The organism is Pseudomonas sp. 43mfcvi1.1 (genome assembly GCF_900115935.1).
In the GTDB taxonomy this organism is placed as follows: Bacteria; Pseudomonadota; Gammaproteobacteria; order Pseudomonadales; family Pseudomonadaceae; genus Aquipseudomonas; species Aquipseudomonas bijieensis.
In genome coordinates this window covers 1-115,343 of sequence record NZ_UETT01000013.1, presented here as the reverse complement: position 1 = coordinate 115,343, position 115,343 = coordinate 1, and the positions used below count along the sequence as shown (strand labels likewise).

Sequence of the window (115,343 nt, the reverse complement as noted above, 5' to 3'; positions counted from 1 at the left end):
CGGACAAATTGAGCGTGGACCTGAGCCCGAAACAGTTGCCAGCCATCGCCAAGGCCCTGCCCATCGGCGACCCGGGTGAGCTGCTGCAACGGCGCCCGGACATTCTCAGCGCCGAACGCCAACTGGCCGCTGCCACGGCGCGCATCGGCGTGGCCAAGGCTGACCTGTTCCCACGGGTCAGCCTGAGCGGTTTCCTGGGCTTTACCGCCGGACGCGGCTCGCAGATCGGCTCCTCGGCCGCCAATGCCTGGGCGCTGGGCCCGAGCATTACCTGGGCCGCCTTCGACCTGGGCAGCGTGCGGGCTCGCTTGCGCGGTGCCAGCGCCGAGGCGGACGGTGCCCTGGCGACCTACGAACAGCAAGTGCTGCTGGCCCTGGAGGAATCGGAGAATGCCTTCAGTGACTACGGCAAGCGCCAGCAACGGCTGATCTCGCTGATCCGTCAGAGCGAATCGAGCCGTGCCGCCGCCGACCTGGCCGAGATTCGCTACCGCGAAGGCACCGTGGACTTCCTCGTGCTGCTCGACGCCCAACGTGAACGCCTGGCCGCCGAAGACACCCAGGCCCAGGCGGAAGTGGACCTGTACCGCGGCATCGTCGCGATCTACAAGGCCCTGGGTGGCGGCTGGAAACCGGAGACCGTTGCCAGCAACTGATCCGCCCTGCTCAACCGAGCTCCTTTGGTTGGCCGCAACCAACCAAATCCTTGCCCCGCGTTTTCATTCGGACGCGGGGCTTTTTTTCGCCAGCGACTCCACAGATTCAGCATTCAGCACAACCCCTGTGGGAGCGAGCCTGCTCGCGATAGCGGTGGGTCAGCTTGCATAGATGATGTTGAAGATACCGACGCCGTCGCGAGCAGGCTCGCTCCTACATGGGTTTTGGGGAGGGTCACAGATCTGCATCCACAATCACCGGTGGAGCGAGATGCGTCACAAGGTTTGACTCAAGCCCCCACCTGACCGAAGCTTGCGACATTTCAAGCTTCTGGTAATGGATTTCCTGCATGCCCTCGCCTCGCCGCCGCTATCTGCTTCTCAGCCTCTGTATCCTGTTGGTGATCGGTCTTGTCGCAGTGTGGCTACGCAGCACCACCCCGCAAATCCCCGAAGCAATCAAGCGTGGCTACAGTGAAGCCTTGGAAAACGCCCGCAACGGGCAGCCAGGGGCGGCGCGGATGCTCTACCAGCAACTGGGGCGCCCGGACCTCTCGCCCAAGCGCCGCGTGTGGCTGCACGCCGAACTGCCCAACTACCCCAGCCCCCAGGCCTTGAAACTGGCGGACGCGGATCTGCACAGCGAATCACCGGACGTGCGCAAGGCAGCCATCGGCAGCATCGTCGGTCTGGTGCCGACGGGCCAGCGCAGCCTGTTGCTCGGCTCGCTGCTGGATGATGACGACCAGAGCGTCCGGTTCGCCGCCGTGAACGCGCTGCTGGGCCTGTCACCGGATGATCTGGGCTTGTACTTCGGTGCAATGCAGATCGCCATCGATACCTGGGAACAGGTACTCGAGGACGGCCCGAAAACCGCCGAGACCCACTACCAACTCGCCCGGCTGCACCTGCACAACGCCGAACTGAAGAAAGCCCAACTGGCCCTTGAGCAGGCCCTGCGCCTGCAACCGGACAACCTGCCGGCGCTGGTCATGCAGATCGAAGTGCTGGACAAACAGGGCCAGGGCGAAGCCGCGCGACAATTGCTCGCCCGGCAGTTGCAAACCCAGCCAGCGTCGGCTTATCTGCAACATGCGCTGGGCATGTGGTTGCTGCAACACGGCCAGAGCGAATATGCGGTGCTTGGCCTGGCGAAAGCCGTGGAACTGGAGCCCGAGAACCGCCATTACCGCTATGACCTGGCGACTACCCTGCATGCCGAGCAGGAGGTGGAAGCTGCGCAGAAACAGCTGCAGGAAATCGTCCAGCGCTACCCCGCCGACCGCAAGGCCCGGGTGTTGCTGATCAACTATTGGAAGGAAACCGGTCAATTGCAGAACGTTCAGATCCTGTTGGCGCAACTTGAACAGCTGAACCCCGATGACCCGGCGTTGCAACAGGGTCTGTAGGCCCTGGTTGCACGCTGAAAGTTGTGCAGTACACCGCGTTTTGTAGATGTAAGCGGAACCGCCATCACCGCCAAAGGTCAAGTGTTCAGGCAGTTAATTTCAGGCGCTACCCCGCCTGCTGCCCACTTCCCTAGTCATGAGAGGGCTATTTTTGTCTACATCTAACGAGTTGATCAGTGCAAAAGCCGCCACCGGCATCGAAGGACTGGACGATGTCCTTTCCGGTGGTTTGTCCCGCGGCCACGTGTTCCTGCTTGAGGGAGAACCGGGGACTGGTAAGACCACGGTCGCGCTGCATTTTCTGTTGGCCGGCGCCAAGGCTGGCGAGCGCTCGTTGTACATCACGCTATCGGAAACCGAGCGTGAACTGCGTCAGGGCGCAACCTCCCACGGGTGGACGCTGGACGACAATATTCATATTTTCGAGCTGACCCCGCCCGAAAGCCTGCTCAATGCCGAACACCAGCAGAGTCTGCTGTACTCCTCGGACCTGGAGCTGGGCGAAGCGACCCGGCAGATCTTCGAAGTGGTCGAACGGGTCAAGCCGACCCGGGTCGTGCTCGACAGCCTGTCGGAGATCCGCCTGCTGGCGCAAAGCTCCCTGCGTTACCGTCGCCAGATCCTGGCGATCAAGCACTACTTCGTGCGCTACGACGCCACGGTCCTGCTGCTCGACGACCTGACCACCGAGTCCCTCGACAAAACCGTGCACAGCGTCGCCCACGGCGTGATTCGCCTGGAAGAACTGACCCCCAACTATGGCGCCGAGCGGCGGCGGATCCGGGTGGTCAAGTATCGCGGGCAGAAGTACCGCGGCGGCTACCATGACTTCACCATCATGGGCGATGGCGTGCACGTCTTCCCGCGCCTGGTGGCTGCCGAACACCGCGGCCGGTACCTGCGCCAGCAACTCTCCAGCAGCATCGGCGAAATGGATGCGCTGCTCGGCGGCGGTATCGAGACCGGCTCCAGCACCTTGATCCTGGGCCCGGCAGGGACCGGCAAGTCGCTGATTGCGCTGATTTTTGCCGCAGCCGCCGTGCATCGCGGCGAGAAAGCGGCACTGTTCATCTTCGATGAAGAACTGGGCTTGCTGTTCGAGCGCATGAATAACATCGGCATCGATCTGCGGGCCTTGCAGGAGACCGGCAACCTGCTGATCGAACAAGTGGACGCCGCCGAGCTGTCCCCGGGCGAGTTCTCCCACCGCGTGCGCCGTTGCGTCGATGAGGGCGACATCAAAACCGTGGTCATCGACAGCATCAACGGCTACCAGGCGGCCATGCCGGAAGAGAACGCCCTGGTGCTGCACATGCATGAATTGTTGCTCTATCTCAACCGCAAGGGTGCGGCGACCTTCATGACGGTTGCCCAGCACGGGCTGGTAGGCGACATGCAAGCGCCCGTGGACATTACTTATCTGGCCGACACGGTGATTCTGTTGCGATATTTCGAAGCACTGGGCAAGGTTCGCCGCGCGATTTCCATCATCAAGAAACGCACCGGCAGCCACGAGTCCACCATCCGCGAATACCGCATCAGCGGCCAGGGCATGACCATCGGTGAGCCGCTGGAAGCATTCCAGGGCGTATTGCGTGGCGTGCCGACCTACATGGGAGCGGATCACCCGCTGCTCAAGGATGATCTCCAGTGACCTTGAGCGAGCCCCTTTCGGAGCGGGCATTGATCCTCGCGCCGCTGGGACGGGACAGCCAGATCGCCTTGATGATCCTCAACGAGGCCGGTTTTGCAGGCCTCATCTGCCGTCATCTGGGGCATTTGTGCCAGGAACTGGAAGACGGTGCCGGCCTGCTGGTGATTTCCTCGGAAGCCCTGGTCGGGCCCGACCTGGAAACGTTGTCCCTACACATCGAGCAACAGCCGGCCTGGTCCGACCTGCCCATTGTCTTGCTGACCCATCATGGCGGCCCGGAACAGAACCCGGCGGCACGTATCGGTGCGCAATTGGGCAACGTCACCTTCCTCGAGCGCCCTTTCCACCCGGTGACCCTGATCAGCCTGGTGACCACCGCCCTGCGCGGCCGCCGAAGGCAGTACGAAGCCCGCGACCGCTTGATCGACCTGAGTAACAGTGAGCTGCGGCTGCAAAACACTCTCGAAACCCTCGAGCAGCAGGTGGAAGAGCGCACCGCCCAACTGCGCCACAACGAAGAAGCCCTGCGTCAGTCGCAGAAAATGGAGGCCGTCGGCCAATTGACCGGCGGTATCGCCCACGACTTCAACAACATGCTCACCGGGATCATCGGCAGCCTCGAACTGCTGCGTCGACGCCTGGCCCGGGGCCGCACCGAGGACCTGGACAGCCTGATCGACCTGGGCGTGACCTCGGCCAACCGCGCTGCCGGCCTGACCCATCGCCTGCTGGCGTTTTCCCGACGACAATCGCTGGACTCCAAAGCCGTCCAGATGAACACGCTGGTGCTGTCCATGGGCGAGCTGCTGCAACGCAGCCTCAACGAAAGCATCCACCTGGACATGCAGTTGGACGAACAACTCTGGATCGCCGAAGCCGACCCCAACCAACTGGAAAGTGCCCTGCTCAACCTGGTCCTCAACGCCCGGGATGCCATGCCCAACGGCGGGAACCTGGTGGTGCGGACCTCTAACCGACACCTGGACGCCGACTTCACTGACGCCTACACCAACCTGGAACCCGGCGACTATGTGGTGCTAAGCGTACAGGACAGTGGCTGCGGCATGCCCGAAGCCGTCATCGGCCGCGCTTTCGACCCCTTCTTCACCACCAAGCCAATCGGCCAGGGCACCGGGCTGGGCCTGTCGATGATCTATGGCTTCAGCAAGCAGTCGCGTGGCCATGTGACCATCGACAGCGAAGTCGACAAAGGCACCATCGTAAATCTTTACCTGCCGCGTTTTCGCGGCGAAGAAATACATGAACCCCAGGTCACCACCCAGCACGCACCGTATGCACAAGACGGTGAGACCGTGCTGATCGTCGAGGATGATCCAGCGGTGCGGGTGCTGGTCAGCGCGGTATTGAGCGAGCTGGGTTATGCCTTTGTGGAAGCGGCCGACGCCAACGGCGCGGTACCGATCCTCCAGTCAGGCCAACGTATCGACCTGCTGATCAGCGACGTGGGCCTGCCCGGCATGAATGGTCGGCAACTGGCGGAAATCGGCCGGCAGATCCGCCCGGACCTGCGGGTGCTGTTCATCACCGGCTATGCCGAACATGCAGCGGTACGCGGCGGTTTCCTTGACCCGGGAATGCAGATGATCACCAAGCCGTTCACGTTTGATTTGTTGACGGCCAAGGTGCGGGAGATGATCCAGGTTTGAGGCGATGGGAGGACATCGCCTGGGGGCATTTTGAGCACTGTGGCGAGGGAGCTTGCTCCCGCTGGGGTGCGAAGCGCCCCCAATCAAGCTGATCAAGACAATCTGACACACCCCCTTCGCCTGGCATTGGGGCTGCTGCGCAGCCCAGCGGGAGCAAGCTCCCTCGCCACAGGGGTTGCTGCCAGGATCTCCCCCTCTTCCTACCTACGACAACATCGACTGCATGATGCGTTGCAGCTCATCCAGGTCAAACGGCTTGTCCAGAATCGGCGCCTTGCGGGTGATGGGGCTATCGGTGTCGCGCACTTCCTGCGCGTAGCCACTGATGAAGATGACTTTCAGGTCGGGGCGCAACCGGACCGCCGGCTCAGCGATCTGCACACCGGTGATACCGCCCGGCAGGCGGAAGTCGGTAATCATCATGTCCAGGTGAGGCTTGCTCGCCAGGATCTCGAACGCCTGCTCGCCGTTTTCTGCCTGCAGCACCCGATACCCTTCGCCCGATAAATAGGCCGACAACACCATCAGGATCGACGGGTCATCCTCGACGATCAATACAACATCTTGCGCATCTTCACTCATGAGAAGCCTTTGTTCGATCAATAGCTGCTGATACGACCTTGGGGTCTCTCAGAGGTTGCGTCTGTTGGGCGGTTTTGTCCAAGACAGTTTTCTGCAAGGGCAGGCAAACACGAAACAACGCGCCTTCATTGAGCCGACTGTTGACCGTGATTGTCCCGCCATGGGCCGTGACGATCTGCTCGGAAATGAACAACCCCAGCCCAAGGCCTGCGGCGGCCGCCTTGGACGATACGCGCTCGAATTGCTGGAAGATACGCTTCTGGTTTTCCTCGCTGATACCGATGCCATGGTCCTGGACTTCGATGCAGGCATGCTCCGGCGTCTTGTAGACACGCACTTCGATCGGGCTCTTGCCGCCGTAGCGCAAGGCATTGGTCAACAGGTTCGAGACCACCTGCTCGATGCGAAACTCATCCCAGAGCCCCTCCACCGACGGTTCGGCCATGCAGGTCAACGAGCACTCGGCGATGGCGATCTGCGGCTGAAAATTGCGCAGCAGATTTTCCACCAGCGCCGTCAAGTTGAAGCGAGTCGGACGGATCGACAGCTTGCCGGTGCGAATCCGCGACACGTCCAGCATGTCCTCGATCAGCCGGATCAGGCTCTTGATCTGCCGCTCGTCACGTTCGACCATCGCCCGCACCTTGTCCAGGCTAAACGCCGCGGCGTTGTCCCGGGCCAAGTGCATCTTGCGCAACTGTGTCTCGAGAATGAGCCCATTGAGAGGCGTGCGCACCTCGTGGGCGACGATGGACATGAAGTCGTCACGCATGCGCACCGCCTGCTCCAGTTCACCGCGAGTAGCCTCCAGTTGCTGCAACAGGACCTCCTGCTCGCGGCGACTCTGCTCAAGGGCCACGACCTGCTCCTTCATGGCCTTTCGTTGGCGATACAGCTCGACGAACACATTGACCTTGCTCTTGACCGCCTGGGTGTCCAGTGGCTTGTGCAGGAAGTCCACCGCACCGTTTTCATAACCGGTAAAGGCATAGTTGCGCTCACGGCCGGCGGCACTGACGAAGATGATGGGAATGCTGCGGGTCTTCTCCGTACCGCGCATCAGCTCGGCCAGTTCGAAACCGTTCATCTCCGGCATCTGCACATCGATGATGGCCAGGGCAAAGTCGTGTTGCAGCAACAGGGACAGCGCTTCGTCCGCCGACAGGGCCTTGAAGACCTCGCGGTCGCCTCCCCTGATCAACGCTTCCAGGGCCAACAGATTCTCAGGCAGATCGTCGACGATCAGCAGTTTGGCTTGAATATCTCTTGGCATGTGGTTCATTCCAGCCCGGCCAGCAATTGGCCGATGCCCTGTAAAGTAAGGATATGGTCGGGCTTGTGCAGGGCCAGCGCCGCTTCGGGCATGGTCGAGACCTGGGCTTCGCCGGGGTCCTGGACCACCGTGATCCCGCCCAGCGCCTTGACCCTCGCCAAGCCCAGGGCTCCATCGTTGTTGGCACCGGTCAGTACCACGGCGAGCAGTTTCTGGCCGTAGACATCGGCGGCCGACTCGAACAACACATCGATGGACGGCCGTGAATGGTGTACCGGTTCCTCCAGGCTCAACGACAGGCTACGGTCGGCCTCGACCGACAAGTGATAGCCGGGCGTGGCGACGTACAAGGTTCCCGGCACGATGTCCTGCTTGTCCCGGGCTTCCTCCACCGGCACCGCCAGACGATGACCGAACACATGGGCCAGTTGGCTGTTGCGCTCATCCGGCAAGTGCAATACCACCATGATGGGCACGCCAAAGCCTTTGCGCAGGTGTCCGAACACCCTGAGCAGCGCTTCGACACCGCCGGCCGACGCACCGACGACAATGGCCTCGATGGGCGAATTGGATCTGTCCTTCGTGTGGTTCATAACTTGCGATAGATCCGTTCCTGTTTGACCAACGGCTCGAATCGATGGCCGTAAGCCGAGAAATCCAGCGTTTCCTTACTGCCCAATACCAGGAAACCACGGTGACAAAGGGACTCATGAAACAATCCAAACGCACGATCTTGTAGCTTTTTATTGAAATATATCAATACGTTACGACAAGAAATTAACTGGGTCTCTGAGAAGACACTGTCGGTCGCCAGGCTGTGATCGGCAAAGGTCACGTTCTCGCACAGGGTTTTGTCGAACATCGCATAATCGTAGGCGGCGGTATAGTAATCGGCAAACGAGCGCCGCCCTCCGGCATTCTGGTAGTTCTGGGTATAGGTGCGCACGTTTTCCAGGGAAAAAATCCCCTGCTTGGCTTTTTCCAACGAACGCGGATTGATATCGGTGGCATAGATGAATGTGCGGTCCAGCAGGCCTTCTTCGCGCAGCAGGATCGCCATGGAGTAGACCTCCTCCCCCGTGCTGCAACCGGCGATCCAGATCTTGATCGAAGGATAGGTCCTGAGCAACGGCACGACTTCCTCGCGAATGGCCAGGAAATGCGAAGGGTCACGAAACATCTCGCTGACAGGGATCGTCAACAGTTGCAGCAACTGCATGAACGCTCCCGGATCGTGCAGTACGCGCTCCTGCAATGCCGAAATGGTCTTGCACTCGAATTGGTTCAGCGCGTGGTGGACCCGGCGCTTGACCGAGGCACCGGAATAATCGCGAAAATCGTAGCTGTACTTGAGGTAGATCGCTTCGATCAACAAACGCAGTTCAATGTCAGAGTCACGTTCCACTAAATTCTTTCCATATTCGGCAACCACACGCGAATCAGCGAAAACAGACGATCCAGATCGATCGGTTTGGCCAGGTAGTCGTTGGAGCCCGCCGCCAGGCAGCGTTCCTGGTCATCCTTCATGGCCTTGGCCGTCACGGCAATAATGGGCAGCTTGCGCCAGCGCGGGTCCTTGCGGATCAGCGCGGTGGCCTCGAAACCGTCCATCTCCGGCATCATTACATCCATCAGCACCAGGTCGATGTCGTCGAATTCGTTCAGGCGATCGATCGCCTCGAAGCCGTTACGGCCGATGACAACGATCGCCCCCTTCGCCTCCAGGGCGCTGGTCAGGGCAAAGATGTTGCGCACATCGTCATCCACCAGCAGCACTTTGCGGCCTTCAAACACCTTGTCGCGGCTGCGGGCAGTCTTGAGCATCCGCTGCCGTTCATGGGACAACCGGGATTCGACTTTGTGCAAAAAGAGTGTCACCTCGTCCAGCAGGCGCTCTGGCGAACGAGCGCCCTTGATGATGATCGAGCGTGAATACTTGCGCAGTTCGGCTTCTTCGTCGCGGGTCAGGTTGCGTCCGGTGTAGACGATCACCGGTGGGAAGGAACAGATGTCTTCGCTGGACATGCGCTTGAGCAGGTCATTGCCGAGCATGTCCGGCAACTTGAGGTCGATGATCATGCAGTCGTAGACGTTGCTCCGTAGCAGGTCCAGGGCTTGCTGGGCCAGGCCAACGGCAGTGATCTCTATGTCATCGTCGCCGATCAGGCGGGTAATGCTGTCGCGTTGCAGGTCATCGTCCTCCACCAGCAGCACGCGCTTGACCTTCTGGGTCAGCTTGGCTTCCAGGCGGGCGAATACATCCTTGAGCTCTTCGCGAGTGGTCGGCTTGACGGCATAGCCAATGGCGCCCATGTGCATGGCGGCTTCGACGCGGTCTTCGACGGAAATCACGTGCACCGGGATGTGCCGGGTTTCGGCCCGCTCCTTGAGCCGCTGCAACACCGTCAGCCCGGAATGGTCTGGCAGGCGCATGTCCAGCAGGATCGCGTCGGGGGCCAGTTGCAAAGCCAGGTCAAAACCTTCATCGGCGCCGTGAGCCACCAGGCATTGATAGCCGAGTTCGTGGGCCAGGTCGAACAGGATCCGGGCGAAACCGGGCTCATCTTCGATCACCAGGATGCAGCGGGTGTCGAACGGTGCCTTGTCGCGGTCGTCGGCAAATCGGGCAATCGGCGTGTCCACTTCTGCGATCAGCGGTGCCGGTGCGGCTTTTGGCGCAGCCGGTGCTGGCGCGGCAGCCGTCGGGGTGAACGTCATCGGCTCTATCGGTGTGTCCCCGGGCTCGACATAGCGTTCAGGCATTACTAACGTAAACACGCTGCCCTGCCCCGGTTCGCTGGAAACGGAGATCGAGCCGCCCAGCAACGCGGCCAGGTCCCGGGAAATGGACAAGCCCAGGCCGGTGCCGCCGTAACGACGATTGGTCGTGCCATCGGCCTGGCGGAACGCTTCGAAGATGCTCTGCTGCTGATCGGCGGCGATGCCGATCCCCGAGTCGCGCACCATGAACGCGATGCCCGAGCCTGGTTGGCCGGCCACGGACAGGCAGACGGAACCTTGCTCGGTGAACTTCACGGCATTGGACAGCAGGTTCTTGATCACCTGCTCCAGGCGCTGGCGGTCGGTATAGAGCATCGTCGGCGCATCGGGTAGCAGTTGGACCTCGAACCTCAGGCCCTTATCCGCCGCCAGCGGCTCGAACATATCCCGCAACCCATCCACCAAACGCTGCACGCTGGTGTTTTCCGGGCGCACTTCCAGCTTTCCGGCCTCGACCTTGGAGATGTCGAGAATATCGTTGATCAGGTTCAGCAGGTCGTTGCCAGCGGAGTAGATCGACTCGGCAAACTTGACCTGCTCCTCGCTGAGGTTTTTCTGCGGGTTTTCCGCCAGCAGCTTGGACAGGATCAGCGAGCTGTTGAGCGGCGTGCGCAGCTCGTGGGACATGTTGGCCAGGAACTCTGACTTGTACTTGCTCGAACGCTGCAGCTCTTCGGCGCGCTCCTGCAACTGGATCTGGGCCAGGTTCAGTTCGCTGTTCTTCTGGTCCATGGCGTCGCGCTGCTCGGCCAATTGCTCGTTGGTCTGCTCCAGCTCCTGCTGCTGGGTTTCCAGGTGGGCCTGGGATTCCTTGAGGATGCGCGACTGTTCTTCCAGTTCCTCGTTGGCGGTCTTGAGTTCTTCCTGCTGGACCTGCAGCTCTTCGTTCAACTGCTGGGTTTCGGCCAGCACTTCCTGCAAGCGCTGGCGATAACGGGCCGCTTCGATCGAGGTGCCGATATTGCCGGAAATCAGCTCCAGCAGCTCGACGTCGCGCTCGGTCAATGGCCGCAGGAAGCCCAGCTCGATGACACCGTTGATCCGGTCATCGTCACTGGTAGGCACCACCAGTACGCTGTTGGGCAGGCCTCGCCCCAACCCGGAGCTGACTTTCAGATAGTCGTCCGGTACGTCATCCAGGCGGATGAGGCGTCCCTGTTGCACAGCCTGGCCAGCGATGCCTTCACCGTCGACGATCACTTGCTGCTGTTCGTCATCCTCCCGGGACAGGCCGTAGGTGGCGACGCGCTTGAGGACACCATTTTCTTCCCGCGCATAAAGCGCAGCGACCGCGACGTCCAGGTACTTCGCGCAGAACTGCAGGATGTTGCGGCCCAACAGGTTCAGGGACAACTGCCCCAGGACCTGCTCGGCCAGCAGCGTCTGGCCATTGCGCAACCAGGCCTGTTTCTCCAGGTGCAAGGCGCTGCGCTGCTGGACTTTCAGGCTGGCGCTGTAGCTGTTGGACAGGCTCAGCAGATCCCGGCGACCGACGTAGGCCAGCAACCCGCTGACCGCGGCGACGAACAGCAGGTACAGGACAATGCTCCAGACCGTGGTAGCGCGTACATCCTGGTTGCGCGCCGCGCGCAGTTGCTGCTCGGTCTCGACGATGTCTTCGAAAGACTTGCGAATTTCATCGGTCAGGCGCTTGCCCCGCCCGGCCTTTACCGCACCCCGGTAATCGCCGCTGCTGCGTTGCAGGTCGATCATGCTCTGGGCGTAATTGGCCCACTCCGTCTGGAGGGCTTGTATCTTGTGCAGGCGGTCGGTCTGGACGGGGTTGTCGGCTGTCAATTCCAACAGAGTGTCCAGTGCGACAGCGATCCGCGGCTTGGCTACTTCGTAGGGGTCGAGGAAATGCTCGTCACCGCTCAGGAGGTAGCCACGCATGCCGGTTTCCAGGTCCACGCTCAGTTTGAGCGCTTCGTTGGCATTATTGATCACCCTGTCGGTATGCCCGACCCATTGGATCACCGACAGCAGGTACGTGATCAGGATGATGAAAAACACCGCGCTGAGGGCGCCCATGCCCAGCGGCAGGCTGATATTGCGGCTCAGGAGTTTACGAAAACTTTTCTCGTCGACCGAAGACGAAGGAGTCATGGAAAGGGCCTTGGTGGACAGTTGAAAACCGTGGAGTTTGCCCGAAAAATGGCGGTTGGATCCACACTTTCCGACGAGTCAAAGACGCAAGTCCCGCGACGATCTGCCTTGTAGCAAGGAAGCGACTATCCTAGTCAGCTCTTGTACTATAGATCCTTTCTTGTACAACCCAGGGAACTTGTGCCGCCTTGGCACTTACTCATGAATGAGGCCGTATTTTTTACCTTCCCTCCCGTCCCTATCTTCGAGAATGTCAACTATGTCCACCCCTCCTCCTGCCATCCCGCCCACCATCCTGGTAGTCGAAGACGACGACATTGTGCGGATGTTGATCGTCGACGTACTGGAGGAACTGGAATACCAGGTGCTGGAGGCGGACGGTTGTGAGCAAGCACTGGCATTTTTACGCGACGAGGAGCAGGCCATCGCCCTGATGATGACCGATGTCGGCCTGCCGGTGATGGACGGGCGGGAGTTGGCCAAGCAGGCTCGGTCCGTGCGCCCGGACCTGCCGGTGCTGTTTGCCAGCGGGTATGCCGAAAGCATCGACGTGCCTGAAGGCATGTCGGTGATCGGCAAGCCCTTCTCCATCGATCAGCTGCGTGACAAGGTCAAGCGCATTCTTTCTTGAGCCGGATCGCATTCTTGGTCACTATCGGCGCCCCGCGCGCCGATGGCGCCTGATCCGCTTCGAGGAATCCCCTGCCCATGCTGCCCCCCACCGCCACCAAGGTCCTGGTTATCGGCTATGTCTGGCCCGAGCCGCGTTCATCGGCTGCCAGTGGGCACGTCATGCAGATCCTCGACACTTTTCTCGGGCAAGGCTGGGACATCACGTTCAGCAGCCCGGCAAACCCCGGCGAAAACCGCGCGGACCTGATCACACTGGGCATCCGCGAAGTGCCCATCGAACTCAACAGCAGCAGCTTCGACGCGTTCATCCGTGAACTGGCGCCCGACATCGTGCTGTTCGACCAGTTCATGATGGAAGAGCAGTTCGGCTGGCGGGTCGAGAAGCACTGCCCCGACGCCCTGCGGCTGCTGGAGACCTCCGATCTGCAAAGCCTGCGCCACGCCCGGCATCAGCGCCTGAAGGACCGTTTGAAGCGCGACGAGGCCAACGAGGATTTCAGCGACCTCTTCGCCCCGGCCCTGGCCGAGGAATTCCAGCTTATGGCCGACACCGACCTGGCCAAGCGGGAAATCGCCGCCCTGTATCGTTGCGACCTCGCCCTGATGGTGTCCGAGGTGGAAATCGAACTGTTGGTGGAACATTTCAAGTTGCCCCGCAGCCTGCTGCACTGGTGCCCGTTGATGTTGGATCTGCCCGGTGAACAATCGGTGCCGTTCGAGGAACGAGCGCATTTCCTGAGCATCGGCAACTTCCGCCATGCGCCGAACTGGGACGCCGTGCTCTGGATGAAAAACGCCGTCTGGCCACTTATCCGCCAACAATTGCCCGGCGCGCAACTGCACCTGTACGGCGCCTACACGCCGCCCAAGGCTGCCGCGCTGCATAACCCGGCCCAGGGCTTTCATATCATGAACTGGGCCGAGGACGCCTTGCAGGTCATGTCGGCGGCGCGCATCTGCCTGGCGCCGTTGCGTTTCGGCGCCGGCATCAAGGGCAAGCTGATCGACGCCATGCTCTGTGGCACACCCAACGTCACCACGCCCGTGGGGGCCGAAGCCATGCACGGCGACATGCCCTGGCCCGGCGCGATTGCCCAGAGTGCCGAAGGTATCGCCAACGCGGCAGTGCAGTTGTATCGCGACCAGGGGCGCTGGACCCAGGCCCAGGCTGCCGGCCTCGCCCTGCTCACAAACCGCTACCGGCAACAGGTGCACGGCCCGGCGCTGATCGCAAGCATCAATGCTTGCCGGGCGAACCTGGTGCAACGCCGCCGGGACAATTTCACCGGCAGCATGCTGCGTCACCACCAGCACAAAAGCACCCAGTACATGTCCCAGTGGATCGAAGAAAAAAATCGCAACGCTTAGAAGTCAGAGTGGCACCCGCCTGGCGAAGGGGGCATTATCCAACGGCGATAACAATAAAAGCGCCAGGCCCATGACCCGACCAGCCAGAGTCACCGACCCTTCCTATGAATTGATGGACGACCATAACGGGCTGTCCATCATCTACCGCCAGCACGGTTTCCCCTGCCCGCTGGTGCGCTGGCATTTCCACAAGGAATACGAACTGCACCTGATCGTGGCCAGTTCCGGCAAGGTGTTCATTGGCGATTACATCGGCAACTTCTATCCGCAGTCGCTGTTTCTGACCGGCCCCAACCTGCCCCACAACTGGATCAGTCAGGTGGCCGAGGACGAAGTGGTGCCCAAGCGCGACATGCTGGTGAATTTCACCGATGAGTTGTTCGAAAGCGGCCACCAGGTATTCGCCGAACTCAAGACCGTCGCACCGCTGCTTGAACGCGCCCAGTACGGTATCGAGTTCCGCTGCAAGCGCACCATCCGCCAGGCCATGATCCTGATGCAACGCATCGCCGATTCCCAGGGCATGAGCCGCCTGGGGCATTTTTTCATCCTGATGGAACTGCTGGCCGCCACGGACGACTATCAACTGCTTTCCGGCGCCACGGCCCCGCAAACGGCGGACGAACATAGCATCGACCGCACCAACCGCGCGGTGGACTACATCTTTGCCCACTACGCCCGGGAACTGTCCCTGGAAGAAGTGGCCGAGCATCTGGGCATGAAACCCACCTATTTCAGCCGGGTGTTCAAACAGGCCACCGGCCGCTGCTTCATTGAATTCGTCAATCGCCTGCGCATCAGCAAATCCTGCGAGTTACTGGCCGATGGCGACAAACCGGTGACCGACGTGTGCTTCGAATCCGGTTTCAACAACATCTCCAACTTCAACCGGCGTTTCCAGCAGCTCAAGGGCATGACCCCGTCCCACTACCGGCGACTGGCGGTGCAGCGGTTGACCGAGCAGAACCAGGGCTGAATCTCGGCTCATTTCTGTGGCGGGATTTATGTGGGAGCAAGGCTTGCCCGCGATGCAGACGCCTCGGTTCCCCGAAAGACCGTGTCAACTTCATCGCGGGCGAGCCTTGCTCCCACAGATAATTCCCATCGCCGCCCCATGCAGTGCAAAAAAGTATCAGCACAAGTGCGACGGATGATTTGTCATGCCGTCCATTGAGGGCTGTAATCAGCGCACATTCTTCCCTTCATCCGGAAGACACAAAAACAATAACTGTCCTTCTGCAGCCTTTGGGCGCGGAAAAGGAGTGCGCGATGAAACCTTCGGTAAAAGCTCTGCTTGTCTCCACCTGCATGACCCTCAGCAGCGTCAGCTTTGGCGCACAGACCCTCACCATTGCCACCGTCAACAACAGCGACATGATCCGCATGCAAAAGCTCTCGAAAACCTTCGAGGCCGAGCACCCGGACATCAAGCTGAACTGGGTGGTGCTCGAAGAAAACGTCCTGCGCCAGCGCCTGACCACCGACATCGCCACCCAAGGCGGACAGTTCGACGTATTGACCATTGGCATGTACGAAGCTGCACTCTGGGGCGCCAAGGGCTGGCTGGAACCCATGAAAGACCTGCCCGCCTCCTATGACCTGGACGACGTCTTCCCTTCCGTGCGCGATGGCTTGTCGGTCAAGGGCTCGCTGTACGCCCTGCCGTTCTATGCCGAAAGCTCGATCACCTACTACCGCACCGACCTGTTCAAGGACGCCGGGCTGACCATGCCCGAACACCCTACCTGGACCCAGATCGGTGAGTTCGCCGAAAAACTCACCGACAAGACCAAGGAGCAATATGGCCTGTGTCTGCGCGGCAAGGCCGGTTGGGGCGAAAACATGGCGCTGATCACGACCCTGGCCAACGGTTTTGGCGCGCGCTGGTTCGATGAGAAGTGGCAGCCGCAGTTCAATGGCCCCGAGTGGAAGAATGCCTTGAACTTCTACGTCGACAACATGAAGAAATCCGGCCCGCCGGGCGCTTCCAGCAACGGTTTCAATGAAAACCTGGCGTTGTTCAACAGCGGCAAGTGCGCGGTCTGGGTCGATGCCAGCGTCGCCGGCTCGTTCGTCACCGACAAGACCCAGAGCAAGGTGGCCGATCACGTCGGATTCACCTTCGCTCCCCATGAAACGACCGACAAAGGCACCTCGTGGATGTACTCCTGGTCGCTGGCCATCCCCACCAGTTCCAAAGCCAAGGAAGCGGCCAAGGTCTTTACTTCCTGGGCGACGTCCAAGGAGTACAGCCAATTGGTCGCCAAGACCGATGGCATTGCCAACGTACCGCCAGGCACACGCACCTCGACCTACAGCGACGACTACATGAAGGCCGCGCCGTTTGCCAAGGTGACCCTGGAGTCGTTGAAAGTCGCCGACCCGAAAGCCCCCACGCTCAAGCCTGTGCCCTATATCGGCATCCAGTTGGTGACCATTCCCGAGTTCCAGGCCATCGGTACCCAGGTCGGCAAGTTCTTTTCGGGCGCGCTGACCGGCCAGCAGACCGTGGACCAGGCGTTGACCGCAGCGCAGTCCACCACCGAACGCGAGATGAAACGCGCGGGCTATCCCAAGTAAAGGCCTGTAAACATCCATTTGTGGCGAGGGAGCTTGCTCCCGCTGGCGGGCGAAGCCCGCCCTGGCGATCGAGAGGATTGCCTATCGGCATGGGCCCGCTGCGCGTTCCAGCGGGAGCAAGCTCCCTCGCCACAGGGAATGCGTCGCATAAGAGTAAGCACTCATGAATAGCTCAACGACAACTGCCAAAGCCCCTATCGAGATTGCCCCGCCGCCAGCGCGCAAGATCCGCCTGGCCAACCCCGGCTGGTTCCTGGTCAGCCCATCAGTCGCTTTATTGCTGCTGTGGATGATCGTGCCGCTGGGCATGACCGTCTATTTCTCGATGATTCGCTATAACCTGCTCTACCCCGGCGAAAACGAATTCGTGGGGCTGGAGAACTTCACTTATTTCCTCACCGACTCGGGCTTCATGCCCGGTGCGACCAATACCCTGCTGCTGGTGGGCAGCGTGTTGCTGATCAGTATCGTGCTAGGGGTGTTGATCAGTGCGCTGCTGGAAGCCAGTGAGTTTTTTGGGCGCGGCATCGTCCGGGTGCTGCTGATCTCGCCATTCTTCATCATGCCCACGGTGGGCGCGCTGATCTGGAAGAACCTGATTTTCCACCCGGTCTCGGGAATCCTTGCCTCGGTGTGGAAACTGTTCGGTGCCCAACCGGTGGACTGGCTGGCCCACTATCCGTTGCTGTCGATCATCATCATCGTGAGCTGGCAGTGGTTGCCCTTCGCGATCCTGATCCTGATGACCGCCATGCAGTCCCTCGATCAGGAACAGAAAGAAGCCGCGCGCCTGGACGGTGCCGGCCCGATCGCGATTTTCTGGCACCTGACCCTGCCGCACCTGGCCCGCCCGATTGCCGTGGTGCTGATGATCGAGACGATCTTCCTGCTGTCGGTGTTCGCCGAGATCTTCACCACCACCAACGGCGGCCCCGGCTACGCCTCGACCAACCTGGCCTACCTGATCTACAACCAGGCGCTGGTGCAGTTCGACGTCGGCATGGCTTCGGCCGGTGGCCTGATTGCCGTGGTCATCGCCAACATCGCCGCCATCATCCTGGTCCGGATGATCGGCAAAAACCTCACCGACAAGCATTGAGGCCGTCGCCATGACTCTTCAACAAACCCGTCGCCTGCAAAGCCTGCTGCTGGGCACGTTGGCCTGGGCCATCGCGATCCTGATCTTTTTCCCGATCTTCTGGATGGTGCTGACCAGCTTCAAGACCGAAATCGACGCATTCGCCACGCCGCCGCAATTCATCTTCGCGCCGACGCTGGAGAACTACCTGCACATCAACGAGCGCAGCAACTACTTCAGTTTCGCCTGGAACTCGGTGGTGATTTCCTTCAGCGCCACCGCCCTCTGCCTGCTGATCGCGGTGCCGGCAGCCTACTCCATGGCGTTCTACGAAACCCAGCGCACCAAAGGCACCTTGCTGTGGATGCTCTCCACCAAGATGTTGCCGCCGGTGGGCGTGCTGATGCCGATCTACCTGCTGGCCAAGCAATTTGGTCTGCTGGATACGCGGATCGCGTTGATCATCATCTACACCTTGATCAACCTGCCCATCGTGGTCTGGATGATTTACACCTATTTCAAGGACATTCCTCGCGACATCCTCGAGGCCGCGCGTCTGGATGGCGCCACGCTGTGGCAGGAAATGGTCCGCGTGCTGCTGCCGATTGCCAAGGGCGGCTTGGCATCCACCGTGTTGCTGTCGTTGATCCTGTGCTGGAACGAGGCCTTCTGGTCACTGAACCTGACCTCGTCCAAAGCCGCGCCATTGACCGCGTTGATCGCCTCTTACTCCAGCCCGGAAGGTCTGTTCTGGGCCAAATTGTCGGCCGTCTCGACCCTGGCCTGTGCGCCGATCCTGATTTTTGGCTGGATCAGCCAGAAACAGCTGGTGCGCGGTTTGTCTTTCGGCGCCGTGAAGTAACGCGCCCTACACAATAATCAGAAGTGGAGGCCCATCATCATGGCCAACCTGAAAATCAAGAATCTGCAAAAAAGTTTCGAAGGCTTCTCCATCATCAAGGGCATCGACCTTGAGGTGAACGACCGCGAGTTCGTGGTCTTCGTCGGGCCATCGGGCTGCGGCAAGTCCACGCTGCTGCGGCTGATCGCCGGCCTGGAGGAAGTCAGCGACGGTACCATCGAGCTGGACGGCCGGGACATTACCGAAGTCAGCCCGGCCAAACGCGACCTGGCGATGGTGTTCCAGACCTACGCCCTCTACCCGCACATGAGCGTGCGCAAGAACATGTCTTTCGCCCTGGACCTGGCCGGTGTACCCAAGGCCGAGGTCGAGAAGAAGGTCAATGAAGCGGCGCGCATCCTCGAACTGGGGCCAATGCTCGAACGCAAGCCCAAGCAACTGTCTGGTGGCCAGCGCCAGCGTGTGGCAATCGGCCGGGCCATCGTGCGCAACCCGAAGATTTTCCTGTTCGACGAACCGCTGTCCAACCTCGACGCCGCCCTGCGGGTGCAGATGCGCCTGGAACTGGCCCGGCTGCACAAAGAGCTGCAGGCGACCATGATCTACGTGACCCACGACCAGGTCGAAGCCATGACCCTGGCCGACAAGGTGGTGGTGCTCAATGGCGGGCGCATCGAACAGGTCGGCTCGCCGCTGGAGCTGTATCACCAACCCGCCAATCTGTTTGTCGCCGGGTTCCTCGGCACACCGAAAATGGGCTTTCTCAAAGGCAAGGTCACGGGCCTGGACAGCCAGGGCTGCGAGGTCCTGCTGGACGCCGGAACCCGTATCAGCCTGCCATTGAGCGGTGCCAGCCTGAGCGTTGGCGGTGCGGTGACCCTGGGGATTCGTCCGGAGCACCTGAACCTGGCGCAACCGGGCGATTGCACGCTGCAGGTTACCGCCGATGTCAGCGAACGCCTGGGCAGCGACACGTTCTGCCATGTCGTGACCGCGTCGGGTGAAGCTTTGACCATGCGGGTTCGCGGCGATCTGGCGAGCCGTTTCGGCGAGCAACTGAACCTGCACCTGGACGCTGAACACTGCCATTTATTCGATGCCGAAGGCGTAGCGGTGACCCGTGCGCTGCGCGCCGCCGCCTGATTGTAGAGACTTGTGATGAAACTCAACCGACAGAACCTGCACAACCTCAACGCCGAGGTCGCCCTGCCCGCTTACAGCCTGGGCGACCGTCGCCAGGGTATCGCCCACATTGGCGTCGGTGGTTTCCACCGCGCGCACCAGGCGTATTACACCGATGCGTTGATGAATACCGGCGAAGGCCTCGACTGGGCCATTTGTGGCGTAGGTCTTCGACCCGAAGACCGTCGCGCCCGGGATGACCTGGCAGGCCAGGATTATCTGTTCACGCTTTATGAGTTGGGCGACACCGACGACACCGAAGTCCGCGTCATCGGCGCCATCGCCGACATGCTCTTGGCCGAAGATAGCGCCCAGGCGCTGATCGACAAACTGGCCGATCCGCTGATCCGCATCGTTTCGCTGACCATTACCGAAGGTGGCTATTGCATCGACGACAGCAATGGCGAGTTCATGGCCCACCTGCCGCAGATTCAGCATGACCTGACCCATCCCGAGGCACCGAAAACGGTCTTCGGCTTCCTCTGTGCCGCCCTGGCCAAGCGCCGTGCTGCGGGGACGCCGGCGTTCACGCTGATGTCCTGCGACAACCTTCCCCACAACGGAGCGGTCACTCGCAAGGCACTGCTGGCGTTTGCCGCACTGCGCGACCCGGAACTGGGCCAATGGATCGACGAGAACGTAAGTTTTCCCAATGCCATGGTCGATCGCATCACCCCGATGACCAGCGGCGCCCATCGCTTGCAGTTGCATGACGAACATGGCATTGACGACGCCTGGCCGGTGGTCTGCGAACCGTTCGTGCAATGGGTGCTGGAAGACAAGTTCGTCAACGGTCGTCCGGCCTGGGAAAAAGTCGGCGTGCAATTCACCGATGACGTTTCACCCTATGAAGAGATGAAAATCAAGCTGCTCAACGGCAGTCACCTGGCGTTGACCTACCTGGGCTTCCTCAAGGGTTATCGCTTCGTCCACGAGACCATGAACGACCCGTTGTTCGTGCGTTACATGCGGGCCTACATGGACCTGGACGTGACGCCGCAACTGGCCCCGGTACCGGGCATCGACCTGACCGACTACAAGAACACCCTGGTGGAACGTTTTTCCAACCAAGCGATTGCCGACCAGTTGGAGCGGGTCTGTTCGGACGGTTCTTCGAAGTTTCCGAAATTCACCGTGCCAACCATCAACCGCTTGATCGCCGACGGCGGCGAAACCCGCCGCGCGGCGCTGGTCGTGGCGGCCTGGGCGGTGTACCTGAAGGGTGTGGACGAGAACGGCGTGACGTATTCGATCCCGGACCCACGGGCGGCATTCTGCCAGGCCTTGGTGGCTGACGATGCGCTGGTAACCCAGCGGCTGCTGGAGGTAGAAGAAATCTTTGGCACCGCGATTCCCCGCTCGCCGGAGTTCGTGGCAGCATTCGAATGGTGCTGCAATAGCTTGCGCGAGCACGGTGTTACGCGGACGCTTGAGCGGGTGTTGGCTGACGCGAACTGAGGCTCGACCGTGAACCGCTTTTTGTGGCGAGGGAGCTTGCTCCCGCTGGGTTGCGAAGCGACCCCCTGGGTTTGTCAGGTTCACCGCGCTGCCTGGACTCAGGGGCTGCTGCGCAGCCCAGCGGGAGCAAGCTCCCTCGCCACAGATGTGTTTGCTGAACGAATTGCTATTACCTGTTGGTGATTTGATCTGACACAAAGGATTTTTATGGCAAACCAACAATTGTTCCTGGGCATCGACTGCGGCACCCAAGGCACGAAGGCGCTGATCCTGGATGCGTTCAGCGGCCAGGTACTCGGCCAGGGCGCCGCTGCCCACAGTATGATCAGCGGGGCCAACGGTCGCCGTGAACAAGATACCCAGCAATGGCTCGATGCATTTACCCAGGCGACCCATCAAGCCTTGGCCGCCGCCGGGGTCGATGGCCAGGCCATCCTCGGCATCGGCGTTTCCGGCCAGCAGCACGGCCTGGTCTTGCTCGATGAGCAAGGCCAGGTCCTGCGCCCGGCCAAGCTGTGGTGCGACACCGAAACCACTCCGGAAAACGAACGGCTACTGGCCCACCTGGGCGGTGAAAGCGGCTCCCTGGAACGCCTCGGCGTGGTCATCGCCCCGGGTTACACGGTGTCCAAGCTGCTGTGGACCCGCGAACAGCATCCCGAGGTTTTCGCCCGCATCACCAGCATCCTGCTACCCCACGACTTTCTCAATCATTGGCTGACCGGCCGCCATTGCAGCGAATACGGCGATGCCTCGGGCACCGGCTATTTCAATGTACGTACCCGGCAATGGGACGTGCCGTTACTGCAACACATCGACCCCAGCGGCCGCTTGCAAGTGGCGTTGCCGGAACTGATCGACGCACATCAGCCGGTCGGTCGGATCCTGCCGGCCATTGCCGCGCACCTGGGCATCAACCCGAATGCCGTGGTGTCCAGCGGTGGCGGCGACAACATGATGGGCGCCATCGGCACCGGTAACATCCAGCCCGGCGTGATCACCATGAGCCTCGGCTCCTCCGGCACGGTCTACGCCTATGCCGCAGAGCCAGTGGTCAGCCCGGAAGCGTCGGTGGCGACCTTCTGCTCTTCCAGCGGTGGTTGGCTGCCGCTGATCTGCACCATGAACCTGACCAACGCCACTGGTGCGATACGCGAATTGCTGGACTTGGACATCGCCGCCTTCAACGCCCTGGTGGCCCAAGCCCCGATTGGCGCCGAGGGCGTGTGCATGCTGCCGTTCCTCAACGGTGAGCGCGTTCCCGCCCTGCCCCATGCCAGCGGCAGCCTGCTGGGCCTGACCACCACCAACCTGACCCGGGCCAACCTGTGCCGGGCCGTGGTCGAAGGCACGACCTTCGGGTTGCGCTACGGCCTGGACCTGCTGCGGGCCAACGGGCTTGAAGCCCAGAGCATTCGCCTGATTGGCGGCGGTTCGAAGAGCCCGGTGTGGCGGCAGATCGTCGCCGATATCATGAATACCCCGGTCATCTGCACCGAACAGAGCGAAGCCGCAGCCCTTGGCGCGGCGATTCAGGCGGCATGGTGCCATTCAGGGACGCAAGAGAACCTGACCGAACTGTGCGAGCGCTGCGTCAAGCTCGACCTGGACAGTGAAACCCAGCCCATCGCCGGGCACGTCGCGGCCGCCCAACACGCTTATGAACATTATCGACAACACGTCGCAACCCTTTGAGAGCAGGCAACTATGTATTTGGTGTGTGGTGAAGCACTGTTTGATTTTTTCAGTGAAACCGAGGCTGGCGGCCCGGCCTCGCAAGTGAACTTCAAGGCCATTGCCGGCGGCTCGCCGTTCAACGTGGCGGTCGGGTTGCGGCGCCTGGGTGTCGAGTCCGCGCTGTTTGCCGGGCTGTCCACTGACTACCTGGGCCGACGCTTGCAGCAGGTGCTGCTCAACGAAGGCGTCAGCGCCCGATACCTGCTGGACTTCGACGCACCGACGACCCTGGCGATGGTGGCCGTCGGCGCCAACGGCTCGCCCCACTACAGTTTTCGCGGCGAAGGCTGCGCGGACCGACAATTGAGCCTGGCCCATCTGCCGACGTTGGGCCCGGAGGTGCGTGGCTTGCATTTCGGCTCGTTCTCGCTGGTGGTCCAGCCGATTGCCGACACCCTGCTGGCCCTGGTACAGCGCGAGAGCGGCAAGCGCCTGATCAGCCTCGACCCGAACGTGCGCCTCAACCCGCAGCCGGATATCGAACTGTGGCGTTCACGGATCGCAACGCTGGTGCAATATGCCGACCTGATCAAGGTCAGCGACGAAGACCTGCACCTGCTCTACCCCGAGCTTGAGCCACAAGCGGTCATTGATGGCTGGCTGCAGCACCGTTGCCAACTGGTATTCTTGACCCGCGGCGGCCAGGGCGCCACGGTATTCAGTCGCCAACACGGTTCGTGGTCAATGCCCGCCTGCTCGGTGAAGATCGCCGATACTGTGGGCGCCGGCGACACCTTCCAGGCTGCGTTGATTACCTGGCTCACCGAACAGCAATTGGATTCGGTCGAAGGCCTGAACACCCTGACCCGCGACCAGATCAGCGCCATGCTCGACTTCGCCATACGCGCCGCGGCCCTGACCTGCGCAAAGACCGGCCCAGACCTGCCTTACCGGCGACAGTTGAACTGACGCTCGCAACCCGCCGCTGCCGAACGCCACCGAGCCTTCGGCAGCGGTTGCCACCCCACACAAAAGCCAAGCGATTCGCTTTAACCCTCGTTTAATCCCGCGATCCGACACTGTCCCGGACCGCGTATCCCTCCTGAGGTCCCGCGCGGCAGGCCCGATGTTTGAACATCAGGTCGATTTTCTCTCTGCTGCGGAGTCTCGCTCATGAATATTCGTCGATTAGTCGCCGCGTCGTCTTTGGTACTGCTGACTGGCATCAGCGTGATGGCCCAGGCTGACAACGCCGGACAACCCACGCCCTACCGTTATGGCATGCCGCTGGAGATCAAAAAGGTGGTATCGCTGAAGGAGCCATCAACGCCTTATTGCAAGGTCGTGACGGCGCAGATGGTGTACATCGACAAGACGGGGCAAACCCGTGATGTCTCTTACCGCAAACTATCGGATTCCTGCAGTTATCAAAATTGACTGGCGGGTGGCGGACAACAAAACGCCTGGCTCGGACAATGACCGGGCCAGGCGTCGATGTGCTTGTACAGGGCGCGTATTTTAACGCCCGGTCATCCGATGTAACTGATGAAAATGATTGCCGGCGGGATTGTGGTGTTGATTCTGGCCGTGGTTCTGGTCGAGTTCGGTGCGCAGTTCGGCAATCAAGTCGTTGATTGCACGGCAACCCGTGAGTTTTTGAGCATCGATGCCAGTTTTTACCAAGGCCACGCGGTCGGTTTCATGATCATCGTAGATCTTGATGGTCATCGACAAATCGGGTGACAAGGTGCATTGCGAGCGCTTGGGCAGCAAGCTGCTTTCAATGATATTTCGCATTTCGAGGGCAGATAAAAACATGGCAACTCTCTCCTGTTGAGGCGGCCAATTTATGTACACAACGGCGGTATTCTTTTAGTCCGTTTCTTCCATGCGGACTGGGACTACGAATGCCGTGCCGTTCTTCGTTTTTGGCGTTTCTAATCAATGAGCCCCATTAAGCGAACTCCTGAATCATCCCGCAAATAACATGCCTGAATTCACGACGCCCTGGCTTGATTCAAATCAATCACTTAGCTTTACCTGACGCCGGACCGGTCGTGCAGAATGCAAGGCAACGGTAAGAACCCCATGCAAACTGCAATCGCTTTTCTCCTGTCGAAAGCTAGAGTAGCCCCTATTACGGCTGGGTGAGAGGGCATCCGTCGCCTCGTGCAAAAAAACTGTGACTCGGGCTGCAAACCGGATTCATGGCCGCGCGCTCGGCCACATGCCGCAAGCTGTCGAAGTTGATATTGGCACCGGAATCGATCGCCACCAGGGTCTGGCCGTGCGCGCCGGTTCGGGCCACGTACTGCTTGATGCCCGCCACAGCCAAGGCGCCAGAGGGCTCGGTGATTGAGCGGGTGTCGTCATAGATGTCCTTGATCGCCGCGCACAGTTGATCGTTGCTGACGGTCATGACCTCATCGACACAAAAACGGCAGACCTCGAAGCCATGGGCGCCGATCTGCGCGACGGCCACACCATCGGCGAAGGTTCCCACACTCGGCAGCGTCACCCGTTCCCCCGCCACCAACGCCGCCTGCAGGCAGGCGGAGTGTTGCGACTCGACACCGATGATGCACACTTCCGGACGCAGGTACTTGACGTAGGCTGCGACTCCAGCGATCAGCCCACCGCCGCCGACCGGGACAAAAATCGCATCCAGCCTGCCGGGGTGCTGGCGCAGGATCTCCATGGCGACGGTGCCCTGCCCCGCGATCACGTCCGGGTCATCGAAAGGCGACACGAACTCCCGCCCGGTCTGCCGGGCCAAATCCAGGGCGTACTCCAGGGCAAACGGAAAACTCTCCCCGTGCAGCAACGCCTCAGCACCCCGGTTGCGTACGCCCAGCACCTTCAATTGCGGAGTGGTCAAGGGCATGACGATGGTGGCCGAGATACCCAACTCCCGCGCCGCCAGCGCCACGCCTTGGGCATGATTGCCCGCCGAAGCGGTGATGACCCCACGGGCCCGCTGCTCCGGGGTCAATTGAACCAGTCTGTTGTAGGCGCCGCGGATCTTGAAGGAAAAGGTCGGCTGCAGGTCTTCACGCTTGAGCAGGATCGTGTTGCCCAAGGCTTCGGACAATGCAGGGGCCGCTTGCAGTGGCGTGCGCACAGCCAGTTCGTACACCGGCGCGGCCAGGATCTTTTTGACGTAATGTTCCAGCAGGGCTTGCTCGGCGGGGGTAGCGGTCATGGCGGTCTCCTGGTTTGGACAGAACCCTGGAGACAGAAAGAAAAAACCCGCCTCTAGGGCGGGTTGGGTGCAGTCGTCAGCTAACCCGCCAAATAAGGAATGGCGGTAATAATGCTTGGCTGGCTGCGCAGTACGGTGGAAGTCATGATTGAAAGTTAGCTGGGGGATGGGGGCCAAGTCAATCCAAAATACACAGATGGGCTTGGTTCACCCGCTTGCGGCGAGGGGATTTATCCCCGCTGGGCCGCGAAGTGGCCCCCATGAATCTGGATGCAATCAACCGGACATCCGGCGGTGACCGGTTTGAGGGCCGCTGCGCAGCCCAACGGAGCGGTGCGACATTGCGCTAAATCCCCTTGCCACTTACTGCAGGCCAACTTTATACAACGCCCCATCGCCTTCATCCGTCAGCACATACAAGAAACCATCCGGCCCTTGGCGAACGTCACGGATACGCTCGTCGAGTTCACCAAGCAAACGCTCCTCGTGCACGACCTTATCGCCCTTTAATTGCAGGCGGATCAGGTTCTTGGAGACCAGCGCGCCGATGAACACGCTGTGCTGCCAGGCCTTGAAGCGATCACTGTCGTAGAACGCCATGCCGCTGAGCCCCGGGGACACCTGCCAGACATGGTGAGGCCCCAGGGTGCCTTTGACCGTCGTGCCCTGCGCTTCGGGAATCGGGGCACCGGAGTAATTGATGCCGTGGGTCGCCAACGGCCAACCGTAATTCTTGCCACGCTCGATGATGTTCAGCTCATCGCCCCCCTTGGGCCCATGCTCGTTTTCCCACAGCGTGCCGTTACGTGGGTTGAGGGCCGCTCCCTGAGGATTGCGAATACCGTAGGCCCAGATCTCGGGACGGACGTTTTCCTGGCCGACAAACGGGTTATCGTCCGGCACCTTACCGTCGGGGTAGATGCGCACGACCTTGCCTTGCAGCTTGTCCAGGTCCTGGGCAGTGGGCCGGTCGTTGTTTTCCCCCAAGGTGATGAACAGGTAGCCGTCCCGGTCAAACACCAGGCGCGAGCCAAAGTGGTTGCCCTTCGACAGCTTGGGCTGCTGGCGAAAGATCACGTTGAAACTGTTCAGCCTCTTCAAGTCTTGTGACAACTGCCCACGGCCCACCGCAGTGCCGGCCTTGCCGTCTTCACCGACCTCGGAATAGGACAGGTAGACCGTGCGGTCCTGTTTGAAATCCGGTGACAGCACTACATCCAGCAAACCGCCCTGGCCCTTGGCCCAGACCTTGGGAACGCCCCTCAACGGCGCCGATAACTGGCCATCGGGGCCCACCAGGCGCAGGTTGCCGGGGCGCTCCGTGACCAGCATGCCTTGCTGGTCCGGCAGGAACGCCAGCGCCCAAGGGTGCTCCAGGCCCTTGACCACGGTGATCACCTCCAAGGTGCCCTCCTCGCTTTTCGCTCGCTGGGTTTGTGCGGCAGCGGCCGGCGTGGCAAGGGTCAGAACAGCGTTGGCGCAGAGTGCGGCCAGGAGTGTTTTACGCAACATGCACACCTCCTTCTGTAGCGTGGAAAGAAACAGCCAGGATTCAGCGCCTAGCGATTGCCGTTGTTCGTGCTCCTGGGCGGCGGGGTGTAGTCGAGGTTGGGCCGTGGCGAAGCCGGCGGCTGGCCGGAACGAGGGTAGCCATTGCCGATACCGCCGTTTTCCAGGGTCGGTGGACGAGGAGCCGGTATCGTCGGGTTGTTTTGAATCATCGGCACGTTGGGCCGGGTACCTTGCATGCTATTGGGATTGGCCCGGCGAGTCGGGCTGTTATAGGGGTTGTTGTTGCCCGGTAGGTTCTGGGCCAGGACCATTGGGCCTGCACTGGGCGTGGCAGCCTGGGCGGCAGCGGTCAGTAGTAACGCCATGATGGCGAGCATCAGCCTGTTCATTCGAGCACCTCTTGGGTTCAGGCATATCGAAAGCAAGCTACGCCGCAGGTTCGCCGTTGTTAAGCGAAATGTCCCGGTGAAGATGTAACGAAGCGTCTCCGAACCATTGTGGAAGCGAGCTTGCTCGCGACGCCGGGGGGGGCAGCTTGCACCCATGGCGTCTGTACCGCCGCTATCGCGAGCAAGCTCGCTCCCACAGTGAAGCAGGATGGTGGAAACTTTTGCCAAGGCGCGACGGTCACCAGAGAGACATCCATCGGCAAGGAAAACACCACCATGGCACGGGCAATCTGGAAAGGCGCAATCAGTTTCGGGCTGGTCCATATTCCTGTAGCGCTGGTGTCGGCCACCTCTTCCCAGGGGGTGGATTTTGACTGGCTGGACAAGCGCAGCATGGACCCGGTTGGCTACAAGCGGGTCAACAAGGTCACGGGCAAGGAGGTGACCAAGGAAAACATCGTCAAGGGCGTCCAGTACCAGAAAGGCCAATACGTGCTGCTCAGCGAAGAGGAAATTCGTTCCGCCCATCCCAAGTCGACCCAGACCATCGATATCTTTTCCTTTGTCGACAGCGAGAAGATTCCCTTGCAAAACATCGATACGCCCTACTTTCTCGCCCCCGACAAGCGCGGCGGCAAAGTCTATGCCCTGCTGCGCGAAACCCTGGTCAAGAGCAACAAGGTCGCCCTGGCCCACGTCGTGCTGCATACCCGCCAGCACCTGGCAGCGCTCATGCCCCTTGAGTCGGCGCTGGTGCTGGTGATGCTGCGCTGGCCCGCAGAGGTGCGCGAGCTGGATGTCCTGGAGCTGGGCGACGAAGTCACTCACCCGACCCTGGCCAAGGGCGAGCTGGAAATGGCCAAGCGCCTCGTGGAGGACATGAGCGCCGATTGGACACCGCAAGAATACCGGGACAGTTTCGAAGACAAGATCATGGAACTGGTGGAGAAAAAAGCCAACGAAGGCCGCCTCGAAGCGGTGGAGACCGACCCAGGCGAGGAGCAGCGCAAGAGCGCCGATATCATCGACCTTACCGAACTGCTCAAGCGCAGCCTGGGCAGCAAGGGCAAGGCACCTGACAAATCCTCTGGGAAGGCCCCTGCAAAACCGGCGAAAACCGGCAAATCCGCTCCTGCTAAAAAAGCCACCAAGGCCTCCCGGGGGTAAACCCTGGCGTGTGCAATACAAAGGAATCTGTCATGGCCAACGCCGAGAGTGAATATGCTCGTTCGTCCGATACCGAATCGGATGCAACGACGCCCCGCAACCCTGGCCGACTGGGCAAGACAGCCCCTGGAAACCGCCTCCCCGAACGCCTGGCCCCGCAACTGGCCACGCCCGTGGAAGAACCACCCACCGGCGACTGGCGCTATGAGGTCCAATTCCACGGTTATCGCCTGCTGACGCGCATCGAACACGGTGAAGTCCGGTTATACAACCGCAATCATCAGGACTGGACCGAGCGGCTGAAGCTGCATGCCGACGCCCTGGCCGGGTTGAACCTGGAGGACAGTTGGCTCGACGGCGAACTGGTCCTGCTCGACGATACCGGCCACAGCGATTTCGCGGCCCTGCGCCAGGCGTTCGAAATCGGCCGCACCGTCGACATGGTGTATTTCCTGTTCGATGCGCCGTTCCTCAACGGTGTCGACCTGCGCCAGGCGCCGGTGGAAGAGCGCCGTGCAGCACTGAAAAAAGCCCTTGGCAACAACGCCAGCAAGCGCCTGCGCTTTTCCGAGTCGTTTTCCGCCAGCCAGCACGAGATGTTCGAAAGCGCCATCGCCCTGTCACTGGACAGCGTGGTCGGCAAGCGCCTGGGCAGCCCCTATATGTCCCGACGTAGCGCCGATTGGGTAAAACTCAAGTGTCGGTTGCGCCAGTCCTTTGTCATCGTCGGGTTCACCCGGCCCCAAGGCAAGCGCGCCGGTTTCGGCGCGCTGCTGTTGGCAGTCAACGGGCCGGAGGGGCTGGTGTATGCCGGTCGGGTGGGCACCGGGTTCAGCCAGGCACAAATCAAACAGTTACACGCACAACTGAGCGCGCAACAGCGCGAGACTTCACCATTGGCCTTGCCACTCGCCGGTGCGCAAGGACGCGGCGTGCAATGGGTCGAACCTGGCCTGACCTGCGAGGTCGAGTTCGTTGAATGGACTGCCGACAGCCAGGTGCGGCAGGCGATTTTCCTGGATTTGTCGAACAATACGCCGGCCAACAAGATCGTTCGCGAGCAACCCCTGCCGATAAAACCTGCGACAAAACCCCAGCGTCGCAGCAAAGCCCGCGCGGCCAAAGTCGACGGCGTGATGATCACCCACCCCGACCGGGTCATCGACAGTGTCAGCGGTGTCCAAAAGGCCGAGCTGGCGCAGTATTACCTGGACATCGCCCCTTGGATCCTGCCGCACCTCAAGCAGCGGCCGGTTGCGCTACTGCGGGCACCGGATGGTATCGGCGAAGAACAGTTCTTTCAAAAACACGCCGATCGCCTGGAGATTCCCCATATCAAGCAGTTGGATCCTGGACTGGACCCAGGCCACGCACCGCTGATGGAAATCGATGACATCCACGCATTGGTCAGCGCGGCGCAGATGGGTACGGTGGAGTTGCACACCTGGACCGCGACTCATGATCGGATCGAGACGCCTGACCTGTTTGTCCTGGACCTGGATCCGGACCCTTCGTTGCCCTGGAGCGCCATGATCGAGGCGACCGGCATGACCTTGGCGCTGCTCGACGAGTTGGGTTTGCAGGCCTTCCTCAAGACCAGCGGTGGCAAAGGCATGCACGTGATAGTGCCCCTGGCCAGAAGCGAGGGTTGGGACACCACCAAGGCATTCGCCAAGGCCATCTCACAGTTCCTGGCCCGGCAGATGCCAGAGCGCATGACCGCCACCATGGGGCCGAAGAACCGCGTCGGGAAAATATTCGTCGACTACCTGCGCAACGCCCGTGGGGCCAGTACAGTGGCCGCCTACTCGGTGCGCGCCAGGCCAGGCCTACCGGTTTCGGTGCCAATTGCCCGGGCCGAGCTGCAGACCCTGCGCAATGCCCAGCAATGGGACATTTATACCGCGCTGGAACGGGCTAAAGGCCTGCGGACCGATCCTTGGGAAGGCTACAACCACCGCCAGCGGATCACCACCAGGATGTGGGCGCAGCTGGATGCGCAAAAACCCGAGGCATGAGGACGAACACGGCGTTCAAATCCAGACGAAGATCGCCAGCAAACCGCCAAAAAAAGCCCATTTCTGCAGGTAATAAAGCGTGCGGTTGCGTTTCTTCAGGGCCTTGCCCTGCAAGCGGATCTTGTACAGCCTGGAGAACGCCCGGTTCAGGCCGCCCGTCCTGTCGCCCGCGTCGTTGGGCGCACCGGCCGCCGCCATCACGGTGCGGCTGAACCAGCGGTTGAACGCAGTGGCCCAGCGAAACTTCATGGGCCGCTCCACGTCGCAGAACAGGATGATGCGGTTATGGTCGGTGGTGTTCTCGGCGTAATGAATGAAGGTTTCGTCGAAAATCACCGCCTCGCCATCGCGCCAATGATAAGGCTCGCCATCGACATTGATGTAGCAGCCGGCATCGTTGGGCGTTTCCAGGCCCAGGTGATACCGATAGGACCCGGCATACGGGTCACGGTGCCGGACCAGCTTCGAGCCCGGAGGCAACTCGGCGAACATCGCCGCCTTGATCGAACCGATGCTCTGCACCAGCTCGGTGGTGCGTGGGCACAGCTTCATGGCCGAGGGATGGCTATCGCCGTACCACTTCAGGTAGAAACGCTTCCAACCGGTCTTGAAGAACGAGTTGAAGCCCACGTCGTCATATTGATTGGATCGCTTGATCTCTCCCGCATGCAGCAGGCTCTGGCCTTCGGCCCGGATCTCTTCCCAGTGAGCCTGCAACGGGCTCAGGTCCGGAAACTGCGCCGGGCTCAGGAACGGCTTGTTGGGCAGTTTCGAGCACAGGTAAAGCAGACAATTGATCGGGGCGAGAAAAGACGAGTGATCGCTCAACTGGCGCCCGAACTTATGCCGCACGCGCCCGCGCAGGTGGACGTAGCCAATGGAGAGGATGTAGATCGCGGCAATGATGAGCTTCACGGAATCCGTCACAATGCAGGAGTGAACAGGCTGCTTCTCCAGGCCAGCCAAGCGGCAAGGGAGATCGCATCGGGTGAGATGGCATTTTAGCCACAGTTTGTAAGCAAAAGTTATCCTGCAAATGTGAAAAACTGTCTTGTCCGGGCAATACCCTATCGTTTATGCGGCCAGATCAGTACAATCGCCGCCAACTATCACGCGCCCCCTTTTGGCCGAAACCGTTAACCCGGCTTCGGCGCACGTCTACCGGGCCAGGCGCTCCGTATGCTGCTGTCCTCTTATGCCGGATGGACCCTTGCGCTTGCGACCGCGACGCCTTTGCGCGGTCGGGACGTGCGCAAACAGGTACTGAACAGGTACTGCCGCACCCTTAGCTACTCTGAATGTTCCGCAGGATAAACCTTTGATCTCTACAGCTAACATCACGATGCAGTTCGGCGCCAAGCCACTGTTCGAAAACGTCTCGGTCAAATTCGGCGCGGGTAACCGCTACGGTCTGATCGGCGCCAACGGTTGCGGCAAGTCGACCTTCATGAAAATCCTCGGCGGCGACCTCGAGCCGTCCGGCGGCCAGGTCATGCTCGAGCCGAACGTGCGCCTGGGTAAACTGCGCCAGGACCAGTTCGCCTACGAAGAATTCACCGTGATCGATACGGTGATCATGGGTCACGAAGAGCTGTGGAAGGTCAAGGCCGAGCGCGACCGCATCTATTCGCTGCCGGAAATGACCGAAGAAGACGGCATGGCCGTGGCCGAGCTGGAAACCGAATTTGCCGAAATGGACGGCTACACCGCCGAATCCCGCGCCGGTGAACTGCTGTTGGGCCTGGGGATTGGCATCGAGCAGCATTTCGGCCCGATGAGCGAAGTGTCGCCAGGCTGGAAACTGCGTGTGCTGCTGGCCCAGGCGCTGTTCTCCGACCCGGAAGTGCTGCTGCTGGACGAGCCGACCAACCACCTGGATATCAACACCATCCGCTGGCTGGAAAACGTGCTGACCCAGCGCTCGAGCCTGATGATCATCATCTCCCACGACCGTCACTTCCTGAACAGTGTCTGCACCCACATGGCAGACCTGGACTACGGTGAGCTGCGCCTGTTCCCGGGCAACTATGACGAATACATGACCGTGGCAACCCAGTCCCGCGAGCAACTGCTGTCGGACAACGCCAAGAAGAAAGCGCAGATTTCCGAACTGCAGTCGTTCGTCAGCCGTTTCTCGGCCAACGCCTCGAAAGCCAAGCAGGCCACCTCCCGCGCCAAGCAGATCGACAAGATCCAACTGGCCGAGGTCAAGCCATCGAGCCGCGTCAGCCCGTTCATTCGCTTCGAACAGACCAAGAAACTGCACCGCCAGGCGGTCATTGTCGAGCGCATGGCCAAGGGCTTTGACGGCAAGCCGCTGTTCAAGGACTTCAGCTTCACCGTCGAAGCTGGTGAACGCGTGGCGATCATTGGCCCGAACGGTATCGGCAAGACCACCTTGCTGCGCACCCTGGTCAATGAACTGGAACCGGATGCCGGTACCGTGAAATGGACCGACGCCGCGGAACTGGGCTACTACGCCCAGGACCATGCCCACGACTTCGAAGACGACGTCAACCTGTTCGACTGGATGGGCCAATGGACCCAGGGCGGCGAACAACTGGTGCGTGGCACCTTGGGCCGCATGCTGTTTTCCAACGACGAGATCCTCAAGTCGGTCAAGGTCATTTCCGGTGGTGAACAGGGCCGCATGCTGTTCGGCAAACTGATCCTGCAAAAGCCGAACGTGCTGGTCATGGACGAACCGACCAACCACTTGGACATGGAATCCATCGAAGCGCTGAACCTGGCGCTGGAAAACTACCCGGGCACGCTGATCTTCGTCAGCCACGACCGTGAGTTCGTCTCGTCCCTGGCCACTCGCATCATCGAACTGAGTGCCGACGGCGTGGTGGACTTCAGCGGCACCTATGATGACTACCTGCGCAGCCAGGGTGTGGTGTTCTAAGCACAGCCCTCAGCTGTAAGCTGCAAGTGAAAGCCCTGTCCGTAGCGACAGGGCTTTTTGTATTCCAAGATCACAACTGGGCCTGTGGGATTTGTGGTGGCTTCCCAGATTGAAATCCGCTTGCGCCAACACATTTAGTTAGCCTGCTTTCTTTTATCCCCACCTCGCGCCATGATGAGGCTCTCTTACCGCCGCCCGCGAACGAGCCCCATGCCCACGCCCTCACCTGCCCCCAGTTCCCTGTCGGTCACCCTGCAGATCGTCTCCATCGTTTTCTACACCTTCATCGCCTTTCTCTGCATCGGCCTGCCCATTGCCGTACTGCCGGGGTATGTCCACGAACAGTTGGGCTTCAGCGCAGTGGTCGCCGGGCTGACCATCGGCTCACAATATCTGGCTACCCTGCTCAGCCGTCCCATGGCCGGTCGGTTGTCGGACAGCGTCGGCACCAAGCGGGCAATCGTCTACGGGCTGTCGGGGATTGTGCTCAGCGGCGTGCTGACGCTGCTCTCGACCTTGCTGCAAGGGTTTCCCCTGCCCAGCCTGCTGATTCTGATTGCCGGTCGCTTGCTGCTCGGCGTGGCCCAAGGGCTGATCGGCGTAGGCACCATCAGTTGGTGCATGGGCCAGGTGGGTGTGGAACACACGGCTCGCTCGATTTCCTGGAACGGCATCGCCTCGTACGGGGCCATTGCCATTGGCGCCCCGCTGGGTGTGGTGATGGTCGGTGAACTGGGTTTCGCCAGTCTGGGCATTGCGTTGTCGTTGCTGGCGGGCGCTGCGCTGTTGATGATTCGCAACAAGCCGTCGGTGCCGGTCATTCGTGGCGAACGCTTGCCTTTCTGGGCGGTATTTGGACGCATTGCGCCGTACGGAGCAGGCCTGAGCCTGGCATCGATCGGCTACGGTACGCTCACCACGTTTATCACACTGTTTTACATCAGCCGCGGCTGGACCGGCGCGGCGTGGTGCCTGACGGTTTTCGGCGTCTGCTTCATCCTCGCGCGATTAGTGTTCATTTCCAGCATCGCCCGCTTCGGCGGCTTCAACTCGGCCATTGTCTGCATGAGCATCGAAACCCTCGGGCTGGTATTGCTGTGGCTGGCCCCATCCACTCCGTTCGCCCTGGTCGGCGCCGGGCTGGCCGGCTTCGGGCTGTCGCTGGTGTATCCGGCGCTCGGGGTGGAGGCCATCAAGCAGGTGCCGAACACCAGTCGTGGCGCGGGCTTGAGTGCCTACGCGGTGTTCTTTGACCTGGCGCTGGCGATTGCCGGTCCGCTGATGGGCGCGGTGGCATTGAACCTGGGTTATTCGTCGATCTTCTTCTGTGCCGCGTTGCTGTCCGTCAGCGGCCTGGGGCTGACCTTGCTGCTGCGTCGCCGAGCGACAAACGCCCATTATTGATCAGCCGTCCTCATCCCCGCCCGGGTCGGCTTGCCCAAAGCCTCGCCAAAAAAGCGGCTGGCCTCGGAAATCATGGTGCGGTGGATGTCCTTGCGATCGACCCCGTCAGCATCCGTGCAGAGCGCTGGCATCGCGGCGATCTGCTCGTCGGTACACGGGGCCAGGAAGACAAAGTGCCCCGCGCCGGCCAGGGTCTTGAAATCCGGTGCGGTAGGCAGCTTGCGGGCCAAGGCGGCAGCGTTCTTGTCGAAAGCCACGAGTTTGTCGCCATCACCGCTGTACAACAGCACCGGCACATGGACATCGGCCAGGGTGTGACGACCGAATTTCAGGCTCAACGGCGCCATCAGCAGCAATGCCCGAACCCTGGGGTCGGCCACAGGTTGCAGGTCGTCGCGGTCGGCGATCAGTTCGCCCTGGGTGTTACAGGCATCACGGTCGTCCGGTCGCTCCTGGCAGTAGCGACGCAGGCGATTGAGATCCGGCGTCGCACCGGACAGGATCAGCGCCGTCTCGCCACCGGCCGAATAGCCGATCACCCCGACCTGCCCGGCGTTGACGAACGGCGAGAGCATCGGGTCGTTCAACGTTGCGGTAATGGCTTCGGAAATCTGGATCGGCCGGCCATACAGGTTGCTCAGGGTCCCGAGCCGGCTGTGGTCCTGGGCGTTGTCGCCGGGATGAATCACCGCCACCACGACAAATCCCTTGCGCGCCAGCGAGGTGGCCAGGTCGTGCAGGGCCAGCGGTGTACCGGTATTGCCATGGGACAGCATCAGCAGCGGAAAGCGGCCGATGGCGATCTGGGCGTCTGGCGCGGCATCGATCTGGTAGCCACCCAGCAGGCTGGACTGTTCCCGGTCGGTGGACGGATAAAAGGCGAAAGCGTGCATCGGCTGCTGATCCAGCGGATCGAGAAAGCTCAGCTCATGGAAGCCGGCGCTCCAATGCGGATGCGGCCCCGGTGCGGCCTGCACTGAACCGAGACTGGCAAACAAGCAAAGCAGCAGCGCTGCACCAAAACGTGTCATCGAATCTTCCACCTTCACCAGCGCCCGGGAAGACCCCGTCGCTCGCACTCTTGGCCGTGCATAACCTGCGCCATGAAGCCCAGCGCCGAATGCAGCAAAACCCTGCATCCCGACCATCCAATGACGACGAGAATACAGGGTTTTGCCAAGGTTGCCCGAAGAGCTTGGTGCCTTTACGCAGATTTTAGGCAACGGCGAATTGCTGGCTGATTTTCGACTTAGCTTCGCGCATGCCCTTGGTGTGCAAGTCATCCCCCTTGTTCAACCCTTCGGCACGAACGATTTCGATGTCGCTAATGCCCAGGAAGCCGAACATAAATGTCAGATAGTCTTCATGACCCACGCCACTCGGCTTGCCGGCATGCAACCCGCCAGCTGTGGAAACGATCACCAGCTTCTTGCCACCACACAAACCTTCATAGCCTGAATCGCCATAGCGGAATGTCTGGCCAGCAACGGCAATGCGGTCAATCCAGGCCTTGAGCTGGGTCGGGATAGTGAAGTTGTACATGGGCGCGGCAATGACCAGCGCATCCGCCGCCAGGAACTCTGCCATTGTTTCAGCGCTGAGGTCAGCTTCGTATTTCAGGGCAGCGTCGCGCAATTCAGCACTAGTGCCGGCAGCAACCAGCGTCTGGGCGGAAAAATGGCTGATGGCGTCGGCGGCCAGGTCACGGTAGGTGACGGTGATGCCTGGCTCGGCAGCTTTCCAGGCTTCAACCACTTCACGGCTCAATTGGCGGGAAGCGGAGTTGTCGCCGAGGATGCTCGAATCGATGTGCAGCAGTTTCATGTGAGTGCTCTCCAAGTGAGGACCGCACCAGGCGATCAATTGGCGACCATCCTATCGATGAAGCCAATGATCGATAAGTCAGCATAAATACGATAGTTTGTCCCACTGACAGGACAATCGAGTTCACCATGCAAGACCTCAATGATTTGTACTACTTCGCCAAAGTCGTCGAAGCCGGCGGTTTCGCGGCGGCCGGGCGCCTGCTGGGCATTCCCAAGTCGCGATTGTCGCGGCGTATGGCCGAGCTGGAAGAACGCCTCGGCGTCCGGTTGCTCCAGCGTACTACCCGTCAGTTGAAATTGACCGCGGTCGGCGAACGTTACCTGCGCCATTGCCAGGCCATGTTGCTGGAGGCCGAGATGGCCGACGAAGCGGTGGCGAGCATGTCCAGCGAGCCCCGTGGCCGATTGCGGGTGTCGAGCCCGGTGGGCCTGGCCCACCAATTCCTGCCCGTGGTGATCGAAACCTTCCTGGCTAAATACCCTTTGGTACAACTGGACATGACCCTGCTCAACCGCCGGGTCGACCTGATCGGCGAAGGCATCGACGTGGCGTTGCGGGTGCGCGACCTGGGGGATGAAGACCCCTTGCTGATGACCCGGCGTTTGCGCCGGGCACGACTGATGCTGGTCGCCAGCCCGGCCTTTGTCGAAGGGCGGCGGATCGAATCCCCGGATGATCTCAAACAGTTGCCAGTACTGGGGGCATTGGAAGCCGATCGCCAGGTGCACCTGCGCCTGGTCAGCGCCGATGGGCAGCGTGTGGAACTGAGCCTGGAGGCGCGCCTGGGCATTGACGACTTCATTGTGCGTCGCGCCTGCACCCTCGCCGGCCTGGGCTTCACGTTATTGCCGAGCATGTATTGCGAGCAGGAATTGCTTGACGGCACACTGGTGGAATTGCTGCCTGGATGGTCGTTGCCCGATGGCTGGCTCCAGGCGGTCTACCCGCATCGACGCGGCATGCTGCCAGCGGTGCGTGCATGGATCGACCATTTGGTGGAAGCCTTCGAGGGCTGTGGAGATAGAACGCTATGAGTTTGAGCGAAGAGGATGTCGCGCGGTTTTGCCTGGGCCTGCCCGGCGCCCGGGAGGACTACAAATGGGGCGGCGTGCGGGTGTTTTCCATTGCCGGGAACAAGATGTTCGCCCTCCAGGGCCTGAGGAGCGACTCGTTGGCGTTCAAGGTCGACAAGGATCTGTTCCTGGGTCATTGCGACCGGCCGGGCATTCACCCCGCGCCTTACCTGGCGCGGGCCCAGTGGGTCATCATGCAGGTGCCCTACCCGCTGGGTGCCGAAGAGCTGCGTGGCTTGCTGCAACGCTCACATCAATTGGTGGTGAGCAAATTGCCCAAGCGCACGCAGGTGGGTTTGTTGCTCTAGCCATTCAGAACAGATAGCTGCCCAGGAACAACTGGTCGATCCAGAACACTTGGTGCAACATCACGATGAACCAGAACACCATCTGGAACGACACCTTGCGGGTCTTGTGGCGAAACAGCTGCTGGGCCAGCAAGGCGCCAGGCCAACCGCCGGCCAGCTCCACCGCATGCAGCACGTTCTCCGGAGTGCGCCAGGCGTCGGTGCGTGCCTTGCGCTTGTCGCTCCAGTACAGCAGGAACGCCACCACGCTGACCACACCATAAGCCACCAGCGGCACCCATGACACCGCCCGCAGCCCGAACAGCAGTGAACCGAACAGCGGCAAGGCACAGAGCAGCGCAAACACCATCAGTTTGAGCCGCAGGTGCTGCACGGCGCCGTCGGCACTGCGCCCGGTACGTTTGCGGCCACCTGAATCGTTCATGGCTTGGCAGCGCTCCAGTCCACCCAGCCGAACTGCCAGGTGGCCAGGATCAACAGGCCGAAGGCGATTCGATACCAGGCGAACACGGCGTAACTGTGACTGGCGATGAACCGCAGCAGGCCCTTGACCGCAATCATGGCGAAAATGAACGCTGTGACGAAGCCAATGGCGAACACCGGGAAATCCGCCGGGACGAACAGCTCGCGGTATTTGTAGCCCGAGTAGACCGCCGCGCCGACCATGGTCGGCATCGCCAGGAAAAACGAAAACTCGGTAGCGGTTTTACGCGACAGGCCGAACAGCAGGCCACCGATGATGGTCGCTCCGGAACGCGAGGTGCCCGGGATCATCGCAATGCACTGGGCCAGGCCAACCTTCAGTGCGTCCTTCCAGGAGATCTCGTCCACCGTTTCGGCGTGCACCTGGTGCTGGCGCTTCTCGGCCCAGAGCATCACCAGGCCGCCCACCACCAGCGCGGCGGCGACGGTGATCGGGTTGAACAGGTAGTGGTGGATCCAGTCGGCGAACAGCACACCCAAGACCACGGCCGGCAGGAAGGCGATCAGCAGGTTGGCGGTGAACCGGCGGGCGCTGGGTTGCGTCGGCAGGCCCAGCACCACGTCGAAGATCTTGCGCCGGAACTCCCAGACCACCGCCAGGATCGCGCCGAGCTGGATGATAATGTTGAACGCCATCGAACGTTCGCCACCGAACTCAAGCAAGTCGGCGACAATGATCTGGTGTCCCGTGCTGGAAATCGGCAGAAATTCCGTCAAGCCTTCCACTACGCCAAGAATCAGTGCCGAAAAGGCGGTCCACAAATCCATTCATCCCCCAAAAAAGACGCTGTTCATGCAGGTCTTATCAATATTCAAGTGTCAAGCAGGTGCTCGCAGCGGGTGCACGATAACTGTGATCTTTCAAAAAAAACCAATGAAAAATCAGAACAGGCTCAGGTTTTGCGCTGCGGGGCCGAAATCCTATCAGACAAGCCCTGATAACGCTGCCGCGTTATGACCCAGGTCAATTACGTATAGCTGCCGGGCGCTAAAGTGCCGGCCGTCGTTAATGACAAGAATAAGAAACCGGAGTGACAGCGTATGAATAGCTTGCGCAGTGTGTCGATCAGCCGACGCTTGTGGCTCATCCTGGTGGTGGCCATCGTGATGTTGTTCACGCTTGGCGCCTTGATGCTTAAACAGATCCACACCGACCTTTACCAAGCCAAAGTGCAGAAAACCCAGCACGTGGTACAGACCGCCAGTGGCGTGCTGAGCTACTACCATGGCCTGGAAACCGCTGGCACCCTGACTCGCGATGCCGCGCAAAAGCAGGCCCTCAGCGCCGTGCGTGGCCTGCGTTATAACCAGAGTGACTACTTCTGGATCAATGACCTGACGCCCGTGATGGTCATGCATCCGACCAACCCCAAGCTTGAAGGCCAGAACCTCTCGGCCATCCGCGATCCGAACGGTTATGCGCTGTTCAACGAGATGGTTGCCATCGCCAAGTCCAAGGGCGCCGGCATGATCAATTACCTCTGGCCGAAGCCGGGCGCCGAGGCCCCAGTGGGCAAGACTTCCTATGTCCAATTGTTCGAGCCCTGGGGTTGGGTCATCGGTTCGGGCGTGTACATCGATGACGTCCAGGCCGAGTTCCAGTCCCAGTTGATCAAGGCTTCCGTGGTCGGTTTGATCATCACCCTGCTCATGGGCCTGCTGTTGACCCTGATCGTGCGCAGCATCGTCGGCCCGCTGCAGGAAACCGTCAACGCCATGGCCAACATCGCCAGTGGCGAGAGCGACCTGACCCGCACCCTCGACACTCATGGCCAGGACGAAGTCACTCAACTGGCGCGGCATTTCAACGCCTTTACCGCCAAGTTGCGGCAAGTGGTGACCCAACTGCAAGCCTCGGCCAGTGCGCTGGGGCAATCCTCCAGCGAATTGGGCAACGATGCCGCCCAGGCCCAGGAGCGCAGCCAGCAGCAGTCGCAGCAAATGGAGCTGGTGGCGACCGCGATCAATGAAGTGACCTATGGCGTGCAGGACGTCGCCAAGAACGCCGAGCACGCGGCCAGTGAAATGCGCGACGCCGAGTCCCAGGCCCAACAAGGCCAGGTCAACATCGACGGCAGCTTGCAGCAGATCGACCGCCTGTCCCAGACCATCGATCAGGCGGTGGAAGTGATCCGTACCCTGGCGAGCGAAAGCACCCAGATCGGCAGCGTGCTGGAGGTGATCCGCTCCATTGCCGAACAAACCAACCTGTTGGCCCTCAACGCCGCCATCGAAGCTGCCCGCGCCGGCGAACAAGGCCGGGGCTTTGCGGTGGTCGCCGATGAAGTGCGGCTGCTGGCCCAACGTACACAGAAGTCCACCGCAGAGATCCAGGCGATGATCGAGCGCCTGCAAACCCATTCCGAGGCCGCGGTGAAAGTCATCAGCGACAGCAGCCGTGCCTCGCAACTGACCATTGAACAGGCCGGCCTGGCCGGTGCCAGTCTCAACGCCATCGGTCAGGCCCTACGCAATCTCAACAGCCTGAACGCCTCCATCGCCAGTGCCACCCTGCAACAGGCCCATGTAGTGGAAGACATCAACCAGAACGTCACCCAGGCCGCCGGACTGTCCCACAGCACCGCCATGGCCGCCGAACAATCCAGCCAGGCCAGCAGCCGTCTCAAGGCGCTGAGTGAACAGTTGAACGGGTTGCTCAAGCAATTCCGAGTGTGAGGGTTGTGCAGGGCCTCTCTGCTGGGGGCGATGCTCAGTTAAAGCTGTTGTGATTTATTGTGGCGAGGGAGCTTGCTCCCGCTGGGCTGCGTAGCGGCCCCCTTTTTTGTGAGCGCTTCGCGCTCAAGCGGGAGCAAGCTCCCTCGCCACGGACTCGACTTGCTCTCCAGCTACGCAACATCTCTCTGCGGGAGCGAGCCTGCTCGCGATGGCGGCGGCACATCCCGCACTGATATTGGAGCTGCCCACGCCATAACGTTTACAATCCCCGCTCTCTCCTCTTTTCCCCAAGGAACCGCCATGTCCGGGCTTGAACTGTTTGCCGCAGCCCTCGGCGTGATCGCTGTCTGGTTGACCGTCAAGCAGAACCCCTGGTGCTGGCCGATCGGCCTGGTCATGGTGCTGCTGTACAGCTGGATCTTTTTCGAGGTGAAGTTGTATTCGGACATGCTGCTGCAGGTTGTCTACGCGGTGTTGCAACTCTACGGCTGGTGGCAATGGACTCGTGCCGGACACAATCATGATGGACGCCAGGTCACCCGCCTCGGTGGGCCGTCGGTGTTGCTCGGCTTGGCTATCGGCGCGGCAGGCAGCCTGTTGTTGGGCGCCGCCATGGCTCACTGGACCGACGCCGCCCAACCCTGGCTCGATGCCGCACTCACCGGCTTCAGCCTCGTGGCCCAATGGTGGATGGCGCAAAAACGCGTGCAATGCTGGCCGCTGTGGATCGCCCTGGATGTGATTTTCGTCGGCCTGTTCATCTATAAGGGCTTGCACCTGACCGCCGCACTCTACGCCCTGTTCACCCTGCTGGCCGTGCAAGGCTGGCGGGAATGGCGCGCCGACCCGGCCCTGCGCGCATGAAGGTAATAGTGCTGACCGGCCCGGAATCCAGCGGCAAGAGTTGGCTGGCGGCGCAATTGCAGGAACACTTTGGTGGCGTGCGGGTGGATGAGTACGTGCGCCATTTCATGGAGCAGACCCAACGCGATACCTGTCTGGCCGACATCACCGACATCGCCTCCGGCCAACTGGCCTGGGAAGATGAAGCGCGTGCCCGCCGTCCGGCGCTGTTGATCCTCGACACGCACCTGCTGAGCAACATCCTCTGGAGCCAGACCCTGTTCGGCGACTGTCCGGACTGGCTCGAGCCGGCCCTGCTGGCCCGCCATTATGACCTGCACCTGCTGCTGAGCCCCGAGCAGGTCGAATGGACCGGCGACGGTTTGCGTTGCCAACCCGGGCTGGCAGAACGGCTGGCGTTTTTTGAGGCGATCGAGGCCTGGCTGAGCGAACATCAGCGACCGTTCCAGGTCATTGAGGGCGATTGGGCGCAACGCCAACGGCAAGTGTTCGCCGCCGTTACCCAGCTGCTTCAAGCTTGATCGCTGGGTGATCTGTTTCATTCTTGAAACAACGCAGTCGCTCCAAACCCGGATCCAACGCCGCTTCACCAAATTGCCATCAAGACTGTCAAGCTTCCGAAACACACGCCCAAAAGCCTGGATCCAGAGCCCTGGGACAGTAGGTGACCGGTTGGTCACCATGCCCCTTGTCTCAGTGTTGAAACAGGTTCCTTCCCCGGCATCCCCCCCGTAGCTCCAACTCATTGAAATAAAAAACATTTCAAAACACGGCACGACACCTGCTCTCCAACTTCGCAACGCTGACTAGGGCCAGCGTACCGAAGAAGGAATCGATGCCATGGGGATTTTCGATAGGGGCATGACCTGTCTGCTGTTGATCGGCTGCGCCGCCAGCGCAACGCTCAGCTTGCCAGCGCGGGCCGAGGGCAACGGCGTCATTGTGCTCACCCGTGACGTGCAGCCCATTGCAATCGGTCGCAACGGTGGCAAAGACCCCTACCCGACCACTGTCAATGCCAACCCCTCCGAACGCATCAACCAGGCGACCGCCAGCACCGAACTGAGCGATGGCGAGTTCGCCAGCGTGGCCAGCGGTTCGTCGATCCGCAACATCGTCACCCCGAACACCGGTGTGCAAGGCCTGAACGTCGTGACCAACCCCAACGGCATGCCGGGCATGAGTGCCGGCCACGGTGGTGGTAGCGGCGGCGCGATCTCCGGCACCATCAACCGCTCGCTCAGTTCCGGCCTGGCTCCGTTGGGTCGGTTGGCGGGAGGCCAGTGACATGAAGCCCGCCCTGTTTCTCCTCGCCCTGCTCATGCTTTCCCTGCTCAGCTCTTTCAACGTATTTGCCGATTCGGGTGTTGCGGTGATCAGTAGCGCCAACCTGCAGGATTCCGGCAGCCATTACACCGGCAACTTCAACGTCAACCAGGCGGCCGGCGACCAGACCCAGCAGACCAACACCCGAGCCATCGCCATCGGCAGCCACGCCCAGGCCAGCACCCATGTGCAACAACGCGTCGACACGCCGGCCAACCCGTCCATGAACGCCACCGCCCGCATCGGCGGCCAATCCTTTACCAACGGCAACGGTGTGCTGGGCGTCAACCAGTCCGCCGGGGCCAACAACCAGATGGCCAATGTCATGCGAGTGGGCATCAGTGCCCATCCGCAGAGCATTGACGACAGCGCCCTGTCTCAACAGAACGTGGCGTTGCTACCGAACTCAGGAGCAACTGGCGCCCCAACCGGCAGTCGCCAGGTCGTTACCAGCGACCAGGCCTTCACCGGCAGCCGAGGGGTCATCCAGGTGAACCAGAGCGCAGGGGTGGGAAACCGTATGGCGAACACCCTGAGCATCCGAGTCGCTGATTGACCCGGAGGCTACATAAGAAAGTACCGACACTTAACCAACGACACGCAAGGAGAAACACCATGAAACCTACAATGGCACTCAAACCATTGGTTTTCGCTCTCGCCGCTGTCATGGCAATGGCCGCACAGGCTGGAGGAAACGATAACGGGCACGGCAATGGTCATGGCCACCATGGTCCCAAAGGCCCAACGTGGGAAGAACAGCTTTCCATCAACGCCAGCGCGATGGCTACCGTGATGGATGAGCAGAACAGCGACGGCAACGAGGTGCTCAACCAGGGTACTAAAAACACCGCCGAAGCCACCGACTCCCTCAATGGCAGCAACGGCAACATGGGGGCCAACATCGCCGCCGGCGACGGTAACCAACAAGACAACGCCGCAGCGCTGGCGACCGCTGACGAAAGCTTCATCTTCGGCTCGGCTGTCGCCGCCTCAAGTGCCACGCAAACCAATACCAACAACTATGTAAAAAACAACTCGACCCACAACAACGCCTCGCTCACCAATGCGGGCAACAACGGCTCCGGCAACATCGGCATCAACGTGACCGCCGGTAACTTCAACCAACAGAAAAACAACCTGGCCATCGCCGTATCGGGTGGCCGTGTCGCACAGGCCTCTGCCGAGGCCAATCAGTCCTCCACAGGCCTGGTGGTCGACAACAAAGGCGTGCGGACCTACAAAACCGACACCCTTACCAGCACCTCCAGCGCTTCCGGCACCTTCAAGGCCAAAGGCACCGGCACCGTCGAGGATGACGGCCATGGCGGATGGGGCAACAAAGGTGGCTACGGTGGCGGTCACGATGACGACAAGTTCAAGTTCTCCGCCGTGGGTACTTTCGAACTGTCCGGCACCAACACCCAGCAAGTGCTGACCCGCGACGGCTGGAAAAACCCTGTGCTCAACAACGCCACCATGACCAACTCCATGAACGGCTTCTCCGGTAACGGCGGCGCCAACGTGTCAGCGGGCGTGGGCAACCAGCAGAGCAACTCGCTCTCCATCGCTGCCGGCTGCAGGGCTTGCATGTAAAAAGTACCACTGCGGGGGTAGTTGCCCTGTGGGAGCAAACTTTGCTCCCACAGGCTCGCTCCCACAGGGGCTTTTTTCCAGGGTTCCCACCAGGCGTATCGATCATGCGTGTCACTGCCGTTTCCCTGCTGCTCTGCATGGCCTGCGTGGCCGAAGCGGCGCAGATACCAGTCGCCGCCCTGCCTGGCGGCATGCTGGTCTACAAACCGGTGCAAAGCATACGCGAGCGCAAGTTCAGCGACATCGTCGAGCAGAAAACCGATTTCAGTTGCGGCGCCGCCGCGCTGGCCACGGTGCTGCGCCAGGCCTATTGGCTGGATGTCGATGAAGAGCACGTCATCAAAGGCATGCTGGTCAATGCCGACCAGGATCTGGTCCGTACCCAAGGGTTTTCCATGCTGGACATGAAGCGCTACGTGGAAGCCATCGGCATGCGAGCCCGAGGCTACCGGATACCGCCAGAGAAACTCGAAGCGGTAACGATCCCGGTGGTGGTCCTGATGGAAATCCGCGGCTACAAGCACTTCGTGGTGTTGCAGCGGGCCGACAAGCAATGGGTCTACATCGGCGACCCGGTGCTGGGCCACAAGCGCTACGCCCACGATGATTTCGTCAAAGGCTGGAACGGCATCGTCTTTGCGATCGTCGGCCCCGGCTATGACAAGACCAATACGCTGCGCAACCCTCCACAACCACTGACGGCACGTAACAAACTGGACGGGTTCAACCCGGTCAGGGATGCAGAACTGATGGATTTCGGCTTCATACAGAGCGACTTCTTTTAATCGCCGACCAACTGCCAACATAAGTACAAAAAGGAGCAGGACGCTCCGGGAGCAGCACATGAAAACTTCACACTGGCTGTCGCTGGCCTGCCTGGCCGCGGCTGCCTCGGGCTATGCCCATGCCGGCTTCAAACCCATCGAAGTCAAGGACCAGGAGCTTGCCGAGCTGCGCGGTCGTTATGTCATGCCCGGCCGAGTCATCAGCTTCGGCATCGTCATGAGCAGTACCTGGCGCAACGCCAGCGGCGACCTGATCGGCGCCACCAGCACCATGCAAATCCAGTCCGCCACCGTCAAACCCCAGTTTTATGTCTCCACCATCAAGCAGACCGGCAACGGCAGCGTCCCGGAACAGGGTAGCGGCAATATTACCGGTGGTGCCGGCCTTGGCACGAGCCAGGGCGTGACCCAAAGCGTACGTGCCGCCGGCGACGGCAATACCGCCTACAACAACGTCAACATCAATGTGAAAGAGAGCAACCAGGCGCCCGCGCTCGTGCCTTCCCAAGGTCAACTGCTGACCAAGGGCCAGACCATCAGCGGCAGCAACGCCGCCGGCAGTGTCGCGGTCACCGCCACCGGCAGTGGTGTGCAAATGGCAATCCAGGCCAGCCATAACCAGGGCAGTACCCTGCAACAAGTGGCTCAAGGTGGTTTGCTGCAAAACACTCGCCTGCTGGGCAACAGCAACCTGGTCAACAACATGACGCAACTCAACGTGGTGCTGAACAATAACGGCGCCAGCGCCGGCGCACTGGACTGCAACCTGACCCAACTGCGCGGCCTGCGTAACCTCGGTTATTGAACTACGCTGGTTTCCGATCATTGGGCAATTAGGGACGGCATATTTCATGTATCGATCCGTATCGTTGCGCGCTGTGATGTGTTTAAGCACGTTGTTCCCGGCGACCGTGTTGCACGCGGCCCCGGATGCCGAAATAGAGGCCCTGAAACAGGAGCTTCTCGAGCTCAAGCAACGCTACGAGGTCCAACAGAAGGCCCTGGCGGTGCTCGAACAGCGGGTTCGCCAAGTGGAGGATCAACCCGCCGCTCCACCGCCCAAGCGCCTGGCCAAGTCCCCCGCCGACATGAAAGGCAACCAGACCGTGGCCGGCGGTGGCGCGGCAACGACCGGCGGCAGCGGCTATGGACAATCCCTGGCCGATGATTCCCAGCCGGCCCAGAGCGTCTCCAACCTCTATGACGAGGCCAGCGGTTTCTTCGGCGGCGGCAAATTCAGCTTCGAGACCGGCGTGACCTATTCGCGCTACGACACGCGGCAACTGATCCTCAATGGTTTCCTGGCCCTGGACTCGATTTTCCTGGGCAACATCAACCTCGACCGGATCAAGGCCGACACCTGGACGCTGGACCTCACCGGTCGCTACAACTTTGACAACCGCTGGCAGTTCGACCTCAACGTCCCGGTGGTCTACCGCGAATCCACGTACCAGTCAGGCGGCGCGAACAACGGCGCAGCCGGCGTCACCAGCGAAGAAACCGTGACCCGCGACCCGACCATCGGTGACGTCAACTTCGGCATCGCCTACAAGTTCATGGATGAGTCGATCAACTACCCGGACGCGGTGGTCACCCTGCGGGTCAAGGCTCCAACCGGCAAGGACCCGTTCGGCATCAAGCTGCGTCAATCCCAGGCCAACACCAACCTGTTCGTGCCTGACGACCTGCCCACCGGCAATGGCGTGTGGTCGATCACCCCTGGGCTTTCGCTGGTCAAGACCTTCGACCCGGCCGTGTTATTCGGTACCCTTTCCTACACCCATAACTTCGAAGAATCGTTCGACGACATCAGTTCCACGGTCAACCAGAAAGTACCGGGCAAGGTGCGGATCGGCGACAGCTTCCAGCTCGGCGCGGGCATTGCCTTTGCCTTGAACGAGAAGATGAGCATGTCGTTCTCGGTCTCTGACCTGATCCAGAAGAAAAGCAAGCTCAAACAGGACGGCGGCGACTGGGAATCGGTGGTCTCCAGCGACGCCAACGCCGGCTACTTCAACATCGGCATGACCGTCGCTGCCTCGGACAACCTGACCATCGTGCCCAACCTGTCCATCGGGTTGACTGACGATGCGCCGGATTTCAGCTTCAGCCTGAAATTCCCGTATTACTTCTAGCGCAGGATGACGGTCTTGACACCATACCCTGTGGGAGCGAGCCTGCTCGCGATAGCGGTAGATCAGTCATTTTAACTGTGACCGACACCGCTATCGCGAGCAGGCTCGCTCCCACAAGGAATCGTGCAGGGCTTGAGTCAGCGGATCTGATGCTTGTGCAGCAACCGATAGAACGTCGGCCGGGACACGCCCAGCACCCTCGCGGCCACGCTCAGGTTGTCGCTATGACGATTGAGCACATCGCTCAGGGCTTGGCGCTCGGCGCGGGTCTTGTAGTCCTCCAGCGTACCCATCGGGGCCGCCACGCCTTGGTGACTGGCCAGGCCGAGGTCCCGGGCCTCGATTTGTCGCCCCTCGGCCAGCACCAAGCCGCGACGGACGCGGTTGGCCAGTTCCCGCACATTGCCGGGCCAGTCATGCATGCCCATCGCCACCAATGCATCGTCGCTGAAGCTGCGGGGGCGGCGGCCGGTTTCCCGGCTGTAGAAATGGGAAAAGTGGCTGGCGAGCATCGCCAGGTCGCCATGGCGTTCGCGCAGCGGCGCCATCACCACTTGCAACACGTTCAGGCGGTAATACAGATCCTCGCGAAACCGCTTGTTCTCGATGGCCGCCTCAAGGTCCACATGGGTAGCCGCCAAGACTCGCACATCGACCGCAATCGGCTGGCTACCGCCGACCCGCTCAATGTGTTTTTCCTGTAGAAAGCGCAGCAGGTTGGCCTGTAACTCCAACGGCAGGTCGCCAATTTCATCGAGAAACAACGTGCCGCCGTGGGCCGCCTCGATCCGTCCGATCTTGCGTTGGTGAGCGCCAGTGAACGCGCCCTTCTCATGCCCGAACAACTCGGACTGGATCAGGTGCTCCGGGATGGCTCCGCAGTTGATGGCAATGAACGGCCGGTTACGCCGGTGAGACTGACAATGCAGGGTGCGCGCCACCAGCTCCTTGCCGGTACCGCTTTCGCCCCGGATCAACACCGGCGACTCGGCAGGCGCCAGCTTGCTCAACAATTTACGCAGCTCGCGAATCGGCTTGCTGTCGCCCAGCAGCTCATGTTCGGGCTGATCAATGTGGATCGAGCCCTGTCCCCGCAGGCGCGCCATGCCAAACGCCCGGCCCAGTGTCACCTGGACCCTGGACACGTCGAACGGCAAGGTATGGAAGTCGAAAAACCATTCGCAGACAAAATCACCGACGTTTTGCAGGCGCAACACTTCCTGGTTGAGCACGGCGATCCATTCGGTACCGCTGCGACTGATCAACTCCTTGACTGCTTCCGGGCGTTCCAGATGGAAGGGCTGCAACCGCAAAAGACCGACGTCACAGGTCCGATCGCCGGCGTGTTCGAGGGAGCAACTGTCCACATCCCAGCCAATGGTGCGCAAACCTGGCAACAAACGATGACAATCGTCGCAGGGATCAACCACGAGCAGACGACGTGACGTACTGGCTTCGATCATGACTGATCCTTGGCGCCAAAATAAGGAAATATGATTAGAAACAGTCGTTTGGCAAACCTGCATGTAACAGTAGCAAGAAGTTGACGCCTCCTTGTATCAATTGATTATCGAGATCGCGTCAAAGTGGTTATAAGCGAGCGTTTCGTTAGTTGTCGCGCACCTGTTTCTTTCATGGCGCTTTCAAACAAAAGCCCAAAAGCCTGGTCTGAAAGAAAATCGAAATTTATTTAAATAATGTGTGACCCGCGTGCGGGTTCGGAACATCAGTACAAGTAACCAGCCGCACGGTACGCCCAACCGACGGCACATCATTTGTTTGGGCACACTTAAGAGAAAACGCCATGAACGCCCCGCTCCGTATCAACGAAGCTCTTTTGATTGCCGACCGCGCATTCCGTCCTTTCCAATGCGTGGCCTGGGCTCCACAAGACGGCAACGGTGAACTCAGCCTGACCGTCATCGACCGTACCAATACTCATATTGGCCGTACCCAGATTCCAAGCAGCGCCTATACCGACCCGGTCCAACTGGCCGACCTGTTGAAACAGGCCCGTGCCGAACTGAGCCAGGAAGGCTACAAACTGCAATCCTGGTCGATGCCTGAATAACGACCTGTAAAGCCTGTTATCGATTGCAGGCTTGGCTCTGGGTTGTAAAGCCATTGTTATGGCACGAATCGCCGCTGTATCTGTAGAACATGACAGTTGTGCGTTGCCACATTCAGGGATTGAATGATGCCCTCATGCAGTCGTCGCCCTTTCGGGCCGGTCGATACGCAAGGAGAGGCAGGCATGCTCGATCAGTTCGCGTTTGTGCTCCCCGGGGCCATGGCCCACGCCGGGCAACTTGACTCAGGCTTTGCCGCCAACGGCAAAGCCTGGATTCATTTCGAAGACAGCACCTCGAGCCTGACCACCGGGCTGACCCTCGACCACGCCGGACGAATTCTTGTGGCAGCCAGGATCGAGACAGCCCGCGGCAGTCGGTTCGGGTTGGCGCGACTCAATCATGACGGCTTGCCTGACCCGGGCTTCGGTACCGACGGTTGCGTGATTGGCTCATTTGAAAACGACTTCGAAGCAACCGCAGGCCAAGTGATCGAGTTGCCCGACAGGCAGATCCTGCTGTCCGGCCTGCACTACGAAAACAACGACCACACCCTTCCTGCCCTGGCGCTGTTCGACCAGCAAGGTCGCGCCGTTCAAAGCTTCGGCAACGGCGGCCGGCACATCATCCGGCTTTGCGGCAATCTCTCCCAAGGCCTGCGCGATCCGTGGCTGCCGCCCGGCGTGCCGGGGCTTGAAGCCTGCGACATGCAAGTGCAGGCCGATGGCCGGATCCTTGTGCTCGCCAACCACCACTACCAATTGTCCGATCATGTCGGCGTACTGATCCGCCTCTTGCCGGACGGAACATTGGATACCTCGTTCAACGGTCGCGGTTTCGTGATGGTCCGACGCTTATTGAAAAATACCTGGCTCGGCTGCCTGGTGCTCCAGGCTGACGGTCATATTGTCGTCGGCGGTGCCATCGACTTGCCCCAGCATGGTTTGATTGCCCGCTATGACAGCAGTGGCAAACTCGATGACAGCTTCGGCGAGAACGGCTTCATGACAATTCTGGCGCAAGGTCACAGCGTAATGGTCAGCCAGATCGTTCAGGATGCGAACGGTGATCTGCAAGTATTCGGCAGCAGCCGTGACCCGATGCATAGCCTGGCCCTGAAAGTGCGCCCGGACGGCAAGCCGGACCGTCACTGCAACCAGGGCCAGTGCCGGCTCATGGCGATCGGACGCAACGCCAGTCAGTGGACCGCCGCTCAACTTCAGCCGGACGGAAAACTGGTGACCGCCGGTGCCACCATCGGCGGTATCGAGGCCGATTTCATACTTGCCCGGCACTTGCCGGATGCCAACCTCGATCCGGATTTCGGCCAGGGCAAAGGCTGGGTTCGTACGCGACTCGGCTACAGCCTGGACACCGCCACCGCCATGGCGGTGCAGGCTGACGGCAGAATCCTGGTGGGCGGCTATTCGCTCCACGGTCGTTATCGAGCGGTGGTTGCGCGATATTGGGCCTGAACCGAATTATCCCGGGGGAACAGTATTTATTCCTACGCTTGATATTCCCCATCTCTTACGGCAAGTTGCGCGCTTCTAATTAAAAGGAGCAGCCGATGTCCGGTCCAATGGCTCAGGCTTTCGCGCACAACTTTCTGGGGCACTCCCCACGCTGGTATAAGACGTGCATCATCACTTTCCTGATCCTCAATGCCGTGGTGCTGTGGACCCTGGGTCCGGTCATTGCCGGTTGGATGCTAGTGGTGGAGTTCATCTTCACCCTCGCCATGGCCCTTAAATGCTACCCGCTGATGCCTGGCGGCCTGTTGCTGGTCGAAGCCCTGGTGCTGGGCATGACCACCCCCAAAGCGCTGTACGACGAGCTGCTGCATAACTTCCCGGTCATCCTGCTGCTGATGTTCATGGTCGCCGGCATCTACTTCATGAAGGATCTGCTGCTGTTCCTGTTTTCACGCCTGCTCCTGGGCGTGCGTTCCAAGGCGCTGCTGGCCTTGATGTTCTGCTTTCTCTCGGCGTTCCTGTCGGCCTTCCTCGATGCCTTGACCGTCACGGCGGTGATCATCAGTGCGGCCGTGGGCTTCTATGCGGTGTATCACCGTGTGGCCTCGGGCAATGATCCACGCCTGGACAGCAACGTCGATGAAGACCACGAGCTGCCGTCGCACCATCATGAAGATCTCAACCAGTTTCGGGCGTTTCTACGCAGCCTGCTGATGCATGGCGCCGTAGGCACCGCGCTGGGCGGCGTATGCACCCTGGTGGGCGAACCGCAGAACCTGCTGATCGGCCATGAGATGGGCTGGCATTTTGCAGATTTCTTCCTGAAAGTCGCGCCAGTGTCGTTGCCCGTGCTGGTGGCAGGGCTGGTGACCTGTGTGGCACTGGAAAAGCTGCGCTGGTTCGGTTACGGCACGCTGCTGCCGGACAACGTACGTACCGTGCTGGCCGACTACGCCGAGCAGGACAATCGCGAACGCACAGCACGCCAACGCGCCGCCCTGATCGTGCAGGGCATCGCTGCGTTGATCCTGATCGTCGGCCTGGCCCTGCACATCGCCGAAGTCGGCCTGATCGGCCTGATGGTCATCGTGTTGATTACCGCCTTCACGGGGATCACCGACGAGCACCGGCTCGGCAACGCGTTCAAGGACGCCATGCCCTTTACCGCACTGCTGGTGGTGTTCTTTGCGGTGGTAGCGGTCATTCATGACCAGCAACTGTTCACCCCGCTGATTCAATGGGTGCTCGCCCTGCCCGCCGATCAACAGCCAGGCATGCTCTTCATTGCCAACGGCCTGCTGTCAGCCATCAGCGACAACGTATTCGTGGCGACCATCTACATTACCGAAGTGAAGCAGGCCTTCGTCTCCGGCCACATGAGCCGTGAGCAGTTCGAGACCCTGGCGGTGGCCATCAACACCGGCACCAACCTGCCCAGCGTCGCCACGCCTAACGGCCAGGCCGCCTTCCTGTTCCTGCTGACCTCAGCGATTGCCCCACTGATTCGCCTGTCCTATGGCCGGATGGTCTGGATGGCCCTGCCCTATACCGTGGTGATGGGTGGCCTGGGCTGGTATGCGGTGACGTACTGGTTGTAGAAAATATTGCTGAACAGAAGAAAAACCTGTGGCGAGGGGATCCTTCTGTGGGAGCAAGGCTTGCCCGCGATGAAGGCGATGCGGTCTCTCAGGAACCGAGGTGCCTGTTTCGCGAGCAAGCTTTGCTCCCACAGTGGGAATAAATTCCCGTTCCACCAAAGGCCTGGGCGGTCTACCGCGGCAGGATGTACCGCTCGATCGCCAGGGCCGCACCGTCTTCGGTCACGGCGGCGGTCACGACATCCGCCTGACGCTTGATCGCCTCCTCCGCCTGCCCCATGGCAATCGACAAACCAGCACGATGAAACATCGCCGGGTCGTTGCCGCCATCCCCCATGGCCGCCGTCTGCTCCAGCGGCACTTCCAGGAACGCTGCCAGGGTCGCCAGTGCTTCGCCCTTGTTGGCCTGCATCGCTGTCACATCCAGGTAGATCGGTTGTGAACGTGACACCTGGGCCTGGCCTTTGAGCAGCGGATGCAGCCGAGCCTCCAGTTCCACCAGCAGGTCCGTGTTAGCGCTGGTGGCGACAATCTTGTCGATACGTTCCAGATAGGGTTCGAAGCTGTCGACCTGCACCGGCGGATAACCCAGCCCGCGGGTTTCAACCGGCACCATCGGCCCGTTGGCGTCACGCACCAGCCAGTCGCCGTCGGCAAACACCCAGACCTCGATGCCAGGCTGATCGGCGTACAGCGCCAAGGTGGCTAGCGCCGCCTCGGCAGGCAAGTAATGCACGGCGAGGAAACTGCCGTCGGGATGAACCAGCGTGCCGCCGTTGAACGCCGCGGTGGGCAGATCGACGCCCAAGGCCTCGATCTGCTGCAACATCGCCCGGGGCGGCCGCCCGGTGGCGAGGCTGAACAGCACGCCGGCCTCACGCAATGAACGAACGGCTTCGATGGTGCGTTGGTTGAGACTGTGGTCAGGCAGCAGCAGCGTACCGTCCATGTCACTGAGCAAAAAGCGGATGGGGTGTTTCAGTTGATCACTCATCCGAGGCCGTGCCAGACGCGACCGTCGCGTATCAGCAGATCATCGGCGGCCGACGGGCCATCTTCACCGGCCTTGTAAGGCTGGACCGCTGCGTCCTGCTGCCAGGCATCAAGGAATGGCTGCACGGCGCGCCAGCCGTTTTCGATGTTGTCGGCGCGCTGGAACAAGGTCTGGTCACCGGTCAGGCAATCGTAGATCAAGGTTTCGTAACCCGTGGACGGCTGCATTTCGAAGAAGTCCTTGTAGGCGAAGCCCAATTCGATATTGGCCATGTCGAGCGCCGGCCCCGGCCGTTTGGCCAGCAGGTCGAACCACATGCCTTCATTGGGCTGAATCTGGATTCTCAAGTATGTAGGTTGCAGTTCGTCGACTTCGGTGTCGCGAAACTGCGCGTAAGGCGCTGGCTTGAAGCAGATGACGATTTCCGTGTCGCGCACGCTCATGCGCTTGCCGGTACGCAGGTAAAACGGCACGCCGACCCAACGCCAGTTGTCGATCATGACCTTCAGGGCGACGTAGGTCTCGGTGCTGCTGTCAGGCGCCACGTTGGCCTCCTGGCGATAGCCATTCACCGCCTTGCCGCCGACCTCACCGGCCGTGTACTGGCCCCGTATGGAGTTGGCGCGCGCCTGCTCCACCGACCAGGGCCGGATCGCCCCGACGACCTTGGCCTTTTCTCCGCGCACGGCGTCGGCACCAAAGGCCGCTGGCGGCTCCATGGCCACCATCGCCAGCAGTTGGAAAAGATGATTGGGCACCATGTCCCGCAAGGCGCCGGTGTGTTCATAAAAGCTGCCACGGGTTTCCACGCCGACGGTTTCGGCGGCGGTGATTTGTACGTGGTCGATGTAGTGGTTGTTCCAGAACGCTTCGAACAGGCTGTTGGAGAAACGGCTGACCAGAATGTTCTGCACCGTTTCCTTACCCAGGTAATGGTCGATGCGATAGATCTGTTTCTCGCTCATGACCTTGAGCAGGCAGGCGTTCAGCGCTTCGGCGGTGTGCAGGTCGGAACCGAACGGTTTTTCGATCACCACGCGCCGAAAGGCCCCCTCCTGCTCCTGAAGCAGACCGGCCGCACCGAGGCGGCTGACCACTTCACTGAAAAAGCGCGGCGCGGTCGCCAGGTAGAAAACCGCGTTGCCGGTGCCGCTGGCGGCGATTTTCGCCGCCAGCGCCTGGTAGGTGCCGTCATCGAGGAAATCACCCTGGACGTAACTGATGCCCCGGGCCAGCTTGGCCCACAGCAGCGGGTCGAGCGCACGGTTGGCATCACCGCCCTTGCTCGCTGCTTCGTTACGGATGAAGTCCTCGAGTTTCTTGGCAAAATCCACATCGCTGATAGCGTTGTGGTCAACCCCGATGATGCGCAGCCCATCGTCCAGCAGACCGTCGCGACTGAGGTGGTAAAGCGCCGGCATCAGCAGACGCTTGACCAGATCGCCATGGGCGCCGAACAGGAACAGCGTGGTCGGCGGCGCGGGTTCTGCCTTGGATTTGCTGCCGATCGAGGTCATTTTTTCGGTGTCTCCACGTGGCCGCCAAAGCCGAAGCGCATGGCCGAGAGCATTTTGTCACCGTACGTGCTTTGCTGGCGTGAGCGGAAACGGGCAAACAGCGAACTGGACAGGACCGGAACCGGCACCGCTTGCTCGATGGCGGCTTCGATGGTCCAGCGCCCTTCGCCGCTGTCGGCAACTTCGCCGGAAAAACCGTCCAGTTTCGGATCGCTGGCCAGCGCATCGGCGGTCAAGTCCAGCAACCAGGACGACACCACGCTACCGCGACGCCAGACTTCGGCGATATCGGCCAGGTTCAGGTCGAAACGCTGCTCCGGTGGCAGGCTTTCGCTGGATTTGGTCTTGAGGATGTCAAAGCCCTCGGCAAAGGCCTGCATCATTCCGTATTCGATCCCATTGTGGATCATCTTCACGAAATGCCCCGAGCCGGCCGGACCTGCATGGATATAGCCACGTTCGGCGCGGTCATCGTCGGACTTGCGGTCACGGGTGCGCGGGATGTCGCCCATGCCCGGCGCCAGGCTATCGAACAACGGGTCCAGGCGCTGGACCACTTCGGCATCACCGCCAATCATCATGCAGTAGCCGCGCTCCAAGCCCCAAACGCCGCCGGAGGTGCCGACGTCGATGTAGCTCAGGCCTTTTTCCGACAGGGCCTGAGCGCGACGGATGTCGTCCTTGTAGTACGTGTTGCCGCCATCAATGATCACGTCGCCTGGCTCAAGCAGTTCACTGAGGTCATTGATGGTGTCTTCGGTGGGTGCGCCGGCCGGCAGCATGACCCAGACCGCCCGTGGTTTCTCCAGGCCAGCGACCAGCGCCGGCAGGTCCGCGACGCCTGTGGCGCCTTCCTGGCGCAGGTTTTCGACAAAAGCGGCATTGCGGTCATAAACGACGGTGGTGTGCCCATTGAGCATCAGGCGCCGCGCAATATTGCCGCCCATGCGGCCCAGTCCAATAATCCCGAGTTGCATGTGCTGATGCTCCCTACTACAAATAAAGGTGTGTCAAAGATGAAACGCTATCGACTAGTGGAGGTTAGTCCAGAGCATTGCCGCATAGTTTCCGGGTAATTCGAGCGATCACAAGGGATAACGCTCACGATCCGGCCAAAGACACAGCGACCATGAAAAATAAAAAAGTTCCAATCACAAGCAAAAGAAATCAGAATCGGCGCCGATAGTAGAGGTGTCGACCAAATACTGGCGACATCTCTATAGTTGATGTACGCCATTTGCGAGGTGAGCAATGGGCCCTGTCGTTACCGCACGTCCTCCCCAAACCCTTTATGTGACCATTCGTCGCGATGAATTGCGCCTACTCAAGGAAGAACGCGATCTGCTGCTCGATGAAGTGATGCAGTTGCGCATGCAACTGCAGCACGCACAACTGCCCCACCAAAGCCAGTCCCTGGCGCGGTAAGCGCCCCAGAGGCACAGCGCCAGCAAGTGACACTGGCATTCCGGTGTCACTCGCCTGTAAACCCGCCATGCGTACTTGTGGCGAGGGTTCTATCCGCGGCAGCAAAGCTTGCCTGCGATAGCCGCGCGGCGGTCGAAAGGCTGAACTTGCGGCATCGTTCATCGCAGGCCAGCCTTGCTCCCACAGGGCTTGCTCTCAGGTGAATACACGTCACAAATACCTCCCTCGCCTGGGTGCATTCGCGCCAAGTTACCGATTTGTATCCGAAAAACTCACGAACTTTTCACAACCGCCTCGCAATACTCCCCGGCCTATAGGTTGTTCGGCGTAATGCTTGCGGTCGCCAATCCGGTGCCGGCAGCTTCGTCGATAAGGGCTGGAGCGCTTGATGAGCTTGTTCAAACGCAGCAAAACGACTGCGAAAGGTTTCGACTGGGCCGGACTCGGCTGGCTGTTTCTGTTCTTCTGGTACTTTTCGGGCATCACCCAACTGCTCATTCTGCTGAGCGACACCTCCGGCTTCACCGGCTTTCGCCAAGCGTTCGTGATGAGCGCGGTATGGCTGGCGCCTATGCTGCTCTTCCCCGCCCGTACACGCTTGCTCGCCGCATTGATCGGCGTGGTGCTGTGGGCCTGCTCCATGGCCAGCCTGGGCTATTTCTTCATCTATCAGCAAGAATTTTCCCAGAGCGTCATTTTCATCATGTTCGAATCGAACGTGTCTGAAGCTGGTGAGTACCTGACTCAGTATTTTGCCTGGTGGATGGTGGCGGCGTTCCTGGCCCATACCGCCGTCGGCTATTGGCTCTGGACCCGCCTGCGCCCGGTGTACCTGCCCCGGGGCCAGGCCCTGGTCGCAGCAGTCGCCATTGTCCTGGCCGTGGTCGGCTATCCGCTGATCAAGCAGACCCAGCGTACCGGCAGCTTCGCCGGTGGCCTGGAGAAGTTCGAAGATCGCATCGAGCCGGCGGTGCCGTGGCAGATGCTGGTGGCCTACCGTCGCTACGGTGAACAGCTGGAGAACATGCAAGGCATGCTCCACAGCGCCAGCAAGATCGCGCCACTGCGCAACCTCAAGGATGCCATGGCCGACCAGCCCGCGACCTTGGTGCTGGTGATCGGCGAGTCCACCAATCGCCAGCGCATGAGCCTCTACGGTTACCCAAGGGAAACCACACCGGAACTGGACAAGCTCAAGGACCAGCTTTCGGTGTTCGACAACGTCATCACCCCGCGCCCCTATACCATCGAAGCCTTGCAGCAGGTGCTGACGTTCGCCGACGAACAGAACCCGGACCTGTACCTGAGCACGCCGTCGCTGGTGAGCATGATGAAGCAGGCCGGCTACAAGACTTTCTGGATTACCAACCAGCAGACCATGACCAAGCGCAACACCATGCTTACGACCTTTTCCCAGCAGGCCGACGAGCAGGTGTACTTGAACAACAACCGTAACCAGAATGCCGCGCAATACGATGGTGATGTGATCGAACCGTTCAACAAGGCCTTGGCCGACAGCGCTCCGCGCAAGCTCATCGTGGTGCACCTGCTCGGCACCCACATGAGTTACCAGTATCGCTACCCGCCGACATTCAACAAGTTCACCGACCGTCAGGGCGTACCGGCGAGCTTGCGTGACGATCAGGTCCCGACCTACAACAGCTACGATAACGCGGTGCTGTACAACGACTTCGTCGTGTCCAGCCTGATCAAGGATTACGCCAAGACCGACCCCAACGGTTTTCTGCTGTACCTGTCGGACCATGGTGAGGACGTGTTCGACTCGCCAGGTCACGGCACGCTGGGCCGTAACGAAGGCAAGCCGACCGCGCCGATGTACACCATCCCCTTCATGGCCTGGACCTCGCCCAAGTGGCGCGAAAGCCATGACTGGAACTTTGCCGGCGACCTGTCACGGCCCTACAGCAGCTCGCACCTGATTCACACCTGGGCCGACCTGGCGGGCTTGAGTTTTGATGAGCTGGACCGCAGCAAGAGCCTGGTCAGTGATGACTTCAAGGCCCGTCCGCTGCTGATCGGCAACCCCTATCAAGCCCCGCGCAAGGCCCTGATCGACTTCAGCCTGATGCAGCCCAAGGCGCCGTTGGCTGAAGTCGTGCAGAAATAACCTGAACCGGCCAGATGCCCGCTTTTACAGGGGCTTGATCCAGAACTGCATAGTGCCGTAGGCCGGGTCGAACATGCCGGCGGCAAAACCGAACTTGGTATAACTGCCTTGCGCCACGGCATTACCCTCGAGCACTTCCAGGGTGATTTTGCAGCAGCCACGCTGACGGGCGATGTCCTCGACCTTCTGCAGCATCTTCTGGCTCAGGCCCAGGCCGCGAAACTCCTTCATGACTATCATGTCGTGGATATTCACCAGCGGCCGACAAGCGAAGGTTGAAAAACCCTCGAAACAATTGACCAACCCCGCCGGTTCGCCATTGACGAAAGCCAGCACACTAAAGGCATGGGGGCGCTTGGCCAGTTCTTCAGGAAGGTGCAGCAGCACCTCGGGAGGCAGCGAATGACCACCCCCCATCGGGTCCTCGGCATAGCCATTGAGCACATGACAGATCGCTTCGGCGTGGACCGGGTTGGTGTAGCTGGCTTGCAGAACAAGAATGCCCTTGGCTTCTTCCATGACCTTCCATCTCACTTCGGTAGTACCGGCGACTCGATGCCGCCGGCAAGATACAGTCAGCCTTGCTGACCAAAACGTTGCATTTGCATTTCCTGGAGGCGACTGAGAGTACGGCGAAACGGGAATTGCAGATAGCCCTGGGTGTACAACTCATCCATCGGTACCGCGGCCGACAGGTACAACGGCACCTTGCGGTCATAGCATTCGTCGACCAGGGCGATGAACCGCCGGACACCGTCGTCGTGGATCGACAGCTGCGGCAACTCGCGATCACCCGCCTCGACCCGCGCCACGCCGTCTTCCGTGCCACGGGCGATGCGCCCTTCACGCTGTTCGGCACTCAGGCAAGGCACGTCACTGAGCAAGATAACGTTGAAGCGGTCACACAGGGCCATGAAATCAACGGCCGATAAAGGCTGCTCGCAAAGATCCGGATAACGGCTCCAGAGAACGGTGTCGCTGGCTCCGACCGGCTGGAGCCGGCGATGCCCCACTTCGATCGGCCCGCTGGCCAGTGCCTGGCCAACGGTCAACTGACCGAAAACCTCGCCCAACGGATCCGGTTGCCCGGGATCACGCAGCCAGTAACGCTGCTGCAATCTGCCCGGATGCTGGCGATGATCCTGCCATCCGTTTACCGGCACGACCTGCATGTGCTGCTTGATCGCCGTGATGGTCGACAGAAACCGCTCACGGTTGTGGCCGTTGGCATAGAGCTCTTCCGGCGGCAGGTTGGACGTGCTCACCACCACCATGCCCAGTTCGAACATCACCTGGAACAGGCGCCCGAGGATCATGGCGTCGCCAATGTCGGTGACAAACAGCTCATCAAAACACAGCACCCGCACTTGCTGGCTCAACTCCCGGGCCAGGGCTTGCAAAGGATCCGGCGTGCCGGTGAGCTGGAACGAACGCTGATGCACCCACGCCATGAAATGATGGAAGTGTTGGCGACGGGCCGGCACCTTGAGGCTTTCATAGAAGCGGTCCATCAGCCAGGTCTTGCCACGTCCCACCGGGCCCCAGAGATAAACGCCCTTGATTGACTTGCGCCCCTCGTGCAACGCCTTGTGGCATTGCTCCAGCGTCATGATGGCCAATTCCTGGGCCTCGTCCTGGACGAAGCCGTGGTGTTCGATGGCATGCTGCCAGGCACTCAAGGGGGAGTCGAAAGTCATACGGCCCGGGTCCGGAAAACGAAGGTGGGGAGTATGCCATGACGGGCGACAGGCGAAACACTGCGCAGAGCTGTCTGGACCGGGGAGATGATGCCCCCCTCTGTGGCGAGGGGATTTATCCCCGCTCGGCTGCGCAGCAGTCGCAAACCAACCGGCGCGGTCTACCTGATGCACCGCAGTGCCTTTTGGGGTTGCCGCGCAACCCAGCGGGGATAAATCCCCTCGCCACAACAGGGTTCACATTACAGGACGCGCAACGCTAAACCGAGATATCCAGCCGACTGATCTTGCCCTGCTCATCGAGCCGGAAGGTGTAGCGCAACTCCAACGGGCTGCCGGGGAACGTCCCGGAGATCAGGTTTTGCACCAGCACCTTGCCAGTACGTTCCTGCACATTGAGGACTTCCACCCGTGGCTGGAAACGTTGGGCGGTGTCTTCCATCCATTGGGCGATGGCCTGGGTGCCTACACGGTGCTGGCCTTCATCGAACACGTTGGCATCCTCGGCGAAGTAACGCGTCACCGCCGAACTGTCACGGGCATTGGCGGCCGCAATGTAGCCGGCGATGGCCGGGGCCAGGGAAGAGACGGGGTTGGACATGGCATGGCTCCTTGTTTTATCGATCTGGCCCCATGCTAGAACAGCACTGTGTCAGTTTTTGTCAGGAGTGAACCGCCCGGTTTCGTCCAACTTCATCAGCGCAAACCAGTCCCGCAGCAAATCACTGCGCCGCCCCGGATAGCGCTCGCCCTGCTCGGTGGCAGCGGCAATCCGATCGGTGCGAAAAGTCCGATAGGCGCCGCGCAATTCACACCAGGCCACCACCACCCGCGCCTCATTGAAAAAGCCCAAGGCCAGGGGCCAGATCAAGCGTTGGCTCGGGGTCTTGTTCACGTCGGCGTAATCGATGTGCAGCTTGGCCTGGGCGCGAATGGCCTGGCGGTAGACATTCAGTTCCACGGTGTTCTGCGGATAGCCATAACCCGGTGGGCCGGGCAGTACCGTGGGGTTGCGCAAGGCGTCCCGTACATCGGGCGCCAGCACCGCGGCGACCTTCGCCAGGGCGTCGGCGGCGGCCTTGCCCAGCACCTCGTCGGCGCGCTGATCGACGTAGCGCAAACCCAGCACAATGGCCTCGATTTCATCGGCGGTGAACATCAGTGGCGGCAGGAACAGGCCACTGCGCAACACATAACCGATGCCCGCCTCGCCCTGGATCGGCGCGCCGAGGGCCGTGAGTTCGGCGATATCACGGTACAAGGTGCGCTCGGAAACATTCAGTTCGCCCGCCAATGCCGCAGCAGTGACTGGGCAACGCTTGCCCCGCAAGACTTGCAGCAAGGTGAGCAGCCGAGTGGTACGCGACACGATGGACAGTCCGTAAGGAAAAAGTTGACGCAGATTAGCAGAGGCTGGTGTCAGAAACTGTCAGGAGCCTTGGTTCACGGTCACCCCAGCAACATACTGGCTTTGTGGCGAGGGGATTTATCCCCGCTGTGGCGCGAAGCGGCCCCAAAATGGATGATCTAGCCCGACTCGACTGGTTGGATTCAGATTTTTGGGACTGCTGCGCAGTCCAACGGGGATAAATCCCCTCGCCACAAGGGTTCGTTTTTTCATTCTTTGAGAGTCTATCCATGCGCAGAATCCTCGGCTTTTCCCTTCTCCTGATGCTGCTCAGCCTGAGCGCCTGCGCCCTCTTTCCTCACCGCGATCCGCTGAACATCAACGTGGTCGGCATCGAGCCGTTGCCCAACCAGGGCCTGGAGGTGCGTTTCGCCGTGAAACTGCGCGTGCAGAACCCCAACGAAACCGCCATCGACTACAACGGCGTGGCGCTGGACCTGGAGGTCAACGGCCGTACGCTGGCGACGGGAGTCAGTGACCAGTCCGGCTCCATCCCACGCTTTTCCGAGGCGATCGTGAGCGTCCCGGTGAGCATTTCGGCGTTTTCCGTGCTGCGCCAGACCCTGGGCCTGAGCCAGACCCAAAGCCTGGACAACCTGCCCTATGTGCTCAAGGGCAAGCTCGCCGGTGGTGTATTCGGTACCCTGCGCTTCGTCGACCGCGGCACCCTCGACCTGCCGGGTTCCGCGGCCAACTGGTGAATCAAGCGATGAAACGCACACCGGGCTTGGCGCGCTCGTCCACCACCAGTTCGAACACATCCGGCCTGGCGTAGTGCCCCACCACGTCATAGTCGTAGCGCGCCCGTACCAGCTCATCGGTGTCGATTTCGGCGGTCAGCAACCCGGCGATGTCTTTCAGCGGCCCGGCCAACACATCGCCCATGGGGCCGACGATCACACTGCCGCCAGCGATCAATGCACGCTCGGCCGGCCAGTTCGCAACCTCGATGCCCAATGCCTGCGGCGAGGCCTGGACCTGACAGGCGCTGACCACAAAGCAACGTCCTTCGTGGGCAATATGGCGCATGGTCACCTGCCACATGTCCCGCTCGTCCACCGTCGGCGCACACCAGACTTCCACGCCCTTGGCGTACATCGCGGTGCGTAGCAGCGGCATCATGTTTTCCCAGCACACCGCCGCGCCAACCCGGCCGACCTGGCTGTCGATCACCGGCAAGGTCGAACCATCGCCCTTGCCCCAGATCAGCCGCTCGGTGCCGGTAGGCATCAACTTGCGGTGCCTGGCCACCAGGCCCGCCTCCGGCTCGAAATACAGCGCGGTGCAATATAGGGTGCTGCCGGCCCGCTCGATGACGCCCAGCACCAGGCTCGCCCCGGTGCGCGCCGACAGCCCGGCCAACGCCTCGGTTTCAACGCCGGGCACGTCGATGGCATTGGCAAAGTAACGGGCAAACGCCTCACGTCCTTCCGGCAGGCGGTAACCCAATTGAGTGCCGAAGCCTTCGCCCTTGGGATAGCCACCGAGCAAGGCTTCGGGCATCACCACCAAGCGGGCACCGGCCTCGCGGATGGCGTTTTCATAGGAAAGGATCTGCGCCAGGGTCGCGTCCTTGCCACTAGGCAACGAACCGATCTGCAGGGCAGCCACAATGGATTTGGGCATGGTCTTTCAACTCCTTGATCATCAGGTATTGCTGATTCTCAAGGCGCGGTCAATCATGAATAAAGCCCCGAATGCTGCTAAATGATATGAACCTCATGAATATCGCCGATATCGACCTCAATCTGCTCAAGACCTTCGAAGCCCTGCATGACGAATCCAGCGCCAGCCGTGCCGCCCTGCGCCTGGGCGTGACCCAGTCGGCCATCAGCGCGGCCCTGCGCAGGCTTCGCGGTTTGTATGACGATCAATTATTCGTGCGCACGGGCCGGGGCCTGGCGCCGACGCTGCGGGCCAATCAACTGAAACCGGTGATCAGCGAAGCCCTGGACAAATGTCGCCAGAGCCTGGCGATGGTCGATCCGGGTGCCAGCCACTATGAGGGCCGCTCGGTCATCGTCGGCCTGTCGGACGATTTCGAGATTGCCCATGGGCGCCGCCTGATCGACGAAGTGGCCCGGCGTGCGCCGGGGTTGCGCTTGATTTTCCGCCAGACCCACAGCCAGATCGTCGGCCGGGCCCTGATGGAGCGCAGCCTTGACCTGGCGATCACCGCAGGTGGTTTCGCGCAGCGCTTGCTCAGCCGCCAGGTGTTGGGCGAAGGCGATTACGCCTGCCTCCTGGACCCGGCGAGCCTGGCGCAGGGCCAACAAACCCTCAGCCTGGAAGCGTTCGTGGCCCGTGAGCATTTGCTGGTGTCTTCAGGGGGCTTCATCGGCATCACCGATGAAGGGCTGGCCGGGCTTGGCCTGAGCCGGCGGGTCTGCGCCTCGACCACTCACTTTGCCGCGTTGCCGTTCCTGCTCAAGGGCAGCCAGGCAGTGGCGACCATCCCGACCCATGCCGCCCGGGCCATCGCGGGCCTCAGCGGCCTGGCCTTGCTGCCCTGCCCCCTGGCGTTGCCCCGTTACCCCATCGAGCTGGGATGGCGAACCCACACGCAAATGGACCCGACAGTGCTCAAGGTTCGCGAAGCCATTGCGGCGACATTTGCCTAAGGCTTATTTGTTGGCAGCCATCAGTCGGTTGACTTCACTGCGCACCATGTTGGCGTATTCCGGCGGCGACATACCGTCCAGTTCGGCACGCACCCACTCGGCCCACTTGCCCTTGCGCTTGGAGCGCTCGCCGAACAGGCGGGCGGCATCCCCCTTGGCCTTGCCCAGGTTGTTTTGCCACAGTTCAAAGAGTCGGGATTTTTCGTCTTCCAGCGCAGCGCGCTCGGCCAGGGGCTTGTCAGCCAGATTGAAGCTCATGGGAATTACCTGTTGCGTAAATAGGCGCCATCTTACACCTTGCAGGGAAACGTCTTAACCACGATTTGTGTTGGGCTGCGCAGCCAAGGCCGAACGTGCAACTTTTGTACAAGCGCAGCACTCCATTGTTCAACGCCATCTCAGCAAGGAGTACTTCAATGGCCCGTAAAAGCACCGTGCAAGCGAATGGAGAGCAAATCAAGGATCAGGCCTTCAGCGAACTGAAGGCGTTGATCGAAGAATCGGAGAAGCTGCTCAAAAGCAGTGCCTCGCTGGTAGGCGAAGACGCTGAGGACCTGCGGGGCCAGATCTCCCAGAAACTGCAGCAAGCGCTTGATTCGGTTGCCAACGCTCGGGAGCGCACCCGTCCCATGGTCGATGCCACCGAAGTCTACATCGGTGGCCACCCATGGCAGACCGTGGCGATTTCCGCCGGTTTCGGGCTGGTGGTGGGCTTGCTGCTGGGACGGCGTTGAGCAACAGCCCTCAGAACGCCCAAGAGATTTTCTGAGTGGTTAGTCCTGTGGGAGCGAGCCTGCTCGCGATAGCGATATGTCAGGCGACATTAGTTCTGCTGAACTACCGCTATCGCGAGCAGGCTCGCTCCCACAGGGGGGTGAGTGGGCATGCGATGTGTGCACACTCACAAGGCCTTGCCTCAGGCAGCAGGGTCCGCCCGCAGGATCGACGCATCCTCCCCTCGATACAACGCCTCGACTTTCCCTGCCCGCCACTGCAATACCGCCCGCTGGTTAATCGAGCCCTTGTCGGTGATTTCACCTCGATCAATGGACGCCGGTTCATCGAGCAAGGCAATCCACTCCATCCGACTGGCATTGCCGCTGGCTTGGCGGTTCAGGCGTTGCAACCAGTCGGCGAACCATTGGCGTACCGGTTCGCTGGCGAGAACCTCGGCATCGCTGGCATCCGCGCCCAGGCCTGAAAGACGTCGGCACTCAGCAGGCCGTGGAAACACCAGCGCGCCCAGGCACTCGCGATCCGGCGCGGTGATCACCAGGTCCTGGACGTAGGGCGTGCCCTCCAGCACCGCCCGGTTGCGCAGCGGCCCAACGCTGACGAACACACCGGAAGACAATTTGAAATCCTCGGCGATCCGCCCATCGAACATCAGTCCCAGTTGCGGATTGCCGGGATCGGCCAGCTTGATTGCATCCCCCGAGCAATAGAAACCGTCCTCGTCGAATACCTCAAGGGTCTGCTGCGGCGAGCGCCAGTAGCCAGGCATGATGTGCGGCCCGCGAAAGCGCCCCTCGAACTTGCCGTCCACCGGCACCAGGCGCACTTCGCAACCGGGGGCCGGAAGGCCAATGTAGCCGGCCATGGACAATGGCCCGGTGGTGAAGGTGCAGGACGGTGACGCCTCGGTCATGCCCAGGCCCGCCATCATGCGGATCCGTTCGCCGCAATGCTGCTCGGCAACCTTGTCGAGCCGGTCCCAGGTGCTTTGGGACAAACCTGCCGCGGCAAAGAAGAACAGGCTGATGCGCTTGAAAAAGCGCTCGCGCAACTCACCGTCCTGCTCCAGGGCGCTGACCAGTTCCTCCCAGCCCTTGGGCACGGTCAGGTAGGCAGTGGGCGAAATTTCCTTGAGGTTGCGCAGGGTTTCGGCGAAACCTTGGGCAGTGGGTTTGCCGTTGTCCAGGTAGAACGTGCCGCCGTTGTACAGCACGATGCCGACGTTATGACTGCCACCGAACGTGTGGTTCCACGGCAACCAGTCCACCAGCACCGGCGGCTCTTCGCCGAACACCGGAAAGGTTTGCAGAAGCATTTGCTGATTGGCGCAAAGCATACGCTGGGTGGTGATCACCGCCTTGGGCAACTTGGTGGAGCCAGAGGTAAACAAGAACTTGGCGATGCTGTCCGGGCCTGTGGCGGCGAACGCCTGCTCGGCCTCGACGCCGCCGGGTTGCGCCAGCAGGCTGGCGAAGCTTGTCCTGGACCGGCCGGCCATCTCGCCACGTACCGTAATCAAGGGAACATTCGCCGGCAGTACGGCAGTGATCGCACGTTCGAACGGTACGGCTTCGCTGACAAACACCAGCCCCGGCTGCAATAGATCGCAGACGTGGCGCAGCTTGGCGAAATCCTGGGAGAGCAATGAATAAGCCGGCGATACCGGGCAATAGGGAATACCGGCGTACATCGCGCCGAGGGCCATTTGCAGGTGTTCGATGTCGTTGCCCGAGAGCAGCGCCAAGGGTTTTTCCGCCGACAAACCGTAACCGAGCAGGCTTTGGGCGATGGCCCGGACAGTGTCGAGCATCTGCGCGTAGCTGACCCGGCGCCAGTCACCGCCGGCCTCACGGGCCGCGATAAACGTCTGCTGTGGGCGCACCTCGGCCCAGTGCACCAGGCGTTCGAGCAAACGTGCCGGCAGCGGGGCCAGGGGCTCCAGGGAACGCATGTGCAAGATGCCACGTTCTTCTCGGACTTCGACGGCAGGATGACCAATCGACACCTGGCGATAGCGCCCGGCCTCGGGTCGGGAGGACGATCTGGACTCGGAACTCACGTACATTTCCTCCACCAAGGCACGCTCGGGTCGCGATACGAGCGGAGCGTGGCAGCACTGGGCTGCGGCCTTGTCATTGTTATTCTGGCCTGCATCGGGGCGACGGCGTTCAAGGCTCGCCCCCCCAATGCGACGGATTTCAGATCGGGTAATGCCGGGGGCCGTTCTGCAAGGTCACCCAACGCAACTGGGTGAAATGCTCGATGGACGCCTTGCCGCCAAAGCTGCCGTAACCACTGGACTTGACCCCACCGAAGGGCATCTGCGCCTCGTCGTGCACGGTCGGCCCGTTGATGTGGCAAATGCCCGACTCGACCCGCTGGGCCAAGGCCAGCGCACGGCTCGTGTCGCGACTGAAGATGGCAGCCGACAGGCCGAACTCGGAATCGTTGGCCAGGCGCAGCAGCTCTTCATCGCCGTTACCGCGCAGCAACACTGCCACCGGCCCGAAGGACTCTTCGCGGTACAGGCGCATCTGCGCAGTGACGCCGTCGAGCAAGGTCGGTTGCAGGATGCTGCCTTCCAACTGCCCCCCCGTGACCAGCCTTGCACCTTTGGCGAGGGCATCGTCGATCAGCCCCTTGATGCGCTGGCCGGCACTGGCATCGACCAACGAGCCCAGCACCGAATCACTGGCCGCCGGATCGCCAGCGCGCAGGGTGGCGATCTTGGCAGTCAGCCGGGCGACGAACTCATCCGACACGCGGGCATCGACGATCAGTCGCTCGGTGGACATGCAGATCTGGCCCTGGTTGAAGTAAGCCCCGAAGGCCGCCGCTTGCACGGCGGCGTCCAGATCGGCGTCGTCCAGCACCAACAGCGGCGCCTTGCCGCCCAGTTCCAGCAAGGCCGGCTTGAGATGGCGCGCCGACAGTTCGCCGACAATGCGCCCGACGTGGGTCGAGCCGGTGAAATTGACCCGGCGTACCGCCGGGTTGGCGATCAACCGTTCGACAATGGCCGGCGCGTCCGCGGGTGCGTTACAGATCACGTTGACCACACCGTCACCCAGCCCTGCGTCTTGCAGTACCTGGCCGATCAACCGGTGCACCGCCGGGCTTATCTCGGAAGCCTTGAGCACCACGGTGTTACCGCAGGCCAGGGGCATGGCGATGGCCCGGGTGGCGAGAATCACCGGGGCGTTCCAGGGGGCGATGCCCAGCACCACACCGCAGGGCTGGCGCAGGGCCATGGCGAAACTGCCAGGCACGTCGGAAGGAATGATTTCGCCATTGATCTGGGTGGTCATCGACGCGGCTTCGCGGAGCATGTTCGCCGCCAGGTGCACGTTGAAACCGTACCAGTTGGCCATGGCGCCGGTCTCGCCGGCCGCGGCGATAAACTCACCGCTACGAGCCTGCAACTGCTCGGCCGCCCGCAACAGACGCGTGCGGCGCTCGTTGGGCGCCAGGGCGGCCCAGGTGGGAAACGCGGCTTGGGCCGCGGCCACGGCGGCGTCGGCATCTTCCAGGGTGGCGGCGGCCACGCGCGAGACCACTTCACCGGTCACCGGGTTGCAGCGCTCGAAGGTCCGGCCGTCACGGGCGGGGCACGACTGACCGCCGATCAACAGGGGCACGTCCAGCATGGTGATTCCTCTTTATTGTCTTTATCGGGAATGCATCGCAGTGGTGTAACAGTAGCGTCAGGGCGACGCAGCGAACAGCGGGATGCGGCCCGCTATTCACTTGTCGACTCAGCGCTTATAGGTCTGCAAGCCAGGTTTGATGCTCTTGTCGTCGAGGAACTGCTTCATCCCCTGCTCGCGGCCACCCTCGGTGTCGAGCAGGCGCGACTGGTCGAGCTTGGCGTACAGGTAATCCTCGTTCTGCTCCCAGGTCAGTTCGCGGCAACGCTTGAAGCCATGCTTGGCGGCGCGCAGCACCACCGGGTTCTTTTCCAGCAGGTTGCGCGCCAGCTCCAGAGTGACTTCACGCAATTGCGCCAGGGGCACGCTTTCATTGACCAGGCCCATCTCGGCAGCTTTCTGCCCGCCGAAGGTCTTGCCGGTCATGATGTAGTACAGCGACTGGCGGTGGCCCACGGTGTCGGCCATGGCCTTGCTGACCAGGTTGCCGGGCGGGATGCCCCAGTTGATTTCCGAGAGACCGAAGGTCGCCTCATCGGCGCAGATCGCCAGGTCGCACGCCACCAACGGGCTGAAACCGCCACCGAAGCACCAGCCATTGACCATGGCAATGGTCGGCTTGGCGTACATGCGCAGCAGTTTCCATTGCCACTGCGAGGCTTCGCGACGGATTTTCTCCTGGAGGATTTCCGGCCCGGCGTCCACTTCGCGGAAATACTCCTTGAGGTCCATGCCGGCGGTCCAGGCATCACCGGCCCCGGTCAGCACCAATACGCCTGCGGCCGGATCCTGCTCCAGGGTCTCGAGCACATCGATCATCTCGCGGTTGAGGGTCGGGCTCATGGCGTTGCGTTTTTCCGGACGATTGAGGGTGACCCAGGCAATGCCCTCCTCGATATCGACCTTGACCGTTTTCCAGCGACCTTCGTAATTGCTCATGCTGCGTGCTCTCTTGTTCTGGGCTGTAGATGATCAAAAACTAAACCGGAAAATTAGTTATGTCAATTAACTATTAGCTAATTTATCTGTATTTCTTTCGCGGTCCTGGAGGAGCAGCAAATCAACAAATATGTGTTTCACCGTAGCCATGGCGCCCAAACCCCGGCAAACTGGATAGCCTTGTTAATTACTCACTTTGAGGATGCTTTCTGCGATGGCCAAGTCTTCCAAGCCTGCCGAACCCGCCGAACTCCTGGCTGCCGGCACCGAGGCGCAGGCGCCGCTGGACTCTGCGCTGGATGACCTGATCGGTTATGCCCTGCGCCGTGCCCAGTTGAAACTGTTCCAGAACCTGATCGGCCGGCTCGCCGCCCACGATCTGCGGCCGGCCCAATTTTCGGCGTTGGCGATCATCGACCAGAACCCCGGCTTGATGCAGGCCGACCTGGCCAAGGCCCTGGCGATCGAACCGCCGCAAGTAGTGCCGCTGTTGAACAAACTCGAAAGCCGGGCCCTGGCCGTGCGGGTACGCTGCAAGCCAGACAAGCGCTCCTATGGGATATTCCTCAGCAAGACCGGCGAAACCTTGCTCAAGGAACTCAAGCAGATTGCCGCACAGAGCGACCTGGACTCCACGGCAGCCCTTTCGGGTGGCGAGCGGGAGGAGTTGCTGCGGTTGCTGAAGAAGGTTTATCAGCAGTAAGAGCCAGCGCGCTCAGGTCCTAAACTGTGCAACAGCCTCACGTAATTCATGTTCCAGACTCTCCAGGTCACCACACGCCAGCACCACCTGCTGATTAACTCCCGCGCAATGCTCGGCCTCGTTTCGCACCTGCCTGACATTGCGGCCCACCTCCTCGGCCACAACACTTTGCTGCTGAGCGCTGGCAGCGTTTTGCTGGTTCATCTGCTCGATGGTCGACACTGCACCGGCGATGCCACCCAATGCGGTACTCACCTGATCGGCAAGCGACACGGTGTCTGCCATCAAACGCCCGCACCCTTGGATCTGCTCGACGCTGTGCCGGGAAAGATGCTGTAAACCGGCGATCAGCGTCTCGATCTTGTGGGTCGATTCCTGGGTCCGTCGCGCCAGCGCACGTACTTCATCGGCGACCACGGCAAAACCGCGCCCCTGCTCCCCCGCCCGGGCGGCTTCGATTGCGGCATTGAGCGCTAGCAGGTTGGTCTGTTCGGCGATCGAGGTAATCACATCGACGACGGTACCGATACTCTCGACCTGCTGTTGCAAGGAGTGGATGGCCTGCTCGGAACGCACCATCTCAGCCGCTAAACGATCGATCTGCTCACTCGCCCGTTGCACGATCTGCTCGCCACGGCGCGCCTGGTTATCCGCTTCGTCGGCCGCTTGCGAGGCTTGCTCGGCGTTCTGTGCCACCTGCTGGACAGTGATCGTCATTTGTTGCATGGCCGTGGCCGCGTGCTCGGTCTCGACCCGTTGGCGTTGGGCAGCGCCATGACTCTGGGTACTGAATGCACCCAGCGTCGCGGTCGTTTGCCCAAGGCCTGCAACACTCGATCCGATGCGCGTGACCAGTTGGCGCAAATTGGCTGTCATGTCCTCCACCGCCGCCATCAACTCTCCCAACTCGTCTCGTCGTGCAGTCATGTTATTGGCTGCACCACTCAAGTCGCCGTGGGCAATACGCTGGGCAGCCTGCAACGCTTCGCGCAGGGGCACGACGATCAGATGACGGATAACCAGGGAGGCCAACAACGCCAGGACGACGATCACCACGGCCCCCACTGCTTGCAGCCGCATGACTGAATGGCCGCGTTCGCCCATCTGTACCTGCCTGTCGGCGGCGGCCTGTTCGACCTGGCTCAATACGGTTTGCGCCTGGGCGTCCATCTGCACGGCGGTTTGTTTGCTTAGCCCACGGCTCTCGCGATAGCGCGCAAACGCCTTGCGATATTCGACCAAAGCCGCCTTTGCCGCCGCCAGGGACGCCTCGGAGCTCTCATCCACCCGGCCCTGGAGCAACTCCAGGGCGTTGCTCATTTCCTCCACCAATTCGTCCCAGCGTTGGAGAGCAGCCGGTGCGCCCTCGCCCACATAGACAAACTCGTTATTGCGGGCGACCAGCAATTTTCGCAGCAGTGCCGAGGCCTGTTCTGCCAGGCTCAGCGGATCACCCTCCAGCGCCTGGCCGCTGTTCAATACGTCGCGTACCTGGTCGTACATATCCAGTTCGACAGTCTCGAACTGCAGGCGGGCCTGCTCAGCCTGTTCCTGCATATGACGCAACGCCTCTGCCGCCAGGCGTTGGTGATCGACAAACTGTGCGAACTGGCCTTGGTAATCCTCGATGGATCGCTGCATCGCGGTCAGCAAGGGCACATCGGTGGCAGTTACCTGCGCCTTTACTGCCTGGAGCCGAGCGCCGAATGTGCCTATCAGTTCCTTGACCTCGCGCATCGCCAGGGGCTCGGGATCCAGTGCGTAGGTTTTCTCGGCATTGCGCATCTGCAGCGTCAGGTGATTGATCTCCACCATGGTGCTGACCTGTAGGCTGTGTTCAAGCAGGCTGGCGGTGGCATACAGACCCTGGGCGATAGCGGCCACCGCGAGCAGGGAAACCAGGCCGAAACCGAGCAGCAGTTTCTGCCCCACCGAACAGTCGACGAGCAACCGGGCAGTTTTCTTCAGCATTGTTCTTATCCTTATGCCTGAAGGGAATTCAGCAGCATTGTTGGCGTATCCAGGCCCGGGCAAGCCGCGTTGGCTTGCCCGGCCCACCTCCATGGTTGCCAGCGTGCCGCCTGTCAGCCCTCTTCGACCGGCTGCAACGCGCTGGCAACCTCAGGCTTTTTTGCGAACAACCGTTTCGGCAACAGGAAGTACGCCAAAGCCGGCAGCAGGATCAGCGCGCCAAGCATGTTCACCAGGAACATGAAGGCCAGCAGGATGCCCATGTCGGCCTGGAACTTGATCGGCGAGAAAGCCCAGGTCGCCACGGCGATGGCCAGGCTGATGCCGGTCAGTAGCACCACCTTGCCGGTGAATAACAGCGCGCGGTAGTAGGCCTCGGACAGCGTGGCGCCAGCACGCATGTGCGTCAGGATGACGCTCAGCACGTAGAGCGCATAGTCGACGCCAATGCCCACCCCAAGGGCGATCACTGGCAAGGTCGCCACCTTGACCCCCATGCCGAGGCCGACCATCAATGCCTCGCAGAGGATCGAGGTGAGCATCAGCGGCAGCACGGCGGCGAGCACCGCACGCCAGGAACGGAAGGTCACCCAGCAGAGCAGGATCACCGCACCGTAGACCCAGAACAGCATCTCGCGCATGGCTTTCTTCACCACGATATTGGTCGCCGCCTCGATCCCGGCGCTCCCCGCGGCAAGCATGAACTTCACCTCCGGCAGGTGCTGTTGGGCGATAAACGCTTCGCTGGCCTGCACCACCCGTTCCAGGGTTTCGGCCTTATGGTCGGCCAGGTAAACGTAGAGCGAGAGCAGTGAACAGCCCTGGTTGAACAGTTCTCGTGGCGCGCGCGTCTGTACCGCGCCGAGAGCGCCGTCGTTGGGGATCAACTCGTACCACTTGAAGTTGCCCTCGTTATAACCGGCGGCGGCGATCTTGCTCAGGGCGGCCATGGAGTTGGTCGATTCGACGCCCGGCAATTGCTCGAGCTGCCAGGCCAGGGCGTCCACCGCCGCCAGGGTTGTGTAACGGGTGCATTGGTCTTCCGGGGTTTTCACCATGACCACGAAGATGTCCGAACTGGCCGCATAGTTTTGCGTCATGAAGGCTGCATCGCGGTTGTAGCGCGAGTCTGGGCGTAGCTCCGGGGCGCCGGGATCGAGGTCGCCGATCTTCAAGTGCAGGCTGATGGCGAAACCACCGATCGCCAGGGCCAGACCGGCCAGGCAAGCCACATAGGCCCAGGAGCGCCGGGTGAACAGATCGAGAAAACTCCAGAGCGGATGTTTGACGTTCGCTTTCAGCTCGGCGGTTTCCGCCCGCAAACTGCGCTCGGCCGCCTTGGCGCCGACGCCGATATAACTGAGCAAAATAGGCAGCAGGATCAGGTTGGTGAAGATCAGCACCGCCACGCCGATACTGGCAGTGATCGCCAGGTCCTGGATCACCCGGATCTTGATCACCATCAGCACGGCGAAGCCCACCGCATCGCAGAGCAACGCGGTCATGCCGGCGGCGAACAGCCGGCGGAAGGTATAGCGCGCAGCGACCACCCGGTGTGTGCCTCGACCGATGTCCTGCATGATGCCGTTCATCTTCTGCGCGCCGTGACTCATGCCGATGGCGAACACCAAAAAAGGCACCAGCGCCGAGTAAGGGTCAAGGTCGTAACCGAGGCTGGCGAGCAGGCCTATCTGCCAGAGCACCGCCACCAGCGAGCAGAGCACCACCAGCGACGTGCTGCGCGCGCAACGGGTATACCAGTAGAGCACCGCCACGGTCACCAGCACGGCAACCACGAAGAACAGCATGACCTGGACCAATCCGGCGATCAGGTCGCCGATGATCTTGGTGAATCCGGTGATGTGAATCTGGATTCGATCGCTCTGGTACTTGTCGCGCAAGGCCTCCAATTGCCGGGAGAACTCGCCAGCATCCAAAGCCTTGCCGGTCACCGGATTGAGTTCCAGCAGCGGCACGAATATCACGCTGGACTGGAAATTGCCGGCCACCAGTTGGCCGATCTCACCGGAACGGGCCACATTGGTGCGTACCTGCTCCAGGCTCGCCGCAGAACCGTCATAGGCGTCCGGGATCACCGTACCGCCATCGAGCCCCTCCTCCGTCACCGCGGTCCAGCGGGTCGTCGGCGTCCATAGCGACTTCATATAAGGTTTGTCGACGCCGGGCAGCAAATAGATCTCGTCGTTGAGCTTGGCCAGGACCTCGAGGTAGTCCTTGTCGAAGATACTGCCGTCCTTGATCTCCACCGCGATGCGAATCGAATTGCCCAAGCCGCTCAATTCGCTACGCCGCTCGAGAAAGTTGGCGACGTAAGGGTGAGAGGCCGGGATGGTCTTCTCGAAACTGGCGTTGAGGCCGATCTTGCTGGCCTGGAAACCCAGCACCAGGGTCACCAGCAAGCAGAGCAGAATCACCCAGGGCCGGTGGTTAAAAATCGCCCGCTCACCCAGGTTGCCGGAACGCGGATCGAAATCCTCCAGGCGGGCGATCACCACTTGCTGTTCAAGGGAGGGATTATGGTCGTTCACATCGGACTCCAAATTCGGCCGTGTAGGGCTCTGGCAGGTTGTTTCAGCGTTGGGCCGAGAAAAGGTCTTGGTTGAGACGGGTCGGGCCACTCATGCCGACGCAGATCAAACTGCCATCCGGGGCAGCCACTAAACCTGCAACCGAGGTGCCGGTCGGGCCGGCCAGGTGCCTAAAGCTGCTCCCTTGACTCGGACTGATCAGCAGATCGCCAGCCTGGCTGACCAGCACCAGCGCGCCGTCAGGCAGTTTGGTGGCCGCAGAAAACGCTACCTCCAAGCCGGTTTCGATGCGTCGCCAGCTGGCCCCCTGGTCGTTCGACCAATAAGCGTTGCCACGCAGCCCGAAGGCCACCAACGTTCCACCGGCGCCGCCCTGCAGGCCAAAAAAACTGCCGTCATAGGGCGAGTCCAGCGCCTGGAAGCTGCGACCGTTATCGCTGGAACGCAGCAGCAGACCGCGCTCACCCACGATGAACAGCGCGCCGCCGGCGGCGCGAATACCGTACAGATTGAGGCCCTCGGGGTTATCCACCTGTTGCATCCATGGCTGCCAGTTGTCGCCACCGTCCACGGTGCGCAGAATCAGGCCGTAGGCGCCGACGGCATAGCCGTTACGGCGGTCGCTGAAGTACAGGTCGAGAAATGGCTTGTCCGGGCCATCGGCAACCAGTCGCTCGGCGTCTTTGAGCTGCTTGGCGTCGTTGCCCTGTTGCGCCGACACCAACGCCAGCTGCGCGGCGGCGACACCATCGAGTTGTTTGACCCAGGTTTCACCACCATCCGAGCTGTGAAGAATCACGCCCATATGGCCGACTGCCCAGCCCTGCTCGGCATCGACAAACTGCACCGCCGTCAGGCTGACGCTCACAGGCACGCGGGCTTGGCGCCAGTGTTTGCCGGAGTCATCAGAGAGCAGGACGATGCCGCGTTCGCCGACCGCCACCAGCCGTTCGCCGGCACGGGTTACCGCCAGCAGCACCGCATGGTCGGCCTTGGCACTTTGCAGCGCTGCCTGGTCGAGTAGCGAAATCCGCGGGCTGGCCGCGGCCCAACCTGGCACCAGCAATGCCGCCAGCAGCAAGGTCGCCGGCAGCACCCTCGTGAGTGAAAAGTTAACGATCATGTCTGCTCCAACCACCCATAAGAGTTATCCAAACGCTAATTGCACAACGCGCCGAACCTGGGCAATCCGTTAGCGCATGCTGTCGCTGGCCATGGCATCCGGGGTGAAAAACGCGGACGGCGGACGTGGATAGCTCTGGTACTGCACGCCCAGGTCGTTGGCCGATGAGTTCAGGAAGTAGGCGCCGGTCTCCAGGTTGTAGCTGCCCCACATCATTTGCGCGGTCAGCGCGGGCATTTCAGGCGCCAGCAGCGTCAGCGAATAGTTATGCCGGCCCAACTTGCCTTGCGCGTCATACCCGTCGAGCAGCAGCACCTGCCAGGAGTCCTCGTCCACGTAATAGGTGCGCTTGGGCACCACGTGACGCTTGCCGTCCTTGAGCGTCGCGCTCACCACCCACACCCGGTGTTTCTCCCAGCGCACCAGATCCGGGTTGAGGAAGCCCGGCTTGACCAGCTCGTCGCTGGGTGCCGCCGCGGCGCGGTTGTTGTTGTAAGGCACCAGCAGCTCTTTCTTGCCGATCAGTTTGAGGTCGTGGCGGTCGGTCGGGCCGAAAATCATGAAGGCTTCGTCGAAAAAGCCGACGCCCGAGGTGACGAAGTCCGGCGTGTCATAGGCAATGTTCGGCGCACGCCGTACCCGACGTTGGCCAACCAGGTACTGCCAGGCGGCACGCTTGCCCGGATCCATGTCCCAATGGGTCATCAGCCCCTCGCCCGCCTTGGACGACGGGAGTTCCGTGGCCAGCTTGCCGATCAGAAACTTGCCATCAAAGGTATCCAGGCTGCCCTCTTTGAAGTAATAGGGATGCTGGTACCAGAAACGCGCGCGGGTGGCCTGGATCTTCTTGCCGCCAGCGGTCATCAGCCAGGTATCAAAAGGCGCATAGAAGGTGTCGCCACCCTGCCAGGACAGGCGGTAGTTCCACAACACCTCGGCACCGTTCTGCGGCAATGGGAAGGGAATCCCGCCATAAGCACCGCTGACTTTCTCGGTTTCCACCTCGAGGTTTGCACGGGTGGCGTTCTTCAGGGTGTTGTCATACACCCACTGCGGGGCAGCGGCACTGCGCCGGGTCGGATAGACGTCCAGGCGGTAGCCCGGATATTTCTGCAACAGGGCCTTGGTCCCCTCGGCCAACTGATCGGCGTACTGGGCCATGTTGGACGCGCTCACCGAATACAGCGGCTTGTCGGCAGCGAATGGGTCGGCACGCTTGTCGCCGTTCTTGTAGCCTGCCGGCGCTTTGGTGTAGCCACCGGTCCATTCGGGGATGCTGCCGTCTTTGTTACCGGCGCGCTCGGCGCCCATGGGTGTAAGGTCGGTATTAAGCCGTGCGGCCTGCTCAGGGGAAACCGCCGCCTGCACCAGGCCGGCGCTTAACAAGGCAATGGCCAGGGCCGAAATACGCAAGGAAAATTTGCTTTGCATAGCGGATGAAACCTCTTATTAGAATGTGGTTTTCACGTACATGGAGACGAAGTCACGGTCGGCCAGCGATTGCCCATAGCTGAAGTTGCCGTCTTCGCGCAGTCCCGCCTCCTTCTTGCCGAAGAAGTTCACGTAGTTCACGCCGAAGTCCCAGCGCTGCAAATAAGTGGCCTTGAGTCCGACGCTCCAGTCGCCGGCATGGGTGTTGCCGAAACCGGCCTTGCTGACCGCCGAGGAACGCCCATCGAGTACCACTCCAAAGCCCACCGGTACGGTCAGGTCGAGGCCGTCGGCCACCTGGAAGTAGGCCGGCTCGGCCAGCACCCGCAGTGCGGTGGCGTCACGGGTGGTATTGGAGTCCAATGCCGCACGGTTCTCGGTAACGCTGAGGGTGCGGTTCCAGGCCAGTTCGGCGAGTACCGAACCGCCGTCCCATAGTGCGTTGGGCGACAGCAGGTAAATGGTCGAGAGGTTGACGTGCGCGGTCTTGCCCTTGGCGTAGAGCGCGTTGTCGCTGTTGTCGGCCGCCATGCCAGGTGTCACCACCTGCAGGTTGCTCACCAGGGGCGCATCCCAACGCACCGAGCTTTCGCCGGCGAAGTTGAACGGGCCGTGAGCGGTGGAGAAGCTGACGCCGACGGTCTTGATGTCTTCGGCGTAGACCTGGCGGTAGGAGCCGAGGATCGGCAGCCCGGTAGCGGCCGCCGCTGCACCATCCAGGTAGGCATAGAGTGCGCTCGGGGCCTTGTCGTGATACTTCGCGGCGTAGAAGCCCAGCTCAAGCTCCGTGCCTTCGGGCTTGTAGCGCAGTTGCATGCCGCCCTGCCCGCTATTTTTGGCTTCGATGTCAGAGGCATGAACGGTGGTGTTGCCAAACACCTCAGTCCAGTCGCCCGAACCTTTGCCGATGCCATCGTTATCGCTCAGGTAGCTGCCCGCACCCGGCAGGTTGGAACGCTCCCATTCGAACTGATAGTACGCACCCACCGACAACTGAGGGTTGATCTGCAACTGCCCGGACACTTGATTGACCGGCCGCAGGATTTCCTTGAACTGGGTACCTGGTACGCTGAGCAGCTTGACGATGTCGCTAGGCCCTTGGGCGGCGGCGATGCCGTTGCCACCGTAGAACAGGCTTTCGCCATAGATCAGGCTGTGTCGGCCGAGGCGCACGGTGCCCTGGCTTGCGTCACCGACATCGCCGCGCACGAACACGAAGGCGTCCAGCAACTCGGCGTCACGCCCGTGCAGTTCGCGGGTATCGTCGAGGAAGTGGCGCTGGTCGCTGCTGTCGGTGTCCTTGTTATAGACATCGTCGTACCAGGCCGCCCCGCTGAGGCGCAGGCCATAGTTTTCCCGACTCAGGTCCATTTCACTGAACAGGTCCAGGCGGTTGGAGACCAGGCCGCTGCTGAAGTTCTTGTCGCCCTGGCTTTGTATCGAGGGATACAAGCCTCCCGCCGTCGGCGCGTTGACCAGATTGTCGTCGGCGCCGTTGAGTCGCCAGGCCTGGCTGTATTTGATGGTGTTGTCCCAACGCAAACGCCATTCACTGTCGCCCAAGTCTATTTGTGCGGCTTGAGACTGGCCGGCCCAGCTCGCCAGACACACCGAGAGCGCCATGGCGGAACGCTTGAAGCCTGGATAGCAACGAGAGTTGTGCATGTTGTTCCTCATTATTCTTGTTGTTGGAAGCAGGTTTTATGAGCCGATCATTCGCTCGAAAACGACCGACAATGAATTGCGCGAAAAGGCGTGGCCCAAGGTTCCTCATTCAGACGTAAGTGGACGCCAGCCCCCCATCGACGGGCAGGTTGATGCCATTGACCCAGCGAGATTCGTCAGCGCACAGGAAGGCAATGGCGGCCGCCACCTCATCGGCGTAGGCCGGGCGTTTCATGCGGTGGGCGTCAGCGTCGATGCGCTCTTTACCGAGCATGGCGACGAAATCACCCAGGATTGGGGTGAACACCGGGCCCGGAGCCACGCAGTTCATGCGAACCGAGGTCTGCAAGAACCATGGCTGGGCCTGCAAAGCGTTCCAGACGATCAAGGCTTCTTTGAAGTACTGGTAGCAGCTCTCCGGAGGCACCGGGTGTTCGGCCAACCAGGCCTGGCCATCCGCAAAACTGTCGGTACGGGCCAAGGCCTTGTGCAAATCCACCCGCAGTGGCCACTCCGCGCCCAGGATCGAAGCGACGTTAACGATGCTGCCACCGGCCCGGATACGCGGCAGCAGCGCTGCGCAGAGATGGCGCAGCCCCAGATAATTGATCTGGGCAACCCGTTGTGGATCGGCGGTGCCCGGCACCCCGGCGATATTGCACAGGCCGTCGAGGGTGTCCGGTAACTGCCGCACCGCCGCGTCGATGGCATCCGGGTGGCTGAGGTCAGCCTGGATGAAATGATCCAGGCTCAGGTGGGGCTCATTGCGATCCATGCCGATGACGATGGCGCCGTGGGCACGCAGGATTCGGGCGGTTTCGGCGCCAATGCCCGAGGACACCCCGGTCACGACTATCCTTTTACTGGTCAGCTTCATACGGGTTCCCCGATTCGTGCTTGTGCTGCCCGCGCTAGGGCGACAGCCAAGCCATATTGTTATTCGCCGAATTAGTTAATGTCGGTAACTAGTTGTAGCAAGCGATATGCCATCTCTGGACAATGACGAGGAAACCGCTCAAGCACGCGGCATTCAGCCTGAATAGGGAAAAACAGCGACAGGAAGGCGGGATGGAGCGCGTTAGAAAAGTGATGATTTCAGCAATTTCATGCTGCACTATGCGGATTATGATTACTCAAATTAAGGGTTTCTGATGGCAGACAAGCTGATTTCCCTGGCCGAACTCTCTCGTGATGCACAAAAGAAACCCGGACGTGGCGCCAGCGAGCAATTGCCACCCGGCGCCGCCCCTACCCTGCAGGACCTGACCGAATGCCTGCTGTTCAGCCCGGGCGATGGGCGCATCTGGTTGAACGGCGCGCGCATGCTGCTGATGCACAACAGCGGCATCGGCGCACTGCGCCGGGAGCTGATTGAAAGCATGGGCCTGGCCCGCGCCCGAGGGATCATGCTGCGCACCGGCTACCATTGCGGTGCCCGGGACGCCGCGTTGATCAAGGAACGCTTTCCCGAGGCCGATATCCTGGCGCTGTTTGCCGCCGGCCCGATCATCCATGCGATTGAAGGGGCGGTGAAGGTCGAGCCGGTGCACTTCGAATTCGACATGAACCTGGGAACCTATTACGGAGAGTTCCTCTGGCACCACTCCAGCGAAGATGATGAGCACATCGCCCAGTACGGCATCGGCACCGAGCCGGCCTGCTGGATGCAAACAGGCTATGCCACCGGATACACCTCGGCGATGGTCGGCCGGTTGATCGTCTACCGCGAGGTTGAATGCCGCTCCACCGGCTCGAGCATTTGCCGGCTGATCGGAAAACCCGCCGAGGAATGGGACGACGCCGAAGCGGACCTGGCCGACCTCAACGCCGAACCCTTCGTCAGCACCGGTGGACGCAGCGCCACGGCACCCAACCGCAGCGATAAAGGCGCCCTGCCCACTGGCCTGCAAGCGGGTCCGACACCGGCGCAAGACACCGACATGGTCGGTATTTCTTCAGCCTTCAACGCCGCTTGCCACATGTTAAGGCGGGTCGCGCCAACCCAGGCCACGGTGCTGTTCACCGGTGAGTCCGGGGTCGGCAAGGAAATGTTCGCCAGGATGCTGCACCGCATCAGCCCGCGTCACGATGAGCCCTTCGTCGCCATCAACTGCGCGGCCATTCCGGAAAACCTGATGGAGTCGGAGCTGTTCGGCGTCGAGCGCGGCGCCTACACCGGTGCCACTCAATCGCGCGCCGGGCGCTTCGAGCGCGCCGATGGCGGCACGCTGTTCCTGGACGAAATCGCCACCCTCAGCCTGGTGGCCCAGGGCAAGCTGCTGCGCGCACTTCAGGAAGGCGAGGTCGAGCGGGTTGGCGGCAGTCGCACCTTGAAGGTCGATGTGCGGGTGGTCGCCGCGACCAACGTCGACCTGCGCGCTGCGGCGCAGCGTGGCGAGTTCCGTGAAGACCTGTTCTTTCGCTTGAACGTGTTCCCGATCCACCTGCCGCCGTTGCGCGAACGCAAGGAAGACATCCCGCTGCTGATGACGCATTTCCTGCATCGCTTCACCCAGCGCCACGGCCGCCAGATCAGCGGCTTCACCCCGCGCACGGCCGACACCCTGCTGGCCTATGACTTCCCGGGCAATATTCGCGAGTTGCAGAACCTGGTGGAGCGCGGCGTGATCAGTGCTCCGGACGGCGGCGCAATCGACCTGGCGCACCTGTTTACCAGCGGCGAACGCCTGGCCTTACCCATGTTCTCCATCGGCAAACGCGGCCAACTGGCCGCGGCACCGAACGACCAGGCACCCTCCCAGCGCACGACTGTCGCACCTGCCGATACAGGCAATGAAGCGATCCAGGCGTTGTTCGGCGGCAAGGACCTGAGCCGGCTGTCGCTGCAAGAGATCGAGGACACGATGATCGACCACTGCCTGAGCGAGGTGAAAGGCAATGTCTCCGAAGCGGCCCGCCGTCTCGGCCTGACTCGCGCGCAGTTGTCCTATCGCCTGTCGCGGCGGCCGATCAGCGAGTAAAAGGTTGTGCGGGTGCGCTCAAGCCACTTATGGGAATGAAATCATCGTGGCGAGGGGATTTATCCCCGCTGGGCTGCGAAGCAGCCCCCAAACCAGGCAACCCGGTGAGTCAGGGAGATTGAGTTCGCTGCTTTAGGGCTGCTGCGCAGCCCAGCGGGGATAAATCCCCTCGCCACAGGGCGCATGCTGGATAAAACATCGACTGAACATGCCGAGGGCCACTTCGACCCGCTGTTCGATCTGCTCGTCGGACCAGCTCTGTTGCACCCCAAGGGTGAAGAGCTTGAGCGGTTGGGAAATCAACAACGCGTCGATCAGTTCGATGGCCGCCTCGACATCCTCGTTTGCCAACAGCCCCTTGCCCGCCGCCTTGCCCAGCCAGCCACGCAACAGGCCCAGGCAGCGTTCGGCACCTTCCTGATACCAGATCCGGGCAATGCCCGGCGCAGTCTCGCGCCCCTGCGCGGCCATGAGATAGAGACCCAGGGCCAATGGCGAAAGGGTCAGGCGCGCCCATAGGGTCAGGTACATGCGCAACTCGCTGAGCAGATCCTCGGCGCAGTCGATACCGCTTTCCAGGAGCAGTTCGAGGGTGGATAAGTCGCGGGCCACCAACTGTGAGAGCAACGCTTCCTTACTGGCCACCAGTAGATACACGGTCTTCTTCGAGATGCCGGCGGCGCGGGCGATGGCGTCCATGGTGACATTGGCGAAGTTGCCGCTGCCAAGCGCCTGCGCCGCCGCGTCCAGCAGCAAACGCATCTGCTCCTCACGGCTGCGCAACGGAGGACGACCGCGCTTGGCGGGCTGTGCAGTGGTTTCAGGCATTACGAGCCCGGTTGATTGGCATGGTGCACGAGTCCTGACAGTGATGGTTTGGCCAAGGTGCCCAGCCTAGCGCAATGGGCTGAAAACGCCTCGCGCAAAGAGTCCTCGATGAGTTGCCAGGCCTCCTGAGCCGAGTCATCCGGCCCCAGGTGGGTGAACATATGATCGCAGCCGGCGAACATCCGCTCATGCACCGCCACGCCGGCCTGACGCAGTTTCTCTGCGTAGGCCTCGCCTTCAACGCGCAGGATGTCGTACTCGGCGGTGATCAGCGTGGTGGCGGGCATGCCCTGCAACGCCTCGAGCGGCACCCGCAAGGGCGAGGCCAGAGGGTCGTACGCGTGGGCCGGATCACTCAGGTAGCAACTATTGAAGAAGCGCATCAGGCCCGTGCCAAGCAGCGGTTTGTCGAGGGGCGAGTGCTTCTGTTCGGGATCCAGGGCCAAGTCCAGCGCCGCATAATCGATGATCTGATGCACCACCCGCAGCCGCTGGTGTCCCCGCGCCAGATTGGCCACGCCGGTGGCCAGGTTGCCACCGGCGCTGTGCCCGCCGACGGCGATACACTGTGGGTCGATCCCCAAGGCCGTGGCCTGTCCGGCCAGCCACTCCAGCACCTCGAAGCTCTGTCGCACACCTGCGGGAAAGGGATGCTCTGGGGCCAGGACATAATCCAGATTGACCACCAGGCAACCGAGATTGTGTGCAAGCCGCCGGCAATAGCTGTCGTCATGCTCCGGCACCCCGGCCACGAAACCACCGCCATGCAGGTTCAGATAGACCGGCAAGGGCTCCACGGACGGCGTATCGGGCCAATAGAACAGCGCCCGAGCCGGTCCCCAGGCCGTCGGGATGATTTTCTCTTCGACCGCGCGTAACGGATACGCCGCTGCGTCGTAGATGAACTTGGCTTTCATGCGCTTGGCAAAGGCCCGCAGCAGTTTGGCCTTGAAGGTTTGCATCGCGTTCATGGTCAGACTCCTTGGCGACTCAATGGGCCGTCAGCAATTGATCCAGCAGGCCGTGGATCATTGCGCCGTAGGGCGCGCGCATGGCCAGGTTGGACTCACCGATCGGGCTCTGCACCACGACCGCCTTGGCATGGCTGAAGGTACGGAAACCATAGACGCCATGATAAGCGCCCATGCCGGAGTGACCGACACCGCCGAACGGCAGCGCCTCGAACAGGACATGGCTAAAGACGTCATTGATCACCACGCCACCCGAGGTCGTGCGCTCCAGCACCTGCCTACGCTCATCGGCATCCTCGCCAAAGTAATAGGCCGCCAACGGTCGCGGCTGGTTGTTGACGTAATCAATCGCCGTGGCGAAATATCGGTAGGTTTTGATCGGTAACAGCGGCCCGAAAATCTCCTCGCGCAGTACCTGCATCTGCTCACGGGTGTCGAGCACCAGGGTTGGGGCAATCTTGCGGATCTCGCGATCGCTCAGATCCTCCTGCGCCGGGTTGATCTCGATCAGCCGCGCACCTCTGGTTTTGGCATCGACGAGATAGCCTTGCAGACGGTCGAAATTACGCGGGTTGATGATCGAGGTGTAATCAGGGTTGCTGCGCAAGGTGGGGTACATGGCACTGACGAAGCGCACGGCCTCGGCGACGAAGTCCTCCAGTAACTCTTCCGGCAGCAGCACATAGTCCGGGGCCAGGCAGATCTGCCCGGCGTTGAACGTCTTCACCGTCATGACCCGCTGCACCACGGTCGCGAGGTCGGCGCTACGGGAAACCAGTACCGGCGATTTGCCGCCCAGCTCCAGGGTCACCGGCACCAGGTTGTCCGAGGCAGCGCGCATGATGTGCCGGGCCACTGCGGTGCCCCCGGTAAAGATCAGATGGTCGAAGGGTTGCGCACTGAACAGCGCGCCGGCCTCAGCGTCACCGAGCACCGTGGTGAGTTCGTTCTCGTCAAAATAGCGGGCGATCAGTTCGGCGATCAACGCCGAGGTGCGCGGGGTCAGCTCCGAGGGTTTGAGCATGGCCCGGTTACCGGCGGCCAGGATGCTTGCCAGCGGCCCGAAGGCCAGCACGATGGGGAAATTCCACGGGCTGATCACACCGACCACGCCCAGCGGCTGGTAATCGACCCGCGCCTGGCAACCGGGAAACGGTGCCGGATGGGACTCTGATCGCATCCACTCGACCAAGTGCTCACGGCAATGCTTGAGGCTCGCCACAGAACCGGCAATATCCGACAGCAGGGTTTGCTCGCGACTGCGATTGCCGAAGTCTGCCGACACCGCAGCGACAATGGCTTCGCGATTATCCAGAAGCAAGGCAATGGCCCGGTCGAGGCGGTCGCGGCGTAATTCCGGGCTCGCCGGCCCTTCGTCCAGATGGGCCTGCTTCATTTTCGCCAGCGTCGCAGCGAGTTGTTCGGCGCAGACCGGCGCAGCATGATGACCGATGATGCTCATGGCGTGAATTCCTGCTGGTTGGATTGTTATTATTCAGCACTAATATTCGGCGAGCAGGCGCCTTTGCCGACTCGTTGCAGAGAAGTATGCCAAAAAACATGACAAAGGAAACCGTTAAGTTTCTTAATTTTTCAAGGCCGCGAAAGATAGAGAAACAGGTGGATATTGGAGAATAGCAAGCATAAATCGGATGAAACGCACCATAATGCTGGGCGCTTGAGCGGCGTTCAGCAATGAGCAAATAATTGGCAACTAATTAATTTTAATAACTAATTACCGCAGCAACCTCCCCCCGTCTGATTCAAGCGCAGCGGTTCTGTGGAGAGTGGATTTATCTCCTCACCACAGATGAATCCCCTCGCCATGAGCCTCGCATCAGTCCATCACCAGATCGGCACACTGTAGGTCAGCAGAAACCGCGTCTGGTTCTCATCGCGAAACGCGGCCGCCCCGGGAAAGTCATTGCGGTAAATCGATTTACGCGCAAGCAGTCCGAGGTTTTTCAATGCGCCGCTCTGGATCACATACCCCAGTTCCATCTGGAACTCGCGCTCCTTGCGGTCTTCGGCATTGAGCGCCGCCAGTTCGATGTGGTCGCCGCGCACGTAGCGCAAACGGGTCCTCAGGCCCGGTACGCCGACTGCGGCAAAGTCATAATCATGGATCACCTGCCAGGTGCGCTCCTTGGCGTTGAGAAAATCCGAGCTCATGGTCATTTCACTCAGGCCCATCAACTCGGTGCCAGACACATATGGCGTGGCCGTATCGCCGCTGGCGTGCATGTAGCCCAGGCTTACCCGGTGACCGCCCAAGCGATAACCCACCAGCGCCGAAACATTGCGGTTATCCACCTTGCCGGCCTTGGCCGCGCCGTCTTCGTCGCTGAAAAAACTGCGCAGATCGGTAGTCAACACGCCGTCACCCAACGGCAGGTTATGCAGCAGCGCCAGCGTATTCTGTCGGTACAAGTCCGCCACTTCGGCGTGGTAGGCCCGCAGGCTGAGGTCTTTGTTGGCCTGATAATCGCCGCCCACGTAAGCCATATGAGACGCGGTCGCCGCGCCATTGAAGCGGCGGTTGGGCGAGGCGATGCTCATCGGCTGGTAGTCGGTGGAGTCGCGCCGGTTGATGCGGTCGATGTAACCAGTATTCAACGTCAGCCCTTCAATGCCCTTGGCACTGAGGGTCGTGCCGCGAAAGGTCTGCGGCAACAACCGCGACGGGCTGGCGAAGGCAAACGGCAGGAAAATCGATACGTCCCCGGTCTTCACCATGGTCTGGCCGATTCGCAGCTTGCCGGTCAACGCCAGACGCGAATACTCATCGGCGGCACGCTTGTCACTGCTGGAGACCGGCAACAACTCCGTACCACTGCGGTCCGGCGACGAGTCCAGCTTGATCCCCACCAGGCCCCGGGCATCCAGGCCGAAACCGACGGGACCTGGGGTAAACCCCGATTCCATATTCATGAACACACCTTGGGCCCATTCCCGAGCCGCGGTCTTGGCGCCGTCATCCTTGTAGTCGCGGTCCAGGTAGTAATTGCGCAGGGTCAAGGTTCCGTGGCTGTCGTCGATCAATCCCTCGGCGAGCACTGCGCTGGAAGCGAGGCTCAGCCCGAGGCAGGCCAGCAGACGGACGACAGGTGAAAGAGAAGGCGCCGCAACGGCGTCCCGGACAAAGTCAGGCATGTTCAACGTCCACTTATTGTTGTTGTTTTGGTCGGCCCGAGCTTTCGTAATAGCGGGCTATGCGGACTAAGAATGGAAATGGCGCGGGTGCTTCGTCAATCCAGACTGACCGATAATCGAACATTAATATAGTTAACCAATTTTTCAGTTCGTCCAAAATAACTCGTCAACCTATTGAATTTTATCGAAATATCACCTTAATCCACCGCCAGCTCGCGGCGATTCATTTTTTAGTTAGCTTTGTTAATCTTAATTCATCTGCCGGTTTCCCCCGTTACCGGTGCTCCACAGACAAAAACAATAAGAGGGATTTGCCATGAACAGTCCGGCGCGTCGTGCGACGCTGACCATCGCCTTGTGTTTTATCGTTGCGTTGATCGAGGGGTTCGATCTGCAATCGGCCGGCACTGCCGCCGCCGGTTTGCGACAGACGTTTGCCCTGGACCCGAAAATGATGGGCTGGGTATTCAGCGCCGGGATCATCGGCCTGCTGCCCGGGGCGTTCTTTGGTGGCTGGATTGCCGATCGCATCGGCCGCAAGAAGATCCTCATCGCTGCGGTCCTGCTGTTCGGCGTGTTTTCCCTCAGCACCGCGTATGTCGAACAGTTCTCCAGCCTGCTGCTGGTGCGCTTCATGACCGGCCTGGGCCTGGGCGCCGCCCTGCCCAACCTCATCGCATTGTGTGCCGAAGCCGTGGGCGAGCAACGGCGCGGCACGGCGATCAGTGTGATGTACGCGGGTGTGCCGTTGGGTGGCGCGCTGGCGGCGGTGGTTGCCATGCTGTTTGGTGAACACTGGCAAATGACCTTTTTCATCGGCGGGCTGGCGCCGCTGCTGGTGGTGCCGTTGATGTTGCTGTGGTTGCCCGAGTCCAGCGCCTTTCGCCAGGTGCAGGGCGCCAGCGCGCCACTGCGCGGCTCCACCGGCCAGGCGCTGTTTGGTGAAGGTCGGGGTCACACGACCCTGGCGCTCTGGCTGAGTTATTTCTTCACCCTGACGGTGATGTACATGCTGCTCAACTGGTTACCATCGTTGTTGCTCGAACAAGGGTTCAGCAAGCCTCAAGCCGGCCTGGTGCAAATGCTGTTCAATATCGGCGGAACCCTTGGCTCATTGCTCGGGGGGCTGTTGCTGGACCGCTGCAACGGCATCAAGGTGGTGTTGTTCGTCTATGCCGGGCTACTGAGCGCATTGGCCGGCGTCGGGTTGTCAGTCGGTATCGTGCCGATGGCGATCGCCGGCTTTGCCGCCGGGTTGTTCGTCATGGCGGCGCAATTGGTACTCTACGCCTTGGCACCGCCCGCCTACCCTACGGCCGTACGTGCGACGGGGGTCGGCGCGGCGGTGGCTATCGGGCGCCTGGGGTCGGTCGCCGGACCTTTGGCTGCGGGGCAGATTCTGGCCGCCGGAGCGGGGACGACTGGGGTGCTGCTCGCGACATCGCCGGGGCTGCTGATTGCGACTGTGGCAGCGATCAGCGTGATGGCGCGTGCGGTGCCGGTGGGTGAGGCGCAGGCTGCCCGCTGAGCATTACGGTTTCAATTGAACGACAAAGCCCCGCGCCGATACTCACTCGGCGTCTGGTTCATCTCGATGCGGAAATGTCGGTTGAAGTTGGACAGGTTGTTGTAGCCCACTTCAAAGCAGATATCAGTGACCGGCATTTCACTCTGCAACAGCAAGCGGCAGGCGCGCTGGACCCGCAGCTTGCGCATCAAGTCGATGAAGCCGTGTCCGGTGATGCGTTTGAAGAACCGCGAGAAGCCTGGTTCGCTCATGTCCAGTTGACGGGCGATCACCGACAGGCGCAGGTCGCCGGTGAGTTCGGTTTGCAGGTATTCGAAGGCTTTGTGAATGCGCTCGGAACTGCGCGCATCCAGCGTCGGTGCGTAGCAAGGGCTCGCCAGGCTCAAAGCTTCGTCGACAGGGGCTTGGTTGAGGGTGTGGAGCAGCTCCAGGAACAGCGTCAACCGCGCCAGCCCCTGGGCCGGGCCGATGGCTTGCAGCAGGTGCGCGGCTTGCAACGCCGTATCGCGCCAAAGGCCAGGCCTCGGCGGGCGCGCTCGAACAGCCCCTGCAGATCCCCCAGTTCGGGCAGCGTTCGGCGCAAGGTCAGCAGCGTCGCGCCATCGAACTGCAACACCACGTCGCGCCCGGGCAGGTGCTCGCCCGGCGCCAGGTCCCCCATCCAGTCGTGGGGCAAATGCGGGCCAATCATCGCTACATGGCCTGGACCAAAGGGGCCAATGTAGTCGCCCGCCAACAGTCTGCCGCTACCCTGGCGGATCAGGTGGATTTCAAATTCAGGGTGATGGTTCCGGCGCGCCATCGGGTACGGGTAGTCATGCTCGTACCAGCGAAAACTGTGTTCGGGCTCGGGCAGAATGACTTCCAGTTCGGCGGGTCGCTGCTCGAACAGGGGCGTTCGGTGATCAGGCATGTCGCGCCTCTTTTAGCGTTATAGCAGGCACCTTACGCCGAGTGCGCAGCCGTTCGCCAGTCTTGGCCTGACCGCCCGCCGATACTTTTTTAACCTGCGCCTGGCGCACTGACGAGCGTTAAAAAAGTATCAACTCGTGATCCTCCCTGCGTTTGTCGGCCTCCACGGGCGTTGGTGTAATCGGCTTGCCATTGCAGACAGGCAGCACCGCCCGACGCCACGGCCCCACAACAATAGGACAATCCCATGAAACGACTGGAAGGAAAAAGTGCCCTGGTAACCGGTGCCGCCCGTGGCATCGGCAGGACGTTCGCCCAGGCTTATATCAACGAAGGCGCCACGGTGGCGATTGCCGATATCGACCTCGAGCGGGCCCAGGCTACCGCAGTCGAGCTGGGCAACAGCGCCTATGCGGTCAAAATGGACGTGACGGACCAGGCCTCGATCGACCAGGCCATCGAGGCGGTGGTGGCCCGGGCAGGCAAGCTGGATATCCTGATCAACAACGCCGCGCTGTTCGACCTGGCGCCCATCGTGGAGATCACGCGCCAGAGCTACGAGCGGCTGTTTTCCATCAACGTCGCCGGCACGCTGTTCACCCTGCAGGCGGCGGCGCGACAGATGATCCGCCAGGGCCATGGCGGGCGGATCATCAACATGGCCAGCCAGGCCGGCCGGCGTGGCGAGGCCCTGGTGGCGGTCTATTGCGCCACCAAGGCGGCGGTGATCAGCCTGACCCAGTCCGCCGGGTTGGACTTGATCAAGCATCGGATCAACGTCAACGCCATCGCCCCCGGCGTGGTGGATGGCGAACATTGGGATGGCGTGGATGCGCTGTTCGCTCGCCACGAAAACCTGCCGCTGGGGGAAAAGAAGCGTCAGGTCGGGCAGCAAGTGCCGTATGGCCGGATGGGGACTGCGCAGGACCTCACCGGAATGGCGATTTTCCTGGCCTCGGCGGAGAGCGAATACGTAGTGGCGCAGACCTACAACGTCGATGGCGGTAACTGGATGAGCTGATAATCCGCGTTTTTATGGCCTTGAAAGGACGGAAATGGACTTATTCGCCGGAAAATTGATCCCACTACTTGAGGATCATCCCGAACGCTACCCAACGGTGCCGTTCCAAGGGATTTCAAGAGAGCGTGAATACCGTTGCCCCAGCGGGGCAAAAATTGCGCATCATAGGCGCCGTCCGCTCAAGGGAGATTTACATGCGTGCCATTTCATCCGTCATGGGTCTTGTCGTGCTGTCGCTGGGCCTGGTGTTCACCACCAGTGCCACAGCCACCGAAGAGACACAGCTGGTCGAGTCCATCAACCTTTACCGCAGCCAGTCCCAAAGCTGTGCCGGCCAGGCCTCGCTGGAGTTGCCACCGCTGGCGATGGATTCGCGGCTGATCCTGTCGGCCAATGGCATCGGCGACTTGCAGCAGGCGCTGGCGCGGGCGGCCTATCCAATGGTCAACGTGCAGGCCATCAGCCTGTCCGGGCCGCGCGACGCGCAATCGGCCATGAAAGCCGTCCAGGAAAGCTTCTGCCAGGTGGTGCTCGACCCGCAATTCGTCGACATTGGCGTCAGCCGCCTGGATCGCGAATGGCGCATTGTGCTGGCACGCCCCCTGTTGTCGGCGCGCCTGGGCGACTGGCAAGCCGAGGGCCAGAAACTGCTGAAACTGATCAACAGCGCCCGTGCCCAGCCGCGCCGTTGCGGCACCGAAGCCTTCGCCGCCACCACACCGCTGGCCTGGAACGCCACCCTGGCCCTGGCCGCCGTGAATCACACCCGGGCCATGGCCAACAACAATTTCTTCGATCACAAGGACCGTGACAACCGCATGCCGGGCGACCGCGCCGAACTGGCGGGCTATCTCGGCCAGTTGATCGGCGAAAACATCGCCGCCGGGCAGGACACGGCCCTGAAAGTGGTGGACGGCTGGCTGGCCAGCCCCGGGCATTGCGCCAACCTGATGAACCCGCAGTTCCGCGAGTTGGGCGCCGGGTATGCGACCGATCCGAAAAGCGATGCAGGGATTTATTGGACGGCGATGTTTGGCACCCAATAGCGCGGTGGCAGAGCCGTCGCCATCGCGGGCAGGCTCGCCCCCACAAGGTTTTTTGGGTGTTCATGGGAACGATGCGGTACGCCATCGACCTCAATGCCGGTACTGGCGTCGTTGAGGTTTTGGCGATCAAGATGAAAGCGAAGCTGCCTGAAAGAAAGGTTCATGGCCGAATTCACAGAACAATCCTTCAGGCTTCCCCGGCTACTGGTGCTGCACCTGCACCATCGAGCTCACCTGCACCCGCGCCTGCATCTGCTCCGCACCACCGCCGCGGCGCATGCCGCGTACCGGGCAGGCGTCGAGGTAGTCCAGGCCGATCGCCAGCTTCAGGTGGCGGTCGGGAACAGTCAGGCGGTTGGTCACGTCGAAGCTGTACCAGCCGTCATCCAGCCAGGCTTCGGCCCAGGCATGGCTTGCCAGATGGCTTTCATCGTCGGTGCACAAATAGCCGGAAACATAGCGCGCGGGAATGCCCAGGCTGCGGGCGCAGGCCAGGAACGCATGAGTATGGTCCTGGCAGACCCCCGCCCCGCCGGCAAACGCCTCGGCGGCGGTACTGTTGACCGCTGTCGTGCCGGGACTGTAAGGCATCCGCGCCGCCAGCCCATTCATCAGATCGGTCAAGGCCGAACGATCGCGCCGGCCTGCGCATTGCTCGACGGCGAAGGCGCTGAGGGTCTCATCTGCCTGGGTGAGGCGGCTGGTGCGCAAAAACGGCAGTGGCGACTGGTTGTCCGGCTCCATCGCTATCGACTGATGGATTTCCACCTCGCCATAGGCCGTCAATACCAAAGCCCCATGGGGCTCGTCCATGGTCATCACGTGCAGGATGTTGCCGTAAGGGTCGATCTGGCTGCGCACCAGGCGCGGCAGCTCCAAGTGCCATTCAAGGATGCGCTGGCGCTGGCTGTCCTTGGGGGTCAGGCGCAGGAACTGGATGCTGGTGCAGACTTCATCGGCATAGCTGTAGGTGGTGTCGTGGCGTATGGACAGTTTCATACGACCTCCAGATAAGACTCATGAACGGTCTGGCCCAAGTGACGGATCTGGCCAATGAGGTCGGTCAACCATTGATGCAGGCCCGAGGCGAGGATCTCGTCGATCCCGGAATAGCGCAGGCGCGCATTCAGTTCGGCGGCCAGGCGTTGCGCCGGCCGACCGTTGTTGCCCGGCAGGCTGGCGAGGATATGGTCCAGTTCCTCGATACAGGCATGCAGCGAGCGCGGCACATCGGCGCGCAACAGCAACATCTCCGAGACCTGCTCGGCGTTGGGCGCATTGCGGTAGATCTCGTTGAACGCCTCGAACGAAGACAGCGCGCGCAATAAGGCACTCCACTGGTAATAACCGCGGGCCGAGTTGTCGCTGACCTCCTCCGATTCCTCGCCGAACATCTCATAACGCGCATCCAGCAGGCGCAGGGTGTTGTCCGCCCGCTCGATAAAGGTCCCCAGGCGAATGAAACAATAAGCGTCATTGCGCATGATCGTACCCGACGTCGCGCCACGGAACAGGTGCGAACGTTCCTTGACCCACTCGCAGAAATGGCTGATGCCGTAGCGGCCCAGGCCATTGCTGGCGATGTTGCGCATTTCCAGCCAGGTGGCGTTGATGTTCTCCCACATGTCGGCGGTGATGCGTCCGCGCACCGCGTGGGCATTGGTCCGCGCCGCCCGCAGGCAGCTGTAGATACTGCCGGGGTTGGTTTCATCCAGTGCGAAGAAATGCAGCATACGCTCGGTGTTGAGCGCGTCATAACGGGCGTTGTAGTCGTCCAGCGTACCGGCGGCCAGCAACGACATCGCCAGCTCGGCATGGCCGTCGCTGCGCCCGGCCTGGGGCATCAGCGACAGCGAATAGCTGACTTCAAGCATGCGCGCCAGGTTCTCGGCGCGCTCCAGGTAGCGGGACATCCAATAGAGGTCCGAAGCAGTTCTTGAAAGCATGTCTTAGTCCTCCACGACCCAAGTGTCTTTGGTGCCGCCGCCCTGGGACGAGTTCACCACCAGCGAGCCCTCGCGCAGCGCCACGCGGGTCAGCCCGCCAGGCACCAGGCGGGTTTCCTTGCCCGACAGCACGAATGGGCGCAGGTCGATATGGCGCGGCGCGATGCCGCTCTCGACAAAGGTCGGGCACGTGGACAGGCTCAAGGTCGGCTGGGCGATATAGGCTTCGGGACGGGCCTTGAGGCGTGCGCGGAAATCTTCGATCTCCGCCGCGCTGGCGGCCGGCCCGACCAGCATGCCGTAGCCGCCGGAGCCCTGGGTTTCCTTGACCACCAGATCAGGCAGGTTGGCCAACACATGGGACAGGTCCTGGGGCTTGCGGCACTGCCAGGTGGGCACGTTCTTCAGGATCGGTTCTTCGGTGAGGTAGAAGCGGATCATCTCGTCGACGTACGGGTAGATCGACTTGTCATCGGCCACGCCGGTGCCGACCGCGTTCGCCAGCACCACATTGCCGGCACGGTACACGGCGATCAGCCCCGGCACGCCCAACATCGAATCGGGGTTGAACGACAGCGGGTCGAGGTAGGCATCGTCAAGGCGACGATAAATCACATCCACCTGCCGAGGGCCGGCGGTGGTACGCATGTAGACGTGGTCGTCACGCACGAACAGATCGGCACCTTCCACCAGCTCCACACCCATTTCGCGGGCGAGGAACGCATGTTCGAAATAGGCACTGTTGAAGCGCCCCGGGGTCAGCACCACAGCGGTGGGATTTTCGAGGGGGCTTGAGCTCTTGAGGGTGTCGAGCAACAGGTTCGGGTAATGATCGATAGGGGCCACGCGCTGGGCGGCGAAGAGCTCGGGGAACAGGCGCATCATCATCTTGCGGTCTTCGAGCATGTAGCTCACGCCGCTGGGTGTGCGCAGGTTGTCCTCCAGCACGTAGTAGCTGCCGTCACCGTCGCGAACCAGGTCGACGCCAGCGATATGGGCATAAATGCCCCGGTGCAGGTTCAGGCCCTGCATCGCGATCTGATACCCCTCGTTGGCGAGCACCTGCTCGGGAGGAATGATGCCTTCCTTGAGGATGTGTTGCCCGTGGTAGATGTCGGCCAGGAACATGTTCAGGGCCTGGACCCGCTGAATGCAGCCCCGCTCGACCATCTGCCATTCACTGGCCTTGATGCTGCGAGGAATGATGTCGAACGGAATCAACCGTTCAGTGCCCTGCTCGTCTCCGTAGAGGGTGAAAGTGATACCGGCTCGGTGGAACAGCAGGTCGGCTTCGCGGCGGCGTTGTTCAAGCAGTTCAAGCGGCGTGTCCGCCAACCAGCGTGAGAAGGCTTGGTAATGCGGGCGGCAGTCACCCTTCGCGTCATACATTTCATTAAAAAAAGCGTGGGGCATAGCCAACTCCCAGCCGCGTTCTACACGGCATTTCTTATCACTTCGTCATTCCAATGGTCCGGCCTTGCTTTGCTTTAATGAGCCCTGTTTCTCTGAGCACCTCGATAGGCATGGGTCTCTGGTCTGGCCTTTGCGTCTGGATGACGTGCGCCCCCTGGTTAAATTCGCGTGATGCATGGCTCCTATAGGTTGGGTTTCCTTGAAGCGGTAGCAAAGGCTGTGCCTAAGCGCAGCGAATCGGATCCAGCTTGGAAAAAACGCCTTAAAAGTGCGCCATGGCGAAATTTGTTTTCATTTCTGCGACAAAAGCCTCTTTAAAGGCTGAAACGTTTATTTCAGCTTTTCCCTACATGCCCCGGAACGGGTCGAATCGGTGCAAGAAGGTGGGTAGCCGCCGCCGGATGCCCTGAAATGGGGAAATTTATACCCATTCGCTGCAGATACACATTTCACCTGTGGCGAGGGGATTTATCCCCGTTGGGTTGCGAAGCCCCCCCCTGCGTCCTATCTGACACATGACAGTAGCTGATAGATCATGGGGCTGCTTCGCAACCCAGCGGGGATAAATCCCCTCGCCACAAGAGCGAGCGCGTCGATCCCGCAGCAACCTCAGCACCTCCAGCCTTCAGCCTTCCGTCGCCTCCCTTCGCACAAATTCAATAGCAGCACTTGCGTCGACAGTATTATGGTATACCATCATACGCATAGATTTATTCACCGCCCAGGAGCAGCCCATGAGTTTCGAAATCCGCAAGATCGTCAGCTATGTCGAAGAAACCTTTATCGAAGGCGGCAAGGCCACCGACAAACCGGTGACCATGGTCGGGCTGGCGGTGGTGATGAAAAACCCTTGGCTGGGTCGCGGCTTCGTCGAAGACCTCAAGCCGGAAATCCGCGCCAACTGCTCCGACCTCGGCGCACTGATGGTCGAGCGCCTGGTGGGCATCATCGGTGGTGCGCAGAAGATCGAAGCCTATGGCAAAGCCGCCGTGGTGGGTGCCGACGGCGAAATCGAGCATGCCTCCGCCGTGATCCACACCCTGCGCTTTGGCAACCACTACCGTGAAGCGGTCAAGGCCAAAAGCTACCTGAGCTTCACCAACAAGCGCGGCGGCCCGGGCACGTCGATCCAGATCCCGATGATGCACAAGGACGACGAAGGCCTGCGCTCGCACTACATCACCCTGGAAATGCAGATTGAAGACGCCCCGCGTGCCGACGAAATCGTCGTGGTACTGGGCTGCGCCGATGGCGGCCGCCTGCACCCGCGTATCGGCAACCGCTACATCGACCTGGAAGAACTGGCCGCCGAGAATGCGCAGTGATCCAGCCTGGGCAACCACAATAAAAAAGGCATGCAGGAGCGCTCCATGATTCGGCTCACCGCTGAACTCACCCCGGCCGGCACCAGCTTCCTGGCAACCGGCCAAGGCCAACCCGTGGTCTTGATCCACGGCGTGGGCCTGAACAAAGAAATGTGGGGCGGCCAGGTCGTTGGCCTGGCCACGCAATACCAGGTGATTGCCTACGACATGCTCGGCCATGGCGCCAGCCCGCGTCCGCAAAGCGGTACCGGGCTGCAGGGCTACGCCGACCAGTTGCTGGAACTGCTCGATCATTTGCAACTGCCTCAAGCGACGGTGATCGGTTTCTCCATGGGCGGCCTGGTGGCCCGGGCGTTTGCCTTGCATTACCCACAGCGCTTGCAAGGCCTGGTGGTGCTCAACAGCGTGTTCAACCGCAGCGCCGAACAGCGCGCCGGGGTCATCGCCCGTACCGCCCAAGCCGCCGAACATGGCCCGGACGCCAATGCCGAGGCGGCGTTGTCGCGCTGGTTCAGCCGTGAATACCAGGCGGCCAACCCGGCGCAGATCGCCGCGCTGCGCCAGACCCTGGCAGGCAACGATCCCCAGGGCTACCTGACCACCTATGAACTGTTCGCCACCCAGGACATGTACCGCGCCGATGACCTGGGCGACATCCAGGTCCCGACGCTGATCGCCACCGGCGAACTGGACCCCGGCTCGACGCCGGAAATGGCCCGGCAGTTGGCCGAGCGAATTCCAGGCGCCACCGTTGCCGTGCTCGCCGAGCAGAGGCATATGATGCCGGTGGAATCGCCGCGCCTGGTCAACCAGTTGCTGCTGACGTTTCTCGACACGGCAAGCGCCCGACACAACCAGATAAAGGGGATCGTTGCATGACACTCGCACGCTTTTCGATGTGCATCGGCGGTGAATGGGTCGATGCCTTGTCCGGCAAAACCTTCGAAAGCCTGAATCCGGCCCTGGCCCAGCCCTGGGCCGAGCTGCCTGACGCCGACGAAGCCGATGTCGAGCGCGCCGTGCAGGCGGCGCAAACCGCTTTCGATAGCCCCGCCTGGCGCGGCCTGACCGCCACCGCTCGCGGCAAACTGCTGCGTCGCCTGGGTGATCTGATCGCCGAAAACAAAGAACAGCTGGCCCAGCTGGAAAGCCGCGACAACGGCAAGTTGATCCGCGAAACCCGTGGCCAGGTCGGCTATCTGCCGGAGTTTTTCCATTACACCGCCGGCCTGGCCGACAAGCTCGAAGGCGGCACCCTGCCGCTGGACAAGCCAGACCTGTTTGCCTACACCGTGCACGAAGCCATGGGTGTGGTCGCGGCGATCATTCCCTGGAACAGCCCGCTGTACCTGACAGCGATCAAGCTCGCCCCGGCGCTGGCGGCGGGCAATACCATCGTGATCAAACCGTCCGAGCACGCCTCGGCGACCATTCTGGAGCTGGCGCGCCTGGCCCTGGAAGCGGGGATCCCGCCGGGCGTGGTCAATGTCGTCACCGGTTACGGCCCGAGCACCGGCGCCGCCCTCACCCGCCATCCGCTGGTGCGCAAGATCGCCTTCACTGGCGGCGCTGCCACGGCCCGGCATGTGGTGCGCAGCAGCGCGGAAAACTTCGCCAAGCTGTCGCTGGAACTGGGCGGCAAATCACCGAACATTATCTTCGCCGACGCCGATCTCGACAGCGCCATCAACGGGGCGATTGCCGGGATTTATGCCGCATCCGGCCAGAGCTGCGTGTCCGGTTCGCGCTTGCTGGTGCAGGAGGAAATCTACGACGAATTCGTTGCGCGCCTGGTCGAACGGGCCCAGCGCATCCGCATTGGCAACCCGCAGGAAGACGCCAGCGAAATGGGCCCCATGGCCACCGCCCAGCAACTGGCCGTGGTCGAAAGCCTGGTGGCCGACGCCATCGCCGAAGGCGCCCGCCTGCGCCTGGGCGGCAAGCGTCCACAGAACCTGGGGGACGGCTGGTTCTATGAACCGACCCTGTTCGAATGCGACCGCAACTCGATGAAGATCATGCAGGAAGAGGTCTTCGGCCCGGTGGCCTCGGTCATCCGTTTCAAGGACGAAGCCGAAGCCCTGGCAATCGCCAACGACTCGCAGTTCGGCCTCGCCGCCGGTATCTGGACCCGCGACCTGGGCCGCGCCCATCGCCTGGCCCGGGACGTGCGCTCCGGGATCATCTGGGTCAACACCTATCGTGCGGTCTCGGCCATGGCGCCTATCGGCGGTTTCAAGAACAGCGGCTATGGACGCGAAAGCGGCATCGATTCGGTGCTGGCTTATACCGAACTGAAGACGGTGTGGATCAATCTTTCCCAGGCGCCAATGCCTGATCCGTTCGTGATGCGCTAGGAGTCCTGAGAAATGATCGAACCCGGCATCTACAAAGAAGTCATGAGCTCCTTCCCGTCCGGCGTCACGGTGGTCACCACCCTGGACCCGGACGGGAATATCGTCGGCATCACCGCCAGTGCGTTCAGCGCGCTGTCGATCGACCCGGCACTGGTGCTGTTCTGCCCCAACTACGCTTCCGACACCTACCCGATCCTGCGCGACAGCAAGCAGTTCGCGATTCATTTGCTCTCGGCTGACCAGACCGCCGAAGCCTACGCATTTGCAGGCAAAGGCAAGGACAAGGCCAAAGGTATCGACTGGCACCTCAGCGAACTGGGCAACCCGCTGCTTAGCAAGGCCACGGCGATTATCGAATGCGAACTGTGGCGCGAATACGATGGCGGCGACCACGCGATCATCGTTGGCGCGGTGAAGCACCTGATCCTGCCCGAGCAACCGGTCACACCGATGATCTACCACAAGGGCAAGCTGGGCCCGCTACCGGCACTGGCCTGATGGCTATACACATCCCACAGGTTCATCCACTTTTTCAGGCAGCCCCATGAGCAACGACAAATACGAACAAGGCCTCAAGATCCGCACTCAGGTGCTGGGCGAGGCTTATGTGCAACGCTCCATCGAGAACGCCGACGACTTCACCCGCCCCTTGCAGGAAATGGTCACCGAATACTGCTGGGGCCATGTCTGGGGTCGAGAGGGTTTGTCCCTCAAGGAACGCAGCATGATTAACCTGGCGATGATCTCGGCGCTCAATCGCCCCCATGAACTCAAGCTGCATGTGCGTGGCGCCTTGCGTAACGGCTTGAGTCGTGAGCAAATACGCGAAATTCTGCTTCAGGTCGGTATCTATTGCGGCGTCCCGGCTGCCGTGGACAGTTTCCGGCTTGCCCGTGAAGCCTTCGCCGAAGCCGACGCCGAGGCCTCCAGTCAACCCTCGGCTGTTTGATCTGAACGTGCACGGATGTTGCCCGTTTGGCATGGACAGCCATATTACAGAGCGGACCCCATGAAACGCCTGCCACTCGACGACAGCTTCAAGGTCAATCGCAACCCCGTTACCCTGCGCGAGATCGTGCTGGATAAGCTGCGAAGCGCCATCATGAACTTCCAGCTTCTGCCAGGCGATCGCCTGGTCGAGCGCGACCTGTGCGATCGCCTGGGCGTGAGCCGCACGTCGGTGCGCGAAGCGTTGCGCCACCTCGAATCCGAAGGCCTGGTGGAATTCGCCGATGCCAAGGGCCCACGGGTGGCGATCATCACCCTGGCCGATGCCGGCGACATCTATGAATTGCGTTGCGTGCTCGAAGGCTTGATCGTCCAGCTCTTCACCCTGCGGGCCAAGGCCAAGGACATCAAGGCCCTGGAAAAAGCCCTCGAGGAAAACCGCAAGGCCCTCAAGGATGGCGAGCTGCAACAAGTCATCGATTCGGTGCAAGGCTTCTACGACGTCTTGCTCGAAGGCTCCGGCAACCATGTCGCCGCCACCCAATTGCGTCAGTTGCAGGCCCGCATCAGTTACTTGCGGGCCACATCGGTGTCCCAGGAAAACCGTCGCGGCAGCAGCAACCAGGAAATGGAACGCATGGTCGAGGCCATCAAGAGCGGCGATCCCCTGGCTGCCCACCAGGCGTGCGTCGACCATGTACGCGCCGCTGCCAAGGTTGCCCTGGAGTACCTCAAGCGCCAGCAGGAAGAAACCGGTGATATCCCTGAAATCACGGCGCCCATCGCCCTGAAAGAACCCCGTATAGGTCGCTGAGATGTTCAGCCCGAGCTTTTGTCCAAAGTGTGGCGGCAGTGACCTGAGTCACCGCCTGCCAGCGGGCGATACCCACCAGCGACTGATGTGCGGCGGCTGCGGCTACATCCATTACGTCAACCCGAAGATCATTGCCGGCTGCATCATCGAGCAGGACGGCAAGTACCTGTTGTGCCAGCGCGCCATCCCACCGCGCCCCGGTACCTGGACATTGCCGGCCGGCTTCATGGAAGGCGGCGAAACCACCGAGGACGCGGCGCTGCGGGAGGTCTGGGAAGAGACCGGCGTGCGCGCGGAAATTGTCTCGCCCTACTCGATCTTCAGTGTGCCGAAGATCAGCGAGGTGTACATCATCTTCCGCGCCACAGCCCTGGAGATCACTGGCCAGTACGGGCCGGAAACCCTCGACTACAAATTCTTCGCCCCCCAGGACATTCCCTGGGACAGCATCTATTACCCGGCCATCCGCCAGATCCTCGAACGTTATATCGAGGAACGCCAGGCCGGGGTCTATGGCATCTACATCGGCAACGACGACAGCGGCAAGATCCATTTCATCCGCTGACAGGCTTCAAGGCGCCACGCCCTCGACGATGATCACCTCGGCCCGTGCCACACCCTCGCGATGTTCCTTCGCCGCCTGATACTGCTCTGAGTGATAACAGGCCAGTGCCTGCTCGTATGAGTCGAACTCGATGACCACGCTGCGTTGTGGCGTAGCCCTGCCCTCCATCGCCTCGCTGCGCCCGCCCCGGGCCAGCATCCGACCACCGTACTGAGCAAACGCCGCTGGCGCCCGCTGGGTGTATTGGCTGTATTGATCGGACTCGGTGACATCCACATGAGCAATCCAGTACGCCTTCATAGTGACCTCTCGGCTTGTTTCGTATTATGGTATACCACAACGACATTCCAGCAAGCCCCCATCCAAACAAAGAGAGCCCGACATGGCCTTTAATAGCATTCAGGAAATCATCGAAGACTATCGCCAGGGCAAGATGGTGTTGCTGGTCGATGACGAGGATCGGGAAAACGAAGGCGACCTACTACTCGCCGCCAACTGCTGCAACGCCCAGGCCATCAGCTTCATGGCCCGCGAAGCCCGTGGGCTGATCTGTCTGACCTTGACCGACGAACATTGCCAGCGCCTGGGCCTGGAGCAGATGGTGCCAAGCAACGGCAGTGCATTCAGCACAGCTTTCACCGTTTCCATCGAGGCCGCCACGGGCGTGACCACCGGTATTTCCGCCGCCGACCGGGCACGCACCGTCGCCGCCGCCGTGGCCGCCGATGCGGGGCCCAGCGATATCGTGCAGCCGGGGCATATCTTCCCATTGCGGGCCAAGGAAGGCGGCGTGCTGACCCGCGCCGGGCACACCGAAGCCGGGTGCGACCTGGCGCGCCTGGCGGGCTTCACACCGGCATCGGTGATCGTCGAAGTGATGAACGACGACGGCACCATGGCCCGCCGCCCGGACCTGGAGATTTTCGCCCGCAAGCACGGGATCAAGATCGGCACTATCGCCGACCTGATCCACTACCGCCTGAGCACCGAGCACACCGTGGTACGCATTGGTGAACGGGAACTGCCCACCGTGCACGGTACCTTCCGCTTGTTCACCTTCGAAGACCGTATCGAAGGCGGCGTACACATGGCGATGGTGATGGGCAACATTCGCCGGGAAGAACCGACCCTGGTGCGGGTGCATGTGATCGACCCGCTGCGGGACCTGGTGGGCGCCGAATATAACGGCCCTTCCAATTGGACGCTGTGGGCGGCCCTGCAACGGGTCGCCGAAGAAGGCAGTGGCGTGGTGGTGGTGCTGGCCAATCACGAGTCGTCCCAGGCGTTGCTCGAGCGTGTACCGCAGTTGACCCAGCCGCCACGACAGTTCAGCCGCTCGCAATCGCGCATCTATTCTGAAGTGGGCACCGGAGCGCAGATTCTCCAGGACCTGGGCGTCGGCAAGTTGCGACACCTGGGCCCGCCGCTCAAGTACGCGGGGTTGACCGGGTATGACCTGGAGGTGGTGGAAAGTATTCCCTTCACCGGATAAACCCGAGGCAACACACAACGCCTTGTGGGAGCGAGCCTGCTCGCTCCCACAAAAGATCGCGAAAAACCCGGCCGGACAGATAGCCGGTACGGCAAAATGCTTGCAGAAAGCTTGGAATACCATAATATGATATTCCATAGACCGAACACTTCAGCCAAGTGCCCCTCGACAGGGAAAGCACAAACAAAAGCCCTTGGCTCGGTCGCCTTTAAGGCCAGATGGACCTACTGCTCCCGATAGGCGGGCAACAAAAGCCCGCTCAAAAACACAACAATGAGGGCGTGAAAATGGTGTTGAAGAAAAGTGCAGCCGCAGTACTGTTCGCAGGTTTGCTGGCCACAGTCAGTCATGTGGCAATGGCGGCGGAAAGCGTCAACTTCGTCAGTTGGGGCGGCAGCACCCAGGACGCGCAGAAACAGGCCTGGGCCGACCCGTTCAGCAAGGCCAGCGGCATCACCGTGGTCCAGGATGGCCCGACTGACTACGGCAAGCTCAAGGCCATGGTCGAAAGCGGTAACGTGCAATGGGACGTGGTCGACGTCGAGGCGGACTTCGCCTTGCGCGCCGCCGCTGAAGGTCTGCTCGAGCCCCTGGACTTCTCGGTCATCCAGCGCGACAAGATCGACCCACGCTTCGTCTCCGATCACGGCGTCGGTTCGTTCTATTTTTCGTTCGTCCTCGGCTACAACGAAGGCAAGCTCGGTTCCGGCAAGCCCCAGGACTGGAGCGCACTGTTCGACACAAAGACCTACCCCGGCAAACGCGCCCTGTACAAATGGCCAAGCCCTGGCGTGCTTGAGCTGGCCTTGCTGGCCGACGGCGTAACGGCCGACAAGCTCTACCCGCTGGACCTGGACCGCGCCTTCAAAAAACTCGACACCATCAAGAAAGACATTGTCTGGTGGGGCGGCGGTGCCCAGTCCCAGCAGTTGCTCGCCTCCGGCGAAGCCAGCATCGGGCAGTTCTGGAACGGGCGCATCTATGCCTTGCAACAGGATGGCGCTCCCGTCGGCGTAAGCTGGAAGCAGAACCTGGTCATGGCCGACATCCTGGTCATTCCAAAGGGTTCGAAGAACAAGGCCGCGGCCATGAAGTTCCTGGCCCACGCCAGCAGCGCCAAGGGTCAGGCCGATTTTTCCAACCTGACCGCCTATGCCCCGGTCAACGTCGACAGCGTCGCACGCCTGGATTCGGTGCTCGCTCCCAACCTGCCGACCGCCTACGCCAAGGACCAGATCACACTTGATTTCGCGTACTGGGCCAAGAACGGTCAGGACATCGCGACACGGTGGAACGAATGGCTGGTCAAATGAAAATAGCGGCACCGGCAACCCAGCACACCGCTGGCGCTGCCGGTGTGACAATCGCCAAGACCGTTGCCCCGCAAACCCCGTCGCTGGCCCAGCGCTGGCGCGGGAGCGGCAATCTGCTTCCCGCCCTGCTGTTCCTCGGACTGTTCTTCCTGGCGCCGCTGATTGGCCTGTTGTTGCGCGGCGTACTGGAACCGGTGCCCGGCCTGGGTAATTACGAGCAACTGTTCGCCAACTCGGCCTATGCCCGGGTGTTGTTCAACACCTTTTCGGTGGCCGGGCTGGTGACGCTGTTCAGCCTGCTGCTGGGTTTCCCCCTGGCCTGGGCCATCACCCTGGTGCCTCGTGGCTGGGGCCGTTGGATGCTGAACATCGTGCTGCTGTCGATGTGGACCAGCCTGCTGGCCCGCACCTACTCCTGGCTGGTGTTGCTGCAAGCCTCCGGGGTGATCAACAAGGCGTTGATGGCCATGGGCATCATCGACCAACCGTTGGAGATGGTGCACAACCTCACCGGCGTGGTGATCGGCATGAGCTACATCATGATCCCGTTCATCGTCCTGCCGTTGCAGGCAACCATGCAGGCCATCGACCCGATGATCCTGCAGGCCGGCTCCATCTGTGGCGCCAGCCCCTGGACCAACTTCTTCCGGGTGTTCCTGCCCCTGTGCCGACCGGGGCTGTTCTCCGGCGGGCTGATGGTGTTCGTGATGTCCCTCGGTTACTACGTGACCCCGGCACTGCTGGGCGGCGCGCAGAACATGATGCTGCCGGAATTCATCATCCAGCAGGTGCAGTCGTTCCTCAATTGGGGCCTGGCCAGTGCCGGCGCCGCCTTGTTGGTGGCGATCACCCTGGTGCTGTTCTACTTCTACCTGAAGCTCCAGCCGGAATCCCCGGTAGGTGCCAGCAACGCGAGGTAAGCCGTCATGCTCCTGACTCCCAATGCCATGAGCCGGCGCATGCGGTTCGGGCTGTACTTCACCACTGGCCTGATCGCGCTGTTCCTGCTGTTGCCGATCGTGTTCATCGTGCTGCTGTCGTTCGGTTCGTCCCAGTGGCTGGTGTTCCCGCCACCGGGCTGGACCTTGAAATGGTACGGCCAGTTCTTCTCCAACCCCGACTGGATGAGCGCGGCCCTGACCAGCCTCAAGGTCGCGGTACTGACCACCGTCTGCGCCGTGGCGCTGGGTTTGCCGACCGCGTTTGCCCTGGTCCGCGGGCGCTTTCCCGGTCGGGAAATGCTCTATGGCCTGTTCACCCTGCCGATGATCGTGCCGCTGGTGATCATCGCGGTGGCGGTGTACGCGTTGTTCCTGAAACTGGGTTACACCGGGACGATGTTCGCGTTCGTGGTCAGTCACGTAATCGTCGCACTGCCCTTCACCATTATCTCGATCATCAACTCGCTCAAGCTGTTCGACCAATCCATCGAGGATGCTGCGGTGATCTGCGGCGCCTCACGCCTGCAAGCAGTGTTCAAGGTGACCTTTCCGGCGATTCGCCCCGGCATGGTCGCCGGCGCCTTGTTCGCCTTCCTGGTGTCGTGGGACGAGGTGGTGCTGAGCGTGATGATGGCCAGCCCGACTCTGCAAACCCTGCCAGTAAAAATGTGGACCACCCTGCGCCAGGACCTGACGCCCGTGATCGCCGTCGCTTCGACGCTGCTGATCGGCCTCTCGGTGTTGGTGATGGTGATCGCCGCCGCCCTGCGCCGGCGCAATGAAATCAGGGCCTGAGCGCCTAGGAGAATACGATGAGTGCCGTCAAAGACCCCGCACAACAGCACAACAAGACCCTGGTCAGCCTGCGCAACCTGAACAAGCACTACGGCGACTTTGCCGCCGTGGACGACATCTCCCTGGACATCCAGGACGGTGAATTCCTGACCTTCCTCGGCTCCAGCGGCTCGGGCAAGAGCACCACGCTGTCGATGCTGGCCGGGTTTGAAACGCCCAGCAGCGGCGAAATCCTGGTGGGAGGCAAATCCCTGGTCAACGTGCCACCGCACAAACGCGACATCGGCATGGTGTTCCAGCGTTACTCACTGTTCCCGCACCTGTCGGTGCGCGACAACATCGCCTTTCCCCTGGCGATTCGCAAACTGGCCAGCGCGGAACGCGAGCGCCGGGTCGATGCCATGCTCAAGCTGGTGCAACTGGGCGAGTTCGCCCATCGGCGTCCTTCGCAACTCTCTGGCGGCCAACAACAGCGTGTGGCGATCGCCCGGGCACTGGTCTATGAACCACGCATTCTGCTGATGGATGAACCACTCGGCGCCCTGGATAAAAAACTCCGCGAAGACCTGCAGGACGAACTGCGCCAATTGCATCGGCGCCTGGGCATCACCATCGTCTACGTCACCCATGACCAGGAAGAAGCCATGCGCCTGTCCCAGCGCATCGCCATTTTCAGCCACGGCAAGATCGTCGGCCTGGGCAGTGGCTATGACCTCTACCAGAACCCACCGAACGCGTTCGTGGCCTCGTTCCTGGGCAATTCCAACTTCCTCAAGCTCAAGGCCCAGGGCAACGCGGTAGCGTCCTTCGAAGGCCAGCCACTGTCTATCCGCCTGACCGCTGGCCTGCAAATCGAGCAGGACGTGCTGCTGATGGTGCGCCCGGAAAAAGCCCTCGCCTTGAGCGTCGAGCAAGCCGGCCAGGAACCCTTGGCGGCTGGCTGGAATGAAGTCTCGGCCAAGGTCGTCGAAGTGCTGTTCCTTGGTGAAAGCCAGACCTGCAGCGTGGTGACCTCGGGCGGAACCTCGATGACCGTCAAGGCGCTGTCCGCCGCCGGCATGCCGCTCAAGGCCGGCGACCCGGTGCGTGTGCGCTGGGCCACCGCCGATGCCTGCGTCTACACCCAATGGGCCGAGAGCGACCTGAACAAAGCCGCAGGTGCCCATTGATGAACATTGCGCGCCCACAACCGATAAAGCCCGAGGATCGTCCGATGATCGATGCCAGTGTCTACAAACAAGTCATGGGCTCGTTCCCGTCCGGGGTGACGGTGATCACCACGCTCGATGACGATGGGCAGATCGTCGGCCTCACCGCCAGCGCGTTCAGTTCGTTGTCGATGGACCCGGCCCTGGTGCTGTTCTGCCCCAACTACAGTTCCGACTCTTACCCGGTGCTGATCAAGAACCGCCGCTTCGCCATCCACGTGCTCTCCGGCGGTCAGCAGAACGAAGCCTATGCCTTCGCGCGCAAAGGCAAGGACAAGGCCCAGGGCATCGAATGGACCCTGAGCGAGCTGGGCAACCCGTTGCTGAGTAACGCCACCGCCATCATCGAATGCGAACTGTGGCGAGAATACGAAGGCGGCGACCACGCCATCATGGTCGGTGCCGTGAAGAATCTGATCGTGCCGCAACACACACCGGGGCCGCTGGTTTATTGCCACGGCAAGATGGGCGCCCTGCCCGTCCTCGCCTGAACCGATCGCCAACAACAAGAGAAAGCGCCATGAAATTTTCCCTGTTCGTACACATGGAGCGCTGGGACGAAAGCGTCAGCCATCGCCAGTTGTTCGAAGACCTGACCGAGCTGACCCTGCTGGCAGAGGCTGGCGGTTTCAGCACTGTGTGGATCGGCGAACACCACGCCATGGAATACACCATCTCGCCAAGCCCGATGCCGCTGCTGGCGTACCTGGCCGGCAAAACCACCACTATCCACCTGGGCGCGGGTACCATCATCGCGCCGTTCTGGCACCCGCTGCGGGTGGCCGGCGAATGCGCGCTGCTGGACGTGATCAGCAATGGCCGTATGGAAGTGGGCCTGGCCCGGGGCGCCTATCAAGTGGAGTTCGACCGCATGGCCGGCGGCATGCCGGCATCCTCCGGCGGCCAGGCGCTGCGGGAAATGGTCCCGGTGGTGCGCGCCCTGTGGCAAGGCGACTACGCCCACGATGGCGAGATCTGGAAATTCCCCACCTCCACCAGCGTGCCCAAGCCGATCCGCAAACCCTACCCACCGATGTGGATCGCCGCCCGCGACCCGGACTCCCACAACTTCGCCGTCGCCAATGGCTGCAACGTGATGGTCACGCCGTTGATGAAGGGCGATGAGGAAGTCCTGGACCTGAAGAACAAGTTCCAGGCCGCCCTGGACAACAACCCCGACGTGCCACGCCCGCAATTGATGGTACTGCGTCACACCCACGTGCATGCGGTGGATGATCCCGAAGGCTGGAAGGTTGGTGCCCAGGCGATCTCCAGGTTCTATCGCACCTTCGATGCCTGGTTCGGCAACAAGCAAGTACCGGTCAACGGTTTCCTCGCGCCAAGCCCGGAAGAAAAGTTCGCCGAGCGTCCGGAGTTCCAGCTGGAGAACATCCGCAAGAACACCATGATCGGCACGCCGCAGGAAATCATCGAACGCATCAAGTACTACCAGGAACTGGGAGTGGATGAGTTCAGCTTCTGGTGCGACAACAGTCTGCCCCATGCCGAGAAGAAGAAATCCCTGGAGTTGTTCATCCAGCAGGTGGTGCCGGTGTTTCGCTGATCGGTTATCTGGCCATCGCGAGCGGGCTCGCGATGGCCAGATAACTGAAACATAAGTGTCAAAAGTGACAATTGCCCCCACTACCCCGCCGCCGCTCCGCAAACCCCTGTTAACGGCTCGCAAAGCCACATAACGTACCGCGCAAACGGATCAACTCTGATTAAGGATGATGCGCGTGGGGGTTTATCGGTTGCTGTTGGCCCTGCTGGTGGCGGTTTCGCATATGGGCGTGACGTTCATGGGGTTCAACCCCGGCGTCGTTGCCGTGGTGTCCTTCCTGATCATCAGCGGTTTTGTGATGACCTCGTTGATCGAGAGAACCTACAACACCCCGGGGCAAATCGGCCTGTTCTACATGGATCGACTGCTGAGGCTGTACCCGCAGTTTTTGGTGTACTTCGTCCTGTCCTGCGCGGTGATCCATTTCCTGCTGCCGGGAACACCCCAGGCAGCAGCGCTGACCCTCGAAAACATCACCACCAGCCTGCCGATCGTGCCATTGGGTTTCTACATGTTCGGCATCACCGTGCCCGAAATCCTGCCACCCGGTTGGTCGCTGGGCCTGGAAATGTGTTTTTACCTGCTGATCCCGTTCCTGATCCTCTACAAGGCGCGGGGTATTGCTTTTGCGGTGTCCGTGACGGTGTTCATGCTCGCCTCGCTGGGCTACCTCGACACCGACATCTACGGCTATCGCCTGCTGCCCGGTGTGCTGTTCATTTTTCTTTGCGGCAGCTACCTGTATCGGGTCCGGGCCAAGGGGCTGTGGATCGTGTCCGTCACCCTGCTCGTTGCCGCGTTGATGTTCCTGAGCATTGTCGTGGGGATCATTCCCCGTCGGCCTTTCAACGCCGAGGTGACCCTGGGCATCGCCCTGGGCCTGCCGGCGGTGTTTTTGCTCAGCAAGCTGAAGCATCACCGACTGGATGAGTTCCTGGGCAATATCAGCTACGGCGTGTTCCTCAACCACTTTGTGGTGATGTACGTGTTGCGGGCATTCTGGCCGGTCGAATACAGCGCCCTGATCATCACCGCGGTGCTGGTGCTGTCGTTCGCGTTGAGTGGCGTGTCGTACTACGGGGTCGAGCGGCCGGCGCTGAAGCTTCGTCATGCTCTCAGGTCGGGCGTTAAATCCGCAGCCACACAGGCTCCCGTTGGCAGCACGGTGGCTTAGTCTCTGACCGCCGTACAAAAAATGCCCGGGACGCAGGTCCCGGGCATTTTGTGTTTCAGTGCGGCGGAATCAGAACGTCACGCTGGCGCTCAGCTTGGCGGTACGCGGCTCGCCGACGTTGACTTGCAACTGGCTGCCGGTGGAGGACGGGTAGTACTGCTTGTCGAACAGGTTGTCCACGTTCAGTTGCAGGGAGGTCTTGTGCCCGAATACCGGCGACTCCCAACGCAGGAAGGCGTCGGCGACGGTATAGCTGCTCAGCCAGAAATCGTTGGCGTTGTTGGCGGCGCGTTCACCGACGTAGCGCGCACCGGCACCGGCGTGCCAGGCGCCGAATTCGGCAGGTACGTTCAAGTGGTGGCTCAAGTACAGGCTGGCGGTGTGCTTGGGTGCGTCAGCGAGGCGATGGCCTTCATCATCCGGATCGTCGAGGATTTCCGTGTGGGTGTAGGCGTAGGTGCCAATCAGGTCCCAACGCTCGGACAGGCGACCGGTGATGTCCAGTTCCAGGCCTTGGGAACCGACTTTGCCGGCGGCTTCCGACAGGGTCACGCCATTGACCGTAGAGGACGTCACGACGTTTTTCTTGACGATGTCGAACAACGCGAGGTTGATGTTCAAGCCTGGGAGCGGATCGTACTTGGCACCGATCTCATAGCTGCGGCCCTCCTCCGGATCGAAGGTCTTGCCGGCGTCGTCCACGGTGTCATTGGGCTTGAACGAACGGCTGTAGTTACCGTACAGCGACAAAGTGTCGGTGGCTTTGTAAACCAGGCCGAGGAATGGTACGAAGGCGTCACCGTTGTCATCGCGATTGACTTCGTAGTTACTACCAAGCCCCTGGTCGCTGTATTGATCGTAATGCTGATAACGACCGCCCAATACCAAAATCCAGCGATCGTCGAGATGCCAGTTGTCCTTCAAATAGACAGAGCTGGAGTTCAACTGGTTGCGCAGATCGCTTTGAGTTGGACTGATCACACTGGGCTCAGCCAGACCGCCATAAACCGGCGATGTGATATCGAAACCAGCCTGAGCCTTTCCACGGTAAGTCTTGCCACGGAATTGATCAGAAACCTGATTATCAACGCCAATCAACAAATCATGACGTTGGCCTAGCGGCTCTTGCTTGCCTATGAAATCCCAACTGGCATAACGGGTTTCATCGTCGTAGTGAGCACCGTTGGCAGCCCGTTGAAAAACACCGGTTTTTGACAGGCTCGGCTGCGCAATAGAAAGGCTGTACCGATCATTGTTCCAACCATAAGTCACACGGGTCTTCCACGCCTCACTCAACTCATATTCGAACCGCGCCGTAGCCGTCTCGCGAATCCCCACGCTCTTGGCCCAAGGCTCATCCAGGCGCTTGTCATAATCGATATCGGCCGGATGCCCGTTGGTGAACACCGTACCCCGGTCAAACGGATTGGAATATTCGTTGTATTCATAACTCAAATTCAACGAAGCCCGCTCCCCTGTCCAAGCCAAGGACGGCGCCACCAGCGTGCTCTCGTTGACGCCGTAGTTGCGCCAGTAATCCTCATGCCCGCGTTCGGCAATCAGGCGATACGCCAGGCCGGTATCGCCCAACGGTCCGGTGGTATCCAGGGCCATGGTGCCGCCACCTTCGCTGTAGGCCGAACCGCTCAAGGTGGTGCTCTGGGTGTACTCCGGCTTTTTGCTGATGACGTTGACCAAGCCACCGGGTTCCAGCGCGCCGTACAGCATCGAGGCCGGACCCTTGAGCACTTCGACTCGCTCGGTGGTGGCACTGAAGTTGTGCCCCAGGTTCGAACGCACGCCGTCGCGCAGGATCGAGCCATCGTCGTTGGTACCGAAACCACGCTTGACCAGCGAGTCCCGCGAGCCACCCAGGGTATTGCCCTGGCTGACACCGCTGACGAACTTCATCGCGTCGTTCAGCGAGCGCACCTGGTAGTCCGCCAAGGTCTGCTGGGTTACCACATTGATCGACTGCGCTTCTTCCTTGATCGGTACATCGCTCTTGCTCGCCGTACTGGCTTGCGACGTCGTATAGCCCTCGTCCTGAGTGACGCGACTGCCCTGGATGTCCGTGGCGGGCAGCTCGAGAGAGTCCTGCGCCCACAATGGGCTTGCAATGAAGCAGCAGGACAAGGTTGGCAATACACACTTGATGAAGACATTGCGATTTGCGAGGGGGGTGGAACGATTCAAGACGCGCACTCTGGAAGGGACGTTAATGAGAGCAAATATACTTTGAGAATCATTCCCAGTAAATCTTTTGTATCAAATGTAATTCCCCAAACCCTGTGTGAACGGGCTTGACCTCACAGGGTGATATCAAATAGCCCTATTGTCCTAAAGCTTTTGCGCTCGCGGTCGAATGTATTCCATTGAGAGATTTTTTTGCCCAGGAGCGGTGGCATGCAGACGTTGAAGGCCTTGTACGAGTCTATCGAGATGCAATTTTTCGATACGCTCACCAAAAAGCTGTCGAGCCTTTTCCTGCTGGTGCTGGTCAGTGGCTTGCTGTACTGGGTGGCCCTCAGCGCCCGTGCCGAGATTCTGCTGCAACTACACAACGCGCAGCTGGACGGCGCCTTGCTGGAGCAGATCGAAGGTCGGCTCGATAGCCTGACCCATGCCCTGCTCTTCGGCGCGGTCCTGACGCTGGGCATGATCAGCTTCATGGTCTGGTATTTCCGCCACCTCATCGTGCGCCCTGTCACCGCCATGACCAAGGCCCTGGAAGAGATCGCCAACGGCGAAGGCGACTTGTCCAAGGACCTGCCGCTGGTGACCCACGACGAGATTCGCGTGCTGGCCGGCACCTGTAACCGTTTCCTGGCCAAGCAGCGGGAAATCATCAGCAACGTCCAGGCGCTGACCGTACACATCGCCGTAGAGTCGGCCCGCTCGCTGAAGAACATCAGCGACTCCAGCGACAGCGCCACCCACCAGGCCCGCTTCGCCAAGGAAGTGATGGACCAGAGCAACACCGCCGTGGGCCGCATCGAAGAAGTCTCGCGCCAGACCCAGGGCATCTCCAGCACCACCGCCCAGAACCTGAGCATGGCCCGCGACTCTTACGCCGAGCTGCTGGAAGTGACCGGCAACATCAGTGAAATCTCCAACAGCCTCGGTGAATTCGCCACCCTGGTGAGCGCCCTGAACCAGCGTTCCTCGAGCATCAAGTCGATCGTCGGGTTGATCCAGCAGATCTCCGCCCAGACCAACCTGCTGGCCCTCAATGCCGCCATCGAAGCGGCCCGGGCCGGCGAAAGCGGTCGTGGCTTCGCGGTGGTGGCCGATGAAGTGCGCACCTTGGCCCAGAACGTCAGTCGGGCCACCGACGATATCTCGCGCAACATCGACGCCATGCTCGAGGAAGTCAGCTCCACCCACGAGCAAACCACGCAGATCAGCCACAGCGCCCGGGAAACCCAGAAAGTGGTGGAACGTGCCTCCGGCCATTTCGAAAGCATGATCGGCGATTTCGAATCCACCAACGGCAAGCTGGCGGACATCGCCACCCATATCCAAGAGTTCGCCGACAGCAACACGGGGATCAACGACCGGGTCACCCAGATCCACGCCGACAGCCAGTTGATCGACCAGCGCATGCAGCATTCGGCGACGGCCACCCGCGACCTGTCCGGCGTGGCCGAAAAGGTCCAGGCGTTGCTGGGTCGCTTCGTGCTCGGCCACGGCAAGCTGGACGCTGCCATTACCCGCGCCAGCGAGTGCCGCGATAACTTGCAGGTTCGTCTGGAAGCCCTGCAAGGCGAAGGCCTGAACCTGTTCGATCAGAATTACCAGCTAATTCCCGGCACCGATCCCAAGCAGTATATGGCCAGCTATACCGAACGCTTTGCCCAGGTCTGCCAGGAAGAATGCGACAAACTCACCCGCAGCACGCCGGGTGGCAAGGTTTCGTTCATTGTCGACAGCAAAGGCTATTGCCCGGTGAACAACAGCTGGGTCTCGAAGCCGCCGACCGGCGACCGGACGGTGGATTTGCCAGTGTGCCGCAACAAGCGGATCTTCAACGACCCGATCGGCCTGCGCGCGGCGGGCAACGTCCAGCGCTTCCTGCTACAGACCTACCTGCGCGATACCGGGGAAATCATGACCGAGATCGACGTCCCGTTCTTCTTCGGCGGCCGCCATTGGGGCAATCTGCGAGTGGGGTTCGATGCGGCGGTGTTGCTGGCGGAGTGATGGTGCGGTAGCACGACTCCTGCTCCGCCCACAAGGGTTCTGTGGTGCATGCAAATCCTGAGACCACCTCAAAACAACTGTGGGAGCGAGCCTGCTCGCGATCGCGGTGGGTCAGCCGCATGATCTGCTAACTGACACTACGCCTTCGCGAGCAAGCCCGCTCCCACAGGGGGGTTACCTCAATCCAAGCGATGCTTCAGCAGCACTTGGGCCCACCCTTGCCGCCGTAACGGGCCTCCTGGCGTTCGCGAAAGAACGCCTCGTAGTCCATCAACGGCTTGTCCGGGTGTTTGGTCTGCATGTGCTCGACGTAGTTGTCGTAGTCGGGCATGCCGACCATCAGGCGGGCGGCCTGACCGAGGTATTTACCCAGGCGACTCAAGTCATTGAACATCGTTGCAATCCTCTCAAGCGTCCGGCAGTGCCTGGAATGGCGCTTCTTTGTCCGTGCGTTCCTTGGTGCCCCAGGCGGCGATGCCGACCTTGAGCGCGTAGAACAGGATGCTGAAGACCA

General features: G+C 61.1%; 103 protein-coding genes and 2 pseudogenes (1 of these 105 running past the window's edge). 59 read left to right on the top strand and 46 right to left on the bottom strand.

The window, feature by feature from the left end; genetic code table 11:
• From DTP52_RS23020 to DTP52_RS23005, 4 genes are all read left to right on the top strand, one after another.
• A protein-coding gene (locus DTP52_RS23020; protein WP_109755398.1) for an efflux transporter outer membrane subunit crosses the window boundary here: on the top strand, nt 1–656 show its 3' portion. It extends 766 nt beyond the left edge of the window; the window shows 656 of its 1,422 coding nt (coding positions 767–1,422); its start codon lies off the left edge, out of view; it ends in the stop codon at nt 654–656.
• Nucleotides 657–1,006: 350 nt separating this feature from the next.
• A complete protein-coding gene (locus DTP52_RS23015) occupies nt 1,007–2,065 on the top strand; it encodes a lipopolysaccharide assembly protein LapB (protein ID WP_109755397.1) in 1,059 nt (352 codons plus the stop codon).
• Between the two features lie 151 nt (nt 2,066–2,216).
• Nucleotides 2,217–3,719: an ATPase domain-containing protein gene (locus tag DTP52_RS23010; RefSeq protein ID WP_109755396.1), complete on the top strand. Its 1,503-nt coding sequence runs from the start codon at nt 2,217–2,219 to the stop codon at nt 3,717–3,719.
• Nucleotides 3,716–5,386, top strand: coding sequence for a response regulator (locus DTP52_RS23005; RefSeq protein WP_109755395.1), 1,671 nt, complete (start codon nt 3,716–3,718; stop codon nt 5,384–5,386). The genes DTP52_RS23010 and DTP52_RS23005 overlap by 4 nt, the downstream gene beginning before the upstream one ends.
• A 204-nt stretch (nt 5,387–5,590) precedes the next feature.
• Here the strand turns inward: DTP52_RS23005 and DTP52_RS22995 are convergent, their stop codons facing one another.
• From DTP52_RS22995 to DTP52_RS22975, 5 genes are read right to left on the bottom strand one after another with little or no spacing between them, the layout of a single operon-like run.
• Nucleotides 5,591–5,968: a response regulator gene (locus DTP52_RS22995; protein WP_109755394.1), complete on the bottom strand. Its 378-nt coding sequence runs from the start codon at nt 5,966–5,968 to the stop codon at nt 5,591–5,593.
• Nucleotides 5,961–7,241, bottom strand: coding sequence for a hybrid sensor histidine kinase/response regulator (locus DTP52_RS22990; RefSeq protein ID WP_109755393.1), 1,281 nt, complete (start codon nt 7,239–7,241; stop codon nt 5,961–5,963). Before DTP52_RS22990 ends, DTP52_RS22995 begins: the two co-directional genes overlap by 8 nt.
• Before the next feature lie 5 nt (nt 7,242–7,246).
• Nucleotides 7,247–7,834, bottom strand: a complete 588-nt coding sequence (locus DTP52_RS22985; protein ID WP_109755392.1) for a chemotaxis protein CheB — start codon at nt 7,832–7,834, stop codon at nt 7,247–7,249.
• Nucleotides 7,831–8,646: a protein-glutamate O-methyltransferase CheR gene (locus DTP52_RS22980; protein WP_109755391.1), complete on the bottom strand. Its 816-nt coding sequence runs from the start codon at nt 8,644–8,646 to the stop codon at nt 7,831–7,833. Before DTP52_RS22980 ends, DTP52_RS22985 begins: the two co-directional genes overlap by 4 nt.
• Nucleotides 8,646–12,128, bottom strand: a complete 3,483-nt coding sequence (locus DTP52_RS22975) for a response regulator (RefSeq protein WP_109755390.1) — start codon at nt 12,126–12,128, stop codon at nt 8,646–8,648. The genes DTP52_RS22980 and DTP52_RS22975 overlap by 1 nt, the downstream gene beginning before the upstream one ends.
• A gap of 259 nt (nt 12,129–12,387) precedes the next feature.
• Here DTP52_RS22975 and DTP52_RS22970 point away from each other — a divergent pair, with 259 nt between their 5' ends.
• From DTP52_RS22970 to DTP52_RS22920, 11 genes are all read left to right on the top strand, one after another.
• A complete protein-coding gene (locus DTP52_RS22970) occupies nt 12,388–12,759 on the top strand; it encodes a response regulator (protein ID WP_109755389.1) in 372 nt (123 codons plus the stop codon).
• A gap of 77 nt (nt 12,760–12,836) precedes the next feature.
• A complete protein-coding gene (locus tag DTP52_RS22965; protein WP_109755388.1) occupies nt 12,837–14,129 on the top strand; it encodes a glycosyltransferase in 1,293 nt (430 codons plus the stop codon).
• Nucleotides 14,130–14,199: 70 nt separating this feature from the next.
• Nucleotides 14,200–15,105: an AraC family transcriptional regulator gene (locus DTP52_RS22960; protein ID WP_109755387.1), complete on the top strand. Its 906-nt coding sequence runs from the start codon at nt 14,200–14,202 to the stop codon at nt 15,103–15,105.
• Nucleotides 15,106–15,398: 293 nt separating this feature from the next.
• Nucleotides 15,399–16,709 carry a sugar ABC transporter substrate-binding protein gene (locus DTP52_RS22955; protein WP_109755386.1) on the top strand — a complete coding sequence of 437 codons (1,311 nt, stop codon included), beginning with the start codon at nt 15,399–15,401 and terminating at the stop codon, nt 16,707–16,709.
• A gap of 163 nt (nt 16,710–16,872) precedes the next feature.
• The gene (locus tag DTP52_RS22950) at nt 16,873–17,808 is read left to right on the top strand and encodes a carbohydrate ABC transporter permease (protein ID WP_053184628.1); all 936 of its coding nucleotides are present in this window, start codon (nt 16,873–16,875) and stop codon (nt 17,806–17,808) included.
• A 10-nt stretch (nt 17,809–17,818) separates the two neighbouring features.
• Nucleotides 17,819–18,649 (top strand): carbohydrate ABC transporter permease, encoded by an 831-nt coding sequence (locus tag DTP52_RS22945; RefSeq protein ID WP_109755385.1) that lies wholly within the window; start codon nt 17,819–17,821, stop codon nt 18,647–18,649.
• 39 nt (nt 18,650–18,688) lie between these two features.
• The gene (locus DTP52_RS22940) at nt 18,689–19,792 is read left to right on the top strand and encodes an ABC transporter ATP-binding protein (protein ID WP_109755384.1); all 1,104 of its coding nucleotides are present in this window, start codon (nt 18,689–18,691) and stop codon (nt 19,790–19,792) included.
• Between the two features lie 15 nt (nt 19,793–19,807).
• On the top strand, nt 19,808–21,289 hold the full coding sequence (locus tag DTP52_RS22935) for a mannitol dehydrogenase family protein (RefSeq protein ID WP_109755383.1): 1,482 nt from the start codon (nt 19,808–19,810) through the stop codon (nt 21,287–21,289).
• Nucleotides 21,290–21,496: 207 nt separating this feature from the next.
• A complete protein-coding gene (xylB, locus tag DTP52_RS22930; protein WP_109755382.1) occupies nt 21,497–22,984 on the top strand; it encodes a xylulokinase in 1,488 nt (495 codons plus the stop codon).
• A 12-nt stretch (nt 22,985–22,996) separates the two neighbouring features.
• Entirely contained in the window at nt 22,997–23,935 is a 939-nt protein-coding gene (locus tag DTP52_RS22925) for a carbohydrate kinase (RefSeq protein ID WP_109755381.1), read from the top strand.
• Between the two features lie 204 nt (nt 23,936–24,139).
• Nucleotides 24,140–24,403, top strand: a complete 264-nt coding sequence (locus tag DTP52_RS22920) for a DUF2790 domain-containing protein (RefSeq protein ID WP_109755380.1) — start codon at nt 24,140–24,142, stop codon at nt 24,401–24,403.
• Nucleotides 24,404–24,484: 81 nt separating this feature from the next.
• Here DTP52_RS22920 and DTP52_RS22915 read toward each other — a convergent pair whose 3' ends face one another.
• From DTP52_RS22915 to DTP52_RS22900, 4 genes are all read right to left on the bottom strand, one after another.
• Nucleotides 24,485–24,784 (bottom strand): DUF1652 domain-containing protein, encoded by a 300-nt coding sequence (locus DTP52_RS22915; protein WP_109755379.1) that lies wholly within the window; start codon nt 24,782–24,784, stop codon nt 24,485–24,487.
• Nucleotides 24,785–25,103: 319 nt separating this feature from the next.
• On the bottom strand, nt 25,104–26,168 hold the full coding sequence (ilvA, locus tag DTP52_RS22910) for a threonine ammonia-lyase, biosynthetic (protein WP_109755378.1): 1,065 nt from the start codon (nt 26,166–26,168) through the stop codon (nt 25,104–25,106).
• A 363-nt stretch (nt 26,169–26,531) separates the two neighbouring features.
• The gene (locus DTP52_RS22905) at nt 26,532–27,680 is read right to left on the bottom strand and encodes a PQQ-dependent sugar dehydrogenase (RefSeq protein ID WP_109755377.1); all 1,149 of its coding nucleotides are present in this window, start codon (nt 27,678–27,680) and stop codon (nt 26,532–26,534) included.
• A 47-nt stretch (nt 27,681–27,727) separates the two neighbouring features.
• On the bottom strand, nt 27,728–28,069 hold the full coding sequence (locus tag DTP52_RS22900) for a hypothetical protein (RefSeq protein WP_109755376.1): 342 nt from the start codon (nt 28,067–28,069) through the stop codon (nt 27,728–27,730).
• A 276-nt stretch (nt 28,070–28,345) separates the two neighbouring features.
• Between DTP52_RS22900 and DTP52_RS22895 the strand changes: the two genes are divergently transcribed.
• Both DTP52_RS22895 and ligD read left to right on the top strand, forming a co-directional pair.
• Complete coding sequence (locus DTP52_RS22895; RefSeq protein ID WP_109755375.1) at nt 28,346–29,236, top strand: Ku protein; 891 nt, start codon at nt 28,346–28,348, stop codon at nt 29,234–29,236.
• A gap of 32 nt (nt 29,237–29,268) precedes the next feature.
• Nucleotides 29,269–31,254, top strand: coding sequence for a DNA ligase D (gene ligD, locus DTP52_RS22890; protein ID WP_109755374.1), 1,986 nt, complete (start codon nt 29,269–29,271; stop codon nt 31,252–31,254).
• Between the two features lie 15 nt (nt 31,255–31,269).
• On the opposite strand, the gene lpxO is transcribed toward ligD, so the two are convergent.
• Nucleotides 31,270–32,169 carry a lipid A hydroxylase LpxO gene (gene lpxO / locus DTP52_RS22885; protein ID WP_109755465.1) on the bottom strand — a complete coding sequence of 300 codons (900 nt, stop codon included), beginning with the start codon at nt 32,167–32,169 and terminating at the stop codon, nt 31,270–31,272.
• A gap of 403 nt (nt 32,170–32,572) precedes the next feature.
• On the opposite strand from lpxO, the gene DTP52_RS22880 reads away from it, so the two are divergent.
• Together DTP52_RS22880 and DTP52_RS22875 are read left to right on the top strand one after the other, a co-directional pair.
• On the top strand, nt 32,573–34,162 hold the full coding sequence (locus DTP52_RS22880) for an ABC-F family ATPase (RefSeq protein WP_003181279.1): 1,590 nt from the start codon (nt 32,573–32,575) through the stop codon (nt 34,160–34,162).
• A 210-nt stretch (nt 34,163–34,372) separates the two neighbouring features.
• The gene (locus tag DTP52_RS22875; RefSeq protein WP_109755373.1) at nt 34,373–35,566 is read left to right on the top strand and encodes an MFS transporter; all 1,194 of its coding nucleotides are present in this window, start codon (nt 34,373–34,375) and stop codon (nt 35,564–35,566) included.
• Here DTP52_RS22875 and DTP52_RS22870 read toward each other — a convergent pair.
• Nucleotides 35,560–36,597, bottom strand: a complete 1,038-nt coding sequence (locus tag DTP52_RS22870; protein ID WP_109755372.1) for a dienelactone hydrolase — start codon at nt 36,595–36,597, stop codon at nt 35,560–35,562. The two genes, DTP52_RS22875 and DTP52_RS22870, sit on opposite strands and share 7 nt — an antisense overlap.
• A gap of 184 nt (nt 36,598–36,781) precedes the next feature.
• Nucleotides 36,782–37,390, bottom strand: a complete 609-nt coding sequence (locus DTP52_RS22865; protein WP_109755371.1) for an FMN-dependent NADH-azoreductase — start codon at nt 37,388–37,390, stop codon at nt 36,782–36,784.
• 128 nt (nt 37,391–37,518) lie between these two features.
• On the opposite strand from DTP52_RS22865, the gene DTP52_RS22860 reads away from it, so the two are divergent.
• A complete protein-coding gene (locus DTP52_RS22860; protein WP_109755370.1) occupies nt 37,519–38,427 on the top strand; it encodes a LysR substrate-binding domain-containing protein in 909 nt (302 codons plus the stop codon).
• Nucleotides 38,424–38,774: an MmcQ/YjbR family DNA-binding protein gene (locus DTP52_RS22855; RefSeq protein WP_109755369.1), complete on the top strand. Its 351-nt coding sequence runs from the start codon at nt 38,424–38,426 to the stop codon at nt 38,772–38,774. Before DTP52_RS22860 ends, DTP52_RS22855 begins: the two co-directional genes overlap by 4 nt.
• Nucleotides 38,775–38,778: 4 nt before the next feature.
• Here the strand turns inward: DTP52_RS22855 and DTP52_RS22850 are convergent, their stop codons facing one another.
• Nucleotides 38,779–39,198: a DUF1294 domain-containing protein gene (locus DTP52_RS22850; RefSeq protein ID WP_109755368.1), complete on the bottom strand. Its 420-nt coding sequence runs from the start codon at nt 39,196–39,198 to the stop codon at nt 38,779–38,781.
• The gene (locus DTP52_RS22845) at nt 39,195–40,025 is read right to left on the bottom strand and encodes an undecaprenyl-diphosphate phosphatase (RefSeq protein ID WP_109755367.1); all 831 of its coding nucleotides are present in this window, start codon (nt 40,023–40,025) and stop codon (nt 39,195–39,197) included. Before DTP52_RS22845 ends, DTP52_RS22850 begins: the two co-directional genes overlap by 4 nt.
• Before the next feature lie 273 nt (nt 40,026–40,298).
• Here DTP52_RS22845 and DTP52_RS22840 point away from each other — a divergent pair, with 273 nt between their 5' ends.
• The 9 genes from DTP52_RS22840 to DTP52_RS22800 all read left to right on the top strand — a co-directional run bounded on the left by DTP52_RS22840 (nt 40,299) and on the right by DTP52_RS22800 (nt 48,636).
• A complete protein-coding gene (locus DTP52_RS22840) occupies nt 40,299–41,933 on the top strand; it encodes a methyl-accepting chemotaxis protein (RefSeq protein WP_109755366.1) in 1,635 nt (544 codons plus the stop codon).
• Nucleotides 41,934–42,233: 300 nt separating this feature from the next.
• Entirely contained in the window at nt 42,234–42,797 is a 564-nt protein-coding gene (pnuC, locus tag DTP52_RS22835; RefSeq protein WP_109755365.1) for a nicotinamide riboside transporter PnuC, read from the top strand.
• Nucleotides 42,794–43,318 (top strand): AAA family ATPase, encoded by a 525-nt coding sequence (locus DTP52_RS22830; RefSeq protein WP_109755464.1) that lies wholly within the window; start codon nt 42,794–42,796, stop codon nt 43,316–43,318. The genes pnuC and DTP52_RS22830 overlap by 4 nt, the downstream gene beginning before the upstream one ends.
• 319 nt (nt 43,319–43,637) lie before the next feature.
• Nucleotides 43,638–44,084, top strand: coding sequence for a hypothetical protein (locus DTP52_RS22825; RefSeq protein WP_109755364.1), 447 nt, complete (start codon nt 43,638–43,640; stop codon nt 44,082–44,084).
• 1 nt (nt 44,085) lies between these two features.
• The gene (locus tag DTP52_RS22820; protein WP_109755363.1) at nt 44,086–44,679 is read left to right on the top strand and encodes an adhesin; all 594 of its coding nucleotides are present in this window, start codon (nt 44,086–44,088) and stop codon (nt 44,677–44,679) included.
• A gap of 59 nt (nt 44,680–44,738) precedes the next feature.
• Nucleotides 44,739–45,716 (top strand): heme utilization protein, encoded by a 978-nt coding sequence (locus DTP52_RS22815; protein WP_109755362.1) that lies wholly within the window; start codon nt 44,739–44,741, stop codon nt 45,714–45,716.
• 104 nt (nt 45,717–45,820) lie between these two features.
• Entirely contained in the window at nt 45,821–46,501 is a 681-nt protein-coding gene (locus tag DTP52_RS22810) for a C39 family peptidase (protein WP_109755361.1), read from the top strand.
• Nucleotides 46,502–46,559: 58 nt separating this feature from the next.
• The gene (locus tag DTP52_RS22805; protein WP_109755360.1) at nt 46,560–47,306 is read left to right on the top strand and encodes a hypothetical protein; all 747 of its coding nucleotides are present in this window, start codon (nt 46,560–46,562) and stop codon (nt 47,304–47,306) included.
• 46 nt (nt 47,307–47,352) lie between these two features.
• Nucleotides 47,353–48,636 (top strand): transporter, encoded by a 1,284-nt coding sequence (locus DTP52_RS22800; RefSeq protein ID WP_109755359.1) that lies wholly within the window; start codon nt 47,353–47,355, stop codon nt 48,634–48,636.
• A gap of 137 nt (nt 48,637–48,773) precedes the next feature.
• Here the strand turns inward: DTP52_RS22800 and DTP52_RS22795 are convergent, their stop codons facing one another.
• Nucleotides 48,774–50,099: a sigma-54 dependent transcriptional regulator gene (locus DTP52_RS22795; RefSeq protein ID WP_109755358.1), complete on the bottom strand. Its 1,326-nt coding sequence runs from the start codon at nt 50,097–50,099 to the stop codon at nt 48,774–48,776.
• A 341-nt stretch (nt 50,100–50,440) separates the two neighbouring features.
• Here DTP52_RS22795 and DTP52_RS22790 point away from each other — a divergent pair, with 341 nt between their 5' ends.
• The 3 genes from DTP52_RS22790 to nhaB all read left to right on the top strand — a co-directional run bounded on the left by DTP52_RS22790 (nt 50,441) and on the right by nhaB (nt 53,778).
• A complete protein-coding gene (locus DTP52_RS22790; RefSeq protein WP_109755357.1) occupies nt 50,441–50,707 on the top strand; it encodes a hypothetical protein in 267 nt (88 codons plus the stop codon).
• Between the two features lie 183 nt (nt 50,708–50,890).
• Nucleotides 50,891–52,180 (top strand): hypothetical protein, encoded by a 1,290-nt coding sequence (locus DTP52_RS22785; protein WP_109755356.1) that lies wholly within the window; start codon nt 50,891–50,893, stop codon nt 52,178–52,180.
• A gap of 95 nt (nt 52,181–52,275) precedes the next feature.
• Complete coding sequence (nhaB, locus tag DTP52_RS22780) at nt 52,276–53,778, top strand: sodium/proton antiporter NhaB (protein ID WP_109755355.1); 1,503 nt, start codon at nt 52,276–52,278, stop codon at nt 53,776–53,778.
• A 172-nt stretch (nt 53,779–53,950) separates the two neighbouring features.
• Here nhaB and DTP52_RS22775 read toward each other — a convergent pair whose 3' ends face one another.
• The 3 genes from DTP52_RS22775 to gnd are packed head-to-tail and all read right to left on the bottom strand — an operon-like array spanning nt 53,951 to nt 57,290.
• A complete protein-coding gene (locus tag DTP52_RS22775; protein ID WP_109755354.1) occupies nt 53,951–54,772 on the bottom strand; it encodes an HAD family hydrolase in 822 nt (273 codons plus the stop codon).
• On the bottom strand, nt 54,769–56,289 hold the full coding sequence (gene zwf / locus DTP52_RS22770; protein WP_109755353.1) for a glucose-6-phosphate dehydrogenase: 1,521 nt from the start codon (nt 56,287–56,289) through the stop codon (nt 54,769–54,771). The genes DTP52_RS22775 and zwf overlap by 4 nt, the downstream gene beginning before the upstream one ends.
• Complete coding sequence (gene gnd, locus DTP52_RS22765; protein ID WP_256594279.1) at nt 56,286–57,290, bottom strand: phosphogluconate dehydrogenase (NAD(+)-dependent, decarboxylating); 1,005 nt, start codon at nt 57,288–57,290, stop codon at nt 56,286–56,288. The genes zwf and gnd overlap by 4 nt, the downstream gene beginning before the upstream one ends.
• 250 nt (nt 57,291–57,540) lie before the next feature.
• Here gnd and DTP52_RS31230 point away from each other — a divergent pair, with 250 nt between their 5' ends.
• Both DTP52_RS31230 and DTP52_RS22760 read left to right on the top strand, forming a co-directional pair.
• Nucleotides 57,541–57,714, top strand: a complete 174-nt coding sequence (locus DTP52_RS31230) for a DUF6026 family protein (protein WP_018601582.1) — start codon at nt 57,541–57,543, stop codon at nt 57,712–57,714.
• A 388-nt stretch (nt 57,715–58,102) separates the two neighbouring features.
• The gene (locus DTP52_RS22760) at nt 58,103–59,842 is read left to right on the top strand and encodes a phosphoethanolamine transferase CptA (RefSeq protein WP_109755351.1); all 1,740 of its coding nucleotides are present in this window, start codon (nt 58,103–58,105) and stop codon (nt 59,840–59,842) included.
• Nucleotides 59,843–59,866: 24 nt separating this feature from the next.
• On the opposite strand, the gene DTP52_RS22755 is transcribed toward DTP52_RS22760, so the two are convergent.
• The 4 genes from DTP52_RS22755 to DTP52_RS22740 form a co-directional block, all read right to left on the bottom strand.
• The gene (locus DTP52_RS22755) at nt 59,867–60,361 is read right to left on the bottom strand and encodes a GNAT family N-acetyltransferase (protein ID WP_109755350.1); all 495 of its coding nucleotides are present in this window, start codon (nt 60,359–60,361) and stop codon (nt 59,867–59,869) included.
• 56 nt (nt 60,362–60,417) lie between these two features.
• A complete protein-coding gene (gene zapE, locus DTP52_RS22750) occupies nt 60,418–61,539 on the bottom strand; it encodes a cell division protein ZapE (protein ID WP_109755349.1) in 1,122 nt (373 codons plus the stop codon).
• 259 nt (nt 61,540–61,798) lie between these two features.
• Nucleotides 61,799–62,140 (bottom strand): nuclear transport factor 2 family protein, encoded by a 342-nt coding sequence (locus tag DTP52_RS22745; protein ID WP_109755348.1) that lies wholly within the window; start codon nt 62,138–62,140, stop codon nt 61,799–61,801.
• 51 nt (nt 62,141–62,191) lie between these two features.
• Complete coding sequence (locus tag DTP52_RS22740; RefSeq protein WP_109755347.1) at nt 62,192–62,908, bottom strand: YafY family protein; 717 nt, start codon at nt 62,906–62,908, stop codon at nt 62,192–62,194.
• A gap of 269 nt (nt 62,909–63,177) precedes the next feature.
• Here DTP52_RS22740 and DTP52_RS22735 point away from each other — a divergent pair, with 269 nt between their 5' ends.
• Entirely contained in the window at nt 63,178–63,648 is a 471-nt protein-coding gene (locus DTP52_RS22735; RefSeq protein WP_109755346.1) for an LEA type 2 family protein, read from the top strand.
• 1 nt (nt 63,649) lies between these two features.
• Here DTP52_RS22735 and DTP52_RS22730 read toward each other — a convergent pair whose 3' ends face one another.
• A complete protein-coding gene (locus tag DTP52_RS22730; protein WP_109755345.1) occupies nt 63,650–64,573 on the bottom strand; it encodes a carbon-nitrogen hydrolase family protein in 924 nt (307 codons plus the stop codon).
• Between the two features lie 86 nt (nt 64,574–64,659).
• Here DTP52_RS22730 and DTP52_RS22725 point away from each other — a divergent pair, with 86 nt between their 5' ends.
• The gene (locus DTP52_RS22725; protein ID WP_109755344.1) at nt 64,660–65,568 is read left to right on the top strand and encodes a LysR substrate-binding domain-containing protein; all 909 of its coding nucleotides are present in this window, start codon (nt 64,660–64,662) and stop codon (nt 65,566–65,568) included.
• 3 nt (nt 65,569–65,571) lie between these two features.
• Here DTP52_RS22725 and DTP52_RS22720 read toward each other — a convergent pair whose 3' ends face one another.
• The gene (locus tag DTP52_RS22720; protein ID WP_003181187.1) at nt 65,572–65,826 is read right to left on the bottom strand and encodes a hypothetical protein; all 255 of its coding nucleotides are present in this window, start codon (nt 65,824–65,826) and stop codon (nt 65,572–65,574) included.
• A gap of 158 nt (nt 65,827–65,984) precedes the next feature.
• Between DTP52_RS22720 and DTP52_RS22715 the strand changes: the two genes are divergently transcribed.
• Entirely contained in the window at nt 65,985–66,302 is a 318-nt protein-coding gene (locus DTP52_RS22715) for a YqjD family protein (RefSeq protein WP_109755343.1), read from the top strand.
• A gap of 182 nt (nt 66,303–66,484) precedes the next feature.
• Here the strand turns inward: DTP52_RS22715 and DTP52_RS22710 are convergent, their stop codons facing one another.
• The 3 genes from DTP52_RS22710 to DTP52_RS22700 form a co-directional block, all read right to left on the bottom strand.
• On the bottom strand, nt 66,485–68,362 hold the full coding sequence (locus tag DTP52_RS22710; protein WP_109755463.1) for a feruloyl-CoA synthase: 1,878 nt from the start codon (nt 68,360–68,362) through the stop codon (nt 66,485–66,487).
• 139 nt (nt 68,363–68,501) lie between these two features.
• Nucleotides 68,502–69,950, bottom strand: coding sequence for an aldehyde dehydrogenase (locus DTP52_RS22705; protein ID WP_109755342.1), 1,449 nt, complete (start codon nt 69,948–69,950; stop codon nt 68,502–68,504).
• A gap of 108 nt (nt 69,951–70,058) precedes the next feature.
• Complete coding sequence (locus tag DTP52_RS22700; RefSeq protein ID WP_109755341.1) at nt 70,059–70,889, bottom strand: p-hydroxycinnamoyl CoA hydratase/lyase; 831 nt, start codon at nt 70,887–70,889, stop codon at nt 70,059–70,061.
• A gap of 214 nt (nt 70,890–71,103) precedes the next feature.
• On the opposite strand from DTP52_RS22700, the gene DTP52_RS22695 reads away from it, so the two are divergent.
• Nucleotides 71,104–71,592: a MarR family winged helix-turn-helix transcriptional regulator gene (locus DTP52_RS22695; protein WP_109755340.1), complete on the top strand. Its 489-nt coding sequence runs from the start codon at nt 71,104–71,106 to the stop codon at nt 71,590–71,592.
• A gap of 12 nt (nt 71,593–71,604) precedes the next feature.
• On the opposite strand, the gene DTP52_RS31725 is transcribed toward DTP52_RS22695, so the two are convergent.
• From DTP52_RS31725 to DTP52_RS22665, 7 genes and pseudogenes are all read right to left on the bottom strand, one after another.
• Complete coding sequence (locus DTP52_RS31725; protein WP_371925628.1) at nt 71,605–72,468, bottom strand: methyl-accepting chemotaxis protein; 864 nt, start codon at nt 72,466–72,468, stop codon at nt 71,605–71,607.
• Nucleotides 72,460–73,563: pseudogene (locus tag DTP52_RS31720) on the bottom strand (methyl-accepting chemotaxis protein); the annotation flags it as partial. The pseudogene DTP52_RS31720 and the gene DTP52_RS31725, both read right to left, overlap by 9 nt.
• A gap of 113 nt (nt 73,564–73,676) precedes the next feature.
• Nucleotides 73,677–76,112: an RND family transporter gene (locus tag DTP52_RS22685; RefSeq protein WP_109755338.1), complete on the bottom strand. Its 2,436-nt coding sequence runs from the start codon at nt 76,110–76,112 to the stop codon at nt 73,677–73,679.
• Between the two features lie 43 nt (nt 76,113–76,155).
• Nucleotides 76,156–77,235 carry a YCF48-related protein gene (locus DTP52_RS22680; protein WP_109755337.1) on the bottom strand — a complete coding sequence of 360 codons (1,080 nt, stop codon included), beginning with the start codon at nt 77,233–77,235 and terminating at the stop codon, nt 76,156–76,158.
• A 69-nt stretch (nt 77,236–77,304) separates the two neighbouring features.
• Nucleotides 77,305–78,666 (bottom strand): DUF1329 domain-containing protein, encoded by a 1,362-nt coding sequence (locus tag DTP52_RS22675; protein WP_109755336.1) that lies wholly within the window; start codon nt 78,664–78,666, stop codon nt 77,305–77,307.
• An 18-nt stretch (nt 78,667–78,684) separates the two neighbouring features.
• Nucleotides 78,685–80,331 (bottom strand): DUF1302 domain-containing protein, encoded by a 1,647-nt coding sequence (locus DTP52_RS22670; RefSeq protein ID WP_109755335.1) that lies wholly within the window; start codon nt 80,329–80,331, stop codon nt 78,685–78,687.
• Nucleotides 80,332–80,440: 109 nt separating this feature from the next.
• Nucleotides 80,441–81,208, bottom strand: coding sequence for a coniferyl-alcohol dehydrogenase (locus DTP52_RS22665; protein ID WP_109755334.1), 768 nt, complete (start codon nt 81,206–81,208; stop codon nt 80,441–80,443).
• A 274-nt stretch (nt 81,209–81,482) separates the two neighbouring features.
• Here DTP52_RS22665 and DTP52_RS22660 point away from each other — a divergent pair, with 274 nt between their 5' ends.
• Nucleotides 81,483–83,312, top strand: coding sequence for a sigma-54-dependent Fis family transcriptional regulator (locus DTP52_RS22660; protein WP_109755333.1), 1,830 nt, complete (start codon nt 81,483–81,485; stop codon nt 83,310–83,312).
• 132 nt (nt 83,313–83,444) lie between these two features.
• Here DTP52_RS22660 and DTP52_RS22655 read toward each other — a convergent pair whose 3' ends face one another.
• The 4 genes from DTP52_RS22655 to DTP52_RS22640 form a co-directional block, all read right to left on the bottom strand.
• A complete protein-coding gene (locus DTP52_RS22655; protein WP_109755332.1) occupies nt 83,445–84,140 on the bottom strand; it encodes a TetR/AcrR family transcriptional regulator in 696 nt (231 codons plus the stop codon).
• Nucleotides 84,140–85,111, bottom strand: coding sequence for an alpha/beta hydrolase (locus DTP52_RS22650; protein WP_109755331.1), 972 nt, complete (start codon nt 85,109–85,111; stop codon nt 84,140–84,142). Before DTP52_RS22650 ends, DTP52_RS22655 begins: the two co-directional genes overlap by 1 nt.
• A 19-nt stretch (nt 85,112–85,130) precedes the next feature.
• On the bottom strand, nt 85,131–86,573 hold the full coding sequence (locus DTP52_RS22645) for a coniferyl aldehyde dehydrogenase (RefSeq protein ID WP_109755330.1): 1,443 nt from the start codon (nt 86,571–86,573) through the stop codon (nt 85,131–85,133).
• 383 nt (nt 86,574–86,956) lie between these two features.
• A complete protein-coding gene (locus DTP52_RS22640) occupies nt 86,957–88,264 on the bottom strand; it encodes an OprD family porin (protein WP_109755329.1) in 1,308 nt (435 codons plus the stop codon).
• Between the two features lie 316 nt (nt 88,265–88,580).
• On the opposite strand from DTP52_RS22640, the gene mhpT reads away from it, so the two are divergent.
• The gene (gene mhpT / locus DTP52_RS22635; RefSeq protein ID WP_109755328.1) at nt 88,581–89,792 is read left to right on the top strand and encodes a 3-(3-hydroxy-phenyl)propionate transporter MhpT; all 1,212 of its coding nucleotides are present in this window, start codon (nt 88,581–88,583) and stop codon (nt 89,790–89,792) included.
• Nucleotides 89,793–89,803: 11 nt separating this feature from the next.
• Here mhpT and DTP52_RS22630 read toward each other — a convergent pair.
• Nucleotides 89,804–90,705: pseudogene (locus DTP52_RS22630) on the bottom strand (helix-turn-helix domain-containing protein).
• Between the two features lie 246 nt (nt 90,706–90,951).
• Here DTP52_RS22630 and DTP52_RS22625 point away from each other — a divergent pair.
• Together DTP52_RS22625 and DTP52_RS22620 are read left to right on the top strand one after the other, a co-directional pair.
• Nucleotides 90,952–91,725, top strand: a complete 774-nt coding sequence (locus DTP52_RS22625) for an L-iditol 2-dehydrogenase (protein ID WP_109755327.1) — start codon at nt 90,952–90,954, stop codon at nt 91,723–91,725.
• Nucleotides 91,726–91,919: 194 nt separating this feature from the next.
• Complete coding sequence (locus tag DTP52_RS22620) at nt 91,920–92,771, top strand: CAP domain-containing protein (protein ID WP_109755326.1); 852 nt, start codon at nt 91,920–91,922, stop codon at nt 92,769–92,771.
• A gap of 201 nt (nt 92,772–92,972) precedes the next feature.
• Here DTP52_RS22620 and DTP52_RS22615 read toward each other — a convergent pair whose 3' ends face one another.
• From DTP52_RS22615 to DTP52_RS22605, 3 genes are read right to left on the bottom strand one after another with little or no spacing between them, the layout of a single operon-like run.
• Nucleotides 92,973–93,770, bottom strand: a complete 798-nt coding sequence (locus DTP52_RS22615; protein ID WP_109755325.1) for a transglutaminase family protein — start codon at nt 93,768–93,770, stop codon at nt 92,973–92,975.
• Complete coding sequence (locus DTP52_RS22610; protein WP_003201699.1) at nt 93,767–94,717, bottom strand: alpha-E domain-containing protein; 951 nt, start codon at nt 94,715–94,717, stop codon at nt 93,767–93,769. The genes DTP52_RS22615 and DTP52_RS22610 overlap by 4 nt, the downstream gene beginning before the upstream one ends.
• Before the next feature lie 3 nt (nt 94,718–94,720).
• Complete coding sequence (locus DTP52_RS22605) at nt 94,721–96,130, bottom strand: circularly permuted type 2 ATP-grasp protein (RefSeq protein WP_003201697.1); 1,410 nt, start codon at nt 96,128–96,130, stop codon at nt 94,721–94,723.
• Nucleotides 96,131–96,864: 734 nt separating this feature from the next.
• On the opposite strand from DTP52_RS22605, the gene DTP52_RS22600 reads away from it, so the two are divergent.
• The 7 genes from DTP52_RS22600 to DTP52_RS22570 are packed head-to-tail and all read left to right on the top strand — an operon-like array spanning nt 96,865 to nt 102,139.
• Entirely contained in the window at nt 96,865–97,455 is a 591-nt protein-coding gene (locus DTP52_RS22600; protein WP_042728218.1) for an amino acid synthesis family protein, read from the top strand.
• A 45-nt stretch (nt 97,456–97,500) separates the two neighbouring features.
• Nucleotides 97,501–98,334, top strand: coding sequence for an alpha/beta fold hydrolase (locus tag DTP52_RS22595; RefSeq protein WP_109755324.1), 834 nt, complete (start codon nt 97,501–97,503; stop codon nt 98,332–98,334).
• Nucleotides 98,331–99,812 carry an aldehyde dehydrogenase gene (locus tag DTP52_RS22590; RefSeq protein WP_109755323.1) on the top strand — a complete coding sequence of 494 codons (1,482 nt, stop codon included), beginning with the start codon at nt 98,331–98,333 and terminating at the stop codon, nt 99,810–99,812. Before DTP52_RS22595 ends, DTP52_RS22590 begins: the two co-directional genes overlap by 4 nt.
• Nucleotides 99,813–99,824: 12 nt before the next feature.
• Nucleotides 99,825–100,310, top strand: a complete 486-nt coding sequence (locus DTP52_RS22585; protein WP_109755322.1) for a flavin reductase family protein — start codon at nt 99,825–99,827, stop codon at nt 100,308–100,310.
• A 46-nt stretch (nt 100,311–100,356) separates the two neighbouring features.
• Nucleotides 100,357–100,761, top strand: a complete 405-nt coding sequence (locus DTP52_RS22580; protein ID WP_109755321.1) for a carboxymuconolactone decarboxylase family protein — start codon at nt 100,357–100,359, stop codon at nt 100,759–100,761.
• Between the two features lie 60 nt (nt 100,762–100,821).
• The gene (locus DTP52_RS22575; protein WP_109755320.1) at nt 100,822–101,574 is read left to right on the top strand and encodes a GntR family transcriptional regulator; all 753 of its coding nucleotides are present in this window, start codon (nt 100,822–100,824) and stop codon (nt 101,572–101,574) included.
• Between the two features lies 1 nt (nt 101,575).
• Nucleotides 101,576–102,139 carry an NUDIX hydrolase gene (locus DTP52_RS22570; RefSeq protein ID WP_109755319.1) on the top strand — a complete coding sequence of 188 codons (564 nt, stop codon included), beginning with the start codon at nt 101,576–101,578 and terminating at the stop codon, nt 102,137–102,139.
• A 6-nt stretch (nt 102,140–102,145) separates the two neighbouring features.
• Here DTP52_RS22570 and DTP52_RS22565 read toward each other — a convergent pair whose 3' ends face one another.
• The gene (locus DTP52_RS22565) at nt 102,146–102,439 is read right to left on the bottom strand and encodes a DUF1330 domain-containing protein (protein WP_109755318.1); all 294 of its coding nucleotides are present in this window, start codon (nt 102,437–102,439) and stop codon (nt 102,146–102,148) included.
• 82 nt (nt 102,440–102,521) lie between these two features.
• Between DTP52_RS22565 and ribBA the strand changes: the two genes are divergently transcribed.
• From ribBA to DTP52_RS22525, 8 genes are all read left to right on the top strand, one after another.
• The gene (gene ribBA, locus DTP52_RS22560) at nt 102,522–103,631 is read left to right on the top strand and encodes a bifunctional 3,4-dihydroxy-2-butanone-4-phosphate synthase/GTP cyclohydrolase II (protein WP_109755317.1); all 1,110 of its coding nucleotides are present in this window, start codon (nt 102,522–102,524) and stop codon (nt 103,629–103,631) included.
• A 287-nt stretch (nt 103,632–103,918) separates the two neighbouring features.
• Nucleotides 103,919–104,944 carry an ABC transporter substrate-binding protein gene (locus DTP52_RS22555; protein WP_109755316.1) on the top strand — a complete coding sequence of 342 codons (1,026 nt, stop codon included), beginning with the start codon at nt 103,919–103,921 and terminating at the stop codon, nt 104,942–104,944.
• The gene (locus DTP52_RS22550) at nt 104,941–105,864 is read left to right on the top strand and encodes an ABC transporter permease (protein WP_178082500.1); all 924 of its coding nucleotides are present in this window, start codon (nt 104,941–104,943) and stop codon (nt 105,862–105,864) included. The genes DTP52_RS22555 and DTP52_RS22550 overlap by 4 nt, the downstream gene beginning before the upstream one ends.
• 6 nt (nt 105,865–105,870) lie before the next feature.
• Complete coding sequence (locus DTP52_RS22545) at nt 105,871–106,680, top strand: ABC transporter permease (RefSeq protein WP_109755314.1); 810 nt, start codon at nt 105,871–105,873, stop codon at nt 106,678–106,680.
• Between the two features lie 17 nt (nt 106,681–106,697).
• The gene (locus DTP52_RS22540) at nt 106,698–107,849 is read left to right on the top strand and encodes an ABC transporter ATP-binding protein (protein ID WP_109755313.1); all 1,152 of its coding nucleotides are present in this window, start codon (nt 106,698–106,700) and stop codon (nt 107,847–107,849) included.
• Between the two features lie 44 nt (nt 107,850–107,893).
• On the top strand, nt 107,894–108,379 hold the full coding sequence (locus DTP52_RS22535) for a flavin reductase family protein (protein ID WP_109755462.1): 486 nt from the start codon (nt 107,894–107,896) through the stop codon (nt 108,377–108,379).
• 29 nt (nt 108,380–108,408) lie between these two features.
• Entirely contained in the window at nt 108,409–109,452 is a 1,044-nt protein-coding gene (locus tag DTP52_RS22530; protein ID WP_109755312.1) for an LLM class flavin-dependent oxidoreductase, read from the top strand.
• 175 nt (nt 109,453–109,627) lie between these two features.
• Nucleotides 109,628–110,626: an acyltransferase gene (locus DTP52_RS22525; RefSeq protein ID WP_109755461.1), complete on the top strand. Its 999-nt coding sequence runs from the start codon at nt 109,628–109,630 to the stop codon at nt 110,624–110,626.
• 69 nt (nt 110,627–110,695) lie between these two features.
• Here the strand turns inward: DTP52_RS22525 and DTP52_RS22520 are convergent, their stop codons facing one another.
• Nucleotides 110,696–112,822 carry a TonB-dependent siderophore receptor gene (locus DTP52_RS22520; RefSeq protein WP_109755311.1) on the bottom strand — a complete coding sequence of 709 codons (2,127 nt, stop codon included), beginning with the start codon at nt 112,820–112,822 and terminating at the stop codon, nt 110,696–110,698.
• Nucleotides 112,823–113,032: 210 nt separating this feature from the next.
• Between DTP52_RS22520 and DTP52_RS22515 the strand changes: the two genes are divergently transcribed.
• Nucleotides 113,033–114,829: a methyl-accepting chemotaxis protein gene (locus tag DTP52_RS22515; protein WP_109755310.1), complete on the top strand. Its 1,797-nt coding sequence runs from the start codon at nt 113,033–113,035 to the stop codon at nt 114,827–114,829.
• 196 nt (nt 114,830–115,025) lie between these two features.
• Here the strand turns inward: DTP52_RS22515 and DTP52_RS22505 are convergent, their stop codons facing one another.
• Nucleotides 115,026–115,223, bottom strand: a complete 198-nt coding sequence (locus DTP52_RS22505) for a YbdD/YjiX family protein (RefSeq protein ID WP_003201656.1) — start codon at nt 115,221–115,223, stop codon at nt 115,026–115,028.
• Nucleotides 115,224–115,236: 13 nt separating this feature from the next.
• On the bottom strand, nt 115,237–115,343 hold a 107-nt coding region (locus DTP52_RS31715; RefSeq protein WP_371925627.1), incomplete at its 5' end, for a hypothetical protein.

Bases quoted from the DNA above. Each gene is read 5' to 3' on its own strand.
- DTP52_RS22960 (WP_109755387.1), top strand. From the start codon at position 14,200: ATGACCCGACCAGCCAGAGTCACCGACCCTTCCTATGAATTGATGGAC.
- DTP52_RS22660 (WP_109755333.1), top strand. From the start codon at position 81,483: ATGGCAGACAAGCTGATTTCCCTGGCCGAACTCTCTCGTGATGCACAA.
- DTP52_RS22970 (WP_109755389.1), top strand. From the start codon at position 12,388: ATGTCCACCCCTCCTCCTGCCATCCCGCCCACCATCCTGGTAGTCGAA.
- DTP52_RS22800 (WP_109755359.1), top strand. From the start codon at position 47,353: ATGTATCGATCCGTATCGTTGCGCGCTGTGATGTGTTTAAGCACGTTG.
- DTP52_RS22875 (WP_109755373.1), top strand. From the start codon at position 34,373: ATGCCCACGCCCTCACCTGCCCCCAGTTCCCTGTCGGTCACCCTGCAG.
- DTP52_RS22985 (WP_109755392.1), bottom strand. From the start codon at position 7,834: ATGAACCACACGAAGGACAGATCCAATTCGCCCATCGAGGCCATTGTC.
- DTP52_RS22700 (WP_109755341.1), bottom strand. From the start codon at position 70,889: ATGAGCAATTACGAAGGTCGCTGGAAAACGGTCAAGGTCGATATCGAG.
- DTP52_RS22795 (WP_109755358.1), bottom strand. From the start codon at position 50,099: ATGATCGAAGCCAGTACGTCACGTCGTCTGCTCGTGGTTGATCCCTGC.
- DTP52_RS22920 (WP_109755380.1), top strand. From the start codon at position 24,140: ATGAATATTCGTCGATTAGTCGCCGCGTCGTCTTTGGTACTGCTGACT.
- DTP52_RS22570 (WP_109755319.1), top strand. From the start codon at position 101,576: ATGTTCAGCCCGAGCTTTTGTCCAAAGTGTGGCGGCAGTGACCTGAGT.
- DTP52_RS22590 (WP_109755323.1), top strand. From the start codon at position 98,331: ATGACACTCGCACGCTTTTCGATGTGCATCGGCGGTGAATGGGTCGAT.
- DTP52_RS22540 (WP_109755313.1), top strand. From the start codon at position 106,698: ATGAGTGCCGTCAAAGACCCCGCACAACAGCACAACAAGACCCTGGTC.
- DTP52_RS22850 (WP_109755368.1), bottom strand. From the start codon at position 39,198: ATGAACGATTCAGGTGGCCGCAAACGTACCGGGCGCAGTGCCGACGGC.
- DTP52_RS22965 (WP_109755388.1), top strand. From the start codon at position 12,837: ATGCTGCCCCCCACCGCCACCAAGGTCCTGGTTATCGGCTATGTCTGG.
- DTP52_RS22825 (WP_109755364.1), top strand. From the start codon at position 43,638: ATGGGGATTTTCGATAGGGGCATGACCTGTCTGCTGTTGATCGGCTGC.
- DTP52_RS22725 (WP_109755344.1), top strand. From the start codon at position 64,660: ATGAACCTCATGAATATCGCCGATATCGACCTCAATCTGCTCAAGACC.
- DTP52_RS22695 (WP_109755340.1), top strand. From the start codon at position 71,104: ATGGCCAAGTCTTCCAAGCCTGCCGAACCCGCCGAACTCCTGGCTGCC.
- DTP52_RS22650 (WP_109755331.1), bottom strand. From the start codon at position 85,111: ATGAACGCGATGCAAACCTTCAAGGCCAAACTGCTGCGGGCCTTTGCC.
- DTP52_RS22620 (WP_109755326.1), top strand. From the start codon at position 91,920: ATGCGTGCCATTTCATCCGTCATGGGTCTTGTCGTGCTGTCGCTGGGC.
- DTP52_RS22805 (WP_109755360.1), top strand. From the start codon at position 46,560: ATGAAAACTTCACACTGGCTGTCGCTGGCCTGCCTGGCCGCGGCTGCC.
- DTP52_RS22535 (WP_109755462.1), top strand. From the start codon at position 107,894: ATGATCGATGCCAGTGTCTACAAACAAGTCATGGGCTCGTTCCCGTCC.
- DTP52_RS22580 (WP_109755321.1), top strand. From the start codon at position 100,357: ATGAGCAACGACAAATACGAACAAGGCCTCAAGATCCGCACTCAGGTG.
- DTP52_RS22990 (WP_109755393.1), bottom strand. From the start codon at position 7,241: ATGCCAAGAGATATTCAAGCCAAACTGCTGATCGTCGACGATCTGCCT.
- DTP52_RS22845 (WP_109755367.1), bottom strand. From the start codon at position 40,025: ATGGATTTGTGGACCGCCTTTTCGGCACTGATTCTTGGCGTAGTGGAA.
- DTP52_RS22645 (WP_109755330.1), bottom strand. From the start codon at position 86,573: ATGAGCATCATCGGTCATCATGCTGCGCCGGTCTGCGCCGAACAACTC.
- DTP52_RS22705 (WP_109755342.1), bottom strand. From the start codon at position 69,950: ATGCTGGACGTGCCCCTGTTGATCGGCGGTCAGTCGTGCCCCGCCCGT.
- DTP52_RS22670 (WP_109755335.1), bottom strand. From the start codon at position 80,331: ATGCACAACTCTCGTTGCTATCCAGGCTTCAAGCGTTCCGCCATGGCG.
- DTP52_RS22950 (WP_053184628.1), top strand. From the start codon at position 16,873: ATGAATAGCTCAACGACAACTGCCAAAGCCCCTATCGAGATTGCCCCG.
- DTP52_RS22775 (WP_109755354.1), bottom strand. From the start codon at position 54,772: ATGAGTGATCAACTGAAACACCCCATCCGCTTTTTGCTCAGTGACATG.
- DTP52_RS22610 (WP_003201699.1), bottom strand. From the start codon at position 94,717: ATGCTTTCAAGAACTGCTTCGGACCTCTATTGGATGTCCCGCTACCTG.
- DTP52_RS22735 (WP_109755346.1), top strand. From the start codon at position 63,178: ATGCGCAGAATCCTCGGCTTTTCCCTTCTCCTGATGCTGCTCAGCCTG.
- DTP52_RS22915 (WP_109755379.1), bottom strand. From the start codon at position 24,784: ATGTTTTTATCTGCCCTCGAAATGCGAAATATCATTGAAAGCAGCTTG.
- DTP52_RS22760 (WP_109755351.1), top strand. From the start codon at position 58,103: ATGAGCTTGTTCAAACGCAGCAAAACGACTGCGAAAGGTTTCGACTGG.
- DTP52_RS22595 (WP_109755324.1), top strand. From the start codon at position 97,501: ATGATTCGGCTCACCGCTGAACTCACCCCGGCCGGCACCAGCTTCCTG.
- DTP52_RS22675 (WP_109755336.1), bottom strand. From the start codon at position 78,666: ATGCAAAGCAAATTTTCCTTGCGTATTTCGGCCCTGGCCATTGCCTTG.
- DTP52_RS22600 (WP_042728218.1), top strand. From the start codon at position 96,865: ATGAGTTTCGAAATCCGCAAGATCGTCAGCTATGTCGAAGAAACCTTT.
- DTP52_RS22715 (WP_109755343.1), top strand. From the start codon at position 65,985: ATGGCCCGTAAAAGCACCGTGCAAGCGAATGGAGAGCAAATCAAGGAT.
- DTP52_RS22625 (WP_109755327.1), top strand. From the start codon at position 90,952: ATGAAACGACTGGAAGGAAAAAGTGCCCTGGTAACCGGTGCCGCCCGT.
- DTP52_RS31725 (WP_371925628.1), bottom strand. From the start codon at position 72,468: ATGACAGCCAATTTGCGCCAACTGGTCACGCGCATCGGATCGAGTGTT.
- DTP52_RS22665 (WP_109755334.1), bottom strand. From the start codon at position 81,208: ATGAAGCTGACCAGTAAAAGGATAGTCGTGACCGGGGTGTCCTCGGGC.
- DTP52_RS22900 (WP_109755376.1), bottom strand. From the start codon at position 28,069: ATGAACAGGCTGATGCTCGCCATCATGGCGTTACTACTGACCGCTGCC.
- DTP52_RS22550 (WP_178082500.1), top strand. From the start codon at position 104,941: ATGAAAATAGCGGCACCGGCAACCCAGCACACCGCTGGCGCTGCCGGT.
- DTP52_RS22655 (WP_109755332.1), bottom strand. From the start codon at position 84,140: ATGCCTGAAACCACTGCACAGCCCGCCAAGCGCGGTCGTCCTCCGTTG.
- xylB (WP_109755382.1), top strand. From the start codon at position 21,497: ATGGCAAACCAACAATTGTTCCTGGGCATCGACTGCGGCACCCAAGGC.
- DTP52_RS22640 (WP_109755329.1), bottom strand. From the start codon at position 88,264: ATGCCTGACTTTGTCCGGGACGCCGTTGCGGCGCCTTCTCTTTCACCT.
- DTP52_RS22745 (WP_109755348.1), bottom strand. From the start codon at position 62,140: ATGTCCAACCCCGTCTCTTCCCTGGCCCCGGCCATCGCCGGCTACATT.
- DTP52_RS22810 (WP_109755361.1), top strand. From the start codon at position 45,821: ATGCGTGTCACTGCCGTTTCCCTGCTGCTCTGCATGGCCTGCGTGGCC.
- DTP52_RS22955 (WP_109755386.1), top strand. From the start codon at position 15,399: ATGAAACCTTCGGTAAAAGCTCTGCTTGTCTCCACCTGCATGACCCTC.
- DTP52_RS22935 (WP_109755383.1), top strand. From the start codon at position 19,808: ATGAAACTCAACCGACAGAACCTGCACAACCTCAACGCCGAGGTCGCC.
- DTP52_RS22975 (WP_109755390.1), bottom strand. From the start codon at position 12,128: ATGACTCCTTCGTCTTCGGTCGACGAGAAAAGTTTTCGTAAACTCCTG.
- DTP52_RS22730 (WP_109755345.1), bottom strand. From the start codon at position 64,573: ATGCCCAAATCCATTGTGGCTGCCCTGCAGATCGGTTCGTTGCCTAGT.
- pnuC (WP_109755365.1), top strand. From the start codon at position 42,234: ATGTCCGGGCTTGAACTGTTTGCCGCAGCCCTCGGCGTGATCGCTGTC.
- DTP52_RS22925 (WP_109755381.1), top strand. From the start codon at position 22,997: ATGTATTTGGTGTGTGGTGAAGCACTGTTTGATTTTTTCAGTGAAACC.
- DTP52_RS22615 (WP_109755325.1), bottom strand. From the start codon at position 93,770: ATGAAACTGTCCATACGCCACGACACCACCTACAGCTATGCCGATGAA.
- DTP52_RS22785 (WP_109755356.1), top strand. From the start codon at position 50,891: ATGCTCGATCAGTTCGCGTTTGTGCTCCCCGGGGCCATGGCCCACGCC.
- DTP52_RS22565 (WP_109755318.1), bottom strand. From the start codon at position 102,439: ATGAAGGCGTACTGGATTGCTCATGTGGATGTCACCGAGTCCGATCAA.
- zapE (WP_109755349.1), bottom strand. From the start codon at position 61,539: ATGACTTTCGACTCCCCCTTGAGTGCCTGGCAGCATGCCATCGAACAC.
- DTP52_RS22820 (WP_109755363.1), top strand. From the start codon at position 44,086: ATGAAGCCCGCCCTGTTTCTCCTCGCCCTGCTCATGCTTTCCCTGCTC.
- DTP52_RS22605 (WP_003201697.1), bottom strand. From the start codon at position 96,130: ATGCCCCACGCTTTTTTTAATGAAATGTATGACGCGAAGGGTGACTGC.
- DTP52_RS22815 (WP_109755362.1), top strand. From the start codon at position 44,739: ATGAAACCTACAATGGCACTCAAACCATTGGTTTTCGCTCTCGCCGCT.
- DTP52_RS22555 (WP_109755316.1), top strand. From the start codon at position 103,919: ATGGTGTTGAAGAAAAGTGCAGCCGCAGTACTGTTCGCAGGTTTGCTG.
- DTP52_RS22940 (WP_109755384.1), top strand. From the start codon at position 18,689: ATGGCCAACCTGAAAATCAAGAATCTGCAAAAAAGTTTCGAAGGCTTC.
- DTP52_RS22585 (WP_109755322.1), top strand. From the start codon at position 99,825: ATGATCGAACCCGGCATCTACAAAGAAGTCATGAGCTCCTTCCCGTCC.
- DTP52_RS22860 (WP_109755370.1), top strand. From the start codon at position 37,519: ATGCAAGACCTCAATGATTTGTACTACTTCGCCAAAGTCGTCGAAGCC.
- DTP52_RS22840 (WP_109755366.1), top strand. From the start codon at position 40,299: ATGAATAGCTTGCGCAGTGTGTCGATCAGCCGACGCTTGTGGCTCATC.
- nhaB (WP_109755355.1), top strand. From the start codon at position 52,276: ATGTCCGGTCCAATGGCTCAGGCTTTCGCGCACAACTTTCTGGGGCAC.
- DTP52_RS22755 (WP_109755350.1), bottom strand. From the start codon at position 60,361: ATGGAAGAAGCCAAGGGCATTCTTGTTCTGCAAGCCAGCTACACCAAC.
- ligD (WP_109755374.1), top strand. From the start codon at position 29,269: ATGGCCAACGCCGAGAGTGAATATGCTCGTTCGTCCGATACCGAATCG.
- DTP52_RS22905 (WP_109755377.1), bottom strand. From the start codon at position 27,680: ATGTTGCGTAAAACACTCCTGGCCGCACTCTGCGCCAACGCTGTTCTG.
- DTP52_RS22830 (WP_109755464.1), top strand. From the start codon at position 42,794: ATGAAGGTAATAGTGCTGACCGGCCCGGAATCCAGCGGCAAGAGTTGG.
- DTP52_RS22505 (WP_003201656.1), bottom strand. From the start codon at position 115,223: ATGTTCAATGACTTGAGTCGCCTGGGTAAATACCTCGGTCAGGCCGCC.
- DTP52_RS22545 (WP_109755314.1), top strand. From the start codon at position 105,871: ATGCTCCTGACTCCCAATGCCATGAGCCGGCGCATGCGGTTCGGGCTG.
- DTP52_RS22790 (WP_109755357.1), top strand. From the start codon at position 50,441: ATGAACGCCCCGCTCCGTATCAACGAAGCTCTTTTGATTGCCGACCGC.
- DTP52_RS23015 (WP_109755397.1), top strand. From the start codon at position 1,007: ATGCCCTCGCCTCGCCGCCGCTATCTGCTTCTCAGCCTCTGTATCCTG.
- ribBA (WP_109755317.1), top strand. From the start codon at position 102,522: ATGGCCTTTAATAGCATTCAGGAAATCATCGAAGACTATCGCCAGGGC.
- zwf (WP_109755353.1), bottom strand. From the start codon at position 56,289: ATGACCTCGATCGGCAGCAAATCCAAGGCAGAACCCGCGCCGCCGACC.
- DTP52_RS22530 (WP_109755312.1), top strand. From the start codon at position 108,409: ATGAAATTTTCCCTGTTCGTACACATGGAGCGCTGGGACGAAAGCGTC.
- DTP52_RS22945 (WP_109755385.1), top strand. From the start codon at position 17,819: ATGACTCTTCAACAAACCCGTCGCCTGCAAAGCCTGCTGCTGGGCACG.
- DTP52_RS22895 (WP_109755375.1), top strand. From the start codon at position 28,346: ATGGCACGGGCAATCTGGAAAGGCGCAATCAGTTTCGGGCTGGTCCAT.
- DTP52_RS22680 (WP_109755337.1), bottom strand. From the start codon at position 77,235: ATGATCGTTAACTTTTCACTCACGAGGGTGCTGCCGGCGACCTTGCTG.
- DTP52_RS22515 (WP_109755310.1), top strand. From the start codon at position 113,033: ATGCAGACGTTGAAGGCCTTGTACGAGTCTATCGAGATGCAATTTTTC.
- DTP52_RS22995 (WP_109755394.1), bottom strand. From the start codon at position 5,968: ATGAGTGAAGATGCGCAAGATGTTGTATTGATCGTCGAGGATGACCCG.
- ilvA (WP_109755378.1), bottom strand. From the start codon at position 26,168: ATGACCGCTACCCCCGCCGAGCAAGCCCTGCTGGAACATTACGTCAAA.
- DTP52_RS22720 (WP_003181187.1), bottom strand. From the start codon at position 65,826: ATGAGCTTCAATCTGGCTGACAAGCCCCTGGCCGAGCGCGCTGCGCTG.
- DTP52_RS22870 (WP_109755372.1), bottom strand. From the start codon at position 36,597: ATGACACGTTTTGGTGCAGCGCTGCTGCTTTGCTTGTTTGCCAGTCTC.
- DTP52_RS31230 (WP_018601582.1), top strand. From the start codon at position 57,541: ATGGGCCCTGTCGTTACCGCACGTCCTCCCCAAACCCTTTATGTGACC.
- DTP52_RS22855 (WP_109755369.1), top strand. From the start codon at position 38,424: ATGAGTTTGAGCGAAGAGGATGTCGCGCGGTTTTGCCTGGGCCTGCCC.
- mhpT (WP_109755328.1), top strand. From the start codon at position 88,581: ATGAACAGTCCGGCGCGTCGTGCGACGCTGACCATCGCCTTGTGTTTT.
- DTP52_RS22575 (WP_109755320.1), top strand. From the start codon at position 100,822: ATGAAACGCCTGCCACTCGACGACAGCTTCAAGGTCAATCGCAACCCC.
- DTP52_RS22865 (WP_109755371.1), bottom strand. From the start codon at position 37,390: ATGAAACTGCTGCACATCGATTCGAGCATCCTCGGCGACAACTCCGCT.